We start from the raw sequence: 115,343 nt of genomic DNA on the forward strand, positions 1-115,343 counted from the left end.
GGGAATCGCGAATATCGTCACTGGATTTTTTGGCGGTATGGCGGGCTGCGCTATGATCGGACAATCTGTTATTAATACAAAAGCGGGCGGCCGCGGACGGTTATCAGCCTTTGTTGCCGGTGCTTTTCTTATGTTTTTAATTGCCGTTTTGAGTCATGTTGTTGTAAACATTCCGATGGCTGCGTTAGTGGCTGTTATGGTTATGGTATCTGTCGGCACATTTGATTGGTCTTCTTTAAAAGGCTTGAAAAAAGCGCCGATTACAGATTCAATTGTAATGGTTGTGACGGTGATTACAGTTGTCGTGACGGATGACTTATCGAAAGGCGTATTCGTCGGTGTTCTGTTAAGTGCCGTATTTTTCGTAGCCAAAATCTCGAAGCTGAAGATCGTTTCTCATGCAGAAGATCAAAAGCTGAGAACGTATCAAGTGAAGGGACAGATCTTTTTTGCGTCAGTAACTGATCTTACGAATGCGTTTATCTATCAAGAGGATATCGAGCGAGTTGTCATTGACTTGACCGATGCTCACGTATGGGATGATTCAGGAGCGGCTGCGCTTGATAAAATTGTTGCGAAGTTTAAAGAGCAAGGAATTGAAGCTGAATTAAAGGGGCTGAATAATGCAAGTAAAGCCCTTATGAAACAGATGGCATAAAAGTATGAAAGTCCAGATTGATGAGATCTGGGCTTTTTTATATAACATATGGTTGAACTGCATTGATATAATAGAGAGAAAGAAATTTTTAATAGGGGACTTGTATATGATGCTTCAGAAGCTGAACCGTGTATTAGGGAAAGTCATGCCGCTTTTGACACCGACTAGTGTTGTGCTTGGCGTGCTGCTGTCTCAGTTTTTAAATGGATATGAAAGCGCAGTGCCTTGGATATTTGCTTTTATTACGTTTGCGGGCAGCTTGAGCGCGAACTTTCAGTCTTTAAGACACGCCTTGGCGCATCCTCTTCCTATGATTCTTGCATTATTTGTTCTTCATATTTTTATGCCGCTTTTCGCCTGGGGCAGCGGACATCTCATATTTCAAGGTGATCCATTAACGATCACGGGTTTGACATTAGCTGTTGTCATCCCTACAGGAATTACGAGCTTGATTTGGGCTGCAATGTACAAAGGAAATGTTGGTTTGACGCTTTCTATCATATTGATTGATACCGTGCTGTCGCCGTTAATCGTTCCGCTGAGTCTTTCTGTGCTGGCCGGTGCCCAGGTTCACATGGATATCTGGGGAATGATGAAGGGTCTGATTGTGATGGTAGTGATTCCTTCATTCCTGGGCATGCTGTTTAATCAGATGTCATCTCCAGAAAGAACCGCGGCGTTGAGCAGTACGCTGTCTCCCTTTTCAAAGCTGTGCCTGATGGCCGTGATTGCGATTAACAGCTCTGCGATAGCTCCTTATTTCAAAGCGATTGATTTAAGATTTTTAGGGATTGCTGTCACTGTTTTTTGTATCGCGTTAACCGGGTATGCTGCGGCGTGGTTTATCGGAAAAATGATGAAAAGGCGGCAGGAGGAAATTGTCTCTCTTATTTTTACGGGAGGCATGAGGAATATCAGTGCCGGCGCTGTTCTTGCCGTCACTTTCTTTCCGTCTCAGGTGGCTGTTCCGGTTGTGATTGGCATGCTGTTTCAGCAAATCCTGGCTGCCTTGTTCGGCTATATGCTGAACCGTTTCGAATTAAAACCGGTCTTGCAGAAGGCATGAAAAAACCGCTCATATGTTGGAGCGGTTTTTTCCGTATAGCCATTCCAGCGCATTGATAAATTGTTTGCAGAAATGCTTGCGGTGATGCACCGCCCCTTTTTCAATGACGAGGCACAGCTGATCTTGAGTGAACCCTTTTTCTATTAGGCTCTCGTGCACGTATTTTGTTTTTTGGAGCATCGTCTGCTGAATCGATTGTTTTCCGGCGCCTTCTTCACTGCCGACAGACATAAAAATACGCGTTGAACCCGCTCTTACAGAGGAAGTATAGATAGTTTCTGCTGCGTTCTCGTACCAGTATGAACTTGAGAGAGATCCTATTTTTCCAAATAATGATGAATGTCTCAGAAAGGCGAACATTGAGATGAGACCGCCTAATGAGGCGCCGATCATACCTCTGGATTGAGCCCTTCTGGAGACATTCCAATTTTCTTCCACAAACGGAATGAGCCGGTTTGTTATTTCAGAAAGATAGTCAGCCCCCTTACCGCCGAAGTCTGGAAACTGATCACTGAGTGATGCGGCGGGCCAAGGAGTGTACTCGTCGAGCCGATTTTTAGCCTCTATGCCGATCAGAACGAGCTCAGGCACCCTGTTTTGATGAAACCTGTTTTCTATCAATTCTAGTTGATCTTGAAACAAAGAACCGCCATCCTGTACGTAAACAGAAGGAAATGCCCTGCTGTCCGTACTGTAGGAAGGAGGAAGATACAGCTTAAACATCCTGTCGCCCGCCTTATGCTCTGATAAAGATCCGTTCAAACATTCTCCCCCTTTTTTTGCTTGAAAAGCAGGTATAAGAAATACGGAACACCGAGTATCGCCAAAATAATGCCGGCTGGCACTTCTGCGGGCTGGAAAAACAGTTTTCCAGCAAAGTCTGCGCTCAATACAAGCAGCATGCCGATCAAACCGCTCAAAGGCAAAATATAGCGGTGTTCGACACCGGCCATTCTCCGGGAAATATGGGGCGCGATTAAGCCGACAAATGCCATGCTTCCCGCCACAGAGACACAGGCGCTAATGATGGCGACACAGGCGACGAGCAGAATGGTTTTTTCTTTATTTGATGAAATGCCAAGGCTTCTGACTGTGTCTTCGTCAAAGCGGATGGTATCGAGCAAACGAGACTTGGCCAGAAGAATCGGAATAAACAGCAGCATCCACGGAAGAACAGCTGTAATATATGTCCAGTTTGCCGACCAGATGCTGCCGTTTTTCCATACCATGGCCATTTCATAATCTTGCGGGTCCATTTTTAATGATAAAAACAAAGACAAGGCGCTGAAGCCTGAATTAATCGCGATTCCTACCAGAATAATTCTGCCTGAATCTAAATTGCCTCTGTTCCAAGCGAATATGTAAATCATGACTGCAGCAGCCAGTCCGCCGATCAGACCGAAAAACGGCATTCCCATAGCCGCGACGATTGAAGTTACTTCTTTCTGGCCTTGGAACAACAGCATAAACGCCACAATACCTGCCCCTGCTCCCGCATTGATTCCCAATATTCCCGGGTCTGCAAGACCGTTTCGTGTGATGGCCTGAATGACAGCTCCTGCTATGCCAAGTCCGAGTCCGATAATGGCTGCCATGACAATCCGCGGCAGTCTTAAGTCAAACAGCAAAACTTCATACTGCGGATTGGGATTGATCTGAAAAAGAGTGGAGAGCAGCTCTGTCGGACGAACAGAAAATGATCCGCTGGTCATGCTGAAATAGCTGACGAGGAGTATCAATACGATTAACACTGCATATTTTTTAGCCATTTTGCTCTCCTCCTTTTCGTTTGATCAAATAAAGGAAGAAAGGAACGCCGATAATAGAAGTCACAACCTCAATCGGTGTTTCAAATGGATAATTGATAAATCTGCTGGCGAGATCGCACAGCGTTAAAAAGACGCCGCCCAAGATGCAGGAACAAGGAATCAGTCTGTTATAATCTGAGCCGACGAGAAATCTCGTGATATGCGGAACGACTAAACCGACAAACGCAATTTTTCCGGCAAGCGCTACAGCACTTCCGGTTAAAATGATGACAGAGATCATTGCCATGATTTTGATCGTTTTTTTCTTTTGGCCCAAACTCTTAGAAATATCGTCGCCTAGTGATACAGCGGTCACCTTTTTGCTGAGAGAGACAGCTATGACGATACCAGCCAGGAAAAATGGAACGGCAAGCTTTAGAAAGTCGGGGCTCATTTGATGAAGTCTGGCGCTGTACCAGAAACTCAGATCCTGTGAAATTTGAAAATAGATCGATATGGCAGCCGCTAAACTATTAAGCAGCATGCTTGTGACTGTGCCAATGATGGCTAGCTGTACGGGCGTAAACCCGTTAGGCAGCATTGTTGCCAGGCCGAATACCAATGCAGCTCCAAATGCGGAGCCGATAAAAGAGTAAATGATCATTTCAAGCGAAGATGATTGCGGAAGCAGAACCATACAAAGCGTAATGATAAACGCGGAACCATCTGAAACACCCATAATTGAGGGCGATGCCAAATAATTGCGTGTGATGCCTTGCATGAGCGCTCCAGATACAGCAAGGGCTGCCCCAATGAGCAGAGCGCCGGCAGCCCTTGGAATCCGGGAATGCCATATGATTTGATGGTCTGTGTTTCCCGGATCAAAATGAAAAAGTGATGCAAAGACAATATCAGCATTAAGCTGCTTTGCGCCATAGAGGACGGAAAGCAGCAATGATAATGCAATAGCAAATGGAGAAGTAATCAAAATGATACGTGTCCACTGTTTTGAATACATACAAAAACCTACTCTAATTTAGTCTTGTGTTAATTTTTCAGATGCCGCTTTCAGGAAGCGGACTTTGCTCCAAGCCGTACCGCCTTGTGCAAGAGGATCAACTGAATTGACGTACACATGATCTTCTTTGACTGCTGTGAGGCTTTTCCAGATTGGATTTTTCTCTAAATCTTTTAATGCATCAGGTTTATCCGCATTTTCATCATCAGAAAATTGGACGAAAATGTGGTCAGGGTTCATTTCACTGAGTTTTTCTAATGAAATCAGCTCTTGCGCTTTTGCGGCTTTGACTTCATTCGGCGCTTTAAGGCCTAAGTCGCCATAAAGAGTTGAGTTGAAGTACACTTGTTCAGGATAAATGTAAATATTTCCTTGTCTGATTCTGATGACAAGCGCTTTTGAATTTTTTGCTTGTTTATCGATTTTCGTTTTTGTTTCTTTTAGATCCTGTTCATAGTCGGCAATGATTTTTTTGGCTTTTTTCTCTTTTCCGGTCAGCTGGGCAAGCAGCATCATGTTTTCCTTCCAGTTTGATGAGATGTGGGAAACCGGAATGGTCGTGCCGGCCGTGCTTATTTTTTGCAGGGTTTTTTCAGGGAACTTTGTAGATGCCAAGATCACATCTGGCTGCATCTCAAGAATTTTTTCAATGTTTGGTTCCATTTTTTCCCCTGTAGGTGTTGCTTTATCTGTGATGTCCTTGAACATTTCAGGGAATTTTCCGGAGAATGAGATTGCACCCTGCGGATGAACGTCCAGCAGTTTTGCGTCTTCCATGGATTCAACGCTTCCCGTAATGGCAATCTTATCTGTCGGTACGTTTACTTCGTACGTTTTATCCAAATACTCGATTTTCTTTTTCTCGGACTTTGTGCCGCTCGCTTTGCTCGCAGAGGATTCTTCCTTGCTGCCGCAAGCTGCCGCCGTGAGTGCGAGAAGCAAGATTAATAAGGTAAGAGATAGCTTTTTCATCTATAGTGCCTCCTGTTCAATTGATAACTATTATCAATTGGAATTATAGAGAATGAACAGACATAACACCATGGACAAATTCCATATTTATCATGGACTATCACCGGATAGCATAGAAATGGTTTGCTGAACAATCCGCTCGTGCCCGCAAGCCGAGTACTCATTCCATGGGTCTGAAGAGAGGTGATACACACGTCCGTTCCGCACTGCGCTTAGGTTTTGCCATATTTCCGACTGTTTTAATTGCTGATAATAAGCAATGGTTTCCGGCTCTTTAAAAAGAAAGAGCATGATACAGTCAGCTTGGCAATTTGTGATGTCTTCTAATGAAATCGCTTGTTCTGAAGGCGTGTCAGCCGGTTTGAATCCTAAATCTTCAAAGAAAACTTCGCGGATACTGCGATTATGCGCCACATAAAAGCGCTGCTTATGCAGACGAAGAAAGAGATAACGAAACTCTTGGGCGTGCAGCAATGTCTTTTGAGCGGCAGCCGTCTGCTTATCATAGGCTGCGAGCCACTTTTCAGCTTCCGATTCTTCCTTTAAAAACGAGGCGGTGTGCAGAAAGTGTGCTCTCCAGTTTTCTTCTGCAGGAAGGTAACATACTTCTGCAATGCTGTTCAGGCGCTTTTGTTCTTCTGAAGAAACAGAATCCATGCTGAAAATGATATCGGGTTCAGCTTGGGACAACGTCTGCAGGTTTTCCTCCCATTTTTCATTAAACCGGTATGCGCTGAGCTGTACTGGAATATCTGCTGAATAATGCTGATAATAGTAAGCCGTCCATTTTGGATGGAGTGCGGCTGCAAACGGTATGTGATGCAGAGGAATGAGCTGTCCCATTGTTCCCTTTCCATAGGCGGCTAGTTTTTGCCTGCGTTTTTTCATATAGCTTGTAGGTGAAGAACCTGTGTGCTTTTTAAAGATTCTGCTGAAATAAAATTCATCTTGATAGCCAGTTTGATGGGCGATTTCTTTCAGTTTACAGTTGGATCTTGCCATAAGCCGCTTTGCTCGGGTAATCCGAGTTTTTGTAATGAATTCTGTTACGCTCTGGCCTGTCCATTTTTTAAAGGATTCGCTGTAATGCTTGGCGCTGATTCCTGCCATTTTTGAGAGCTGGGCAAGTGTAATTTTCGTATCGGCATGAGTTTCAATGTAATGTTTTGTTTTTTCAATCGCAGATTGTGTATCGTTTTGATCGGATACATTAGCTGTGAATAGATCATAAATCAGGCTTTGAACCTCTATCACACATTTTAATTGAGAAAGCTGAGCTGATTCTGTCCATATTTCTGCAAGTTCTTGAAGCCGGGCTGAAAGGTTTTCGATATGTGAAACATTCACAAGGTTTAGACTGGATAAATCAGTTTCAGTGCATGGTTTTAAGAGATCTTGCCGGGTTTCCGCTGTATAGCAGTGAAGTCTGATCAGACACACATCTATATTTCTCTCTTCTGCAGGTGTAATGCCGAATGTCTCATGAGGCGGACAAACATACAGTGTCTTTTTTTGGAGAGGAGCGGTTCTTGTTCCGATAGAAATATGTCCATCTCCTTTTAAATGAAAGATCAGCACGAATGAGTCGGTCAATTGCTGTTCTGAGAAGAGATCACTCGTTTTCTTCATATATTCAATTTGTACCGGATGATAAATCATTGAGTTTTGCAAGGAGAAGACCACCTTTTCAGAAACGCTCGCTTAAATGATAATCATTTTCAATAAGATTGTACCAAATAAATGAAAGTTTTCCTATATAAAGCGTGTTGTTTTTTATATTTAAAAAACCCTTGCCGCGATGTGCGGGCAAGGGAAAATGACCATACTTTTGTTGGGTAAGAAAATGTTACACGTGTAACATACCATTCTTAAGTCTTAATATAGGAGATATTGTTTTCTGGTTTTATTGAATTGCTTTAGCTGTTTTTGATAGGTGTCAATGATTTCATCAATTGAAGCACCGTTCTCGATTTTCGTTCTAACCCAGCCGTTGCCTGCCAATTTATCAAATGAGCCAGACGCTAGGAACTTAAAATCATCAGGATAGAGGTCATGTATCATTTTAATAAGCGACAGTCCTGTTTTAACCGCTTCAAATTTTTCTCTGTCCGTGATATAGAGCTGCACGCCGTGGCAAAGTGTTCCTTGATGTTTAGAGAACGTTGGAGTGAAGGAGGAAGCTCTGAACGTAACGCCAGGCAGATCAAGACTGTTCATTTTTTCTGCAAGCTCTGTGCTTTTGATAAAGGGAGCCCCGATCAACTCGAATGGCTTAGTCGTTCCCCGTCCTTCAGCTACATTCGTTCCTTCAATTAACCCTGTTGCAGGGTACACAAATGTGCTCTCTGCGGTTGGCATGTTAGGTGAAGGGAGGACGAATGGCAGTCTGGTTTCGTCAAAATCCATAGAGCGTTTCCAGTGCTTCATTTTTACGACTGACACATCGGCATTAATATTAAATTCCTTGTTGAATAGTAAAGCCAATTCTCCAATGGTCATCCCGTGCTTTAACGGAATGGGATAGAGTCCGACAAAGGATGCGTACTCGGGCTCCAGCACTGGTCCTTCAACCTTTTTTCCGCCTTGGGGATTCGGACGGTCCAGCACGATAAAAGGAATTCCGTTTTCTTTAGCGGCTTCCATTGCATAAGCCATTGTATAAATGTACGTATAGTAACGAGTCCCGACGTCTTGGATGTCAAATAGAAGAACATCGACATTTTTCAGCATATCAGGAGTGGGTTTTTTCGTTTTTCCGTAAAGGCTGTATACGGGAACCCCGGTTTTTTCGTCAATGTAAGAGCCTACTTCGTCTCCTGCCTGAGCGTCGCCGCGAACGCCGTGCTCGGGCCCGAATAAAGCTGTCAGCTGTATATCGGGGTCTTCGTAAAGAATATCTACGCTGCTTTTAAGGGATACACTCACACCTGTTGGATTGGTAATCAGTCCAACTCTTTTTCCCATTAGCTGCTTTTTGTGTCGTGACAAGAGGATATCAATGCCGGTCTGGACTTTAGGTTTTTTTGCTGTTTGTTTTTCTGAATTAGGCGAAGCTGAGGCAGCCGTCATTGTCCCGAACATCATAAGCCCTGCGAGAAGAACCAATACCGTTTTCTTCATATGCTCCTCCTTATTAAAGCGGTTTTCCCGTTTTGATGTTTACTCCATAGCCAAATGGATAAAGGATGTCTCCCGGTTTTGTGACGGATGGAATGTCGACTGGCAGCGTGCCCCTTGGCTTTGATTGTCCGAAGATCGCTTTAACGCCGGCCGGAATATTCGGCTGAAGATAACGCCCGTTTGCATATCCTTTAAAACCATAGACGGCAATCAAAGCACTTGCTTCTTCGAAATTGGCGGCATCATATGGATTGCGCAGACTCATTAAGACAAATTGCTTTTTGTGCTGCAGTGCGGCATTCATGACAGCTCTCGGAAAAGCGGTGGCCCATTTGCTTGAATCTGTTACCGTGTCGTCGATGACACCGTCGTTGACGACAGGGTCATTTTTTACAACGTAAGAGCCTGTAATAATATAATCAGCTTCTTTTACTTGTTTTTCATGCTCAGCATTAAATACCTTTTCTGCAAAGTTGATTTTGTTAAGAGAAACAGATTTGATTTTTTTTCGCTGCATTAAATCGTGAATGGTTTTTTCAATGGATGCTGTTTGTTCCTCGTAAGGTGCGGCAATTAAAACTCGGCTGCCTTTTTTGGGTTTGAACGGCAAGGTATGCTGATCATTTTTTAATACTGTCACTGCCTTTTCAGCGATTTTTTGCTCTGTCTTCGTATGGTGCTTGCTTCCCACTGTTTTGAGCGCTTTCTTCACCTTTTTATCTATGCTGCTGTCATGCTGAGCGGGGTAAATACCGCGCTTTATTTTCAGGGAAATGATTCTTTCCACAGATTTGTTGATTTGCTGTAAGGGAATGTCTCCATTTTTAACAGCTTCTTTTAAGGAGTCAATCACGCTTGCCAATTTTTGTTCATCTTTCAAAGATGTAACTGAGACAGGCATTAACGCGATATCAACACCGGCCTTTATGGCCATGACGACCGCCTCTTCCTGACCGAAATGATCTGCTATGGCTTTCATATTGAGAGCATCAGTGACGATTACACCGCCAAATCCCATTTCCTCCCGAAGCAGCCCGGTCATTACTTTCTTTGAAAGTGTAGCGGGAACCATAATATTTGATCCATCAAGCTTGCTTTTATATGTGGTGTCGTCAAAGGCTGGGAATTGAACATGAGCTGTCATCACCATATCTGCTCCGGCATCAATCGCTTTTTGAAAAGGATAGAGTTCAACCTCACGAAGCCGTTCCTGGTTATGAGAAACGAGCGGCAGCCCATAATGGCTGTCAACGTCAGTGTCTCCATGTCCCGGGAAATGTTTAAGAGCAGAGGCGATATGTTGCCGTTGCAAACCTTTCATGGAATATAAACCGAGTCGTGCTGTCAGTTCACGATCAGAACTGAATGATCTCACACCGATCACGGGATTATCAGGGTTATTATTAATGTCCAAGACTGGGCTGAAATCTGTATTGATGCCTAAGACAGAAAGCTCTTTTCCAATCATGCTGCCGGTCTGATATGCATTGATTCTGCTTCTTGTTGCGCCAAGCGCCATATTGCCTGGGAAATTAGTGCCCTCCCCTAATCTCGTCACGATCCCGCCTTCTTGATCAATGCTGAGTAAGAGCGGAATCTTAGGGCTGGCCTTTTGATATGCGTCTGTCAGCCGTACCGTTTGTTCAGTTGTTTTTACATTTTCTGCAAATAGTATGACGCCGCCGAATTGATATTTCTTGATGAGGCCAGCGACTTCCTCATTCATTTTTGTGAAGGCTTGCGGAGAAGACTCACCTTCCTTTTTCCAGTTTCTGAAATCCGGCATCAGCATCTGGCCAAGTTTTTCATCTAACGTCATACGATCAACTATCTGTTTGGCATCATCGGAGCTGCGGGGTTTTGCTTCAGCTGTCTGACTGACGCCGAGAAAACATGAAAGAAAAAGGACGGTGGAAAGGATAAGCGAAATGACAGGTTTCATAACAACTTCCTCCTATCGTCGATTATTTCATTGCTTCATAAATCGCGGTAATGACGCTTCCGTAACTGCCTGTTGAAAATTGGTCACCCTCAAACACGTTCGGATTTTCCGCTGGATCAGCGACAGGTGAATGCTTTTTATTTGTTAACAAAGCGATGCCTAAATTGTATGCCGGATCAATGATGGTAACCGTTCCTGTCCAGCCAGTATGTCCGTACGCATTTTCGCTTGCATAAGGGCCAAACATCCATTCCATGCTTTTACTGCCGTTTCGCCGCCATCCAAGGCCGAATGTCGGATCTGTTGCTGATGGCGCCGTAAATAGGTCAGCTGTTTTCTGATCGAATAATGAAACGTTTCGGTACGTTCCTTTGTTTAACATAACTTGAAGCAGAATCGCCATATCATCAGCGTTTGAAAACAGTCCGGCGTGGCCCGAAACGCCTTCCATCGAATAGAAGGCTTTTTCGTCATGTACTTCTCCTTGCAGCGTGTCTGTGCGGATATGAGGGAAATGGATAACACCGTCTCGTGTATTGCCCATACGTTCAGTGGCTGCGAACTGTTTTGCTTTAAAGCCCTTTTGCAGCGGATTGTACAATGTATGTTTCAGCTTCAGCGGTTTGTAGAGCTCTTGTTCCGTATAGACATCAAGCGGTTTGCCGGTGAGTTTTTCGACAATACAGCCGAGAAGCATGTATCCAATGTCACTGTATACGTGTTTTGTTCCTGTTTCATAATCCAGCGGGATTTTCATCAAGTATTCAATGGTTTTCTCCCGCTCTTGCGAATAATACATTCCGGCTTTTTCCGGGCTGTAAAAGTAGAAGCTGGATGGAAGCCCTGATTGGTGCTGCAGGACATCAATGACACGAATGTTATCTTTCCCTTTGAAGCGATCTGTAGGCTGATCCTTGAAATCAGGCAGATAAGCAGATACCTTTTCATAAACGTCGAGTTTGCCTTGGCTCACTAAGCGCTGTAAAGCAAAATTGGCCGCATACATTTTTGTATTTGATGCCAAGTCAAACATCGTGCGGGTTTTCATTTTTGCCGGACGGCGCAACAGTTCAGCCCCGTCATATTTTTTACTGTAGCCGTATGCTTCTTTTTTGATCATACGGCCGTCCTTCACGACGACCAGAACGGCGCCGGGGAATCCTGCTGCAATGTCCCGTTCAATCATCTGATCAACCTTCCTTAGTTTCTTCGACGAAAACTGTGCAGTTTCTGGATTTATTGTTTTCGGCTCAACCTGGTTGTCTGCTTGATGAAGGGCGGTTTGTGCGAAGGCTTCGTTCGGCGTCAGAATGGACACGGTTAAAATAGCGCTGAGTAATGCTAATGTCTTCGTTCTCACAAGCTTGCTCCTTTCCGTGTTTCTATGCCGTTACTATTCCTAAAACGTCATCATTTAATCGAACTGGGCAGCCATTTCATCTTTATATCCGAAAGCGTAGGTCAATAAAAAGCCTGCCGCATAGGAAATAAAGAGACCAATGATATATAAGATGATTTGTGAAGGCAGAACCAGAAAGGAGAGCGGCAATCCGGAGACACCGAGCGCAACTGTGGCAACCTGAAAATAAGCTTGAAAAGCTCCGCCGATCCCCGCCCCTAAGCATGCTGTCAAAAACGGACGGCCAAGCGGCAGCGTTACACCGAATATAAGCGGTTCACCGATGCCGAGCAGTCCTGAAGGAAGACCCCCTGTGATCGCTTTTCTCAGCGTTTTTTTCTTTGTTTTAACGAAGATGGCGAAGGCTGCGCCCACTTGTCCTGCGCCTCCCATAGCAAGGATAGGGAGAAGCGGGTCATCACCAATCGAATTGATGAGTTCCATGTGCACCGGCGTCAGGCCTTGATGTAGCCCGGTGACAACGAGAGGGAGGAAGGTCGCGCCCAGAATAAAGCCTGCAGCGATTCCGCCGATGTCTAAGATGGACAGAAGACCGGATGTGATGACATCTGAAATGAACCCGCCTAAAGGCATGAAAACGACATACGTCAATATTCCAGTGATCAAAAGTGAAACTGTTGGCGTTACGATGATATCGAGTGATTGAGGGATAAAGCGGCGGACGAATTGTTCTGTGTAAGCAATGAATATAGCTGCGAATAGAACGCCGATGAGCCCTCCCCTGCCGGGAAGAAGCTGTTCTCCGAATAAGCTGATCTTTGCGATTTCCGGGTTAATGATTAGAATCCCTGCCAGAGCGCCGAGAGCGGGCGTCCCGCCAAATTCTTTTGACGCGTTAATGCCGACGAGAATGCCGAGATAAGTGAACAGGCCTGATCCGATGACTGTGAGGACAATAGCCGTTTGTGATTCTGCAGAGAGCCAGCCGGCTTGGATTATCGCTTTGGTAATTCCGGTAATTAAGCCTGAAGCGACGAGTGCGGGAATGAGAGGTATGAAGATGCTGGCTATTTTACGTAAAAAAAGCTTAAACGGGGTGGCGTTCTTACGATTGATATCGGATTTCTTTTTGGCTGCGGCCTCTTTTAGATTAAAATCTTCTTCTGATGATACCAGCTTCGAAAAAGCGGCGGTGACATGATTAACGACACCAGTGCCGAGGATAATCTGCAGGGTTTCAGCTTCGACGACTCCAAGGACGCCATCAAGTTCTCTTAACGCCTTACTATCCGTTTTGCTGACATCGTAAGGCGTAATGCGCAAGCGGGTCATGCAATGCGTATAGGAAGAAATATTGGATTTCCCCCCGCATAGCTCAAGGATTTTTTCCGCCAGAGTATTGTAGTGTTTTTCTTTGCTCATACAAACCCCTCCCTTTCAAGATGCCTTATGTCTTTCTCATAGATTTGATTGCTTCTCTCGTTTTATCAATGCAGCCGACCGTTTCTTCATACTGCTCGGCCGCCATGCTTAAAAACAAAACATCAATCATAAAAAGCTGGGCGAGACGGGAGGAAGTGGCTGCGCTTCGAATCAGGGCCTCGTTGGAATGGGCTGTATATAATGAAACGTCGGATAATGCAGAGACGGAGGTTTGGCTGAATTGCGTGAGGCTGATGATTGTGACGCCTTTTTCCTTTGCCATCGAAAGCAGCTCGATGATTTCATGTGTCTCACCTGAAAATGAAATGGCAAATACAATGTCTTTCTTATCTGCATTTGCGATTAAAGATGCCACAAGATGAGTGTCCGTGAAAGCAGTCGCCTGTTTATGAATTCGAAGCCATTTTTGCTGTGCATCCTTGGCGACAATTCCCGAGGCGCCCAGGCCGATGAAATGTACAGTGTTCGCTTGAAGCAGCAGAGAAACAGCGCGCTCAAGCTCTTGATAATCCATGAGATCTGAGGTGTCTTGAATTGCTTGAATGGCATTGCCGGCTGCTTTTTCAGAGATGGAAGGCAGCGATTCATGAGGAGCGATGTCCCGGTAGCCTTGAACAGCAGGTTTTGCCAGATCGCCCGCTACCCTCATTTTTAAATCCTGAAATCCTTTTAGTCCCAGTGACTTGCAGAGCCTGATGACGGCAGCGTCACTTGAATTAGCTAAGGCGCTGATTTCGCTGACTGTGCTTTCTATCGCTTTGTGGGGATGGGCTAATATGTAGTCCGCAAGCTTACGCTCTGATTGTGGCAGCTTGTGTTTCATTGATTGAATGATAGCTAAACCGCCTGTCGCCATTACTGTCTCTCCTTATCATGAATGGTAGTTTTCAATTGCTTTGTCTATAAAACCGTTCGCTTCATCAAGCAATGTCTTCGCTTTGTTTTGATCTGTGCTGGTTTTGAGCATAACAATTGCTGTTTTGACATGAAGATTCGCCTGTTCAAGTGTGTATTGCGCTTTCTCATAAGAAACGTCTGTAAGGCTTTGAATGATGCTGATGGCGCGTTCTTTTAGTTTTTTGTTGCTGACATTGACATCCACCATCAAGTTTTCGTAGACCTTGCCGATTTTGACCATTACAGCGGTGGATATCATGTTTAGAATCATTTTATGAGCGGTTGCGGCTTTCATACGTGTCGAGCCTGTAATGACTTCTGGCCCGACGACGACTTCAATGCTGTGATCAGCGTGTTTGCTGATGGCAGATTGACTGTTACAGGTAAGGGAGACGGTGTTTGCTCCGATTTTGCGGGCGTATTTCAGCGCACCTGCTGCATAAGGCGTACGGCCGCTTGCTGCAATCGCGATCACTGTATCGGCTGAGGTGAGATGGATGGATCGTAAATCCTCGGCCCCTGCTTCTTCATGATCTTCAATCCCCTCAGCCGCCTGCAAAAATGCGTTGGGACCGCCGGCCATTAATCCGATTACCTGATCAGGACTGACGCTGTAGGTCGGAGGACATTCAACTGCGTCCATCACACCGAGTCGGCCGCTAGTGCCTGCACCTGCGTAAATGAGCCGTCCGCCATTTTGAAAGGATTCATACGCGCATTCGACGGCTGCTTCGATATCGGGAAGGACACGCTGAACGGCGGCAGCGACTTTGATATCTTCATTGTTAATCATTTTTAAGATATCGAGGGTATTTGCTTTGTGTATTTCCGATGTTTGGCTATTGCGTGATTCAGTTATAAGGCTGTGAAGATTCAATTGTTCTGACATGAGGATGCCCCCTGTGTAAAAATAAATATATCTCAATATTCAGTATATTCATTTCTGTTATGATATTTCAACTATCATTTTTAATTTTTGAAACTTTATTTCAAAAGAGGCTATAAGAAATAATGAAGTATCAGCTGTTCGCCAAGCGGCCCGATTTTTCGGCGTCCTTTATCAAGAAATCCGGTTTTCATATAAAGCTGCTTTGCACGGGTGTTCATGTGATTGACGGCTAAAATGATTTCATCGCACCATGGGAAATACCCGTTAACAAAGGAGGGGAGCTGAAGCATGGCTTTTTTCGCATAGCCTTGTCCGTGGTGGGCAGAGTTTAATGATAAGGAACTGAGCAATAAAGCAAATGGATTGTTGGAATAGGGAGCAATGGTTTCTTTTGACGTATGTAGAATGAAAAAGCCTATTGGCAGATCACCTTTTAAGATGACAACCGGATAGCGCTCCTGAATGCTTAGGGCCTGGGTCAGCACCTCTTTAGGGAGAGCGGTAAAGCGTTTGTCATCATCGTGTAAAGTAAATGCGTAAAGCTCCGGCAAATGCTCAGGCTTATAGAAGGATAAAGAGATATCTTGCATCATGATGAGCCTCCTTACAATATGTCGTCTAACTGGTTTTCAGAAATTACACGGTACCCCGCTTGTTTTAATAGCGCGGCGGTTACTCCGTTTCCAGCGATTTTTTTGCCTGAAAATGAGCCATTATAGATGAAATTGCTTCCGCATGATGGGCTGTTTTCTTTCAATATGACGGCAGAGGCGTTGATTTCTTTTGCATAGGCCAATGTTTGGGCCGCGCCCTTCATATATAAATCTGTTACATCTTCTCCTGAAGACGTTATGATTTTCGCGGCTCCACTAAGAACATCCTCACCAGTGCCTCCGATGATTTCTGCTGGTTCTCGGGGAGTGGAGAAGCCGCCGAGAAGTTCAGGGCAAGCCATCACTGCTTGTTTTTCTTCAATCAGTTTTCGGATTTTCTCTGATGCGGCATGCGAACCGTTGTATCTGCATTCAATGCCGCCGAGGCAAGAGCTGACTAGTATCATATTGGTTTCTCCTCTCTTAATTCGATCTATATCTATCTTAAAATAAATGATAAATGGTAGGAGGCTTTTTCAGTTAAAAAAGGGGTTAAAAAGTTTGAAAATAAAAAATTTAAATTTCCTCTTTACAAAAGGGGGGGAACCTGTATATAATAACTTTTGTCAGCTCGACGAGAACACAAACGGCCCGTTGGTCAAGCGGTTAAGACACCGCCCTTTCACGGCGGTAACACGGGTTCGAATCCCGTACGGGTCACCATTTGGAGGATTAGCTCAGCTGGGAGAGCATCTGCCTTACAAGCAGAGGGTCGGCGGTTCGAGCCCGTCATCCTCCACCATCTTGCCGGTGTAGCTCAATTGGTAGAGCAACTGACTTGTAATCAGTAGGTTGGGGGTTCAAGTCCTCTTGCCGGCACTGTTTTTCTTGAAAATATGGAGGGGTAGCGAAGTGGCTAAACGCGGCGGACTGTAAATCCGCTCCCTCAGGGTTCGGCAGTTCGAATCTGCCCCCCTCCACCATCATTGGGCTATAGCCAAGCGGTAAGGCAACGGACTTTGACTCCGTCATGCGTTGGTTCGAATCCAGCTAGCCCAGTCACAGACACCTTTTGATCAAAGGTGTCTTTTTTCTTTTTGAAAAAATCATTCCAACTTCTAACTGTTCAGTCTGTATAATAATTTTAAAAATATGTTAAGGTAGTTTATTCACAAATTGCCATCTACACCCTGCCAAAAATTTGTTAAACTTATTTTATAAAAAAATTGAAACCTTTAGAAACGAAGCTCGTATACATACAGACCGGTGAAGGCAGAGGTTAGATAAATATGGAAATGATGATTAAAAAGAGAATTAAGCAAGTCAAAAAAGGCGATCAAAATGCATTTGCGGACATCGTAGATATTTACAAGGATAAAATTTATCAGCTTTGCTACCGTATGCTTGGCAATGTGCATGAGGCGGAAGATATCGCACAAGAGGCTTTCATCAGAGCGTACGTCAATATCGACAGTTTTGATATCAACCGGAAATTTTCAACTTGGCTTTATCGAATTGCGACCAACTTGACCATTGACCGCATTCGCAAAAAGAAGCCGGATTATTACCTCGATGCAGAAGTGGCGGGTACAGAAGGCTTGACGATGTATTCCCAAATCGCCGCAGATGGAGTTTTGCCTGAAGATGCAGTCGTATCGCTGGAGCTTTCACACACGATTCAGCAGAAAATATTAAAGCTTCCTGACAAATACAGAACTGTCATTGTATTAAAGTATATTGATGAACTCTCATTAATTGAAATCGGCGAGATTCTGAACATTCCTGTGGGGACTGTAAAAACGCGGATTCACAGAGGCAGAGAGGCTCTTAGAAAACAATTAAGGGATCTTTAAGTGGGGTGATGAAATGAGCTGTCCTGAACAAATTGTGCAGCTTATGCATATGCATCTTGATGGAGATATCCTTCCGAAAGATGAACAAGTATTAAAAGAACATCTGGAGGCATGCGAGGAATGCAGAAAGCATTTTTATGAGATGGAAAAATCCATTGCGCTCGTCCGGAGCACATCGCATGTCGAAGCCCCCGCCGATTTTACCGCTAACGTCATGGCAAAATTGCCTAAGGAGAAGAAAAGAGCTTCTGTGAAAAGATGGTTCAGATCCCATCCGGTTATCGCGGCTGCTGCGGTATTCATCATTTTGATGGGCGGAGGATTGTTAAACAGCTGGCACAATGACCACAACTTCAGCGTGTCGAAGCAGCCGAATCTGGTCGTGCAAAACAACACTGTGATCGTGCCTGAAGGTGAGACGGTCAAAGGTGATGTCACCGTCAAAAACGGCAAGCTGATTATTAAAGGGAAAATAGACGGGGATGTAACCGTTGTAAACGGAGAAAAGTATATGGCCTCTGCTGGACAAGTCACCGGTCAAATTGAGGAGATTAATCAATTATTCGACTGGACATGGTATAAAATGAAGTCTGCGGGGAAAAGTGTATTCAATGCATTAGACCCGAACGGAGAAGAGTAAAGCGTGTGGTGCGCTTTACTCTTTTTTAGGTTCTCAAACGGCTGGCATATTTCACTTGCCAAAACGAAATGTGGTATAATGGGCTCGCTATGTAAAGTACATATGCGTAACACATTAAACTTCAAAATACGAAATGACTGAATTCTTGGAGGACGAGGAAATGGCTTTTGAGGATATCCCTTTTTTGCAGTACCTCGGCAATGCCGTTGATATTCTCCTTGTTTGGTATGTGATATATAAACTGATTATGGTGATACGCGGCACGAAGGCGGTTCAGCTCTTAAAAGGAATCGTTGTGATCGTGCTTGTCCGTATGGCCAGTCAATATTTGGGCCTCAGCACGCTTCAGTGGCTGATGGACCAAGCGATAACATGGGGATTTTTAGCAATTATTATTATCTTTCAGCCTGAGCTGAGAAGAGCGCTTGAACAGCTTGGACGGGGCCGTTTCTTCTCGAGGAGCGGCACGCCGGTTGAGGAAGCGCAGCAGAAAACAATTGAGGCTATAACGAAAGCGATCAATTATATGGCGAAACGCCGGATCGGCGCCCTTTTAACCATTGAGCGGGATACGGGTATGGGGGATTATATTGAGACGGGCATTCCTTTGAATGCAAAGGTCAGCTCTGAGCTCTTGATCAATATTTTTATCCCGAATACACCGCTTCATGACGGAGCGGTCATTATGAAAAATAATGAAATTGCCGCTGCCGCCTGTTATTTGCCGCTTTCTGAAAGCCCGTTCATTTCAAAAGAACTGGGAACGCGGCACAGAGCGGCTGTCGGAATCAGTGAAGTTACAGACAGTTTGACGATTATCGTGTCTGAAGAGACCGGCGGCGTCAGTGTGGCGAGGAATGGCGACCTTCACAGAGAGCTGACGGAAGAAGCACTGAAAGAAATGCTTGAAGCAGAGTTTAAGAAGAACACCAGAGAGACTTCTTCTAACCGTTGGTATTGGAGGGGCAAGAAAAATGGATAAATTCTTAAACAACCGCTGGGCTGTGAAAGTCATTGCGCTGCTTTTCGCGCTCTTGCTTTATGTAGCGGTTAACAGCAACCAAGCACCAACTCCGAAAAAACCAGGTGAATCATTTTTTCCGACATCTACAACTGATGAGGCAACACTGACTGATATACCGGTTAAAGCATATTACGATGATGAAAATTATGTCGTGACGGGCGTTCCGCAAACGGTGAATGTCACGATAAAAGGTCCGACAAGCGCCGTGAAGAAGGCGAGACAGACAAAGAATTTTGAGATATACGCGGATATGGAGAAGCTGAAAACCGGCACGCATAAGGTCGAGCTTAAGGCCAAAAACGTGTCGGATGGGCTGACGATATCCATTAATCCGTCCGTGACGACTGTCACCATTCAAGAACGCACGACAGAAAGCTTTCCTGTTGAAGTGGAGTACTACAACAAAAGCAAGATGAAAAAAGGCTATTCTCCGGAGCAGCCGATTGTCAGTCCTAAAAATGTACAGATTACCGGTTCTAAAGCCGTGATTGATAATATTTCTCTTGTGAAAGCTTCGGTAAACCTGGAAAATGCAGATGAAACGATTGAAAAGGAAGCGAAAGTGACTGTCTATGATAAAGACGGAAACGCGCTTCCTGTCGATGTGGAGCCCTCGGTCATCAAAATTACCGTTCCGGTGACAAGTCCGAGTAAAAAATTGCCCTTTAAAATTGAGCGGACAGGAAGCCTTCCTGACGGGGTCAGCATAGCGAATATCGAATCAAGTCCCAGTGAGGTGACGGTTTACGGCTCGCAGGATGTCTTGGATTCTCTTGAATTTATAGACGGTGTCAGCTTAGATTTAAGCAAAATCAAAAAGGATTCTGATATCGAGGCAGATATTCCGCTTCCTGACGGCGTCAAAAAAATCTCGCCGTCAAAGGTGACGTTGCATATAGAAGTAGATAGTGAAGCGGATCAGACGTTTGAGAGTGTCCCTATTAAGACTGTGGGGCTGAGCAGCTCACAGAACATTGAATTTCTGGATCCGGAATCACAAACGATAGATGTTACGGCCAAAGGCTCTCCCGGCAACATAAAAAAACTGCAGAAATCAGACATAGAATTGTATGTGAATGTATCTGATTTAGATGACGGAGAGCACAGTGTGAAGCTTGAAGTAAACGGGCCTCAAAATGTAACCTGGTCCTTGGGGCAGAAAAATGCAAAAATCAAGCTTACGTCTAAAAAAACGAATACGACAACAAAAGATAACAGCAATACGACGTCAGGGAACCAGGATGACACTGATGACAAGACGAATGACAAAGAGAATAATCAGCGAGAAGATACAACGAACAGCGATAAAAACAATGATGATCAAAATCAAGACGAAAACCAAGATCAAAATCAGGATCAGGATGAAGATGAATCAAATACAGGTTCACAATCTTCATCAGAATAAAAAAGGAGCGATTATAAAATGGGCAAGTATTTTGGAACAGATGGTGTAAGAGGTGTTGCCAACAGCGAGCTTACGCCTGAGCTGGCCTTTAAAGTCGGACGTTTCGGCGGGTATGTGCTGACAAAAGACAAACAACGTCCAAAAGTGCTGATAGGCCGCGATACACGCATCTCCGGCCATATGCTGGAGGGAGCCCTTGTCGCCGGACTTTTATCAATTGGCGCAGAAGTCATGCGTCTGGGAGTCATTTCTACACCTGGTGTTTCCTATTTAACAAAAGCGATGGATGCAGAGGCGGGCGTCATGATATCTGCTTCTCATAACCCAGTGCAGGATAACGGAATCAAGTTCTTTGGAGGAGACGGATTTAAGCTTTCTGATGAACAGGAGGCTGAAATTGAGCGTCTGATGGATGAACCGGAGGATAAGCTGCCAAGACCGGTTGGAGCTGACTTGGGACTTGTAAACGACTATTTTGAAGGCGGCCAAAAGTACCTGCAATTCTTAAAACAGACTGCCGACGAAGATTTTACAGGCATTCATGTTGCGCTTGATTGCGCACACGGAGCGACGTCATCGCTTGCGACACACTTGTTTGCCGATTTAGACGCAGACGTGTCGACAATGGGAACTTCTCCGAACGGATTAAACATCAATGACGGAGTCGGATCGACTCATCCTGAAGCACTCAGTGCGTTTGTAAAAGAGAAAAATGCTGATATCGGCCTTGCGTTCGATGGTGACGGCGACCGCCTGATCGCAGTCGACGAAAAAGGAAATATCGTTGATGGCGACCAAATTATGTACATATGCTCAAAATACCTGAAATCAGAGGGCCGCTTAAAGGATGATACGGTTGTTTCCACAGTCATGAGCAACCTCGGTTTCTATAAAGCGCTTGAAAAAGAAGGGATAAAGAGCGTGCAGACGGCTGTCGGCGACCGCTACGTGGTAGAGGCGATGAAAAAAGACGGCTACAATGTCGGCGGAGAACAGTCTGGCCACTTAATTTTCCTTGATTACAACACAACAGGTGACGGATTATTGTCCGCCATTATGCTGATGAATACATTAAAAGCGACAGGCAAGCCGCTGTCAGAGCTTGCGGCTGAAATGCAGAAGTTTCCGCAGCTTTTAGTCAATGTGAGAGTAACTGATAAATATAAAGTCGAAGAAAACGAAAAAGTAAAAGCCGTTATTTCTGAGGTTGAAAAAGAAATGAACGGCGACGGCCGGATTTTAGTGCGCCCATCTGGCACTGAACCGCTCGTTCGTGTGATGGCTGAAGCGAAGACGAAAGAACTGTGCGATGAATATGTTAATCGCATTGTTGAAGTCGTCCGGTCAGAAATGGGATTAGAGTAACGAAAACTATAAACAGAGAGCGAACAAGACAAGTGCGACTCACATATAATAATTGTGAGACAGGCGGCAAAGTTGTTTAAAAAACAATTGACCATTCTTGGCACATGCTGTAAAATCAAGCTTGTCTTGTTCTTGTTTTCTAGAGGCAGGAAAGACGGGATTTTGTTTCACTTATAATTATAGCGCCCGAACTAAGCGCCCGAAAAAAGGCTTAGTTGACGAGGATGGAGGTTATCGATTTTTCGGCGGATGCCTCCCGGCTGAGTATGCAGATCACAGCCGTAAGGATTTCTTCAAACCAAGGAGGCGACTCCTTGAACAAAGGGAAATCACATGATCTTCCATAAAACATGTAGGAGGGGACGATTGAAAGTCCCCTTGAAAAATGACTTTCTTCGTCTCCTTTTACAATCTTAGGAGGAAGAAATTATGTGTGGAATCGTAGGTTATATCGGTCAGCTTGATGCGAAGGAAATTTTGTTAAAAGGATTGGAGAAGCTTGAGTACCGCGGCTATGACTCTGCGGGTATCGCAGTTGCCAACGAACAGGGGATCCATGTGTTTAAAGAAAAAGGACGCATTGCCGATCTTCGTGAAGTTGTGGATGCCAATGTAGGAGCAAAAGCAGGAATTGGCCATACTCGCTGGGCAACACACGGCGAACCAAGCTATCTGAACGCTCACCCGCATCAAAGCGCACTGGGCCGCTTTACACTTGTTCATAACGGCGTGATCGAGAACTATGTTCAGCTGAAACAGGACTATTTACAAGATGTAGAGCTCAAAAGTGATACCGATACAGAGGTAGTCGTTCAAGTAATCGAGCAATTTGTCAACGGAGGACTTGATACAGAAGAAGCGTTCCGCAAAACACTTACACTGTTAAAAGGCTCTTACGCAATTGCTTTATTCGATAACGATAACAAAGAAACGATTTTTGTAGCGAAAAACAAAAGCCCTCTATTAGTTGGACTTGGAGATACATTCAACGTCGTGGCGTCTGACGCGATGGCAATGCTTCAAGTTACAAACGAATATGTAGAGCTGATGGATAAAGAAATGGTCATCGTGACTGATGATCAAGTTGTTATCAAAAACCTTGATGGCGACGTTATTTCACGTGCGTCTTATATCGCTGAGCTGGATGCCAGTGATATCGAAAAAGGCACGTACCCTCACTACATGTTGAAAGAAACGGATGAGCAGCCAGTTGTGATGCGCAAAATCATCCAAACGTACCAAGACGAAAACGGCAAACTGTCTGTGCCTGGCGATATCGCTGAGGCTGTAGCGGAAGCGGACCGCATCTATATCATTGGCTGCGGAACTAGCTATCACGCAGGACTTGTCGGTAAACAATACATTGAAATGTGGGCAAACGTGCCGGTTGAAGTGCATGTAGCGAGTGAATTCTCTTACAACATGCCGCTTCTGTCTAAGAAACCGCTCTTCATTTTCCTTTCTCAAAGCGGAGAAACAGCAGACAGCCGCGCGGTTCTTGTTCAAGTCAAAGCACTCGGACACAAAGCGCTGACGATCACAAACGTACCGGGATCAACGCTTTCCCGTGAAGCTGACTATACATTGCTGCTTCATGCAGGCCCTGAAATCGCTGTTGCGTCAACAAAAGCATACACAGCACAAATCGCAGTTCTTGCGGTTCTTGCATCTGTAGCTGCTGACAAAAACAGCATCGATATCGGGTTTGATCTAGTCAAAGAACTCGGTATCGCAGCAAACGCAATGGAAGCCCTTTGCGACCAGAAAGACGAAATGGAAATGATCGCTCGTGAATACCTGACTGTATCCAGAAACGCTTTCTTCATCGGACGCGGCCTCGACTACTTCGTATGTGTCGAAGGCGCATTGAAGCTGAAAGAGATTTCTTACATCCAGGCAGAAGGCTTTGCCGGCGGCGAACTGAAGCACGGCACCATCGCCTTGATCGAACAAGGAACACCAGTATTCGCACTGGCAACACAAGAGCACGTAAACCTAAGCATCCGCGGAAACGTCAAAGAAGTTGCCGCTCGCGGAGCCAACACATGCATCATCTCACTGAAAGGCTTAGACGATGCGGATGACAGATTCGTATTACCGGAAGTAAACCCAGCGCTTGCTCCGTTGGTATCTGTTGTTCCATTGCAGCTGATCGCTTACTATGCTGCACTGCATCGCGGCTGTGATGTTGATAAGCCGCGTAACCTTGCGAAGAGTGTTACTGTGGAATAATAAATGTTTAACCCCTTTGGTTATTAGCCAAAGGGGTTTTTTATAGAAGAGCTAACATCTGTTCGTTTATAAGTGAACGGATATTTTTATTTTAACAGGTGATTTTGTATGGATCTCATTTAACAATGATGAGGACAGGTGTGCAGCAACGAAACATTTAATCACGTCAAGATTCAAAAAATATGTACCATTGGTCAGAAGAATTAGCAATAATTCATTGAAGCTGTACTCACTGTCCAAGAGGTTGAGGATATTTCACTTTACATCCGAACCGAATAAAAGATACAAGCATTTTTCCGAATCTATTAAAGAGAAATGTAGTTACCATGTAGGGAGGAAGTTTGATACTGCATTCTCTGAACTCCGACATCAAATTTGATTTCCAATGAATGAGAATATGAGTTTTGGTTGACAATGTTTAAAATTTAGCATATCTTATACTTAACTTAATAATCGGCCCAGATGTTTATTTTCGTTTGTTAAATTATTAGGTCTTTAGCATTCTTTCAACTAATCTTGACAGGATGAAAAAGTATCCTAATTTAAATGGAGGAGAAACATAAGTCGATTTTATTTGATAATTAAGCACTATATTAAAATGTAGCGATGATTTCATTCCTTTAGAAGGAAGTTAAAACATAGCATATAGTAAAATGACCAATAATAAGGTAGCTCTTCAAAAAACTTCGCAGAAGTTAGTTGAAGTGAAGCCGACAATTTTCAAGATTCAATGATTAAAAACATCATTGAAATTTTGAAATTGTCGGCTTTTTTATTGGGAAAAAATAGAGATATAAATTATAGAAAATATGATCTGATCTAAAGGTCTTTTGAGCAATAACGACTTTTAAAAAGGGAGAATTTGAAATGTTAGTTTCGCTGAGTTTGTCATCATTGTTAACATTATTTTTTATTACGCTTATTGCTTCTGGGATAAGTGGACTATTGTTTTTACATCCTCGCGTATCCTTGGGTTTTGTTCGCATTCATATTGGTATCTTGGCTTTACCGCCGTTGGTTTCCTTAGTGATTCTTGCCAATAGGAGTGTGAATGGGAATGTTGGCCCTTGGTACTTCGATTCCTTAGCTTGGTTATTGACCTTCTTTGTTTTGACAATTGGCCTAATCATTCAGCGTTTTTCTGTACGTTACTTAATGGGTGATCGATCTTATCGAAAATATTTTACGCTTTTTACTTTCACTACAGGTGCTGCTTCAATTGCGTGGTTAAGTGGTGACCTCCGCTTGATGGTTATTTCTTGGGGAGCAACTCTTGTCGGTTTAACCCTGCTTATTAGGTTAAACAGTGCTTGGCAAGTCGCTAGTGAAGCAGCCAAGGTTACTGGCCGATTATTTTTGTTAAGCTGGCTTTCTTTGTTTTTCGCGATAGTTTGGCTTTTTCAAGTCACAGGTCAATGGCAGTTATCATTGGTTTTAACAAATGAAAGCTTAGCTCAACTGGGGGCATGGGAGAGAACAGGGATTAATCTATTGATTGTATTAGCAGTGATCATTCCTGCGGCTCAATGGCCATTCCACAGATGGTTAATTGAGTCTATTGTTGCTCCAACTCCTGTTTCTGCGATTATGCACGCAGGTTTAGTAAATGCAGGCGGGATTATACTAACTCGATTTTCACCTCTATTTAATGGTGGTATAGCATCGATTATTTTACTTCTGCTTGCTGGCATCTCTGTATTGATTGGAACTGGTATTAGTTTGGTCCAGGTTGACTATAAACGCCAGCTAGTAGGCTCCACGATTGCACAAATGGGGTTTATGCTCATTCAGTGTGCATTAGGAGCCTATATCGCAGCCATTATTCATCTTATTTTACATGGTTTATTCAAAGCTACGTTGTTTCTACAAGCTGGTTCAGCAGTAGGGCGTCATGAAGTATCGGATCGTACTAATGAAAGAACATCCTATTTATGGGTCATGGCTGGTCGGATTTTATCCTTAGTTATAGGCGTTGCTTTTTGGCTCGCTGCTCCTGGAGAGGGGTATCAATTCATTAGTGCGCTGATCTTAGGGTGGTCATTGTCCGTTTCTTGGACTCAGCTTGTCGCTTTTGGAGAGGGCCGAATTGGCCGAATTGCCGGCTTAACTGTTTTAGGAGGAGCAGCCCTCGTATATTTTATCATTCATAACCTTTTCTATAAGTGGCTGCATACAACCATTTTTCAAAGTGTTCAACCTCCAATGTCAGCTGTCATGATTGTCGTATGTCTCTTACTATTTGGCAGTGCTTTAGGTACGTGGGTTGCTCGTCATCGTTCTTCCGTTTTTTTCGCGGTACTCTATCTTTGGTTAGTTCGATTAGGTGAAGCAAAACCAAAGTCAGTAGAGAGTCACCCAGACTACCTTAAACAATATATTTCATAAGGAGCTAATCTGAGATGGGCATTACATCCGTATTAACGAAAGATAATGTAAAAAAGATAGATACAGATATTGATGTTCAAGAAAGGGATCTTAACGTTTTCATTACATCTGCCAGCCGAGTGATTGCGCCACTTTGGCCTATTTCTACATTTGCTGCACGTAATCCGTGGATGGGACTTGAAAACCAACCTTTTGATCAGGTTGCAAGTTGGTTGAAAAACACTCGCGATGTTGATATATACCCTAGTGCGTCTATGATCCGTTCAGCAAAGAATAAAGGTGAGATTGATGAAGATTTTGTGGAAATGGGGCTGCAGCGTTGGCTTGATTCACATTCCTATCACATCCCACGGGACGTGGCAGAGCGATTTTGTCATGCTGGATTAAAATTAGAACCACTGCCTTCCGACCTTTTATCATCACATAAGCTGGAGAAATTGGTGAATGAATGCAGTGGAGTGGATCATATCGAAAATGTTTTTATGCAGCCAATCAGTTCGTATATAGAGAATCAGGATGGTGAAAGGGTAGTCAATATACTAGATCATCATGTCATTAAGTGGAGTAAATTATATCTTGATGACTCTCAAGCAGGTTGGACAATGCCCAACCGTGAGGAAGGTTTCTATCGTGCCTGGCAGCATCTCATTCAGTATGATCCAGCACTTAGTAAAAAGCAGCGTGAAAGGTTAAAAGGTTGGCCGCAAGAGGCACACTTGGCTTTACAAGAAGCGTTATTCGCACTAGAAATCCCTGAATCAGAGATACAGCGTTATCTTGAAGGCCATTTACTTTCCTTACCCGGATGGGCAGGGATGATGCTTTGGCGCTCCCAACAATCGAGCCATGAACATGCACTTCTAACAGAATATTTAGCAGTTCGAATATCCATGGAATGGGCCCTTATAAAGCCTTATTTACCTTTGACTAATAAACAACGATCTGAGAAAAAAATTTCGATTACTCCCCTTTTAGCAGCTTGGATACATTGGGGGGGCCTTACATTAGAGGAATGGTCACAGATGCCGGCCAATGAACAAAACGAATATTTATCATTTGCCTACAGCTTTGATGAGAAACTTCGCAGGAAACTTTGGTTAGAAGCATGGGAGCAAACACACACTGATCGATTAAGTCAGAAGATCATCTCGAAACAACGTGAAACCAACGGTAAAAAATCTGCATTAGCTCAATTCGCATTCTGTATCGATGTACGATCAGAGCCTTTTCGTCGTCAACTAGAAAAAGCAGGCCCGTTTGAAACGATTGGTGTTGCTGGTTTCTTCGGGGTGCCGATTGCAACTTGTGAACTTGGCAGTAAACACAGTCATGCCTCTTTGCCGGTCATACAAAAACCGCAAAACAAAATAAAAGAGTTCGCAGATGAAGATGTACTCGAAAAATACAACCAACGCAAGCAGGCAGTTCATTCCTTAAGCTATACATTTAAAAAGATGAAACAGAATGTACTTACGAGCTTACTTCTACCTGAGCTAAGTGGACCTTGGCTTAGTTTGCAAATGGTGGCACGCAGCTTTGCGCCAAGAAGAGCAGAACGTTTTATTCGTAATCTTCGTGAGACTTGGTTACGGAAACCTGATACAAAACTCTCGCTTCATCATGTTAATGACACAGAGGCAGAGATACCAGTGGGTTTTACTGAAGAAGAAAAAGTGAACTATGCTCGGCAAGCACTAAAAATGATGGGATTAACAGAGAATTTTGCACCCTTAGTCGTGATTTGCGGACATGGCAGTCAAAGCACCAATAATCCTTATGCCGCGGCTCTTGATTGTGGTGCCTGCGGTGGAGCGGCCGGCGGATTCAATGCAAGAGTTTTAGCTGCTTTATGTAATCTTTCAGAGGTAAGAGAAGCTCTATTAACTGAAGGAATGAAAATCCCTGAGAATACGGTGTTCGCTGCCGCTGAACATAATACAACGGTGGATGAATTACATTGGATTTATGTGCCAGAGCTTTCTGAAGCTGCACAGGAAGCATTTGATCATATTGAAGCTGTTATGCCGAAAGTAAAACATCATGCAAATGCAGAACGACTGGCCCAATTACCGAATGTCCAATCGAACTTTAAAAACCCGAAGGCTGAGGCACACCGATTTGCGGAAGATTGGAGTGAGATACGTCCGGAATGGGGACTGGCTCGTAATGCCGCTTTTATTATCGGCCAACGTGAACTAACACAGGATTGTGATTTGGAAGGAAGAGCTTTCCTTCATAATTATGATTGGAAGCAGGATGAAAGCGGTGATCTCCTAGCAAATATTATTGCAGGACCTGGAACTGTGGCCCAATGGATTAATTTACAATATTACGCATCAACAGTAGCACCCCATTATTATGGCAGCGGAAATAAAGCAACTCAAACCGTTACTGCAGGTCTCGGAGTGATGCAGGGGAATGCAAGTGACTTGTTAGCCGGACTGCCTTGGCAATCGGTCATGCAATCAGACCATGAGGCTTATCATTCTCCTCTTCGTTTGTTGATTGTTATCCAAGCGCCTAGACAGCATGTAGAACGGTTATTAAATAATGACCCAGTATTTCTGCAAAAAGTTCAAAATGGATGGGTTCGACTGGCTAGTATTGATCCAGAAGGATGTTGGGAAAGCTGGTAATGATGAATCTAAACATTTCTCAAATGGATTTGTTACTCAATATAAAAATGATAAACATAAGGAAGAGGTGTGTTATATGAATGTAGATAAAAAAGTATTATTTTTGACGGACATTGAAAACGGCTTGGAGCCTATTTTACAAGAAGTGACTAACACTCCAGCAGAAAATATGTTGACTATCCAAAGCTATGGTGCCGCTATCTCACATCCTTATGGAGAAATCATGAGGTCTGTTATTTTTGCGATTTACCAGGAAGATGTTGAGGAGGTCTTTGTAGTAGGAACAAAAGATAAACAGACTTCAACAGGTCATGGACTAACTCAACTTGAAACAATGAAAGATAAAATACAAACATTGGATTATCTCTTTCAAAATTGCAAGCCTGAATTTTTAGGCGGTACAGTCGATGAATGGCTAAATGAAAAAAGCAATGGTATTGAAAAAAGTGTTGATATCATTCGTCAACATCCACTGGTGCCGTCATATGTTAAAGTCAGAGGTTTAATCGTTGATCATAAGGATGGGGAATCCTCAATTGTGGAGGTTCCTTCTACTAAAACAGGTCAAGCCTTACCTGATCATTGCTTGTCATGATGGAGTGAAGTGGTCAGCTTCTACACCCATATATGGGGAGAAAGCAGATTTAAGGAGAATGTAATGGGCGCTAGTATAACTGATTTTGTCACGAAAACAATAGAGGAAATGAGCTCGTTTGATCGAGAAAATATGGAATGTATGAAAAAAGTAATAAGAAAAGCAATTCATTTTTATCATTTAAAATCTTATGAAGAAGTTGAGGAAACCCATTTAGGGAGCGTTCGATTTTTGCATGTACACTCTATGATGGAAGAAAATGTGTTATCCAAAATTGTAGCGGTCACAAGAAACGGCACAACTGATTTGGATATTGAAGGTGTATATGAAGGACATGTTGTAAGAGAATATTAATGAGACGAAATAACTAATAGAATATGCCAATTATTTTGCCAGGAGATGTGTTATATATGAAAAAAACGAAAGGTTCTATTGAATCAGAGATCAGTAAGTCCATTACGCAATGGGAGAAGGATTATCTTGGGCGTGGGTCTGTATCTGTTAAAACTGATATACTGCGGGATATGATCATCGTTAATTTAAAAGGAATTTTAACACCAGCAGAATATGCAGTTTGTGGATCAAAAGAGGGTATGTTATCTATCAAACAAACTCGTTCGGAGCTAGTTGAATCAGGGATAGAGGGTCTAAAGGATATTATCCTAACGATAACTGGAGAAGAAGTGAAAAGTTTTCATACCGATTTAAGCTCTCGGACAGGCGAACGAGTGATGGTATTTAAATTATGTAATGATCTTGAGAAAAATCTATAATATTTGGAGAGATAAAAAAGCAGAATGAGAGCAAAGTATATATAAAGCAGCGCTTTCTAATGGTCAATCTAACAGTAGATATGCGAAAGTTAAGTTCTGTAATACCTCCAACTGAACTGAAATAAGTCTTCAGATTTTTAATGTCTAAAAAGAAGTCAGTCATCAAAAACGAAAAAACGAATTGACATATCGGAATATAACGATATAATAAACGATATGGAACCCATTGAAGTATTCAAAGCCTTATCAAATGAATCAAGGCTGCAAATTTTGCAATGGCTGAAGGAACCTGATCGTCATTTTTCACCCCATGAAGGGATTGATATGAACACAATCGGGGTATGTGTCAGTCAAATAACAGACAAATTGAAAATGACGCAATCAACGGCTTCCCAATATCTCACTATCCTTTTAAGAGCCGGCCTGATTAAGGCTCAACGAATCGGAAAGTACACTTATTACAAAAGAGATGAAGAAGCCATTGGGAAACTTGCGGACTTTCTTAAAACAGAGATATAAAAATAAACATCAAAAGATGTTTATTTTTACGCCATACATATCGACATATTACGATGTGTTTATTTTTTAAATTAACATATCGATAATTCGTGATATGTTGTTTTAATAAAAATTAAGGAGTGAATGTTTATGTCAAACACCTGGAAAATTTATATGTTAGCCATTGTCAGCTTTTTAGTCGGAACTTCAGAGTACATCATTTCCGGTATTTTGGATCACATTGCGCATACACTCGGGATCACCTTGGCCGCCGCGGGCCAGCTCATTACGATCTTTTCACTTGTATATGCTCTTTTAACACCCGTACTCATGGCGTTGACAGCAAGTATGGATAGACGCAGATTGATGATTTATGCTCTCGGTTTGTTTGTGTTCGGCAATATCTTGGCCTTTGTTCTGCCTGGTTATGGTTGGTTTATTGCAGCGCGGATCATTATGGCGATGGGAGCAGGTGTGGTTGTTGTAACCGCATTAACGATTGCCGCTAAGATTGCGCCGGAAGGGAAGCAGGGCAGTGCCATCGCTACGGTCGTTATGGGATTTACCGCTTCTTTAATCATTGGTGTTCCGCTTGGAAGAATGATAGCAGTAGCATTAGGCTGGAAGTCTGTATTTGGTGCAATTGCTTTGTTGGGATTGATCGCAATGGCCGTTATATTCTTTACTCTTCCGCATACTGAAGGGGATAAACCTGTACCTTTGCTTCAACAGCTTGCTCTTTTCAGAAAACGGAAAGTGGCGATGGGATTATCAATCACTTTCTTCTGGCTTGGGGGATATTCTGTTGCTTATACCTATCTGTCACCGTATCTCTTGAACATTTCAGGAATTAGCGGCAAGTTGCTTAGCGGTGTTTTGCTTATATTTGGAATAGCCAGTTTGGTTGGATCAAAGTTTGGGGGATATAGCACCGATAAATGGGGAGTGCCCTTTACACTCGTTGGCGGGATGACATTGCATATCGTCACACTGATTCTGCTGTCACTTGTCACCCATTCCCATATCGGAGTGTTGGTGATTCTGATATTATGGTCGTTTGCCGCATGGTCTACCGGTCCGACACAACAATTTCACCTGGCCACAATAGAACCGGGAATGTCAGGTGTTTTGCTTAGCATGAATCAGTCAATGATGCAATTAGCCATGGCAGTCGGCGCAGGGATAGGAGGGGTTTTTGTAGAAAACGTATCATTGGCCTCGATTACCTGGATTGGTGCATTAGGGGTTATGATTGCAATTATTGCATCATTGATGATTTTTCATTCACAACCGAAACAGGCGCTAAAAGATATTAATCAATAATATACTGCTTTGTTTTACTGTTTAAAATTCAATGGGTTCATTTCGAAAGATCTAACATCCGCTCGTAAATACAAGCGGGTGTTTTTTTATAAGCTGTTCAAAGTCAGTCCATAAGCCTTCCAAGGGCCAACATCGTTCTGTATGTGTCGAAGGCGCACTGAAACTGAAAGAGATTTCTTAAGGCTTTGCCGACGGCGAGGTGAAGTACGGCACGATTGCCTTGCTCGAAAACTGGAAACACAAGAGCATGTAAACCTCAACATCCGCGTAAATGTCAAGGAAGTTGCCACTTGGGGAGTAAACACTTGCATCATCTCACTCAAAGGGCAGCCGAGATTCTTATAGTAGTATTACTGATACTAACTGACAAACAAGTTAACAGTAGTATATATGATGTCAAAATGGTCAGTTTGTTAGTCGTTTTATTAGCTCCTCACAGGAGTATTTACAGTGTTTGTGGTATTTGTAAGTTAATTGGAAGTTAAGGCGCTTACTGATATATCTTTGTGGAAAATATGCTGAGTATCTGTTATCAAACGAGAGAGGGGCTCTTTTATGAAATCAAATGGTGATGAATTGTCGTTGTCTGTTCAGAATTTAGCGAATACAAATGAGATCACAATTGTTCAAGCGATAGGGGAGCTAAAGAAATCAGGACAAGATGCAATACCTGTTTTGGTTGAGGCCTTAAAAGAGGAAGGTTCTTTGCGTAATATTGCGGCGGCCGTTTTAGGCGAGTTTGGGGAAGGTGCGGGTGAAGCAGCGGAGGAACTGTCATGTTTATTAAAAAGTCATGCCGAAGATACAAGGATGGCTGCGGCCATTTCACTTATGAGAATCGGGAAGGCCAGTCTGCCCTTTGTCATCAAAATCGCTCAAGAAAGTGAAGGACAATCTCGTTTTTGGGCATCCTGGTGTATTGCATGGATCGATCCTTCTTACATTGAACCGAAGATGTATGAATGCCTAAAACATGAGCATGAACATCCTTCAGGAATGGTTGCTCCGTTTGCGGCTGAAGAGGCATTAGGAAAGCTGATTGCTTTTCAGCTTAAAGATAAGGAGGATTGAAAGGATGAAAGCTGAACAAATAATAAAAGAATGGCCAATTCATTTGCCCTGGTTGAATCAATCACAGAATGATTTGACATTCTTGTCAGTATGTATGGCAAACGGTCCTTCCTATAAGCAGGAAGGTTTTTTTAATGATGAAATATTTTTTTATTAGTGGGTATATTCATCAAATGTTCTGCTATGCTCCAAATGTACACCTTTCCGTAAGGGCAAAGTCAAATATGAAAATAAAACTGTTCCAAGTTAATCAGTTATTTATTTTGATATCGTATCCTTTCAGTATCGCGGGAAAGGAGCATCATATGAAAACGTTATGGAAAGTCGTAAAAATCTTTTTTGGCAGCATAGGTGCTTTGATTTTGCTTGCAGCCGTCTCGGTCTTTATCTATCACCATTACCAGCTAAATAAGGAAGCAGCACTCCTTAAAGAAAAAGGCACATTAGTCGATGTTGACGGTAAAAAGATGAATGTGTATCAAGAGGGAAGCGGGAAGGATACGTTTGTGTTTATGTCTGGTTCGGGGATTGCTGCGCCTGCTTATGAGATGAAAGGGTTGTACAGCAAGTTTTCAAAAGAAAACAAGATTGCTGTAGTGGATCGTGCAGGCTATGGCTACAGCGACGTGTATGATGATGGCAGGGATATTGATACAATATTAGAACAGACGAGAAAAGCGCTTCTGCAAAGCGGGAATAAGCCTCCTTATATTTTAATGCCTCATTCCATATCCGGGATTGAAGCGATTTATTGGGCGCAGAAATATCCTGAGGAAATTAAGGCGATTGTTGCGATGGATATTGGATTGCCTCAGCAGTATGTCACGTATAAAATGAGCGAGATTGACAGACTGAAAGTGAGAGGGTTTCATCTGTTAACCTCGATTGGTTTTCATCGATTTATGCCTTCCGCAGTATACAATCCTGAGGTGATTCGGCAGTCATTTTTAACTGATGAAGAAAAAGAAATCTATAAAGCCATTAATTTTAAGCAATTTTTCAATGCTGATATGGAGCATGAGCTGTTACAGTCTGACCAAAATGGCAGCAAATCAGTAAATTTGCCGGCGCCAAAAGAAACTCCCGTCCTCATTTTAGATGCGGTCTCTGACCAAAATAGAAATTCAAAGTATGCCATACAAAACCGAAAAGATTATGAAGCGTTTGCGGCTCAATTTAATACAGCCGATATAAAGGAACTAAGGGGAACACACAGTATTTATTTATATCAGCCCGATCAAATATATAAACTTTCCATGGAGTTTATTAGAAAGGTTCGCTAAGATGAAGGGTTATAATATTTTAATCGTGGAAGACGATGTCATGATTGGTGATCTGCTGCAGAAGATTTTGCAGCGTGAGGGATATCATGTGATGTGGAAAACAGATGGAGCGGATGTGCTTTCGGTCATTCAGAAGGCAGATTTGGTCATTATGGATGTGATGCTGCCAGGTGAGGACGGGTATCAAATGTCTAAGAAAATTAAAGATTTAGGGTTAAACCTTCCTATTATTTTTCTGTCCGCCCGCAATGACATGGACAGCAAGCTTCAAGGGTTGAAAATTGGCGAGGATTACATGGTAAAGCCTTTTGATCCGAGAGAGCTGCTGCTGAGAATGAAAAATATGCTTGAGCATCATTATGGCACCTTTACGCAAATCAAACATTTGTATATTGATGCAGACACCAAAAAGGTATTCAATGGGAGTTTGCACCATGAAGTGCTGTTTACCGCGATTGAGCGGAAAATATTCTTTTATCTGTATGAAAACAGAAACAATATTTTAACAAAGGAACATTTCTTTGATTATCTATGGCAGCTTGAAGACAGAAATCCGAATATCGTGAATGTGCACATTAAAAAAATCAGAGCGAAAATTAATGATGTAGAGGGTGAGATCATTGAAAATATCTATGGAGAAGGGTATCGGCTGAATACCGTTGTGAAGAAATGAAGCTAAAGACAAAATATCAGCTGTTATTATGTACGGCCGTCATTAGTGTCCCGGTACTGTTGCTGGCGGTTAGCATTTTGATGTCGGTGATTTATGACAGCCTGTTTAAACCGATCAATCATGGCATGCCTTTTCACAGGTCTTTTGCGTATCCGGCAATGCTGGCCGTATTTTTATTATCACTTTTATTGTTAGCTTTTTTATTTTCAAAATCGATCCATTCTCTGCTACGTAAAATCAATCTATTGAATCAAACCATTCGGCATCTGGCGAGTGATCAAAAGGTGCCCGATAAAATAGAAGTGAAACGCGCTGATGAAATTGGCGAATTGATCAAGTCGGTCAACTTGTTAATTGAACGGACAACGTACCGGGAACTGGAACTAAGACAGAGAGAGGAAATAAAAAAGGAGCTGTTGCAAAAACTAAGGCATGATATCAATACACCTTTAACAGCTCTCAGGCTGCAGTTATTTTATTTGGAGAGCCAGTGCCAGGATCAAACCGCATTTGAATCTTTGTACCAGCAAATTGAATATATTGCGGAATTAACGAATGAATTCAATCATTACTCAGCCGAAACGTTAGAGAGTTCTTATATTGTAAATGACGAAGTCAATATTTCTGATCTATTAGAAACCACAGTGAAAAAGTGGGATTATTTATACAGTATCAATGGCATTGAATTGCAATTTAAGCCGTCAGGTCAAAGTTTGATATGGATGAGCAACAGTTTATGGATCCAAAGGTTATTCGATAACATTTTTCAAAATACGCTAAAGCATTCGAAAGCTGAAAAGCTGGAAGTCACGATAGAAAACGGAGCTGTTTCGATTCGCGATGATGGCATTGGATTTGATAGAGATCAAGATAGTAACGGGCTTGGGTTGAAGATTATTGAGGATATATGCCGGTTGCTTCATATTAGCTATGAGCTGCAGACAAATGAAAATGGGACTGCGTTTTTGTTTTCAAAAAAGTGATCCGGCTATGTTTTTCTTTCTTCCGAACAATTATATATAATAGGAAGCAGAAAAGGGGTGAACAGCATATGTTTAAAAAAATCATCAAAACGATCAAGTACCTCTCAAGCAGCTCGAGTGATCGCCATCGCAGACACCGGCATTACAGCAGCAGCCGGCGCCGCCATTACCGGAGCTACAGCAGCAGCTCTGGCAGAAGAAGACATTATGATCGTTATGGCGGCAGCCACCGCTACAAACGCCGGAGCTACAGCAGCAGTTAATCGCAAAAAAAGTTCTTGTTCCGCATTGGGACAAGGGTTTTTTTATGTCACTGATTGAATCGCACGCTTCAGGTCTTCGCGAATGGAAGCCGTGTGCTGATACTCTTCATCAATGCCCAATAATTTTTTCAACAGCAGGGTTACTTCTTTTGTCAGCGTTAATTCCTCCAGCCAAGTGGCGTTTTTCTTCTTTTTCCCTTTATATTGAGAGTACAGCAGGAACAACAGGGTTTCTCCGAGATCGAAGAAGTCATCCTGCTTTCTGAGCTTTAATTCCTCATCTTCTTCATGAGATAACTGTTTGGCAAGGCCGAAATCGATAAGATATACGTTACCGTGATTCATCATAATGTTTGGCGTTCTGATGTCAGTGTGAAAAATGAGACGTTCATGCAGGTATTCTACAATGTCCAGCAGCTGAGACATCAGCTGTAATGCCATCAGCTCTGTAAACGGCTGTTTTTGAAAAAATAACAATTCCTCTATATTATCGCCCTCGACCAGCTGCATGACATAGCAGGCTTGTCCGTCTATGATGAAGTCTTCTATGAAGGCCGGGATTTGCGGGTGGCTGATGCTTTTGAGCAGACTAATTTCCTGCTGAAATCGGACTCTTTCCTTTTGTTTTTTGGCTTTTGTCGGACGGAGCTGTTTTAAGACGTACGGTGTTTGCGTATGGATATCGGTGCACACATAAACCAAGCCGTAGCCGCCCATGCCGAGGCATTCTTTGATTTTGTATTGGTTGTTCAGTATGACGCCGTTCTTCAGTGGGCGGTCAAATAATAGCTTTTTTAACTGTTTTAATGCCATTTGCGCTGCACTTCCCTTGGTTGTACTGATTATAGTTTATCAAAACAATTGCATCTTGGGCTAAGTCTATTCTATGGAAGCTTAGCATAAAAAAGAGCCGGATCATGGAATCTGAGCCAGCTCAGTATGACATTAAAACTGCTTTGTGACATCGTATTGATAATCTATTTTTGCCTTTACATTACTCATCGTTGATTTCGCAGTCGCTAATGTATTGTATTTAAAACTCCATACCTTTGCCACACTGAGTTGGTCTGTTAATGATATATCATAAGATCCCGAAGTTGAGCTATTCACAAGAGCACGGCGCCATTCGCTGTTTTCACTCGTCATGATGATATGTCGTGTATTTCCCTGGCTTGGTGTTTGAGTAGCGGTTGTTTGGACTCTTGTTACAGTGGCATCACGAGGAATTCCTGATTGGTTTGTTAAGTCAAGCTTGATGACGCTGGAGTCAGAACCTGAGGGGCTAAGGCTTGTATTTCCTTTATTTTCAGCCACGCCGCTGAATTGGAACGTTCCGCTGCCGGATTTGATCCGGTCTTCAATTGAAAGTGTGAAATACATGTTTCCAGTATAGGTGCCGCGGGACACTTTCACATAGAATGTATCAGTGGTGTTTTGGGCGTCGGCGTTTGCATAAATAAAAGAAGAAAATGTATTAGGATTAATGACTTCTGTGCCTTGCGAAACAGGTACTCTGTTCTTATCGTAAATTTCGATTTTCATCCCTGTGTACGCACTCTGGTAGGTACTTCTTACGTATACTTTTTCTCCCTTATTGGCTGTAAATGTGAAATAGGCTTCATCTTGTCCGGCTTCCAGTATCGTTGTGTCTATATTCTTATATTTCCAATATCCGATTGGGGCTGCTGTATCAAATGAATTGTTCCCTGTAATGGCAGTGATTCCGGCTGCGGAAGCAGAATAAGTACAAGTAAATAGAACTGACAGCATGAGAGCGAATTGAATGATCCATTTTTTAGCCATGAGAAAACCTCCTTTTTTTTCCATCATACATAATAAAGTTTCAAGTGTAAATAAATGTTTTAAGAGGTTAATATATACAAGAGATTTGCCGATAAATAGAGAGGAGAGAATTATTCAGGAGGGAATCGAATGCGTCTGAATCGTCAATATATCCGCACCCAGCTCATGGCACAGAATATCACAAAAAAGGTTTCGGCTGATAAAGGCAGGAGTACATCTGCAGAGGTGCTGGAAAAGGCATACAGCCGGCTTGAGACACGGCCCTCTGAGAAGGGAATCGATCAGCTCAATTACTCAAAAACCAGTGTAGCGGGGAACAACGGGACTTTCAGTAAAGTGTTTCAATCAGCAAATGACCGAACAGTGAAAGACACAGGGGAAGAAGCTGTGATTCGATCCAATAATCCTTATGAATCTGAGAGCGATATCCGAATCAAAATTCTAGATGAAAAGTACAGCCGGCTGAATGCGATAAACAAAACGAAGTCCGATCCTTTAGGTTATATAAAGGATAAGTATCAAAATTTGAAGTCTCCTTATTTCAGAAGTGATCTGTCAGCTGCAGAAAGACAGGCTGCTTACGATAATGAAACAGAATGGCTATTCAAAGGAAAGGCGCAAAACTATAACCTCCAGGATGCAGCGTTTCGCAATCTTACGTTTAATGGGGAAGTGGAATCCGAGAATGCAAAGGTGTTCCAGCGAAGCCAAGTTAACCAACAGCTTCAAGTGCTCCTGAATCGGAACCATATTCAAATCCCGGCGGGTACAGAACTTACGTTTACCATTACACCCATCGATTATAAGGTAAAGGTGAGCGGAACAGACGACAAGGAGCTCATCGGTCAAATTGAGCGATTGCTGCAATCTGGAGACAACAGCAAAGAGCTGTTTTTACATATCTTGAAAAGCCAGACCAGCGATTCAGCACAATATTCCGAAGCGGCGTATCAAAAGTACCAAGCAGTTCGTGAGATGTACGAAGTCACAGGCTACCATTTGAAGGATTTAGAAGTTGTCGATGGCCGATACATCACACCTGACGGACGAGATCTATTAGAGGTATATAAAGAAAAACTTGAGAATGATCCTATGCAAAAACAAACTGCTTCCTATGCTATATCTCACTATGGTTCACAGCTCAGTAACATTGCGAAAATCGGGTATGATGCCATCCCTGATTTCATTCTGTCAATTGGCTACAGGAATGGGTCTTTGAGAGATTTGGGGCAAAGCAAGGGCTATGGGACAGGTGATACAGAGTGGCTTAAAACATTAAAACGTCAAACCGGCGTGAATTATTAGGTAAGCTGTTCATCGTGAACAGCTTATTTTTTTATGCCCATCTCTTAAAAGCAGCTGTATCATGCATCGTTTTCAATATTGTCATGATTTCATTATATTCATATAAAAGATTTTAATTAAAGTGATAGATCAAACCCATTGAATGAAAGTGTTTACCTGAAAAAAACAATTGTATTTTCCAGAGAAATTTATTATGATGAAATAAGTAATTTTGGAGATTATCTAACAATTTTATGATTGAATTTTCTGATATTTGTAGCTTAATAAGAAATGAAGAACGTTTTGGAGGCTGGCCGGCCTTGATCCTATTTCGGTTGAGCTGTACATGTATTCGTTTTTAAGAGGAGGAAGTGGAGTGGAAAATAAAGAATTGAAGAGGGGTTTGAGCGCCCGTCATATTCAGATGATTGCCTTGGGCGGTACGATCGGTGTTGGTTTATTTATGGGTTCTGCCAGCACGATTTCATGGACTGGCCCTTCTGTCCTTCTGGCTTATGCGATTTGCGGAATTTTTATCTTTTTTATCATGCGTGCAATGGGTGAAATGCTGTATGTGGAGCCGAGTACCGGTTCTTTTGCAACATTCGGCCATAAATACATTCATCCCCTTGCTGGTTATATGACGGCGTGGAGCAACTGGTTCCAGTGGATTATCGTCGGCATGTCAGAAATTATCGCAGTCGGTTCTTATATGAAATATTGGTTCCCGGATTTGCCTGCTTGGATACCTGGTATCGTAGCTATGGCAATTCTCGGTGCGGCGAACTTAATTTCTGTTAAGTCGTTCGGCGAGTTTGAGTTTTGGTTTGCGATGATTAAAATCGTGACGATTATCTTAATGATTATTGCCGGAATCGGGATTATCTTCTTTGGCTTTGGCAACGGCGGAGATGCTATCGGTTTGTCTAATCTGTGGTCTCACGGAGGCTTCTTTGCGGGCGGTTTCTCAGGATTTTTCTTTGCATTGTCTCTGGTTATTGCGGCTTATCAAGGGGTTGAGCTGATCGGGATTACTGCCGGAGAAGCAAAGGACCCGCAAAACACGCTGCGCAACGCGATTCAAAGCATTATTTGGCGTATTTTGATTTTCTATATCGGTGCTATTTTTGTGATCGTGACGGTATATCCTTGGGATGAGCTGAATTCACTTGGAAGCCCGTTTGTGTCTACGTTTTCTAAAGTTGGAATTACAGCAGCGGCTGGCATTATTAACTTTGTCGTTATCACGGCGGCGATGTCAGGCTGCAACAGCGGGATATTCAGCGCGGGACGTATGCTTTATACATTAGGTGTCAATGGACAGGCACCGAAATTCTTTGCGAAGATTTCTCGCAATGGTGTGCCGCTGTATGGCACAATCGCGGTGCTGATCGGATTAGCTGTCGGCGTTGTGCTGAACTATGTTGCGCCGCCGAAGATTTTCGTTTATGTATACAGCGCAAGCGTGCTGCCGGGGATGATTCCTTGGTTTATCATTTTGATCAGCCACCTCGGATTCAGAAAAGCGAAGGGCGCGGCGTTAGATAAACATCCGTTCAAAATGCCGTTTGCACCTTTCACAAATTATTTGACGATTGCTTTCTTGCTGATGGTTCTTGTCGGCATGTGGTTTAATGATGATACTCGGATATCTTTAATTGTAGGGGTTATTTTCTTAGCTCTTGTGGTCATCAGTTATTATGCTTTTGGAATTGGGAAGCGCGTGCAGGCGGATCTTACAAAAAGAAATCAAGCAGCTGAATAATACAGGAAAAAGAGACATTGATTGATGTCTCTTTTTTCATTTTTTACGTATGGATTTTTCTCATTTCAGCAACCTATAGGATATAGAACGCAAAGGAAAGGTGCTTATACTATGGATGTTACACTCGGTTATTTGCGCGAATCACTTTCAAATCATCTTGAAAACGAAGTCTGTCTGCGGATTTGCAAGAAGATGCTGGCGAAGCGCTATGCCAATGAAGAGGAGTTTGTAAAGGATTTGGATGACGATGAGATGTCATATTTGAATCAGGTGCTGGAAAAGGAAATTAAGTATGCCCAAGACGAACAGGATCAAAAACGGGCCAAGGAATTAAATGAGGTGTATGAATTACTGCTTTGAGAAAGGCGGGAATGAAATTGGGTGCGATTGAACGAAGCGGATATACGTTTCAGCCGGAGTTTAGTGTCGTCCGGCAAAATGGGGCGATCCACGTGTATCATCATGGAGAATTTGTTGAAGAAATTGAATTCGAGTTTAACGGAAATTACCCGGGTCATGATTTGATTGAAGAGCTTGTGAATCATTATTGCTTTGAGCATGACATTTAAGAGCCCTGTACGTTTGCAGGGCTCATTCATTTATGAAGTGATCAGGCCATATTTTTTTAGAATATCAATTGTGATGTTTTTGGCTGTTGTACCGGAGTCATCAACATTTGTGACAAACGTATAGGAGCCGTGCTCTGTTTTGATGAATCCGACAAACCATCCTAATCCCATGTCTGTCAGGCGGGTTCCGGTTTTACCGTAAAGCGTATAATGATCTCCTTCTTCTTGAATCATCATGCGTTTGACCGTTTTCATGACCGTTTTGTCAAACGGGAGATTCTCTTTGTAAAGCTTCTCCATAAAGGCTTCTTGTTCCAACGGAGAAATTGTCAGAGAGCTTTGCAGCCAAAACTGGTCGATTCCGCCGCTGATATCTTCGTTTCCGTATGACAGGGTATGAAGCCATGTTTTCATTCTTTCCTCGCCGATGTCCCTCGCTAATGCCTGGTAATACCAGATGGCAGATTCCCGCATGGCTGAGCCAAGTGTATGGTCGCGGTTCCATGATTCGAATTCGCGTTTGACGCCATCCCAGCGTTTGACATCATATTCATCCCGGACGGCTTTTACCTGCAAGCCGATTATGGCATTGGTCACTTTAAAGGTAGATTGAGGAGTTTGTCTTTTGTTGGCCCGTTCCTTGTTGTAGACAAATGTCTTATCCTTTTCTAGATCATGAAGGATGAAGGTTCCGTCAGTATCCTTGAACTCCTTATCCACATCCATTCGGCTGACATTCAGGTGTTTTTTTGTTTCATTGGCGGGCGCTTTTGCATGAACGGACAAACCTCCTGTCACGGCAATGACGAGCACAAGAAAAGCATATATCCATTTCTTCACTTTGATCTCCCCTTTGTTTTGATCATCTATCTTTTCTCCATTTCTGCTTTTCTACCTTTAAAAGTAATGAAAAAATGCTTGGAGACAAATACTGTAATGGGGTTTATCTTCGTGAGATAACGTGAAAACAGAAGTAAAAAAGGAAGGCAGGGTTGCGGGATGAATGAGCAGATTCCACATGACAAAAGCCTCGATAACAGTGTGGCTTTGATGCGGGAAGGATATTTGTTTATAAAGAATAGAAAAGAGCATTACCATTCGGATTTGTTCCAGGCACGCTTGCTTGGAAAAACATTTATTTGTATGAGCGGCGCGGAGGCTGCGAAGGTATTTTATGATACCGAACGGTTTCAGCGGCAGGGTGCTCTCCCGAAACGAGTGCAGAAATCGCTGTTTGGCGTCAATGCAATCCAGACAATGGATGGCGACGCTCATATTCATCGGAAGCTGCTTTTTCTGTCATTAATGACACCGCCCCATCAAAAACGGCTGGCTGAGCTGATGACAGAGCAGTGGGAAGCGGCTGTTACAAGATGGGAAATGGCGGATCAGGTTGTGTTGTTTGATGAAGCAAAAGAAATCTTATGCCGGGTGGCTTGCTATTGGGCGGGTGTTCCGCTGAAGGAAACGGAAGTGAAAGAGAGAGCGGACGATTTCATCGACATGGTAGACGCGTTCGGTGCTGTGGGACCGCGGCATTGGAAGGGAAGAAGAGCGAGACCCCGAACAGAAGAGTGGATTGAAAAAATGATTGAAGAGGTCCGCGGCGGCAGGCTGAAAACTGAAAATGGTTCAGCGCTGCATGAAATGGCTTTTTATACGCAAGAGAATGGGAGCCGGCTTGATGCCCGCATGGCAGCCATCGAGCTCATTAATGTGCTGCGTCCGATTATAGCGATAGCTTACTTTATTTCGTTTTCAGCGTTGGCGCTGCATGAACACCCGAAGTATAAGGAATGGCTTCGTTCTGGAGGCAGTCAGGAAAGAGAAATGTTTGTGCAGGAGGTGCGCAGATTTTATCCGTTCGGACCGTTTTTAGGAGCCGTTGTCAAAAAAGATTTTATATGGAATGATTGTGAGTTTAAAAAGGGTGCATCAGTGCTGCTTGATGTGTATGGAACGAATCATGATCCCCGTATGTGGGACAAGCCTGATGAGTTCCGGCCTGAGCGATTTAAAGAGCGGGAGGACAATCCGTTTGATTTCATCCCTCAAGGCGGGGGCAACGCGGAGAAGGGCCACCGCTGTCCGGGGGAAGGGATTACCATTGAAGTGATGAAAGCGAGCCTGGATTTTCTCGTGAATCAGGTTGAATATGACGTGCCAACACAATCGCTGCATTACAGTCTTGCCAGAATGCCGTCATTGCCTGAAAGCGGTTTTGTGATGAGCAGCATTAGACGGAAAAGCTAAATATAAAAGCTCTCTTCCTTTTCGAAGAGAGCTTTTTGATTACTTCTTTTTTTCATCGTAGTATTGAACAGGATACATGGAGCCTTCGGATACCATTTTGTTGTCCTCAATGTCATGCGGGTGCGGGTGACCGGCTTTATCGACTGGGAACGTTTCCATGTCCGGTTGTTTTGTTATCTTCATTTTCATGCTGTGAATGAATTCTCTTGCCTTTTGGCGGTTTGACGGGTCTTTTAATAGATAAGAAGTGATGCCGACAGTTGAAACAGCGAGACCGGAAAGTAACAGCTTTTGTTTCATGGTAATAACTCCTTTCTATTTTAAAAATAATGTTTCCTGTATCATTCCCGTTCTGCTTAAGGCTAAACCTCTGTGTATTTTATCAATTGTTTTACAGTAAATTCTATTTTGGGTGAAGCTAGTTACTAAATTCCTATATTGGAAGGCGAGATACATTGATTTTTTATTATTTTAGTTATCATTCGATAAATATTGACAAAGTAAAGTAATCAGAATAATAATATAACTTAGCAACAGAATGTCATCATACATGAAAGGTGTTTACGATATGAATCAGTTACATCGAAGAATGGGAACGTTTGCCCTTATGATGGTCGGGCTCGGGTCGATGATCGGGTCAGGCTGGTTATTTGGGGCGTGGCGCGCTGCCCAAATTGCGGGGCCTGCTGCTATTATTTCATGGGTTATCGGCATGATTGTTATTTTATTTATTGCTCTTTCTTACAGTGAATTAGGTTCTATGTTCCCTGAGGCAGGAGGAATGGTGAAATATACGCAATATTCACACGGTTCGTTTATCGGATTTATTGCAGGCTGGGCCAACTGGATTGCAATTGTATCCGTTATTCCTGTTGAAGCTGTAGCCTCTGTTCAATATATGAGTTCGTGGCCATGGGAATGGGCGAAATGGACAAGCGGTTTGGTGAAAAACGGAACGCTGACAGGAGAAGGATTGGTGTTCGCTTCTGTTTTGCTTCTGATTTATTTTCTGCTGAACTACTGGACAGTCAATTTGTTTTCGAAAGCGAATTCATTAATTACAATTTTTAAAATCATTATTCCAGGACTGACAATTGGCGCTTTGCTCTTTGTCGGATTTCATGGAGAAAACTTTACAGCGGGCCAAAGCATTGCACCGAATGGCTGGGCAAGTGTTCTGACTGCGGTTGCAACTTCTGGTATCGTGTTTGCGTTTAACGGATTTCAAAGCCCGATCAATATGGCGGGAGAAGCCAAAAATCCTGGGAAATCGATCCCGATTGCGGTTGTCGGTTCTCTGTTAGTTGCAACAGTCATTTATGTGCTGCTGCAGATTGCTTTCATAGGAGCGGTGAATCCGTCTGATATCGCTCACGGCTGGAGCCATCTTAATTTTAATTCTCCTTTTGCTGATTTGGCGATTGCATTAAATATTAACTGGCTTGTCATCGTATTATATGCGGATGCTTTTGTGTCACCTTCCGGAACAGGTATTACGTATACGGCGACGACTTCCCGCATGATTTACGGAATGGAGAAGAACAAATACATGCCGAGCGTGTTTGGCAAGCTTCATCCGATTTACGGCGTTCCGCGCCAAGCGATGTTTTTTAACTTGATTGTTTCGTTTATCTTTTTGTTCCTGTTCAGGGGGTGGGGTGTGTTAGCGGAAATTATTTCTGTAGCCACGTTAATTTCTTATATCACCGGCCCGGTTACAGTGATGACATTGAGACGGACAGGGAAGGATTTGTACAGGCCTCTTCGATTAAAAGGCTTAAGCGTGATTGCGCCGCTTGGATTTATCTTTGCGTCGCTCGTGCTGTATTGGGCGCGCTGGCCGTTAACAGGGCAGGTTCTGTTTATTATTTTGATCGGACTTCCGATTTATTTCTATTACCAGGCCAAGGCGAAATGGAAAGGATTTGGCCAAAACTTTAAAGGTGGCATATGGATGGTGTTTTACCTGCTTGTCATGATGATGATTTCCTATTTGGGCAGTGACAAATTCGGCGGTCTGAACGTCATTACGTATGGCTGGGATATGGCCTTGATTGCCTTTGTATCGCTCGGTTTCTATGTGTGGGCGCTGAAGAGCGGATTCAAGACAGAGTATTTGAAAGATGCGAAGGAGATTAATAGCCAGCTGGTAAGCGCACAGTCAGAAGCTGCTGCGGGAAAAGAATAAATGAAGAAAAACCTTGCGCTGTGGGCGCAAGGTTTTTTCTTTTAATAACCCTTTTTTACTTTGTGGAAAAGGTCAGGATAGTTGGTGAACACTCCTGTCACTCCCCAGTCCAGCAGGCGGCGCATATCTGCTTCTGTATTGACTGTGTAAGGATGCAAAAGCAGACCGTGGCTGCGGATCATGCGGACATTTTCTGCATTCAACGCTTTATAATCCGGACCTGCGCCGACAGCGTAGGTTTTGATTTCCTCCAAATCAGCATCTGTCATTGAAGCTATCTGCTTTGCTTCCATCAATTGAACAGTCGGCAGGTTAGGCTGTAATTGATGAATTTTTAACAGGCTTTCTTTGCTGAACGATTGGATGATCACTTGGCCGCGCTTGGAATGCTTGCTTAGCAGTTTATGCTTCTGTAAGGAAGCGATCAGTTTTTCCTCCATGCCTGGATAGGTGTCAGGCGATTTTGTTTCAATGTAATAGTTCGCATGTTTGCCAAAACGGTTTAATACCTCTTCTAATGTAGGAACTTTAAGGCCGGCGTACTGCGGCTTCGCTTTTGCCGGGTAAGCTTCATTAAACCAAGAGCCGGCATCAAGTTTCTTAATCTCCGCGAGCGTATGATCCTTCACCCAGCCCGTGCCGTTTGTGGTGCGGTCCAGTTTTTCATCGTGCATAACAATGAGTTGCCCGTCTTTTGTCATCTGTAAATCCAACTCAATATAATCGGCTTTCATTTTCTGAGCGGTTTCGTAAGATAGGATCGTGTGCTCAGGCACATATGCGGAAGCCCCTCTGTGCGCGACTGTCAGGATACGGTCAGGAGACAGCAGGTTTCCTTTTGAGGCTGCTGAAACTGGTGTAACCATAAACGACAGCAAACCAAAAGATAGCAGAACCAAAGCTAGTAATCTATTTTTTCTCATCTTTTCTTCCTCCTTATGAACAAGCAGTAACAGCTTTTATGTTAGAAAACGGATGTAAATGGCATGTTGGAAAAATATTAATCTTTTATAATCTTTTCTTAAACATGCTCCGCCCGTTTTCCCGTATTCCATGTCAAAGCCAAGAACACGATGGCCAGTATACAAGATGAGATCAGCATGATGAAGCCGCCGTTCCAATCAAATCGGTCAACGACAAATCCCATAATCGCGTTTGCGAAAGCAGACCCGCCGATGTATCCGAAAAACCCGGTCAAACCAGCTGCAGTTCCGGCTGCTTTTTTCGGAGCAAGATCAATGGCTTGCAGACCGATGAGCATCACAGGCCCATAGATTAAGAAGCCGATGCTGATCAGAGCGATGTTGTCTACCAGCGGATGGCCGGCCGGATTCAGCCAGTACACCAATACGGCAATGAAAACACCTGCCATAAACAGAACGCCTGCCGGTGCGCGGCGGCTCTTAAAGAAGCGGTCGCTGATCCAGCCGCACAGGATCGTTCCCGGTATGCCGGCGTATTCGTAAAGGAAATACGACCACCGGGAGTCTTCAGGAGAGAACCCTTTGGCTTCTGTTAAGTAAGTAGGCGCCCAGTCCACAACGCCGTACCGCACAAAGTAAACAAATACGTTTGCAAATGCGATGTACCAAAGAAACTTATTATTAAGTACATATTGAAAAAGGATTACTTTTGTCGTTAATTCTTTTTCTTGATCTTTGAAAGCGTGTTTTGGATAGTCGTTCCGGTACTCTTCAATTGGCGGAAGCCCGCAAGATTGAGGGGTATCCCGCACCAAAAGGACAATTAAAAATGAAATCAGAATCGCAATAATGGCAGGGAAGAAAAATACACTTTTCCAAGTGACAAACATAGCAATCCCAAGAGTGACAAGCGGAGCCAGAATCCCGCCGCCAATGTTGTGAGCGACATTCCAAATCGACATCTTCGTGCCGCGTTCACTAATAGAAAACCAATGGGCCATCGTTCTGCCGCATGGAGGCCAGCCCATTCCTTGGAACCATCCATTGATAAACATAAAAATAAACATGATGGTGACGCTCGAAGTTACCCAGGGCATAGAAACAAAAAGAATATTAACAATTGCAGATAAAAATAAGCCTGTCGCGAGAAAATACCTCGGGTTGCAACGGTCGGACACCATGCCCATAATAAATTTACTAAAGCCGTACGCAATGGATACGGCGGCCAGCACCAATCCAAGCTCGGTTTTTGAAAAACCTTGTTCCTGCAGATAAGGAATGGCAAAAGCAAAGTTTTTCCGCAGCAGGTAATAGCCTGCGTAGCCGATAAAAATACCTAAGAATACTTGCAGCCTGAGCCGTTTATAAGCTGCATCCGTCTTTGAATCATCCAGTCTCTCAATGTGCGGAGCCGGTTTAAATAAGTGAAACATCAAATCATCCCCTTTGCTGTTTGTGTTGGATGTGTGGCGTGCCCTCCTTCTGAAAAAACAAAAAGAGCCAGAAAACACCCCCTTGTCAAAAGGGGTGGAATTCCTGGCTCTCCTCATCTCCATCCAAGCTATTAACTTATCGTGATAGCGCTTTCTTAAATTATCATAGTCTGGAGTGAATGTAAACGGGTAATTTTAAATTGTGTGAAAAGTAAATGTTATCCTTTTGGTAGTTATGTTTTTTTACAAATAACATAAAAATCTGGGGGGAGGCTGTTGCAGGTGGATAAATTAGATATCGCATTCGGCATTTTACCGTTAGCAATTATTGTGTTATCGGTCGCCGGGACTTATGTTTGTAAAAATGTATATATGATGCCGTTAGTTAGTTTGATCATTTCTCTCGTGCTTACGTTTACGGTTTTTAATCAATCTTTTTTGGGATGGGCCGTTGTCTATAGCTTGTTTTCGCTGATTTTATCGTATATTACATTGATGGTGTTGAGGAAGAGGAAGGCATCTGGAAAATGAAATTTTCCTCCGCTTTTTTGACATATCGTTGACTATGGCAACTATATGTGATTATAATTGCTTTAATCAACGATATAAGAAAGTGGGGAGAAGTTTGAAAACCAATGAATCAGCAACGGGCTTAAAATTCAGAAAGTTCAATCGTTTTTACACGAATGTTCTTGGCTTCCTTAACGAACACATTTATGACAGCCCGTTTTCCTTAACGGAGACACGGATTTTGTTTGAGATTTACAATACGTCAAATTGTACGGCGAAAGATCTTCAGGATAAGCTGGGGCTTGACCGGGGATATGTCAGCAGAATACTGAAACAGTTTGAAAAAGAAGATTTGATTTATAAAGAGAAGAGCAAAGCTGATGCCCGCCATCATTATATATATGTGACGGAAACGGGGGAAGCCATTTATAAAAAGCTTGAGAAGAAAGCGAATGAACAGGTTGAGCTGATGCTGAAGGAAATCGATGACAAAGAGCAGCACAAGCTTGCGATGGCTATGGAGGAGATTGAAGCCATATTGTCTCAGTCGCTCTCATCCAGGTCATCAGGCATTTCAATCAGAGATTATTATCTTTCGGATGATATTCACCTTCTCATTGAAAAGCAAAGGCAATTTTATGCAGAGACTCATGGCTGGGATGATACATTTTTAGCTTATCTCCATGAGACATTTGACGCGGAAATTGAAAAGATATGGATCGCGGAAAGCGGCGGAAAATTTGCAGGCTGTGTGGGATTGGTCAAACAAGATAAAAAGACGGTGCAGCTGAGATGGTTCTTGGTTGATGCCGCGTTTCGAGGCAGAGGGCTGGGCACGCAACTGCTTGAGCATCTCGTTACATATAGCAGAGAGAGGAAGTTTGAACGGATTTTTCTTTGGACAGTGAGCAGTATGGCTGAAGCCCGCCCGCTTTACGAGAAATTTGGATTCAGACTGAGTGAAGTGAAAGAAGAAACGCCATTATGGGGACAGCATCTGACAGAAGAACGATGGGATTTAGAGCTGTCATGAAAAGACTCCACTATGCTTGGATCATCGTTTTTATCACCTTTTTGATTTTATTGGCCGTACAAGGTGTGCGCCTGTCGTTTGGTGCGTTTGTCGAGCCTTGGGAGCGGGAGTTTTCGCTGGATAGGGGCACCATCTCGCTGATTTCAACGCTGAGCTTTATTGTTTACGGGATATCCCAGCCTGTGATCGGGCGGCTTGTGGACAGATGGGGCGCACGGGCAGTTTTATCATGGAGCACGTTACTGACCGGGATCAGCATTTTCTCGACATGTTTTATCACTTCACCGTGGCAGCTCTTTCTGCTTTACGGGTTGGGGGTGTCACTCGGAGTTGGCGGAGCGTCGAATGTAGCAACAAGTGTGCTGGTGGTGAATTGGTTCAGCAAAAAGCGCGGCCTTGCCTTTGGAATCATGGAAGCGGGCTTTGGAGCGGGGCAAATGCTGCTGGTTCCCGGCTCGCTTATGCTGATCCATTGGTTTAGCTGGAAGCTGACGGTTGTGGCATTGGGGTTGCTGTTAATGGTCATTGTCCTTCCGGCAGCCCTTTTATTGCTGCGAAATCATCCTTCAGAAAAAAATGAAGAGCCGATCGGCGGGACTGCTGAGGAGGAGTTAGAAACAGGATCAAAAACCAAAGCAGGCTCAGTAACCGCGATGTTTCGTATGAAGCAGTTTTGGCTGTTGATCCTTCCATTTTTAATCTGCGGCTTTACGACCGTCGGGCTGATGGATACCCATTTGATTCCCTTTTCTCATGATCACGGTTTTTCTACGACTGTTACGAGCGCCGCTGTCAGTCTGCTGGCCGGTTTTAATATCGCTGGTATCTTACTGTCCGGAATCATAGCGGATCGGTGGAGCAGCCGGAAAATCCTCTGTTTTTTATATGCGGTGCGCGCGCTGTCGATTGTGATTCTGATTTACAGCCACGAACCCTACTTGCTTTTAGGCTTTGCGGTTCTGTTTGGATTGGTGGACTTTGCAACGGTAGCGCCGACGCAAATGCTTGCCACCCAGTACTTTCAGAATTACTCGATCGGCCTCATGATCGGCTGGCTGTCACTTGCCCATCAAATTGGCTCTGCCCTCGGAGCGTATGTGCCCGGCGTCATTTATACCGTAACAGGTGAGTATACGCTGGCTTTTTATTTATCGATTGGAATGCTTGTGCTTGCAAGCGTGATGAACGTGATGCTGAGGGAGCCTGCGGCGATGAATCGTGACAGTGCGCCTGTGATGGAGAAGGTATAAGAGAGAAAAAGCATCTCTGGCGAGGATTATTCAGAGATGCTTTTTTTGTATTTTTGTTCTAATACGAAGTCGATCATACCGACAATGCGGGTGTTTTCGGCTTTTTGTTTGAAGTTTTGGGAGATTTGAATTCTTTTAGCATTTGCAAAAGATGCAACAATCCAAAACAAGCCGATTAACGCAAACAACATTTGTATAGACATGGCTATTAAGTCATTATAATGAGTGCTGAAAAAAAATATATATAGTGTTATTAATGTGACGGAAAATACGATTTTAATAGAATGCTTGAATGTGAGTTCAGGTTCAGTTAAGCACATTTTCATTTGATTTAATGTCAATGAATCTTGTTTCATAAGATATGTCAATAATTCATTATCATTATTTCTGACAGGAAACAATTCAGTTTCAATTTTTTTGACTGTTTTCCTATAAGTTTGCATATCAACTTTCATGTAGAATCCTCCTTGAAAATAAATCCATGAATACTCATAGAGTATTCATGGATTATAAAACTATCTAAAAGCTGCTAATAACGAACCGAACAGTACTGCCGCTGCTCCTGCCTCAGGTGCTAAGAGTACTAAAGCACCAATACCTACAACTACAATAATACCTGTACCTACCAGCAGCATGTTGTTTACAATAGTATCCCAATTTGGTGTGTATACTTCTTCTTCCGAATCTGGTAATCTAAAGTGCTTCTGTTTTATTTTAAACGTAATCGTAGTCGTAAGTCCAGTTGTAGCACTGTCACCTACTGGAATATCAGGCGTATAGATTTTAAATTGAATATTTAATGATTGAGCAGTTGGATTTACATAAACCTCCAGATAACCATTACGTACTGACAAGCTGAGACTGTTTAAAAGGTTTTGATAAGAATCAATTTGTGACGCAGTGAGAGACGTTTGGGTATCGCCCAATAAACCCGTGATATAGGCACCTGGTTTACCATTTGTAATGGTAATTGTGTTTGGTGAGCCTTCACTTGGTATGGTTGCCAGAAGTGATGTGGATAGAATAATATCCAACTCTGGTGATGTGAAAATGGTTTCTGTCGTATCAAATTCAAACATCGCGTTTGCGAGACCTGATAGATTTTCTAAAGCTGGAATGGTAGATAAAATGTCTGTCAGTGTACGCAGTCTTGCATCATATACCGGATCAGACGGTGGATTTACATGGCTTACTCCAGAGTCTTTTCCTGAAAAGCCGTCTTTATCAATCCCGATGCTTCCAGAACCGCTTCCGATTGTTCCTTCATAAAATTGATCAAAGGCCCAGTTGTTTGGCATCGGATAGCCGAGATTGCCGCTGAAGCCAGTTGACATATTTGCTACAAAACTATACTTTGTGAGTCCTGCTTCTTGGGTTCGGATACAAATATTTCTTGGTCCGTATACGCCTATTTCGTATTTAGGCGCAGTAGAAAATGTCTGCATTTTCGCAAAAGCTGACTTGATTTCCTTGAAATAAGGAATAATTTTATCTGTTACTTCATAATCGTAGGCATCAAAATCGACAGCAAAATAAATGGTCGTTCCGGATGGGAAGCCTAGTCTGCGAGCTGCTGATGCCGCACTGTAAGCATCTCTTGTTCCTTGGTCTTTTACAAAGTAAGAAGATTCATAGCCGCCGTCTTGATAAATCGGAAAGACCTTTAATCCGGCATCAAAAATAACTGCAAGTTCTTGAGATGTCAGGGCTTTTGATGTGAGGCCGCTGCTTGTCCGCACATTTCCGGTTAAATATCTGCCAACTGTTTTATAACCGTTATTCCGCAGTGTTTGGGCTTTTTCTGCAGTAATAATAGTAGCGGTGTCACAAGCTGAAGCGGCGCGTGTTGTGTCTCCTGAGCTTGATAATAAAGCTTTAATGGTCGGCATGTCTGCATAACCTGTTTGCGGCAGGCACATGAACTCTTGAAATGCTTTAACGGCTGAAACAACACCGACGCCATATTTGCCGTCAAACTCACCAGGGTCGAATGATTTTCCGTTGCAATAAAGGGCGTACTGAACAATTAAAATAAAGCCTGTTCTTGAATCACCGGGAGTTAAAGTAGGGCATAAGCTTGTTGTGCCGTTTCCGAAAAATCCATTGGCGACACTTGTGCTCATACCTTCTTCTTTTTGCAAAGCATAAATAAGGGCCTTGTTGGTATCGCGGGCATACAGTCCGTCACAAGGCATTAAACCGATATAGTCATTGTAGTCCCGGTTTAAGTTTTGTTGAATCTGACGGATTCTTGAATCGCCCCCAGACACTAGTTTAAAAGCGCTCATGTCCAATAAGGCTTTCATAATCAAGGTGGTGACAATTCCGTCCTGAGTTGTCAGTCCTGCAGCTTTCTGAAACTCCTTCACCGCATTTTCTGTTTTTTCGTAAAAGACGCCTGTAAAACCGCCGGGATTAAAGCCTTTGCACCATAAAGCCCCCTGTAAAATAAAATTCATGTTGCTTGGTTTTGAATCTGGAGCTTGGCGTTTAAGAGGCTTAAATAAGCGCTGTGTTGTCGGCCCGAAGTTATCAGCTGGCTCTGAGATACCTAGTTCAATTTGAAGCGCCCGAGTCAGACCGTAGATCGTATCCCACCCAGTTTTCCCGCTTTCTTCTACTGGGTTATACCCATGTTTGCCCCTGTACGTCTCATTCAGCCACTGCTGTGTGATTAAAACCATTTCATCCATTTCGATTCCTCCTTCTTTAGATCGCGTTCATTTATAGGTGGCAAACGTAGGACGAGTTTAAAAAAGGATGCCAATACGGCATCTTTAAAACCCGTTCCTCTTTCCATTTCGCTTTCAGCTCTGAAAAGTAGAGTCCTAGTGTAAGCGCCCCTCCAGAAGAGCAATCCGTGTCATTTTTTCCTGCAGAATCAAGATAGAAGAGATGATTGTGATAATCGGCATCATGTAATTATAAGCGCTAAAAGGAGAAAGCAGATGGTTTTCATTACCTGCTACTAAACTTATGTTTCGCCATTAGCCAATGGCATTTCTCAGGGAGGATTGGGAGACATTTGAGGATTCAATAGGCGTCAGTACTCATCCAGTTGCCGCATAGCAGAGGAACAGCTCTATGAGGCAGGATTTACAGGGGTTGCACCATTTTTCAGCGCTTATGCCATTGGCGGGTGGTTTGCGGGTAAGCGGATTGACACCATTTTAAAGAGAGTGAGATGATTGATGAAAAAATGGAGGAGAGATGAGAGATGCAGCCAGAAGATATTGTCCGAAGCGGTCCGAATCAATACATATGCAAACAAGGAATTGTAAAAGAGCTGCCGGCATTTGTGAAGGAATGGAAGCATCCTGTTGTTGTAACGGGCATCAAGTCGTATGAGGCGTTTCAAAAGTATGCTGCGATTCCGCCAGAGTGGAGAGTGATTCAGCATAAAGGGTACAGCTCGCCTGAAGCAATAAGGGAGATTGCGGAACAAGCGGCATCTGCTGATCTCATTATCGGGATTGGCGGCGGAACAGTGTTAGACACGGCAAAAGCTGTTGCAGATCATATGGATATCGAAGTCATAACTGTTCCGACAATCCCTGGAACTTGCGCGGCAAGCACGCCGCTGAGCGTGATCTATGATCAAGAAGGCAACTTTATCCGAGTCGATTATCATAAACGTTCCAGCTATTTGACACTCGTTGATCCGTTATTGCTGCTTTCTTCTCCTATCGAATATGTCAAAAGCGGAATTGGCGACACGCTTGCGAAGTGGTATGAAGCGGAAGCCATTATCAGAAATACGAAGGAGCCTGTTTCATTAATGGTCGAAGCAGGGCTTAGGCAGTCTGTCTATATTCGTGATCTTTTGCTGCAGGAAAGCCTTAAGGCTGTTGAAAGCCTTGAGAGAGGGGAAGCCTCGGCTTCTTTCACAGCTGTAGCAGAAACCATTATTACTTTGGCAGGAACTGTAGGCGGTTATGCCGGACGCTTCGGCAGGATGGCGGGTGCCCATGCGGTTCACAACGGTCTGAGTTTTATCCCGGAAACCCATCATGTACTGCACGGACAAAAGGTGGCGTACGGCATACTGATTCAGCTTGCGCTTGAGAAGAGAAATCAGGAAATTGAAGAGCTGATTCCGTTTTATCAGCAGCTTGGCTTTCCGGTGAAACTGAGTGATTTAGGCATCTATAAGAATCAAGAGCATGCGAAGAAAGTTGTTGCGGCTCACGCGTGCAAGCCGGAAGAATCGTTATGTTTGATGGGTTCTTTTTGTGAAGCGGATGTTGTGGCGGCAATTAATGTATTGGAATCATAAGCTAAAATAAGGGTTTTCTTATTTTAGCTTTTTTATTGCGAAATTTATTTTTTGAATATTTCAGTTATAATGGTTTTTGAACAGATAGGAGGGGCAAAGATGTATCAATCAAAGAAGGTTTTATTGTTAGGCTCAGGTGAACTGGGGAAAGAAGTTGTGATTGAAGCCCAGCGTCTCGGGGTAGAGACGGTGGCGGTAGACAGCTACGAGCATGCTCCGGCGATGCAGGTGGCGCATAAAAGCTATGTCATTGACATGCTGGATCGTGAGCAGATCAGACACATTATTGAGAAAGAAAAACCTGATTTGATTGTGCCTGAGGTTGAGGCGATCGCGACGGATGAATTGCTGAAGCTTGAAGAGGAAGGGTTTCACGTGATCCCAAATGCGCGTGCGGCGAAGCTGACGATGGACCGGGAAGGCATCAGGCGGCTTGCGGCAGAAAGGCTCGGGCTTGCGACGGCAGGCTATGAATTTGCGAATACATATGAAGAATTTGTACAGGCTGCAGCTCATATCGGCTTCCCTTGTGTCGTCAAACCGTTGATGAGTTCTTCGGGAAAAGGCCAAAGCGTATGCCGCTCAGAAGCGGACTTGGAGAGCTGCTGGGAGACGGCGATGGAAGGCGGACGAGTGAAGAACGGACGCGTGATCGTCGAGGAGTTTATCCCGTTCGAATCAGAAATTACACTCTTAACTGTGCGTGCAGTGAACGGTACGGTATTTTGTGCGCCGATCGGCCATGAGCAAAAGGATGGAGACTATATCGAATCATGGCAGCCTCATCATATGACAGAGCAGCAAATTGAAGAGGCGAAGCATATTGCGAAAGCCATTACTGATGAGCTTGGCGGGTACGGTCTGTTTGGTGTTGAGCTTTTCCTTGCGAAAGACAAGGTGTATTTCAGTGAGGTGTCTCCTCGACCGCATGATACAGGTCTTGTGACGCTGGTGACGCAAAATTTGTCGGAATTCGCGCTGCATGTTCGGGCGATTCTCGGCTTTCCGATTACAGAAATCACACAGCTTTCTCCAGGCGCCAGCCGGCCCCTCAAAGCACCGGAAGAGTCAGCGGATTACACTGTTGAAGGTTTGGAAAACGCGCTGGCAGTGCCAAATACACAAGTGCGCGTGTTTGGAAAGCCGATAACGAAGGTCGGACGCCGTATGGCGGTTGCGCTTTCTGCGGCTGACACTGTTGGAAAAGCGCGAGAGAACGCGAAGAAAGCGCTGGATCAACTATCGATTCAATAAACATGAAACAGACGGGCCTTGTCTTGATACATGGCCCGTTTTTTTATCATCCCGCCAAAAATTGTATCATAAGAATCAAATTCTTGATTATAATGTAAAAGTCTTCCAATGAAAAGGCTGGTTGACACAAAAGGAGGGGGATGACTAAAATGAGAGTAGTCTCAAGATTCAGAAAAAAATGCTTTGCAGGGTTTACGATTTTGTGTTTGGCAACGGCAGCGGCGGTATCTTTCGGAACGCCGGCAGAAGCGGCGGAGAACCCGCAAACCTCTGTCTCCAATACGGGAAAGGAAGCTGAAGTCAGCAATAACCAGACGTCGAAAGCGGAATTGGTTTCTGATCCTTATGAAGGAACCGGAAAAACAAGCAAAACATTACACGAGCTCATAGAATCAGAAAAAAACATTAAATCCTTAAAGCCATCAAGTGTAATTGGATCTGATGAACGCGTCAGAATTTCAGGCACTACGTCATTTCCTTACAGAGCAACGGTTCAGCTATCTGTCAAATATCCCAATACCTCAAGCACTTATGGATGCACAGGCTTTTTAGTGAACCCGAATACTGTGGTAACGGCCGGACATTGTGTGTACAGCCAGGATCACGGGTGGGCTTCTTCGATCACTGCTGCGCCGGGCCGCAATGGTTCATCGTATCCATACGGCACTTATTCCGGCACGATGTTTTACTCCGTTAAAGGATGGACGGAAAGCAAAGATACCAATTATGATTACGGTGCAATAAAACTAAATGGTTCTCCTGGCAACACGGTTGGCTGGTATGGTTATAGAACAACAAACAGCAGCAGCCCCGTCGGCCTCTCTACATCAGTTACAGGATTTCCGTGTGACAAGACTTTCGGCACCATGTGGTCTGATACAAAGCCGATTCGCTCTGCGGAAACGTATAAGCTGACCTATACAACTGATACGTACGGCTGCCAAAGCGGCTCGCCTGTTTACCGCAATTATAGTGATACGGGGCAGACGGCCATTGCAATCCATACCAACGGAGGATCGTCATATAACTTGGGAACAAGGGTGACGAATGATGTATTCAACAATATTCAATATTGGGCAAAGCAATAAATACGGTAAACTGGCCGTTTTCATTTCTATTTTGTTTTTATGCGGATGCAGCTCTCAGGCGCATTCAGATTCTGCTCAGAAAGAAACAACGATTCCTGTGACCCTTCATGTGGAAGACGATGCCGGGTTACCGATGGAAGGCGTTCAAGTAACGATTGTCAAAGCGCCGGCATCAGATCAGGAGCCGAATACAGAGATCGGTGAGATTCTCGGTTTGACAGACAAAAACGGAGACATCACATGGGATACCGGGAAAAAGGGTGACTATTCCATCGCCTTGACGAAGAATGAAACGTCTGTGACACATCAAGTGTCATTAACAAAGGACAAAAAAGATAAGGTTATTCCATTAGTCTTTAAAGAATAGACGGTTTTCCTTCAAGTTTAGGAAGAGCGTCTTTTTTTTATTGATCTTCGTATATGATCAAACTATATACTGGAAAATTGTTATATGAGATAATAAGAATGGGTATTTTTTCTTACAAGAAAGGGCAGTCTCCTTTCTCTATATATAAATGAAAGTCGGAGGAAAAAGAAAAAGATGAAACAGGATTCGATGCAGCTTGCCGCGGCTGAAGGCGGTACATGCTTTTACCAGGCTTATGATGAAAGCCTTTCTTTGTGGCCGATTGATTCGGAAGCTTTCTATGTTTCTACTCGTTTCGGAAAAACACATATCATGGCAAGTGGGCCAAAGGACGCACCTTCGCTCGTACTGCTTCACGGGGGGCTCTTCAGCTCTGTCATGTGGTATCCGAATATCGCCGAGTGGAGCGGTCAATATCGTACATATGCAGTCGATATAATAGGAGACAAAAATAAAAGTATACCATCAGCCTCTCTGGATACGAGAGCTGATTGCGCTCACTGGCTGAAAGATGTTTTTGATTCGCTTGGACTTAAGACAGCACATCTGGCCGGGTTTTCCCTTGGCGGGCTTCATACAGTGAACTTTCTGCTTGATATGCCTGAAAGAGTGGAACGAGCGGTTGTCATGAGTCCTGCTGAAGCGTTTATATCATTTCATCCGGATGTCTATAAATATGCCGCAGGCCTTAGTGAGCCGAGCGGGGCTGATGCTTACATCAAGTGGCTGACAGCTGACCGCTATCAGCTTCATCCCATACTGCAAAAGCAGATCAAGGCTGGAGTCAAGTGGCAGGATGAGAAAAGAAGCCTGACACCGAAAGAAAATGGCTTTCCCTACGTGTTCACAGACGCGGAGTTAAAGTCAATCACGGTTCCGATACTGCTGATGTTCGGCGAGCATGAAGTGATGTACCATCAGCAAATGGCTTTAGAAAGAGCTTCTGTATTAGTCGCGGGGATTCAGACGGAAATGGTCAAGAATGCGGGACACCTGTTACCTCTGGAGCAGCCGGACTATGTCAATAAACGTGTAATGTCATTTTTAGGCGAAAATGAAATGAGTACATAAATTGAAAAGACTGGCATTCATTGTTCAAAAGGTAACAAATGTTGTATAATAATAGAATTTGAGTGCTGCTTTTTTTCTGGCAGTCTATGTTATCATGTTTAATAGAGAGATTTTTCCTGTAACGCTGATTCGATATACAACGTCGTGTTGATATAAGGTTTTTTTCAATTGGAGGTTTGGTTACACTGTGAATTATATACCCAGTATGATTACGATAGGAAACTTTATTTGCGGGCTTTTGGCGGTTCATTCCTTAATATTTCACAACATCCATTCAGCAGTGATTTTCATTTTTACCGGCATGTTTCTCGATTTCTTCGATGGAATGGCTGCTCGTAAGCTGAATGCTGTATCTGATATGGGGAAAGAACTGGATTCATTTGCGGATCTGGTCACATTTGGCGTGGCGCCATCCATGCTCGCCTACAGTGTCGCTTTATATGCCTTGCCGTTTATCGGGATACTATGCGCGCTGGCTTACAGTATTTGCGGAATGCTTCGGCTCTCTAAATTTAATGTTGAACAAAGCAAGCTTCCGACGTTTATCGGAATGCCGATTCCATTTGCGGCAATGTGTCTCGTCATTTTATGCTTTGTGAATAACCCGATTCTGCTGGCGCTCGGCACATGCGGGCTGTCTTATTTAATGGTGAGCAAAGTGAAATTTCCTCATTTTAAAAAACACGCAGCAGAAAATCTGGAGTCCGAAAGATGGAATTAGTGCAGCAGCTGATAGCGGATTATGGTTATCTCGCTATTTTTTTAATGCTTGTTCTTGGAATTATTGGATTGCCGATACCCGACGAAGTCATGATGACAATCGTCGGTTATTTTACGCATATTGATGTGCTGAATTATGAGCTTGCCATTTTTATCAGCTTTGTCGGAGCCCTGTTAGGGATGATGATCAGCTACATGATCGGCAGAAAGGCCGGGCGTCCGTTTATCGATAAGTATGGCAAATGGGTCGGTTTGAAAGAAAAGAGAATGCTGAAAGTAGAAAAATGGATGAAGAAATACGGACCGTATTCTCTTATATTAGGTTATTTTATTCCAGGCGTCCGGCATGTGACGTGTTACTTTTCGGGAATCGGCAAAATGGAGCTGAAAACGTATATCGCGTATGCAGCGATCGGCGCCTTTTTGTGGTGCTTTATTTTTATTACAATCGGAAGGGTTATAGGGATTATTCATGTTTAATACGGCTGTAAAGATTCTGTACCGATCATTGATAGAACTGACAAACCATCGATTATCATCCTGCCTGATCAAAGGGTTTTGCGAATCGAAAATCAGTAAGCCGGTCATTCCGCTCTTCTCTAAACACTTTCAGATTAACTGGAATGATGTAGACGGAACGGCTGCTGACTACGGTTCGCTTTCCGAATTGTTTATTCGGAATATTAATTTGGAGCGGCGCCCTGTTTCAAAAGAGGCGCATGCTGTGGTCAGCCCCGTTGACGGTGTCGTTCAGACGATAGGGACTATCAATCATAATCAAACCTTTACGGTAAAGGGAAAAGACTACTCATTTGCTGAATTGACCGGCTGTAAAAGCGCTGATCATCAATACAACGGTGGATATTTCGTCGTGCTGTACTTAAGCCCGCGGCATTACCACCGTTTTCATTCCCCGATCAGCTGCACATATCAAAAGCTGGCAGAACTCGGGAACCGTTCATACCCGGTGAATCAGTTAGGATTAAAATACGGAAAAGATGTACTGTCGAAAAATTACCGAGTTGTTTATGAGTTGAATAGCGGCAATCGAAACGTGCTGATGATTCCTGTCGGCGCGATGAATATTAACTCCATCGTGCAGACCAGCACAGGTGATCAATTGAAGATCGGCGAGGAGCTGGGGTACTTTTCATTTGGTTCAACCGTCATTTTGATCTTTGAAAAAGACGCGTTCCGGCCGTCTGCTGATGTAACAGAAGGCCAAGAAGTCCAAGTCGGGCAACTGTTAGGTTATGGAGAGTAAAGAAGAGGAGCTCGCAAATGGAAGCGGCGCCTCTTTTTTTGAAGAAAGGTGAGAGTGATGGAAAAACAAATCGTCAGCTGGATCACACATTATCAGCAAACCGGAGATGGAGCGGCTCTTCACAAGGTGCAGGAAGCGTGCTGGCCGATTGTGGAAACAGTTCTGCAAGAGGCGGCAACTGATGCAGAGCAAGTGAACGATTTGCGCCAAAAAGGATTGGAGCGGTTTCCATTCATCATCAGCAAATACCAATCGGATGTGCAGCTTCCGGTTGAAACGTTTTTGAGAAATACGTATCGGTTTTATTTTCATCAGGCAATGAAAGGCTCTTAAAAAAACGGCTTCTATCAGCAGAAGCTTTTTTTTATATATAACTGAAAAGGAAACTTTTTCTATAACTATCTCGTAACTACTAGAGAACCTAGCAGAAAAGGAGAGATAGAATTGAAACATAAGTTAGTAAAAATGACTTTGCCGCTGCTGATCGTCTGTCTGGCGTTTTCTTCTTTTGCGGCGCCCGCCCGTGCTGCTTCTGAAGAAAAACATCGGGATCGCTGGATTGAACGGAATGCCCATCCGCTGGATTCTTCCGATGCTTCAAACAAAGATCTTCGATTTCTGAAGAAAGTGCTGAAAGGAAAACGAATCGTCCAGTTAGGAGAAACCACACATGGCTCAGGTGAGATGAATGCAACAAAGGTCCGCATGATCAAATACCTCCACGAAGAACTGGGATATGATGTACTGGCCTTTGAGTCTGGCTTTCCCGAAGCAAATGCATCCTACCTTCACATGGATCAATTAACCCCGAAGAGCATGATGAAACAATCCATTTACCCCGTATGGCACACAGAAGATGTGGTTGAACTGTTTGATTATATGAAAGAGCAAAAAGAGAAAGGTGATCCGCTTATTCTCACTGGATTTGATATTCAAAGCCTGAAGAATTCATTCGACGGTGCTGCGAATCAATGGGTAAAGGCGGTGGACCCTGAAAAAGCCGAGCTGCTTTCCCAATCAGAAAATGATTTTTTCAGCTTAGTGTCAAACAGCAAAACGATGGAAGAATTTACGCAAAAGAAAGAAGCGCTTGTGACAAACTACAGGGAGCTTATCAAGTTCGCTGACACACATGCTTCAACGCTAAAAGCGCACCTTCCGAAAGAGCCGAAAGCTTATGAGATCTTTGTGCATTCCCTTCAGCTGAGAATTGACGTAATGGAAACATACATGCTGGAAGAAATGAAAGAAAAGCTAATGGATTATCCGGAGAATATGGAGGATTTTTCATTCTTTATGAGAGACCGCATGATGGCTGAACAATTTCAGTGGGTTGCAGAAACGCTTTATCCAAAAAAGAAGATTATCGTCTCGGGGCACAATTACCATCTTCGCAAACAGAATACCAAAATGATAAAGGACTGGGTACAGCTAAACGGACCTAACATGGGTGATTATTTGCCTGAGCGGCTGAAAAAACAGACCTATACCATTGGAATCTATGCGTACTCTGGAGCCAGTCTGGATAGCTCCGATAATAAGACCGTTAATCCGGTAACAAGCCCGCCGCCGGCTGGAAGTCTTGAAGACTTGCTGAAAGCTGCGAACCATCCATCGGTCTTTGTTGATTTTCTCCATACCAAAAAAAGCAAAGGAACTTCATGGATGTATACGCCGCGTACAGCGCTGTATTGGGGTTTCAAGGAGGAGCAAATGATATTGAAGGAACAATATGACGGTGTGATTTGGCTGGAGCATATAACGCCTTCTGTTATTATAAAGTGAGGAAAGAAGATCCCCTGTGTAAACACACAGGGGATTTTTACATATCGCAAAAATAATCAAAACATGTAAGGCGGGATCTTTTATTCTGAAACAGAAAGGAGATTAAAGTGTTCCATGTATTATGAAAAAGCTGTTCAGCAAACCATTGATTGGCTTGAATCACATTTGCATGAGCCGATATCTGGCAAGGATATTGTAAACGTATCAGGCTTTTCTAAATTTCATTTTCATCGGATTTTTCAAAAAGAAGTTGGCATGTCGGTTGCTTCTTATATACGTTTAAGACGCCTTGCGAATGCGGCAGCTGCTTTGCTTTATACAGATGTTCGCATTATCGACATTGCCTTGCATTATCAGTTTGAATCTCAAGAGGCGTTTACTCGGGCATTTAAAAAAATGTATCACATGCCGCCGGGAGCATATCGAACATTTATGAAACGTTTTACTGCAAAAAAGGAGGAATCTTGGATGGAGAAAAAAATGAAGGGCTGGGTATTAAGCGGTAGTCATCCATTTCAATTTGAAATAGGGGTTGATCGAGAAAATGTGCATCAGGGCAAGGCGTCGGGGTATTTAAAATCAACAATGGTGCAGGACATCGGGGAATTTGCGACGATGATGCAGCAATTTAAGGCGGACCGTTATCTCGGGAAAAGATTGCGTCTATCATGTTTTATCAAAACAAAAGGCGTAAAGCATTTCGCATCGCTTTGGATGCGGGTTGACAGTGCGGCTGAAGATGTTCTTCAATTTGATAATATGAGCAACAGGCCAATTACAGGAACAACCAATTGGAATCATTACGCTGTTGTTTTGGATGTTCCTGAAAATAGTGCTGTCATTTCATTCGGCGTTCAGTTATCGGGACCAGGCCAAGTGTGGATGGATCATGTTGTTTTTGAAGAGGTAGATGAGAGCGTTCCTTCAACAAATCTTGAAATGCCGGGAGAGCTTTTAGATGAGCCTGTTAATTTATCGTTTGAGGAAGAATTATAAGTATAGTTATCTGAAAAATACATGTGATTTTATTAGTAAATGAATGGAAAATACTATTGTTTTTCCCCGAACCCGCTCGCCTCCTGGGTTTGTAAGAGTTTGGATATTTTTATCAGTCTGGGCGGATGTGTTCATCTTTGAGGTGTTTTCCTGTATGATATAGTAAGAGTGTGCATAACAACTAACTATATCATTGAACAGGGTGTTTATATCATGGAAAAACAATACAGAGTATTACTTTACTATAAATATGTTCCGATTGAAGAGCCGGAGGTGTTTAGAGAGCAGCATCTGGCTTTTTGTAAGGAGCTTGGTTTGTTAGGCCGTATTCTTGTATCAGCTGAAGGGATTAACGGTACGGTATCCGGTACGTTTGAGCAGACTGAACAATATATGCAAGCCATGAAAGCTGATCCACGGTTTGCGGATATGGTGTTCAAGATTGATGAAGAAGAAAATCATGCGTTCAAGAAAATGTTCGTCCGTCATAAAAAAGAGCTTGTGACGCTTCGCCTTGAGGATGATGTGGATCCGAATGAAACAACAGGAAAGCATTTGAAGCCTAAAGAATTCTTTGAAAAGATGCAGGATCCTGATACAGTCGTCCTTGATGCGCGTAATGATTATGAATATGATCTCGGCCATTTTAGAGGAGCTGTCCGTCCTGACATCGAGGCGTTCCGTGAATTGCCAGAGTGGATCGAAGAAAATAAAGAGATGCTTGAAGGCAAAAAGATTTTGACATACTGCACGGGCGGCGTGCGCTGTGAAAAATTCTCAGGCTGGCTGATGAAGCAAGGCTTTGAAGATGTATCACAGCTTGACGGCGGAATCGTCACATACGGAAAAGATCCTGAGGTGCAAGGAAAGCTTTGGGACGGCCAATGCTACGTATTCGATGAAAGAATCAGCGTGCCGGTCAACCGTGTCGAGCATGTCATTGTCGGAAAAGACTACTTTACAGGTGAACCGTGTGAACGGTATGTCAACTGTGCAAATCCATCATGCAATAAGAAAATCATATGCACACCGGAAAATGAATACAAATATATGCGCAGCTGCAGCCACGAATGCCGCACGAACCCAAGAAACTTATATGTACAAGAACACAATATGACGGCGGAAGAAGTTAGCGCCAGACTTGCAGCGATTGAAAAAGAAGAGCACGCTGCTGCTGAATAATATGGAAAGAACACCTCTCATGCAGAGAGGTGTTCTTTTTTTACATGCTTTCCGTTTGTCCGTTTGCGGCGGCCCATTCTTTTTGGCGGAAGGCCTTTTCCCATTTAGAAACCACGATGCAGGCGACCGCGTGTCCCGGTACATTAACACCTGTTCGGGCCATATCCATGATGCGGTCCACGCCTGCAATAATGGCGACGCCTTCGGCAGGCAGCCCCACAGCGTTTGCAGTCGCCAAAAGAACGACAAGGGAGCCCGACGGAACAGCGGCGATGCCTTTGCTGGTCATGACAAGCACAAGCATCATGAGAAGCTGCTGTGACAGCGTCATGTCTACATTGAAGGCCTGTGCCAAGAATATACAGGAAACCGATAAGTATAGGCTTGATCCGTCACAATTCAGCGATAAGCCGGAGGGAACGACAAATGATACCACCCGTTTCGGACAGCCGTATTTCTCCATTCGATCCATAAGCTGAGGAAGAATGGTTTCGGTGCTGGTTGTGGAAAACGCAATCAGAAACAGATCCCATATCATTTTCAGCACTTCAAAATACTTAAAGTGAAAAATGAGACCAACAAGCGGAAAGAGGACAAAGAGGATCAGAAACAGACCAAGAAAAACAGTACCGACTAATTTAAACATGGGGAGGAGGAGTTCGATGCCATATTGGCCTACAGAGGCGGCCATTAAGGCAAGCACGCCGATAGGAGCGGTCACCATGACGATTTGCGTCAGTTTAAACATAATCTGAGCGACCGATTCAAAAAAATTCATCACTGGTTCAGAGGCTTTGCCGATGCCAGCGGCGGCAACACCGAATAAAATCGCAAAGAAAATGACAGCGAGTAAATCGTTTCTGGCCATGACATCAATAATGTTTGTCGGGATAATATCGAGGATCATTTGTTTGATATCCACGACTTTCTCTGTATAGCCGGAAAGTTCATGAATATCTTTTTTCGCTAAGTGAGAAAGATCCAGCCCGACGCCCGGTTTTAAGACATTTGCCAATAAAAGTCCCAGGCCCAGCACCAAAGTGGTGATCACTTCAAACCAGATAATGGTCTTTACGCCGAGGCTGCCCATCTTTTTCATACTTCCGCTTCCAGCAGCTCCGATGACAATGGTAGAAAATACAATCGGCACGACAATCATTTTAATCAAGCGGATAAATCCGTCACCGACAGGCCTGAGCGCCATTCCGAAATCAGGAAAAAAGTGGCCGATTACTGCGCCGATAGCCAATGCGATTAAAATTTGAAACGCGATAAATTTTTTCAAATGAATCCCCCTTTAGAATGATATGATGAGGCTTATTCATACCATTCGTGAATCAAATGCAAACCCCTTTTTTAAAAATTTATTTTGATAGCGCTTTCATTATGTTGGATAAAAAGTCCCCCGCGTCAGGGGGACTTTTTTACTTCATGTTCATACGGTTCATTTGTTCCTCAGATACATTTGTGAAAATAATAGGCGTTATGGCGGAAGCAGCATGCTGCTTAATGTAATTCAGTTCAAAGGTTAGAAGCAGTTCGCCTTGTTTGACGGTTTGGCCGCTCGTGACATGAGCTTCAAAGCCTTCTCCGTTCAGCTTCACCGTATCAATGCCGACATGAATCAACATTTCCGTGCCGCCAGCGCTTGTAAAGCCAATGGCGTGCTTTGTCGGAAATATCGATACAATCTCGCCGTCAGCGGGGGCAACGACTTTTCCTTCTGTTGGATCAATCGCGAAACCCTCACCCATCATTTTTTCTGAAAATACCTGGTCAGGCACGTCGGATAGGGAGAGTTTTTCTCCTTGTATCGGATATATAAAAGACTCTTCGGCAGGAGGCTCCTGCTGGGTCTCGGCTTCAGCATCAAGCGCCGCGGCGGCAGCCGGGACACCTCCAGCTATAATCGTTTTGATATCATCTTTTAAAGCATCTGACTTTGTGCCGAAAATCGCTTGGAAGTTGTTGTTCACTTCTAACACACCTACCGCCCCAAGCTGCTTTAGTTCGTCTTTGTTTACTTGGCTTGGCTGATGAACGGTGACACGCAGCCTTGTAATACATGCGTCGAGGTTGGCGATATTTTGCTGGCCGCCCAGCGCCTGCAATACGTGGAAGGCGAGCTGGTCTTTTGAAACAGGAGATTTGGCTTCACTTTGATCATCTTCATCTGCTTCACGGCCGGGTGTTTTCAGATTCCATTTCAAAATCGCATAACGGAACAAATAGTAATAAATGAAGGCGAAGACGATCCCGACAGGAATGACGACCCAGCCGTTTGTCGAAAGCCCGTAATTCAGCACATAGTCAATGCCGCCGCCGGAGAAGGTGTAGCCGTGACGGACATGGAACAGATCACACACGACAAAGATGATGCCGGCAAGAATAGAGTTTATTAAATAAAGCACAGGCGCGACGAACAAGAAAGCAAATTCAACTGGCTCTGTAATTCCAGTGAGCATAGACGTAAGCGCTGCTGAAATCATGACGCCGGAAATCATTTTCTTTTTTTCGGGCCGCGCGGTATGGATGATGGCAAGCGCGATTGCCGGCAGACAGAAAATCATGTAAGGGAAATCGCCCATCATAAAACGTCCCGCAGTCGGGTCTCCGGCGAAAAACCTTGTCAGATCGCCGGTTACGGTATTGCCTGTCGATGGATCTGTGTATTCGCCCATCATAAAATAGAAAGGTGTATAAAAAATATGATGCAGTCCAAAAGGAATCAGTAAGCGATAGATTGTTGCATAAAAGAACAGGCCGACCGTTGAATCGGCAATTAAGCTGCTGGCGGCGTTAATTCCATTTTGAATTAGCGGCCAAACAAATGAGAAAATAACGCCGATGACCAATGAACTGACCGAAGTAATAATCGGGACAAATCGTTTTCCTGAGAAAAATCCAAGGACGGGGTGCAACTCTATTGATGAAAAACGCTTGTACAAATATGCGGCAAGCAGCCCGATGATAATGCCGCCGAATACCCCCATATCAATCAGATGCTCGGCCCCTTCATAAGGAGGCTGAAGGCCGAGTAGTTTTCCCATGTTATCCAGGGTGACGGTTAAAATCAAGTATCCGATGACAGCGGCAAGCCCGGCTACTCCTTCGCCGCCAGCTAAACCAATCGCGACACCTACGGCAAAAATCAGCGGCAGGTTATCGAATACAACGCCGCCCGCATCCTTTATAATAGGAATGTTAAGTAAATCCTTGTCACCGAAACGGAGCAGCAGACCGGCTGCCGGCAGGACGGCAACCGGAGTCATCAAAGCGCGGCCGAGCTGTTGCAGAATTTGAAATGCCTTTTTAAACATAACAGTCTCCTTCTATTTGTTTTATAAGTTCTTCAGTTTTTGAGCTGCTTTTTGATCGGCGATAACGGTTACATGATTGTGTTTTTGAAGAATCGAGGCCGGTACGTCCGGCGTCACAGGCCCTTCAGCCATTTTTCGGATCGCGTCCGCTTTTTCCTCGCCATTTGCTAATAACACAATGTGTTTACTGAATTCCATGATCGTTTTTATGCCCATTGAAACGGCAAGCCTCGGCACAAGTACAGGATCGCCGCCGAAAAATCTGGCATTTGCCTGTATCGTGCTTTCAGACAGCCTGACGATTCGTGTCCGGTCCTCAAAATCAGAGCCGGGTTCATTAAAACCAATATGGCCATTCGAGCCGATGCCAAGGATTTGCACATCAATGCCTCCCGCCTGGCGGATAAGTTCCTCATACACTTTGCACTCAGCCTCAAGCTGGGGATTGTCTCCTTGCGGGATATGAATATGGTCAGGCTGAACATTGATATGCTGAAAAAGATGCTCGTGCATAAATTTGTTATAACTTTGTGGATGAGATGGAGACAGGCCTGCGTATTCATCCAAATTAAATGTTATAACCTTTGAAAAATCAATTTCGCCTGCCTGATAGTCTGAAATGAGCTGTTTGTATAAGCCGATCGGCGTGCTGCCGGTAGCCAGACCAAGAACGGCATCTTTCTTTGCCTGTACATATTCCTTAATCATGTTAGCGCTTAACTTACAGAGATCTTCATAATGATCAGCAACGATGATCTTCATCTGACACCCCCTCAATGAAATAGACAAGCATCATATTTGTTATGATCAATTTATGATATTTGTCATTACGAATTTAGCACCATCGCCATAAAATTGTCAACGTTATTTTCTGAAAATTTGTTACAAAAGGAAGTACAAATCTTTCAAAATAGGAATGCAGATGGTATTATGGTTTCATTCAAAAAGATCGGTTTACATACAGAATGGGGAGGATGAAATGGCAGCTTTATATTCTGTTATCAAATTTAAAATCATTGAATTAATCAAGTCGGGCAAATATCAGGCGAATGATCAGCTGCCGACAGAGAGCGAGTTTTGCGAGCAATATGATGTCAGCAGAACAACTGTAAGGCTGGCTTTGCAGCAGCTTGAACTTGAAGGATATATTCAGAGAATCCAAGGAAAAGGAACATTTGTATCGGCAGCTAAAATCCAAACGCCGATTCCGCATAAGATTACGAGTTTTGCAGAACAAATGAGGGGGCTGCGTTCTGAGTCAAAAGTGCTTGAACTTGTGGTGATCCCTGCCGATCATTCCATAGCCGAGCTGCTGAAAATGAAAGAGAATGAGCCTGTTAACAAGCTTATCAGAGTCAGATACGCCGAGGGTGAACCTTTGCAATACCATACCTCATATATACCTTGGAAAGCGGCACCGGGATTAGCGCAGGAAGAGTGCACCGGATCTCTGTTTGAATTATTAAGAACAAAATACAATATCGAAATCAGCAGGGGGACGGAATCGATCGAACCGATTTTAACGGATGAAACGATCAGCGGGCACCTGTTAACCAATGTTGGAGCGCCTGCATTTTTATCGGAATCCCTCACCTATGACAAAAATGAAGAAGTAGTAGAATATGCACAAATTATTACACGAGGAGACCGAACGAAATTCACCGTAGAACAGTCATATCAATCGTAAAGCAATGGGAGATAAAGAAAACGCTTTATTGTTTTAGGAAGTGATGAGGAGGACTGGTTCTATGTTTCTATTGATGAATGAGAAAGTAGTGTGGGGGTCTGTCATTGCGGCTGTCATACTCTCTATGGTGTTTTATCCTTTTCTTCCGGCAGATATGCCGATTCATTATGATGTAACGAACAGCCCGGATTTGACGGTCAATAAGCTGGCTGGAACAGCTATTTTGCCGGCCTTGATGATTGTTTTTGCATTGGCGCGGAAGGTCAACTGGCAGTTAGGGATCGCGGTTTATATTCTGCTGATTGGTCATGCCGTCATTTTGTTTTTAGCAGTTTAACGAAAACAGCCGGAAAAATCTCTGGCTGTTTTTTCTTTAACTTCACCTTCATCTTACACTAAATGTAGTGTATAATAGCCGAAGACGATAAAGAATATTCTGACATTTATATTTGAGCCCTCTTATATCAAATGAGAACGGAAAACCGCCTGTAAAAAAGAAAGGCATTACCGATTTGCAGCTCAAAATTGACAGAAAATTTAAACAAATTCATCTAGAAAGGTGTGCTTATCAGTGAACAAGCTTATTGAACGAGAGAAAATCACATCAAAGAAGGAAAAACCAGACCCTTCATCCTTAGGGTTCGGCAAATACTTTACAGATTATATGTTTGTGATGGATTATGAGGAGGAAAAGGGCTGGCATCGTCCAAGACTTACTCCTTATGCACCGATTATGCTCGATCCATCCTCTTCTGTTTTCCATTACGGCCAGGCTGTTTTTGAAGGTTTGAAAGCATACAGAACTGAAGATGGCAGGGTGCTGCTGTTCAGGCCGGAGCAAAATATTAAAAGGCTGAACAGATCATGTCAGCGAATGAGTATGCCTCCTGTAGACGAAGAGCTGGTGCTGGAGGCACTGACGCAATTGGTCGAGCTGGAAAAAGAGTGGGTTCCGAGGGAAAAGGGAACGTCGCTGTATATTCGTCCGTTTGTTATTGCCACTGAACCGAGTCTCGGTGTAAAGGCGTCAAAAAACTATACATTTATGATCGTGCTTTCGCCTGTCGGCTCTTACTATGGCGATCAGCTGCAGCCGATTAACATCTATGTGGAAGATGAGTTTGTGCGGGCAGTTAATGGCGGAGTCGGAAATGCCAAGACGTCAGGAAATTACGCGGCGAGTCTTCAGGCGCAGCAGAAGGCGAATGAATTAGGCTATGATCAGGTGCTATGGCTGGATGCCATTGAAAAGAAATACGCGGAAGAAGTAGGGAGCATGAATATCTTTTTCGTCATAAATGGAGAAGTTGTGACTCCTGCATTAAGCGGAAGCATTTTGAGCGGGATTACACGAGCTTCTGCTATTGAGCTGATCAGAAGCTGGGGCATCCCGGTCCGGGAAGAAAAGATATCGATCGATGATATTTATGCAGCCTCCGCACGAGGGGAATTGACAGAGGTATTCGGCACAGGTACGGCTGCGGTTGTTACGCCTGTCGGCGAACTCAATATTCATGGAAGAACGGTGATTGTGAACGACAGGCAAATAGGAGAAATCTCAAAAAAGCTGTATCAAACGATAACTGACATTCAGCTTGGAAAAGTGAAAGACCCGTTTCATTGGACAGTGGAAGTATGAGGATAGAAAAAGAACCTGCCTTGGGGCAGGTTCTTTTATTTTGAATGGGTCATATCAGCGGCCGGACGGCTTTTGCGGTTTTTCGTGTAATACACCGCATAGCAGATGGCCATAAACGGCACACCGCAATATAACGCGATTCTTTGATTCGGATCAAAGGCAATGCCAATCACGGATGCCAGACATAAAAGAAATGCGGCAATCGGCACAAATGGGTACCAAGGCGTTCGGTATTTCAAATCTGTGACCTTGTTTCCCGCTTCCAAATAACGTTTTCTGAACATGAATTGAGAAGCGGCGATGCCCATCCAAACGACAACGACGGCAAAGCCGGAAATCGACACGAGTATAACGTACACCGTGTCTGGCGCAAATACGCTGGACAGTAATGACAGGATGCCGCCAATCATGCTGAACACCAGCGCGTTTAGCGGGATTCCCTTTGATGTCAGCTTTGCAAATGTTGGGTGAAGCGTCTGTTCTTTTGACAGTGACCAAAGCATACGGGACGAAGCGTAAAGTCCGGAATTAGCGGCTGACAGGATGGCTGTCAGAATGACAAAGTTCATGATGTCAGCTGCGTATGGTACACCGACTCTGTCAAAGACTGCAACGAATGGGCTTTTGATAACGCCCGCTTCTTGAATCGGAATCAGCCCTGAGAGTACAAAAATGGTTCCGATAAAGAAGAGTGAGAGACGCCAGACCGTTGTTTTAATCGCTTTTGGTATGGTCTTGTCGGGATCGACGCTTTCACCCGCGGCAATTCCGATCAGCTCAGTTCCCGAGAAGGCAAAGTTGACAGACAGCATGGTCATAAAAATGGGGACAAATCCATTCGGAAAGAGCCCGCCTTCCGCTGTGAAGTTGGACAGCATCGGAGCAGCGCCCCCGTCTTTGATCGGGATGATGCCGAACATAGCGGCGCCGCCTAAAAGAATAAATAATACAATGGCTAATACTTTAATGCTGGAAAACCAAAACTCTGATTCAGCGAAAAACTTGACTGAAAACGCGTTGAGCAAGAAAATCAACAAAGCAAAAACGGCGCTCCACATCCAAACAGACGTATCGGGGAACCAGCGCTGCATTAGCAGGCCTGCCGCTGTGAACTCAGATCCCAATGCAACGGCCCATGTGAGCCAGTACAGCCAGGCGACCGTAAAACCTGTGCCCGGCCCTATGTATGTTGCTGCATAGGTATGAAACGCGCCTGTCACTGGCATGGCTACAGACAATTCGCCAAGGCACAGCATGACCAAATAGACAATTCCCGCCCCGACTAAGTACGCAAGGATGGTTCCGGCAGGGCCTGCTTGCTGTATGGTATAGCCTGAGCTTAAGAACAGACCGGTTCCGATGACGCCTCCTAATGAAAGCATAAAGAGGTGTCTGCTTTTCATACTTCTCTGAAAGTTTGTCTCATTCTTGTTGTGAGCGGATTTCATCTTTTTCCAACTTTCTATACGGCGATTTGATGGCTTCCTAATAAAAAATCTCATGTCAGCGGGTGACACGAGATTCCGGCAAGCCGGCTTTTAGGTTAGAATATACAAACTATTCCGATAAGTCAAGTGGTTTTTAAAGTCCGGGCCCAGCCGGCAATTTCTTTAATATCCTCCGGTTTTGTCCGGCAGCAGCCGCCGATCAGCTTTGCTCCGTTTTCAAACCATATGCGCGCGCTTTGTCCGTAAGGCTCGCCGCATGCTGCGCCGTTCCATGTTTTAGTGTCCGGATCATACTGTTCGCCTGAATTCGGATAGACGATAATCGGTTTAGAAGTGTTCTTCTTTAGCTCAGCAATCAATGAAGGGATATGCTGAAGCGGAGTGCAGTTGATCCCGACCGCCGCCGCTTGGCTGTGCTGATCAAGCCATGACGCGCATTCAGCGGCAGGGGTTCCGTCACTGATATGCAGACCGTCTTTCGCGCTGAAGCTGAACCACGCATATGTTTCAGGAAATTCCTTCAGCAGACGGACAATTGCTTTTGCCTCAGTAAGACATGGAATCGTTTCACATGCCAAAACATCCGCACCGGCGTCAATCAGGGCTTTCATACGGGGGCGGTGAAATTCAGCCAGCTCATCCTCAGAGATTCCGTAGTTTCCGCGATACTCAGAGCCATCCGCAAGATAGGCGCCATACGGGCCGACAGAGGCCGCAATGATCGGTTTTGGCCGATTCAAGCGGTTACCTTTCTGTGCCCAAAATTCATCACGGGCTTCGGCCGCGATACTGACGGACATCTGGATAAGCCGGCGGGCTTCCGCTTCGCTGAGCCCGCGTGCGGCAAAGCCTTCAAACGTAGACTGATAGCTGGCGGTGATCGCACAGTCGGCGCCTGCCGTAAAATAATCAGTATGAACTTGTTTAATCAGGTCCGGCTGCTCCATCAGAATTTTTGCCGACCAGAGACTGTCATTCAAGTCGCAGCCTTTGCGCTCAAGCTCGGTTGCCATCGCGCCGTCTAACACGATAAGCGGGTATGTATCTAATAGATGCTGAATTGGATTCATAGGCTGTTCCGTTCCTTCTTTCTGATTTTTTGAAAAGATATGAAAATGGTAAAGGACGTCTTGATGTTTGTCAATCAACCGAAAGATAAAGGTGTTCAGATTCCATTGATCTGAACACCTTCTGCGTTATGATATTTGTTTGTTATGAGGATCAGCAGGCGTTTCTGAAAGCTCCCAGCATTCAATCCGCTCATGATCTTTTATGACATTTTTATAAAAAACGGGATCTTTGCCCGCTTTTTTCTGACGGGTATAGTCCTTGAGAGCCGCAAAAACCACCTTCGACAATAAGAAAATGGCGATTAAGTTGACGACGACCATCAAGCCCATAAACAAATCGGCCAAATCCCATACAAGCTGCACCTTGGCTACACAGCCAAACACGATCATTGCAAGCACGCCGATGCGGTAAACGAAGATCAGTTTTTTGCTTTTGTTCAAAAAGCCGATATTGGTTTCGCCGTAATAATAGTTGCCGATCAAGGCACAGAATCCGAATAAGAGGATCAGGATGGCGAGAAAGCCTGACGCCCATGGTCCGATATGGGAGCTGAGAGAGGCTTGAGTTAAGGCGATTCCGCTCAGTCCCGGTGTATGATAGGCGTCTGAAAACAGGATGATAAAGGCCGTGCTTGTACAAATGACCAGCGTATCAGTAAGCACACCAAATGCCTGGATCAGCCCTTGTTTTACAGGATGGCTTGTCGTCGCGGTGGCAGCGGCATTCGGTGCGCTTCCCATTCCCGCTTCGTTTGAAAAAATCCCCCGTCTGACACCTTGCATTAAAGCCGCTCCCAAAGCGCCGCCGGCCGCCTGGTCAAATCCAAACGCGTTTTTAACAATAAGCGCAAAAACGGCAGGCAGCTGGGTGATGTTTGTGAGAATCACGAAAAAAGCGACTCCGATATACAGGACAGCCAAAACAACAACAATATATTCTGCCAGTTTTGCGATGCGTTTGACACCGCCAAAGATAATCGTTCCAAACACAGCAATTAAAATGAGTCCAAGTGTCAGGCGGTTTGTGCCGAACGCGTTTTCAAACGCGAGACTGACCGTATTTGATTGAACCGAGTTAAAGACGATACCGAACGACAGCGTGATTAAAACGGCGAACAAGGCGCCCATCCATCTTTTGTTCAGTCCTTTTTCCATATAATAAGCAGGACCGCCGCGGAAGCCGTTTGCATCTTTCACCTTATAAATTTGAGCCAGTGTACTTTCGACAAAGCTTGACGCTGACCCGATAATGGCAATAATCCACATCCAGAAAATCGCACCGGGCCCGCCCAGCGCAATCGCAATGGCAATACCCGTAATGTTTCCGGTGCCGACACGGGCTGCCATGCTGATACAAAACGCTTGAAACGGAGAGATGCTGTTTTTCGACCGGGATGCAGCGCCTTCCTTTAACACCCTGACCATTTCCTTCAGCATGCGAACCTGCAAAAATTTAAGCCTGAACGTAAAATAGATCCCCAAAGAAAGAAGCAATACAATTAATAGCTTTGACCACAAAAAATCATTTGCGAAACCGACGATATGTTCCAGGAATTGCTGCATACAATCACCTCGTTTTTTATTTTAAAAAATGCTGAGTTCCCACTCCTGCGCGATGTGCTTCAGCAGCATGCCGCCAGTCAGGCTGTTGCCGTATTCATCAATGGCAGGCCCGTAAATGCCGATGCCGCATCCGTTTTGGAAAGGCTGCTCTCTTCTGGCGCTTGGAGGAACCAGCGCCATGATGCCGCCGGAGACACCGCTTTTGGCCGGTACCCCGACAAACGCCGCATATTTGCCTGAGGCGTTATACATGCCGCATGTCAGCATTAAAGCCTTGGCGAGCTTTGCCACATCCTTTGGAATCACCTGCTGGCGGTGAATCGGGTGATAACCGTCATGAGCAAGGATCAGGCCGATCAATGCAATGTCTTCTGTCGTGCCTTCCATAGCGCATTGCTTCAGGTAAACCTCCAGCGTTTCTTCCACATCGGCTTCTAAAAAGTTTGTCTCTTTTAAGTAGTAAGCCAGTGCTCTGTTACGGTGGGCGGTTTCCCATTCAGACCGGAAAACTTCCTCATGTATTCTGGGCCGTTTCCCTATTAATGTTTCAATGACAGAGTACAGATACTCCAGCCTATCGCGGGCTGTCTCTCCCGGAAGAAGCGAGGCGATTGTAATGGCGCCAGCGTTAATCATAGGGTTAAACGGTTTTCCGGGCTTGTGCATTTCAAGACGGATAATTGAATTAAAGGCGTCACCTGTCGGCTCGACATCGACGCGGTCAAGCACATAGGGAATGCCGCGGCTCATGCACGCAGCGATAAAGCTGATGACTTTTGAAATGCTTTGCAGGGTAAAAGGGACGTTCCAATCGCCGGCATGTATCATTGCTCCATTAGGCTCCAATATACAAATGCCGAGCTGTGAGTCATTAACTTTTCCTAACGCGGGGATATAATTTGCGCTTTGTCCATTGGCGGCAAAGGGGCGGTAATGTTCTACCCATTCATACAGCTGTGACGCCAGATTCTTTTCTTCCGGGCGTTCTTTTATCAGTTCTTTCATCAAATTCCTCCTATCTGTTTTTGCTATTGGGGACTGAGGCGGAGTAAAATCGAAGACAGGCGAGGCGTTAAACGCTTTCAAGAATGCGGAAAGGTATCATAACTGTATAATGGAGACTACAGAATCATACAAAATACGACAAAAATTTTTTGAAAATAAGCCGTTGGTTTTATAAAAAGCTTACATACTGGGTCGAAAGAAATTTGCAGGTTTTTTGTCCTTTCCTCAAAATAAAAAATGAGGATGTGATCATAATCAAACTGGAACGTTTTTTTGAGAAAGACGCATATATAATGGCGCTTATGCTCGTTACTGTGCCGCTTGCAGGCGAACTGAAATTTTATCCCCTCAATGAAGAGTTCCGAATCAGCTTCGGCGCGCCGGCTTTTTTCTTTTTCTTAGTGCTGCTGCGGCATGTGTCCGCTGTATTGCCGGGATTTTTGACTGGAACATCGGTTTTCGTATTTCGTGTTTTATTGGAATTATGGGACGGAAGACACGCAGGGCTGATTCCAATCCTGTATGATCAAGCGTCCGGCTTTTTCTTTTACATGACGTTTGCATGTCTGTTTTATGTGTTGCAGGCGAACCGCTATCGTGATCGGCCGGTAATGCTCGGTTTTTATGGATTTATGATTGAAATTGCTTCCGATAGCGTCGAGCTGGCCGTTCAGTTTCTTATTTTTCATACGGTGGTGACGCCTGAGAAAATAACGGATATCGCGGTCGTTGCGATTTCTCATACATTTATTGTCATCAGCTTTTTTAACGTGCTGAAGCTGTATGAAACGCAGTCCAGAGAAAAGCAGACAAGGCGGCAAAATGAGCACATGCTGATGATTGTGTCGAATTTATATGAAGAAACAGTGCATTTAAAAAAGACGCTGAAAACGACAGAGCACGTGACAAATGAATCCTATCAGCTCTACCGGGAAGTGAAGGGCAAGGACGATCAGCTCGGCGGCAGGATTTTAAGGCTGGCAGGGGAAATTCATGAAGTGAAAAAGGACAACCAGAGGATATATGCCGGGCTTTCGAAACTGATTTCTAATGAAAGTTTTAAAGATTATATGAATGCCTCGGACCTTTTCCGGCTTGTCATTCGAATGAATGAAAAGTACGCTGAATCATTGGGCAAACAGATCAATTTTCATTGTTCAATAGAGGGCGAGCATGACGATTATCATGTATTTATTGTTCTTTCTATCATTAATAATTTGACGGCAAACGCGGTGGAGGCGATGGGGGATGAGGGAACGGTCAGCCTGAGGCTCCGTAAGCCAGATGAGAGTATGATAGAATTTCAGGTGGAAGACAATGGTCCCGGCATTTCGGAGAAAATAGGAGATATTGTGTTTGATCCGGGCTTTACCTCAACGTATGACAAGTTTGGCACGCCCTCAACCGGAATTGGGCTTTCCTACGTCAAGGAAATCGTGACAGAGCTTGAGGGAGACATCAAGTTTCACAACCAGCAGCAAGGAGTGGTCTTTACCATCAGGCTGCCTGCCAGACATTTGATTCAGAAAGGATGAACGGATAATATGCGTTTTTTTATCGCTGATGATGACCGCGCGGTGCGGTCGATTTTAAGGCAGATCATAGAGGATGAGGACCTTGGAGAGGCTGCGGGTGAAGCGGAAGACGGAAGCCAAGTGGAAGGGCATATATTGCAATTTAAGCAGATTGATATTTTGTTAATCGATTTATTAATGCCCGGGCGGGACGGAATTGAGACCATACGCCGGATCAAGGACTCTTATTCCGGGAAAATCGTAATGATCTCACAAGTGGAAGCTAAAGAAATGGTCGGAGAAGCGTATTCTCTCGGCATTGAATATTTTATTCATAAACCAATTAACCGTATTGAAATTGTGACTGTTCTGCAAAAGGTGAAGGAACGAATCGAGCTTGAAAACTCGATCGGAGATATCCAAAACTCTTTAAGCCGGCTGGTCAACCGAACCGAACGGAAAGCACGGTCTCAGTATAAAAATGACAACAGCTTAAAAGAAGCGGGAACATTTTTGCTATCCGAGCTCGGTATGATGGGGGAAGGCGGCGCTCATGATATGATGGCGGTCCTTCAGTATTTAACTGAGCATGAACAATCTGAGCCTTACGAAAAAAATATCCCTTCTTTAAAACAAATCTTCACACAAGTAGCGGAACGAAAGCTTGGAGCTGCGGCATCACAAACGGAAATCAACCGCGAAGTGAAAGCCTCGGAACAGCGAATCCGCAGAGCCATTATTCATTCGCTGGACCATTTTGCCTCATTGGGCACAACTGATTTTTCGAATCCTAAATTCGAAACCTACGCATCAAAATTCTTTGATTTTCCGGTCGTCAGCCAAAAAATGAAAGAAATTCAATCCAAAGAGGCAAAACCCCTCGCACCTGCCAGAGTGAATATGAAAAAATTTATCCACGTATTTTTTTTGGAAGCAAAGCTTTTGAACGAAACGATGAAAGAAAGAAGTATGTGAAAAAACAGCCGGCTAGCAGCGGCTGTTTTTTTTTGTGCGGAAAAACGGGGGCTTTCAGCGTTTTTGTGAAAAGTCTGAAAATAAAGTTATTGACTTATTGTTTATTTGTCTTACAATTAAACAAAAGGATATGTTGAAAGGAGAGGATATGCAACCACATGATTTTAAAGCGCTTTCAAATGAGCTGTTTACACAAATGACAGGAGGTTTTGTACATGAGCCGTATAAGAAAAGCACCTGAAGGGATTTTAGGTTTTCCGGTTGCGCCTTTTAATACACAAGGAAAGCTGGAGGAAGAAGCTCTGTTTCAAAATATCGAGTTTTTGCTCGAAGAAGGCTTGGAAGCGATTTTTATCGCCTGCGGGTCAGGGGAATTTCAGTCCCTTAGCCAGAAAGAATACGAAAACATGGTCGAAGTCGCGGTTTCGGCTGCGGGAGGAAAGGTCCCGGTCTATACGGGAGTGGGCGGCAATCTCAGCACCGCGCTTGATTGGGCGCGTATATCAGAGAAAAAAGGCGCTGACGGCTATTTGATCCTTCCTCCGTATTTGGTGCATGGCGAACAGGAGGGGCTGTATCAGTACGCCAAAACGATTATTGAAAGCACGGACTTGAATGCCATTCTGTATCAGCGCGACAATGCCGTATTTTCTCTTGAACAGATCAAACGGCTGACGGAGCTTGAACAGCTTGTTGGTGTGAAAGACGGGGTGGGGAACATGGATTTGAATATCAACCTCGCCTATACAATCGGTGACCGCTTGGGATGGCTTAACGGAATGCCGATGGCTGAAGTGACGATGCCGTCCTACCTGCCAATCGGTTTTCACTCTTATTCTTCAGCCATTTCGAATTATATTCCGCATATTTCCCGGATGTTCTATGAAGCTTTGAAAAACGGAAACAACGATGCGGTGAAGGAACTCTATCAGCATGTCATTCTGCCGATCAACGATATCCGGAAGCAGCGGAAAGGGTATGCGGTGTCCTTGATCAAAGCCGGCATGGAGATTATGGGGATGAATGTGAGAAATACAGCCAGACCGCCTGTCGGGCCGGTTGAAAAAGAACACTATCAGCAATTGGAAGCCATTTTGAAGCAAGCGGCGGATCGTTTCCCGAAGAAGGCCGCGACGGTTTGACAAACATAAAAAGCATGAAAGGGGCAATGGGCATGTCTGTAATCACGGAAAAAAACACATATCTCAATTTTATTAATGGAGAGTGGGTCAAAGCTCAATCAGGCGATATGATCAAATCGGAAAATCCTGCGGATGTGAACGACATCATCGGCTATGTGCAGAGTTCAACGGCTGATGATGTGGACCGGGCCGTCGCCGCCGCTCATGAGGCGAAAACGGGATGGAGAAAGCTGACGGGGGCAGAACGGGGCCAACTGCTGTACAAAACAGCTGATATCATGGAGCAGCGCTTAGAGGACATCGCCGCATGTGCGACGCGTGAAATGGGAAAAACCCTGCCGGAAGCAAAAGGAGAAACCGCTCGCGGCATTGCGATTCTTCGCTATTACGCCGGCGAGGGCATGCGAAAAACAGGCGATGTTATTCCGTCTACTGACAAAGACGCACTGATGTTTACAACTCGTGTCCCGCTTGGTGTCGTCGGCGTGATTTCGCCGTGGAACTTCCCGGTAGCGATCCCGATTTGGAAAATGGCGCCGGCACTGGTGTACGGCAATACTGTTGTCATCAAACCCGCAACAGAAACTGCCGTTACATGTGCGAAGATCATCGCTTGTTTTGAAGAAGCGGGATTTCCGGCGGGAGTCATCAATTTGGTGACTGGCCAAGGGTCAGTTGTCGGCCAAGGCATTGCCGAACATGACGGGGTCAATGCCATTACGTTCACGGGTTCGAATCAGGTTGGGAAAATCATCGGGCAAACCGCTTTAGCGAGAGGCGCCAAATATCAGCTTGAAATGGGCGGGAAAAACCCGGTGATCGTAGCGGATGATGCTGATCTTGAAGCGGCAGCGGAAGCCGTGGTGACAGGCGCTTTCCGTTCAACGGGCCAGAAGTGCACCGCAACGAGCCGTGTCATTGTCCAAAGCGGAATTTACGACCGCTTTAAAGAAAAACTGCTGCAGCGCACAAAGGAGATCACGATCGGAGACAGCTTGAAAGAAAACGTTTGGATGGGACCGATCGCAAGCAAAAATCAGCTTGATAACTGTCTATCGTATATTGAAAAAGGCAAGCAGGAAGGCGCTTCTCTTTTGATCGGAGGAGAAAAGCTGGAGGATGGAAAGTATCAAAACGGATATTATGTGCAGCCTGCCATTTTTGACAACGTGACATCTGACATGACAATTGCCCAGGAGGAAATTTTCGGACCGGTCATCGCTCTGTTAAAGGTGGACACGATGAGGGAGGCTTTAGACATCTCCAATGATGTGAAGTTCGGATTAAGTGCATCTATTTTTACGCAAAACATCGGCCGTATGCTTTCATTCGTTGATGAGATTGAAGCCGGGCTTGTCAGGGTCAACGCGGAAAGCGCAGGGGTTGAGCTTCAGGCGCCATTTGGCGGCATGAAGCAATCAAGCTCCCACTCCCGCGAACAGGGTGAGGCCGCGAAGGACTTCTTCACGGCGATCAAAACCGTATTTGTGAAGCAGTAAAGGTGCTGGAAAGAGGCGCTTGTCTCTTTCCAAGCCTTATCACCAGCCAGCATATGATTCTCTACTTTGACAAAGGAGAAAATATTATGAAAAAAGACCATGCGAATGTTTCGCCGGCGGGCAAAAAAACATCTGTACGCTGGTTCATCGTATTTATGCTGTTTCTTGTGACGTCTATTAACTACGCAGATCGTGCGACGCTTTCGATTACAGGTGATTCCGTCCAGCATGACCTTGGACTGGATTCGGTTGCCATGGGGTATGTTTTTTCTGCATTCGGCTGGGCTTATGTCATCGGACAGCTTCCCGGAGGCTGGCTGCTGGATCGATTTGGATCAAAAACGGTTATTGCGTTAAGCATCTTTTTCTGGTCATTTTTTACGCTGCTGCAAGGGGCGATTGGATTTTTTACCGCTGGCACAGCGATTATCCTGCTGTTTGCGCTGCGCTTTTTAGTCGGGCTTTCTGAGGCGCCTTCATTTCCCGGAAACGGCAGAGTGGTTGCTTCCTGGTTCCCGAGCTCCGAACGCGGTACAGCTTCAGCCTTTTTTAACTCAGCTCAATACTTCGCAATCGTCATTTTTTCTCCTTTAATGGGCTGGCTCACCCACTCTTTTGGCTGGCATTCCGTCTTCGTAGTGATGGGGGCCGCGGGAATCCTACTGGCTTTTATCTGGTTAAAAACGGTATATGAACCGAAAAAACATCCGAAGGTCAACAAAGCCGAGCTTGCGTACATTGAAGAAGGCGGCGGGCTGATTTCAATGGATGACAGTCAAAGCAAGCAGGAAAAAGAATCAAAATGGCCGTATATCAAACAGTTATTAACCAACCGCATGCTGATTGGCGTGTACATCGCGCAATATTGCATTACGACTCTCACCTATTTCTTTCTCACATGGTTTCCGGTATATTTGGTTCAGGCCCGCGGAATGTCCATTCTTGAAGCGGGGTTTGTGGCTTCCCTCCCGGCGCTGTGCGGATTTGCGGGCGGCGTGCTTGGAGGCATCGTGTCTGATTTTTTACTGAAAAAAGGCCGTTCTCTCACCTTCGCGAGAAAAGGACCGATCATTGTCGGCATGCTGCTGTCTTGCAGCATGATTATCTGCAACTATACAGAATCAGCGTGGCTCGTCGTTGTAATCATGTCACTCGCGTTCTTCGGAAAAGGCTTTGGCGCCTTGGGCTGGGCTGTCGTGTCGGACACGTCGCCAAAAGAGTGTGCGGGATTAAGCGGCGGTTTGTTCAACACATTCGGAAACATCGCCTCGATTACGACTCCGATTATTATCGGCTACATCGTGAATGCCACAGGATCTTTTAATGGCGCCCTCGTTTTTGTCGGCGCTAATGCGATTGCAGCAGTCCTCAGCTATTTGCTGCTGGTCGGGCCGATCAAACGAGTCGTACTAAAGAAACAAGAGCAAGACCCCGATCAATCACTGCCTGTCTAATACTTATGAAAGCGCTTTATCAAAGGAGGATGACAGATGAGTTCACCAATACAGGAACAGGTTCAAAAAGAAAAAAGATCGAATATTCCATCAATTACTGAAATGAGAGTCATTCCAGTCGCGGGTCATGACAGTATGCTGCTGAATTTAAGCGGCGCCCACAGCCCGTTTTTTACCCGAAATCTTGTCGTCTTAACGGACAGCAGCGGGAATCAGGGTGTCGGCGAGGTGCCGGGCGGGGAAGTGATCCGCCGCACACTGGAGCTTGCAGAGCCGCTTGTTGTCGGAAAATCGATCGGTGCGTACCAGTCGATTTTGCAAACAGTCAGAAAGCAGTTTGGGGACCAGGACAGGGGAGGCCGCGGAATCCAGACATTTGATTTGCGCACTGCGGTGCATGTGGTCACAGCCTTGGAAGCCGCTTTGTTAGATGTGCTCGGCAAATTTCTCAATGAACCGGTTGCGGCTTTGCTTGGAGAAGGACAGCAGCGGGATGAAGTCAAGATGCTCGGTTATCTATTTTACATTGGTGACCGAAAGCGGACGACATTGCCGTATCAAAGCAATCAGCAGTCAGATTGCGAGTGGTTCCGCCTCCGCCATGAGGAAGCGCTGACTCCTGAGGCCGTTGTACGTCTTGCAGAAGCGGCACAAGAGCGCTACGGCTTCCAAGATTTCAAGCTGAAAGGCGGCGTATTGCGGGGCGAGGAAGAAATGGAAGCCGTCACCGCGTTATCAAAACGTTTTCCTGAGGCGAGAATTACCCTTGATCCGAACGGGGCTTGGCCGCTAGAAGAAGCTGTTACATTATGCAGAGGAAAGCATGATGTACTTGCTTATGCCGAAGATCCGTGCGGTGCGGAAAACGGTTATTCCGCACGTGAAGTGATGGCTGAGTTCCGCCGCGCGACAGGCCTGCCGACCGCGACAAATATGATTGCGACTGACTGGCGGGAAATGGGGCACGCGATTCAGCTGCATGCGGTCGATATTCCGCTGGCTGATCCCCATTTCTGGACGATGCAGGGTTCGGTGCGGGTTGCACAGATGTGCCATGATTGGGGGCTGACGTGGGGCTCGCACTCCAATAATCATTTTGACATCTCTCTTGCCATGTTTACCCATGTCGCGGCCGCAGCTCCGGGACGCATCACAGCGATTGATACCCATTGGATCTGGCAGGACGGACAGCGTTTAACCAAACAGCCTTTAGAAATTGTTAATGGCTGTGTGAAGGTGCCTGATAAGCCTGGGCTTGGCATCGAAATTGATATGGAACAAGTGGAAAAAGCGCATGATCTCTATCGAAAAATGAATTTAGGCGCAAGGAACGATGCAATTCCTATGCAGTTTCTGATCAGCAATTGGGAGTTTGACCGCAAGCGCCCGTGTCTCGTGCGATAAGTTTTATTCTAAATATTGTCATAACGAATATTTTGTCTTACAATTGAACAACTGAAGGGAGAGTTGTTCGTGTACGAAGGTTTAGAAGATCTGAAGGTGGATACAGTCAATCGGAAAACATTAGCCAAGCAAGTCATTGAACGGATTGTCCATTTACTGTCAAGCGGACAATTAAAGGCCGGAGATAAATTGCCGACAGAAATGGAGCTAATGGATATCTTACATGTCAGCAGACCGGTGCTTCGCGAAGCGCTTAGCTCACTAGAGACGCTGGGCGTTATCACGAGAAAAACCCGCGGGGGCACGTATTTCAATGACAAAATCGGGATGCAGCCTTTTTCCGTCATGCTTGCTTTGGCGACTGATAATCTTCCGGCCATTATTGAAGCGCGGATGGCGTTAGAACTCGGGCTGGTGACGATTGCCGCGGAAAAGATAAATGAAGAAGAGCTTGAGCGTTTACAAAAAACAATCGACGACATCGCCAGCAGCACTGACAACAATTATGGAGAAGCAGATAAAGAATTTCACCGAATTATTGCATTAAGCGCTAATAATCCCGTTGTTGAAGGAATGATTCAATCTTTGCTGATCACACATGCGAAAATCGACAGCCAGATTCCGTACAGGGAAAGGGATGTTACGGTTGAATACCACAAAAAAATCTACGACGCCCTTGCCAAAAGAGATCCTTACCAGGCTCATTACCACATGTATGAGCATTTGAAATTTGTCCGTGACAAAATTTTGAATGGAATAGATGAAAAATAATTGTTATGACAGCCGCAGTTTGACATCGGGATTTGCGGCTTTTTTTAAACCAAAATCAGAAAGCGTTTACAATATTGAGGAGTGATGTTCCTATGGTGATGAACCTCAGACAGAATCAAGCGCCTCTTTACATTAAAGTGAATGTAAAAGATAACACGGCGATTATTGTAAATGACGGCGGACTGAAAAAGGGCACTGTTTTTCCATGCGGGCTGATGCTTGAAGAAGATGTTCCTCAAGGCCATAAAGTGGCCCTAACCGATTTGAATCAGGGGGATGCCATCCTGCGTTATGGAGAAGTGATCGGATTTGCAGATCAGCCGATCAAACGCGGAAGCTGGGTGCGGGAAGCTTTGGTGAGAATGCCCGCCCCTCCGGAACTCCATGACCTTCCTATCGCAAACAAAGTGCCTGAACCGCTGCCGCCTCTTGAAGGCTATACGTTTGAAGGATATCGAAATGCTGACGGCAGTGCGGGAACAAAAAATATTCTCGGTATCACCACAAGTGTTCAATGTGTCGTCGGCGTGCTGGATTATGCGGTAAAACGGATAAAAGAAGAGCTTCTTCCGAAATATCCAAATGTCGATGATGTCGTGCCGCTTCATCACCAATATGGATGCGGCGTGGCCATCAATGCCCCAGACGCCGTGATTCCCATCCGCACGATTCAAAATCTGGCAAAGCATCCGAACTTCGGCGGAGAAGTGATGGTGGTCGGATTAGGATGTGAAAAGCTCCTCCCGGCACGGATTGCACCTGAGAAAAAAGATCACATCATTTCACTTCAAGATCATCAAGGCTTTGCGAATATGATTCAATCGATCATGGAAATGGCGGAGGAGCGGTTAATCAGACTCAACAGCAGAGTCCGTGTAACCTGCCCTGTTTCTGACCTGGTAATTGGCTTGCAATGCGGCGGCAGTGATGCCTTTTCCGGCGTGACGGCGAATCCGGCAGTGGGATATGCGGCTGATTTATTGGTTCGGGCAGGCGCAACGGTCTTGTTTTCTGAAGTGACTGAGGTGCGGGATGCGATTCACTTATTAACGCCGCGAGCTGTCAGCGAAGAGGTCGGACGTTCGCTGATCGATGAGATGAAGTGGTATGACAGCTATCTGAGGCGGGGGGAAGCAGACAGAAGCGCCAATCCGTCACCTGGCAATAAAAAAGGCGGTTTATCCAATGTGGTGGAAAAAGCGTTAGGATCGGTAGCAAAGTCAGGCACAAGCCCCATTTCCGGTGTGCTCGGGCCTGGGGAGAAGGCGGAGAAAAAGGGTTTGCTGTTTGCAGCGACGCCGGCAAGCGACTTTGTGTGCGGAACCCTTCAGCTGGCGGCAGGCATGAATCTGCAGGTCTTTACGACAGGCAGAGGAACACCGTATGGATTGGCTGCTGCGCCGGTGCTGAAAGTATCTACACGCCATTCATTAACAGAGCATTGGGCGGATTTAATCGATATCAATGCCGGGCGAATTGCTACCGGAGAGGCCAGTATCGAAGAAGTCGGCTGGGAGATTTTTCGGATGGTCTTAGATGTAGCGAGCGGCAGGAAACAAACATGGGCGGACCATTGGGGCCTTCATAATGATTTGTGTTTGTTTAACCCCGCGCCTGTGACTTGATTCATTTTTTATAGTAGATCAAAACTGGAATATGATGTAACATGGAGATCAACTACAATGAACGGAGGGGTTCCGACATGGCATTCAATAGATTCCGATTAATACGAATTCAATAGTGAACGACACTCGCCTGGATGCGGGGAATCGGGATGAATCTGCCTATGTATGTACCCTAATATTGTAATGAAAAGAGGGTGGCGATGCTGCCCTCTTTTTTTGTTCCTTAAAAACATCCCTTCTCTCTAACGACAGGCGGAATATGAGAAAGGGGAAAAGAGATGACAAACCCGAACGAAAGGCAGCTAATCACTGAGATTGTCGCGTTTGCACGCAATCAAGGTTTGACGGTTCACTCTGATAACGCTCAATTGAATGAAACGGGAATGGATTTTCAAGTTGTATTTGCCGAGGATGATACAGGTATGCCATGGGTACTGCGAAAACCGCGGCGAAGCGATGTTGTTGAAAGAGCAGCTTCAGAAGGCAGAACGCTTGCCTTTCTCCGCGCGAATCTCACAGCTGATGTGCCGGATTGGAAAATTCATACGCCGGAATTGATCGCTTACCCGAAGCTTAGCGGAACGCCTGCTGCTGGAATTGATTTGGAACAGAAACAATATGTATGGAATATGAATCATCAGCCGCCGTCAGACGATTTTGTTCATACACTTGCCGAAATACTGGCAGAATTGCATGGCATGAATCAAACATCTGCCGACCAATCCGGAATAGAAGTGGTGATGCCAGAAGATTTCAGGAAAATGACAGCTGAATCTATGGCTGATGTGAAGAATAAGTTTGGCGTATCTAAGCAGCTTTGGGAAAGATGGCAAACGTGGATCAATGATGATGCATACTGGCCCGGTTTCTCCGCGCTGATACACGGCGATCTCCATCCACCGCATATCCTTATTGATCAAAATGAACACGTCACAGGCCTTCTGGATTGGACAGAAGCGAAAGTCGCCGATCCAGCCAAGGATTTTGTCTTTTACCACATGATTTTCGGAGAAAAAGAAACAGCCCGTTTGCTTGAATGCTATGATCAAGCAGGCGGCCGTGTATGGTCAAAAATGCAGGCTCACATCTCAGAGATGCAGGCGGCGTATCCGCTGGAAATTGCCAAGTTCGCTCTTCAGACACAGCAGGAGGAGCACGTAAATATGGCTCTGGAAGCACTTGGCGAATCTAAATTGGATTAAGAATTGACTTCTGTAAATTGACGGAGTATTATAAATTTTACAAACGAAAGAACGGATTAACAATTGTGAGGAAGAGCAAGTAAGCATCAGTGAGCGGGGTTCAGAGAGTCGGTGGCAGGTGTGAACCGATCCTCCCCTGATGCCGAATGGGCTTCTGAATTGCTTTGCTGAATAGATAGTAGGCAATGCCGGGATGCTCTCCCCGTTACCAAGAGAGGAGTATCGAAACTGACGTTTTCTGTACTGATGAGCGAATGGCTTTTTAGCTGTTAATAAAGGTGGTACCGCGAGACCCTCGTCCTTTGATAGGACGGGGGTTTTTGTGTTTCTTAAAGGAGGTGACGGCCAATGGAAGAAGGCTGGTGGTCCATGTTTAATCAATGGGAAAGGAGGAATTCAAATGGTGATCGCAACTGATGATCTGGAGGTTGCTTGTCCGCATTGTGAAAGAGCCGGAGAAATAGAAGGCAAACCTTGCCCGGCATGCAGCGGGAAGGGCGTCATTCTTACCGCACAAGGAAATACGCTTTTGGATTTTATCCAAAAACATATGAACAAGTAAAGGAGAAAAACTGAGCTGAGCGGCTGCAGGTAAAAGCTGAAAACAGGAAAAAAAGAATAAATTTTGTAAAACACACATGTTTTTCAATTACAATAAGCGTAATGACATGTGTGTTTTTTTTGACTATGAAAAAGGTTAGGTGAGAGGATGCAGCGCATATTGCTTGTGGAGGATGACCATTCCATCAGTGAAATGGTGGACCATTATTTAACAAAAGAAGGCTTTGAAATCGTGCATGCTTTCGACGGTGCAGAGGGCATTCGGAGGTTTCAAGAGCAGGCGTACGACCTTATTCTGCTTGATATTATGCTTCCGGAGCTGAATGGAATGGATGTTTTAAAAATCATTCGGGAAAAAAGCAAGATTCCTGTTTTAATGATTTCAGCAAAAGACGGAGATGTTGATAAAGCACTGGGGCTGGGATTCGGGGCGGATGATTATATCGCCAAACCGTTTTCGATGATTGAACTGACAGCCAGAGTCAAAGCAGCGATACGGAGGGCGACGCAATATTCGTCGAGTGAACCGGCTGAACATCAGGTGATTCGTGTTCACCAGCTTACGATCGATATAGACAATGTATCCGTTCTGAAAAACGGCGAACCGCTTCAGCTGACGTCAACCGAATGGCAGCTGCTGACACTATTTGCAGCAAATCCTAAAAAGGTGTTTACGAAAGAACAAATCTATCGTTCCGTATGGAATGAGGAGTACTTTGGCGACCAAAACATCATTAATGTACATATGAGACGGCTGAGAGAAAAGATTGAAGATGATCCATCGTCTCCTCAATATATCAAAACATTATGGGGCATCGGCTATAAATGGGGAGAGTTTTAGAATGGCAGTATTAACGATTGCTGCTATCATCGCTTTAGCGTGTCTGAATGTCATTCAATATATGATGAAAAAGAACCGGGACAGGAATTTGACGTATACGGCAGAAAAGCTTAGCGCCATGCTTGACAACGAATCGGCCGATCAGGTTTTACTTCATACAGATGACCGTGCGCTCAGGAATCTGCTCGTCAACATCAATCTGCTCGCTGAGGATCATCAGCATATTAACGCCCGGTTTGCAAAAACAGAGCAATCCATGAGACGGATGCTGACCAATATGTCACACGATCTCAAAACACCTCTGACGGTCATTCTCGGTTATATCGAAGCCATCCAAAGTGACCGGGATATGCCGGACAGCGAGCGGGAAAGACTGCTTGAGAAGCTGCACCAAAAAACAAATGAACTCATCCAAATGATCCACTCTTTTTTTGATTTAGCCAAATTGGAATCTGAAGACAAACAAATCCCGATCACAAAAATACATATCAACGAAGTATGCAAACGAAATATCCTGCATTACTATGATGCCGTTCAGGCAAAAGGTTTTAACGCGGAGATTGATATTCCGGATACACCGGTATACGCGCATGCAAATGAAGAGGCGCTGGACCGTATCCTGCAAAATTTATTATCCAATGCGATTCAATATGGCGCGGTTGGCAAGTTTATCGGATTATCACTTTCTTATGATGAGACAAGCATTGCCATCTCCGTATGGGACCGCGGAAAAGGAATCAGTGAAACAGACCAGCAGCGGGTATTTGAGAGGCTGTACACACTTGAAGAATCAAGAAACAAAGCATTCCAAGGGAGCGGTCTCGGTTTGACGATCACGAAAAGGCTTGTGGAAAAAATGGGGGGCTCCATCTCTCTTCAAAGCAAGCCGTATGAACGGACAGCGTTTACGATTACATTAAAACGAATGACCTATTAACAATCGTAAGAATTTCTTAAGAATGAAGAAATAAAAATGACAGGGCCCGCCGCTACAATAGAAAACAGGAAAAAGAGGAAAGGAGCAACAACGTTGACTTACATCGTACAAACAAACAGACTGACCAAAACGTTTCAAGGCAAAGAAGTCGTATCAGATGTCAGCATGCATATCAAAAAAGGTGAAATTTACGGCTTTCTCGGCCCGAACGGAGCAGGGAAAACAACCATCATGAAAATGCTGACAAGTCTTGTAAAACCGACAAGCGGTGAAATCAATATCCTCGGAAACAATCTCACTCATACGTCATATGAGGTGCTTGGCAAGATCGGTAGCATGATTGAATATCCAATTTTCTATGAAAATCTGACGGCTATCGAAAATTTAGAGCTGCATTGTGCATACATGGGATACCACAATAAAAAAGCCATTCAAGAAGTGCTCGATATGGTGAATTTAAAACAGATCGACAAGAAACCCGTCAAAACATTTTCGCTTGGAATGAAGCAGCGCCTCGGCATAGCGCGCGCCATCCTCACCAAACCTGATCTGCTTATATTGGATGAGCCGGTAAACGGCCTTGATCCTGTCGGCATTAAAAAGATCAGAAACTTATTTCAAGTATTAAGCAAAGAGTATGGAATGACACTGCTGATCTCCAGCCATATGCTGAGTGAAATCGAACAAATTGCGGACACAATCGGCGTCATTCGTGACGGCAGACTGCTGGAAGAGGTGTCGATGGAAGATGTAAGGGGACAAAACACAGAATACATCGAACTCGTTACATCGAATCAGACAAAAGCCTGCTTTGTGCTTGAGAAAGAACTTCACATTGCCAACTTTAAAATCTTAAATGATAAAACCATTCGGATTTATGATGCTCAACGATCACAGGGTGCCATATCAAAAGCGCTGATTTTAAATGATGTAGACATTGAATCAATGAATAAAAAGTATACTTCACTGGAGGACTACTTCATCAGCTTGATCAACGGCAATCACATCAGTGCGTAGAGGAGGCGAGACCGTTGCTGAATTTGATCAGAATCGAATTAAGGAAAATGAAGATGGGATGGTATGTGAGAGGAGTTATCATTGCTAACCTGATTATCCTTGGCTTTATGTGGTTGGTCAGTTACATAGAAAAAGCGGAGGGCACTGAATCGTTCCAAAGCATGGATGATGCATTTCTCGTCATTGGCACTTTTGTCAGAGCGGTGTTTATCGTTTTTGGCGCTGTACTGATCGCCAAATTAGTCATATCGGAATATAAAAACAAAACGATTCAAGTGATGTTTACGTACCCGATCAGCCGGAAAAAACTGCTTGCTGCTAAGCTTAGCATCTCAGGCGGGCTGACGTTTATCACTATTTTAGTCTCAAATGCGTTCGTAGCAGCCGCTTTCTATATGCTGAATTCGATCTACCATGTCATTCCGGGAGAATTGAGCGCCGATGTCATTTCTCAGCATTCGGTAAAAATGGCGGTTTTCGCTTTTGGCGCCGCTGGCACCAGTTTAGTTCCCATCTTTTTTGGGATGCGTAAGCACTCTGTCTCGGCAACCATCATTTCATCTGTCGTGATCGTCATGCTGATGAGTTCAACAAGCCCGGGCCTGTCCATTTCTTCCATTGTATATATTCCATTATCTCTAGCTGCTGTCGGTTTGTTTTTTTCATACATGGCAGTCAGGAAAGCAGACCGGCAAGATGCTTAAATACGGAGTTGAAACAACATGTTGAATTTAATGAAACTTGAATTAAAAAAAATGAAATTAGGCTGGTATTACAGAGGCGCCGTTATTGCAAATCTATGTATTCTCGGATTTATATGCTTGATCGCATCAGAAGAAAAAAAACTCCCGCAGCCGGAGGTGATGACTGATGCGACATCCACGCTATTTTTGCTTGGAACGTTTGTAAGATCTGTATTTGTTGTTTTCGCCAGTGTGCTGATTGCCAAATTGATTATTAGCGAGTACAAAAATAAAACGATTACCGTCATGTTTACATATCCCATCAGCCGGAAAAAACTGATTGCTGCCAAGCTGCTGATTACAGGCGGACTGACGTTTATCACCATTATGGTGTCTGAAATTGCGCTTTCATTCATCTTTGCGCAAATCAATCAATATTATCAACTTACACCTGCGATGTTATCAGTCCAGACTATCGGGCAAGAGGTCGGCAGTATGGCGATATATGCCGCTTCGGCTGCGTGCTTGAGTTTTATTCCTTTATATTTTGGGATGAGGAAACGCTCTGTTCCGGCTGCTATCATTTCATCGGTTATATTGACGATACTGATCAGCCAGCAAAGCCCCGAGTTATCGCTGGCAACGATTATCTACATTCCGCTTTCTTTAGGTGCGATCGGCATCTTGATAGCGATTTGGTCTGTCCGAAACATAGACCGGGAAGATGCTTTATGATAGAAGGCCGATGCTGTCAGCACCGGCCTTTTGATTATGAATCTGTTCTTGTTTCAAGATAATGCTTTTTGCCAATTTCTTTGCTCATCATATAGAAATGGAAGCAATATTCACCGATGGCCATGGCGATTGCTCCAAATAGAGCCGCCAGCGCAATTTCTCCGCCAGTCATCCCCATAGAAAGCGGCATGCCCATCAGCCAAATCACGAGAAATGCCAAACCGAAATCAGCCAAAGTGGCGATCATATTGTTCCATCGGGGCAATACATAAAGGTCTCCAAGCAAATAAGAAATGACCCCTAACACAACCGTCATCAGCAGCGTATCACCAAACGTGAAACCAAAGCCAAGACCCAGCACCAAATACAAAACAATAATCGTCATAATACCTTTAATCGCGAGCGCTTTCACATGTGTCATGATAAGGTTCCTCCTTCTTTTATCTGATTTGTTATGTATGATTCCTCAAATACGGAAAGTTAAACATTACTTTGTGTTCTTTACAAAGCGTTTTCGGCTACAGGTGGAAAAAGGCTGAAGAACTGTTATGAATCAGGGGATGAAGCGGCAGCTGCCATGCCCGTGGAATCCGGGATTTTACCGGAGATTTCCTTGACGGCCAGATGTCCATTTTTCTTCTGCAATTACCGATCTTTATGGTTTGTGACAGCACCGGGAGAATAAATTTTAAAACTTCTCCTGTCCCTCCGTCATCACTCTTTGGGTATTGCAATATGATGAAAGGAGAAAAAGGGGAGGTGACGTGATGGCGGTTGTGAGAGCAACAAGCGCTGATGTCAACTTGATGGCACGGCTGCTCAGAGCGGAAGCGGAAGGTGAAGGAAAGCAGGGGATGCTGCTTGTCGGAAATGTTGGGATTAATCGGCTGAGGGCCAATTGCTCTGATTTTAAAGGCCTCCGCACCATCAGGCAGATGATTTTTCAGCCGCATGCGTTTGAAGCGGTGACCCATGGATACTTTTATCAAAGACCGCGGGAAAGCGAGCGGGCCTTGGCACGCCGGACGATAAACGGGGAGAGGTTCTGGCCGGCAAAATTCAGCTTGTGGTATTTCAAGCCGGGAGGAAACTGCCCGCCGACCTGGTATAACCAGCCGTTTGTGGCCAGATTCAAATCACATTGTTTTTATCAGCCGACGGGCGAAACATGTGAAAATGTATATAACACATTTTAAGGAGAGACGCCGTTCACATCTGAACGGTGTTTTTTCTTTAAAAAGTTATACCAATGGTAAATATTTCTGTGAGATAATCGGATAAAAGAACTACAGGAGATGACAAAATGGCGACAATTGACCTGCAAAAGAAGAGCGTAAAAATCGTACTGGAGAAAAAGCATTTAACCAAGGTGACGGCTCGTGTCGGGCTGGTGCTGGATATTACCGGTTCAATGAGAACGCTGTATAAAAACGGAACGGTTCAAAAAGTGGTGGAGCGGATTTTGGCTGTGGCTGATCAGTTTGATGATAACGGCCTGCTTGATGTATGGGTTTATGATAATGAATTCTCCCGGTTAAAGCCAGTCAATGAAATCGATTTTTCAGGCTATGTTGATCGCGAAATTTTGAATAATGAACTCTTGCATAAATTCGGGAGAAATGATGAGCCGCCGGTCATAAAAGATGTGTTACATAAATATGTTGTGGAAGAACCGAGTTCATATCCCGCTTTTATCGTTTTTATTAATGATGGAGGGTGTAAAAAATCCATCAAACCTATTATTGAAGCTGCCTCTGATAAACCGGTGTTTTGGCAGTTTGTCGGCATCGGAAACGGCAACTTCGATTTTCTTAATAAACTGGATACGCTAGAAGGGCGTGTTGTTGATAACGCAAACTTCCTGCATATCGAAGACATTGAACGCATCTCTGATGATGAGCTTTATGATGCGTTGCTTACTGAATTTCCATTTTGGCTGCAAGAAGTGAAGGAAAAAGGAATTTTAATAGAACAAGAGCCTGAAGCTGCAAAACCGGAAAAGAAGGGCTTTTTCAGCAGATTGTTTTCTAAATAACAGACAGCTTTTCCGAACACTGAGTGATTTTGCAAAATCGCTCGGTGTTTTTGTTTTTTTAAGATCATGTGAAGAAAAATGGGTAAAAAGGTCGGCTTGCAAACGACAGGATATGCAGAAAACACGCCGTTTTGCCAGCTGTCGGCATGTTTCGGCGAAAGGGCTGTGAATGAAGTCCTGTTTCCCATGTTCAGTGCTTACAATCCCTTCACACTTCTTCACAGCTAATTAACAATGGTTTCCTATAATGAAAGCGATCAATGAGAAGAGAGGGGATCTGGAATGGCAAATGACAGTCGTTTTGACGAATGGGTACAGAAATTGAAAGACGAAAGCTTTCAGAATAATACGTTTGACCGCCGCAAATTTATTCAGGGGGCTGGAAAAATTGCGGGGCTTTCTCTTGGGTTAACCATTGCTCAGTCAGTAGGAGCATTTGAAGTAAATGCTGCACCTAAGTTCTCTAGTTATCCGTTTACGCTCGGCGTCGCTTCAGGAGATCCGCTTTCTGACAGCGTCGTGCTCTGGACGCGTTTGGCGCCAGATCCGCTGAACGGCGGGGGGATGCCGAACCAGGTTGTGCCTGTCAAATGGGAAGTGGCAAAGGATGAGCACTTCCGCAAGATCGTAAGAAAGGGCACAGAAATGGCCAAACCGAGCCTCGCCCATTCTGTCCACGTGGAAGCGGACGGGCTTGAGCCGAACAAAGTGTACTACTACCGATTCAAAACCGGACATGAGCTAAGTCCTGTCGGAAAAACAAAAACACTGCCGGCCCCAGGTGCCAATGTGCCGAAAATGACCTTTGCCTTCGCTTCCTGCCAGCAATATGAGCATGGCTATTATACAGCCTACAAGCATATGGCGAAGGAAAAGCTTGATCTTGTCTTCCATCTCGGTGATTACATATATGAGTACGGGCCGAATGAATATGTATCGAAAACAGGCAATGTCCGCACGCACAACAGCGCAGAAATCATTACGCTGCAGGACTATCGAAACCGCCATGCCCAATACCGTTCAGACGCTAATTTAAAAGCGGCGCATGCGGCGTTTCCTTGGGTTGTCACATGGGATGACCATGAAGTTGAAAATAACTATGCCAATAAAATCCCGGAAAAAGGGCAGTCGGTTGACGCGTTTGTATTGCGCCGTGCGGCGGCGTATCAGGCTTATTATGAGCATATGCCGCTCCGCATCTCCTCTCTGCCGAATGGCCCGGATATGCAGCTGTACCGCCACTTTACGTATGGAAATCTGGCATCATTTAATGTACTGGATACACGCCAGTACAGAGATGACCAAGCCAATAACGACGGCAATAAGCCGCCTTCTGATGAATCGCTCAATCCGAATCGGACTTTGTTAGGAAAAGAACAGGAGCAGTGGCTTTTTAACAATTTGAGCAGCTCGACTGCATATTGGAATGTGCTGGCACAGCAAATCTTCTTTGCGAAGTGGAATTTCGGGACAAGCTCAAGCCCGATCTACAGCATGGATTCATGGGACGGTTATCCGGCTCAGCGCGAACGGGTCGTCAATTACATTAACAGCAAAAATTTAAATAATGTTGTTGTGCTGACAGGAGATGTACACGCAAGCTGGGCATCGAATCTGCATGTCGATTTTAATAAAACAAGCTCAAAAATTTTCGGGGCTGAATTTGTCGGCACCTCCATCACATCCGGAGGAAACGGAGCGGATAAGCGGGCGGATACCGATCAAATTTTAAAGGAAAATCCACATATCAAGTTCTTTAACGATTACCGCGGATATGTCCGCTGTACAGTAACGCCTCACCAGTGGAAAGCTGATTATCGGGTAATGCCATTTGTGACAGAGCCGGGAGCAGCCATTTCCACACGGGCTTCATTCGTTTATCAAAAAGACCAAACCGGATTGAGAAAGGTATCCTCGACAATGGTTCAAGGCGGAGTGAAACAATCCAATGAAGTCGAAGAGGATCGTTTCTTTGAGCACAACAAAGCCCATGAAAAACAAATGATCAAAAAACGGGCAAAAATCACGCATTAAGGAGTGAAACATAATGTTTTCAAACATTGGAATACCAGGCTTGATTCTGATCTTTGTCATCGCCCTCATTATTTTTGGCCCTTCAAAGCTTCCGGAAATCGGGCGAGCCGCCGGTCGGACTCTGCTGGAATTCAAAAGCGCCACAAAATCACTTGTGTCTGGTGATGAAAAAGAAGAAAAATCAGCTGAGCTGTCAGCGGTCAAGCAGGACAAAAACGCAGGCTGAGTGCTGATGAGGCAGACGCATGGTCTGCCTCTTTTTCTCATGAAAGGGAGGGCTTTTTTGAATGGATAAAAAAGAAACTCATCTGATTGGACATTTAGAAGAGCTTCGCCGTCGGATCATCTTCACACTTGCGGCTTTTCTTCTGTTTTTAATTACGGCTTTTTTGTTTGTGGAGGACATTTATGATTGGCTGATCAGAGATTTTGACGGAAAATTAGCTGTTCTCGGACCGAGTGAAATTCTCTGGGTATATATGATGCTTGCCGGCATTTGTGCGATTGCCGCTTCCATCCCCGTTGCCGCCTATCAGCTTTGGCGTTTTGTAGCGCCGGCGCTGACAAAAACGGAGCGCAACGTGACACTGATGTACATACCGGGATTATTCGCCCTGTTTCTGGCCGGCATCTCGTTCGGATATTTTGTGTTGTTTCCGATCGTTCTCGGCTTTTTGACACATTTGTCTGCCGGCCATTTTGAAACGATGTTTACCGCTGACCGCTATTTCAGGTTTATGGTGAATTTGAGCCTGCCGTTCGGTTTTCTGTTTGAAATGCCCCTTGTGGTGATGTTTTTGACAAGGTTAGGCATCTTAAATCCATACCGGCTGGCCAAAGCGAGAAAGCTGTCCTATTTTCTGCTGATCGTGGTGTCCATATTGATTACCCCGCCAGATTTTATTTCTGATTTTCTCGTGATGATTCCGCTGCTTGTCCTGTTCGAAGTGAGTGTCACACTATCAGCGTTTGTATACAAAAAGAGACTGACCAGTGAAGCGGCCGCCGCTTAGTGAAGCGCGCCGCCGGGTGACTTCGTATCCTGATCATATTGTGCGGCCGTAACAGCGGCGATCCTCAATGCTTTGACGATCATGTCGAGGCTGAGGCTCGGCGCTGTTTTGTCGATTGTTTGTTCCGGAATGTACGGAATGTGGATAAACCCGCCGTGAATGTGCGGAGACGTACGGTGAATGTGATCCATTAACCCGTAGAACAGATAGTTGCATACAAATGTGCCGGCCGTAAAGGAAACAGCCGCCGGAATACCGTTTTCCTTCATTTGATATGTGATGCGTTTAATCGGAAGCCCTGTCCAGTAAGCGGCAGGCCCGCCGGGAGAAATCTCCTCATCAATCGGCTGGTTTCCCTCATTATCCGGGATACGCGCGTCTGCAAGATTGATCGCGACCCGTTCCGGTGTCACCTGCATCCGGCCGCCGGCTTGCCCGACGCAGATCACGATGTCCGGCTGATGTTTATGAATCGCTTGCCGCAAAGTGTCAAGAGCGGTTCTGAACACAGTCGGGATTTGTGCCGAAGCGATGATCACCTGATCCGTTTCAAAGCCATTCAGCCGTTTCACCGCTTCCCACGATGGATTGACAGTTTCCTGATCAAAAGGGTCAAAACCTGTGAAGAGCACTTTTTTTCTCATGGCTGCCATCTCCTTTTTTCTATTATTCTATTGTTTATTTCTGGATTTTTCATCAAAATAATAAAAAGGAGTGAATCAGAATGGAACAATTGCCGCAGCAATACCGACATCTGTTCCCAACCGTGCAGAGCCGCATCATGCTTGCCAGCTGCTCACAGAGCGCGTTGGCAGAGCCGGTGTCAAAGGCGATACAAGATTATCATGACAGCTTGCTGCATAGGGGGACGAACTGGAATGAAGCGATTGACAAGACAGAGAGTGCCAGAAACGAGTTTGCGAGACTGGTAGGGGCTGAGCCGGATGAGATTGCGATTGTGCCGTCAGTTTCTGATGCGATGATTTCCGTGGCATCATCCTTGTCTGCTGTTAAAAAGAAACATGTTGTATACACGGAGATGGATTTTCCGGCGGTGTCTCATATTTGGCAGGCACAATCTGATTATAATGTATCTGTGATCCCTTCAATAGACAATGAGCTGCCGCTCGAACAATATGAAAGGTATATCACGGAAGAGACGGTGCTGACCTGTGTTCCGCACGTTCATTATCGTGACGGCTGCATTCAGGATATAAAAGCCATCGCTGCCATCGCCAAGAGAAAGGGATCGATGGTATTTGTAGATGCATATCAATCTGCCGGGCATATTCCTATTGATGTGAAAGAATGGGGCATAGATATGCTGGCGGCAGGCACCAGAAAGTATATGCTCGGCATACCGGGCATGGCGTTTCTTTATGTGAGAAAAGAGCTGGCGAACGAGCTGAAGCCCAAAGCATCTGCTTGGTTCGGGCGGGAAAACGGGTTTGGGGCGTCGTCTTATGCAGAAGGCGCGAGGCGTTTTCAAACAGGAACCCCTGCTTTTATAAGCGTGTATGCAGCGGCTGCGGCTTTATCGCTGCTGAATCATATCGGAATGTCCCGTATCCGCGATCATATAAAAGCAGTGAGTGCCGATGCGTTTCAATTTGCAGCTGAAAAAGGGCTGGAGCTTGCGGGGGCGCCATCGGTACAGCAGCCGGGCATGATTTCCATTCGGGATGAACGGGCATCTGAAACGGCGGCGTTACTAAAGAAGAAAAACGTGATTTGCGCTCCGCGGGACAATGTCATCCGTCTCGCTCCTCACTTTTATAATACGAAGAGCGAACTGCGTTATGCGATTGATGAAATGGCTGCGATTTTATCCGCGCGTTAAAAGCGATCACTTAAAAATAGATGTTCACCTCCTTAGGCGCCGCTCGCGTCTTGCTTGAGTGTGTTGTCCGATATAGGTATAAAAAACCCCCTGACCTCAAGATCAGGGGGTTTTCTTATTGATGATCAACCTTTACTCGTTTCAAAAAGAAAGCGGCAATTAAACCGATAATCGCAACAATCATCGCAAAGACAAATGCATGTTGAACGCCAGCTGTCAATGCCTGCGGAATGACTGCCGGATCGGCTGGATTTTTTACGCTGCTCATGTAGTCATGCTGACCGGCAGCCATGATGCTGACCGCAACAGCTGTCCCGATCGCGCCCGCCATTTGCTGAAGTGTGTTCATAATGGCAGTGCCGTCCGGATAAAACTCACGCGGAAGCTGGTTTAAACCGTTTGTCTGAGCAGGCATCATAATCATGGAGATCCCAATCATCAAACAGGTATGCAGCACGATAATCAGCACTGCTGTTGAAGCTGTCGTGAGATTTGAGAAGAGCCACAGAACAATAGTCACAATCAAAAATCCCGGAATAACAAGCCACTTCGGTCCGTATTTATCAAACAGACGGCCTGTGACAGGTGACATAAATCCGTTTAAAATACCGCCCGGCAAGAGAATAAGTCCTGAGGCAAATGCTGTTAAGACTAAGCCGCCTTGCAGATACATCGGCAGAAGCAGCATGGATGACAGGATGACCATCATGCAAATAAAGACCATAATGACGCCCAAAATAAACATCGGGTATCTGAATGCACGCAGGTTCATCATCGGCTGCTTCATCGTCAGTTGACGGATTGAAAATAGAATAAGGGCGATAACACCGACAATAAGTGAAACGATCACAGTCGGGCTGGACCATCCGCCAGAGCCTTCACCCGCGTTGCTGAATCCAAACACAATGCCGCCGAAACCGATCGTCGACAGAATAATAGACAGGACATCAATTTTAGGTTTTGTGATGTCAGACACATTTTGCATGTACAGGATACCGAAAATGAGCGCAAGCACAAGGAACGGAAGAGAGATCCAGAAAATCCAGTGCCAGTTGAGGTGCTCAAGAACCAACCCGGAAAATGTAGGGCCGATTGCCGGCGCAAACATAATGACAAGTCCGATTGTTCCCATGGCCGCTCCCCGTTTATGGGGCGGGAAAATCACCAAAATCGTATTAAACATGAGCGGTAATAAGAGTCCTGTTCCAAGTGCCTGAACGATTCTCGCCGCTAATAAAAATGAGAAGCTAGGCGCAAGCGCCGCAATCAAGGTGCCTATGATTGAAAAAATCAGTGACACAGTAAAAAGCTGTCTAGTTGTAAACCATTGCAATAGCAGACCTGAAACAGGAACAAGAATACCGAGCACAAGCAAATAGCCTGTTGTTAACCATTGAACGGTTGCCGCTGTAATGTTCAATTCCTTCATAAGATCGGTTAACGCAATATTCAGCGCTGTTTCACTGAACATGCCGATAAAACCGGCCGTCAGCAAAGATATCATAATTGGCATCACTTTATATTGCTGAGATGCTTTAGCTGCTGTTTCCAAATCTATTTCTCCTCTCGTTCATCTGAATGTATTCACTCAGCTTGTAGTAGTATGTCTCTTTTTTTATTTCTTCAACAGAGCGGGAATGCGGCTGGAGATATGAAGAAGCGGTGTGCTGTCTTTTGCCGTTAATGATAAAAGAATGCCGCCTTCAATCATCGCGTTAATGATGATGCTTGATTCCTTGGCATGGCTCTCGCTGTAACCCGACAGCTGCAATTTTTCCTCAAACACAAGGGACCACGCTTTGTAGGCTTCATCACAGGCTTTTCGCAAAGGCTCGCTTTTTAATGATGTCTCTGCCGCAAGCAAGCCGACGGGCAGGCCTTCAATGTCCTCTGTGCATGAGAATTGACAGGAGAGCTCCTTCAAAAAGGCTTGAATGCCTTCTGCGGGATCAGTACTCACGTCCATGCAGTCTGTGATTTTCTGGCGGATGTATTCCTTCATTTCATTCACGGCTTCAATTGCCAGCTGTTCTTTACCGCCGGGAAAGTGGTAGTAAAGAGAGCCTTTAGGTGCACCGCTTTCTTTAATAATCTGGTTCAGTCCCGTGCCGTAATACCCCTGCAGCTGAAAAAGCCGGGTAGCTGCAGAAAGGATTTTCTCACGAGAATCTCCATAGCTCATAACATTCCCACCTTACTGATTGCGATCATAAAATATAGTGACTGGTCTATTATCATGATTCACCCATCGAATGTCAAGATAAAGGAACTCGAATAAGAAAATAAAATGAGCATATAAAAAAGCTGAGAGATAACCTGACGCACATTTTGACTGAATAAATGAAATATTCAATTATTAAAAGGTGTAAAGACGTTACCAAACAAAAGGAGAGAAAACATGAATACACAACGATTCCTCTTACTGACCCTTTTTACCGCACTATTGCTTGCTTTTACCGGATGCTCACAATCTCCTGAAGCAAAAGAATCCCCAAAAGAAAAAACGCAGACACAAAAAGTTTCTTCAGCTTCTGCTTCCAAAAAAAATGACCTTCCAAATATCAAAATACTGGCGACAGGAGGTACGATTGCCGGAGCCGATAAATCAAAAACCTCTACAACTGAATACAAAGCAGGTGTCGTCGGCGTTGAGTCTCTGATCGAAGCGGTGCCAGAGATGAAGGACATTGCGAATGTCAGCGGCGAGCAAGTGGTTAACGTCGGAAGCACAAACATTGATAACAAAACATTGCTGAAGCTCGGAAAACGAGTCAACAAACTGCTTTCTTCAGATGATGTTGACGGTATTGTCGTGACCCACGGAACAGATACATTAGAAGAAACGGCTTATTTTCTGAACCTCATTGTAAAAAGCGATAAACCGGTTGTTGTTGCCGGTTCGATGAGGCCGTCCACAGCCATCAGTGCTGATGGCCCGTCCAACTTGTATAACGCAGTTAAAGTGGCAGGCGCACCTGATGCAAAAGGGAAAGGGACGCTCGTCGTTCTCAATGACCGCATTGCTTCAGCACGGTACGTTACAAAAACCAACACAACCGCAACAGACACCTTTAAATCAGAAGAAATGGGATACATCGGAACGATTGCCGATGACATTTATTTTCATAATGAAATGACACGCAAGCATACAAAGGATACTGAGTTCTCGATTTCCGGCCTTGATAAACTGCCGCAAGTAGACATTCTGTACGGCTACCAAAATGACGGAAGCTATCTGTTTGATGCGGCTGTGAAAGCCGGAGCAAAAGGCATAGTCTTCGCAGGATCAGGCAACGGATCGTTATCTGACGCAGCCGAAAAAGGAGCAGTCAGTGCGGTCAAAAAAGGCGTCACAGTGGTTCGCTCAACCCGTACGGGAAATGGTGTCGTCACACCGAACGGCGACTATGTGAAAAACGGCCTTTTGGCATCAAACTCCTTAAATCCGCAAAAAGCCCGGATATTGTTAATGCTCGCGCTCACCAAAACAGATGATCCTAAAAAAATCCAAGACTATTTTAATGAATATTAAAGAGAAGAAGGCGAAAAAGCCTTCTTTTTTTGCATTTTCGGGATCATAAACAGCTGAAATGTTCTCTCAACCTTAAAATTTCTTTAAAAATAAGTAAAATTTACCCTTTACTTAATTAATTTGCCAAAGTATTATAATTTAAGAATTTGTTACAAAAAAAGGAGGATATTATGAAACTTTTAAGAGGTAAGATCATTGCACTTGTAACAATTGTTGCGCTGTCAGTTACATCCATGTTTGCGATGCAGCCGTCAGCGAAAGCCGCTGAACATAATCCGGTGGTGATGGTTCACGGAATTGGCGGAGCTTCTTTTAACTTTGCCGGTATTAAAACGTATTTGGCATCACAAGGCTGGTCACGGGACAAGCTGTATGCTGTAGATTTTTGGGACAAGACAGGCAATAACTTAAACAACGGCCCAGTATTATCACGTTTTGTGCAAAAGGTATTAGATGAAACCGGTGCGAAAAAAGTGGACATTGTCGCTCACAGCATGGGGGGCGCCAACACGCTTTATTACATAAAAAAACTGGACGGCGGTAATAAAATTGAAAACGTCGTAACGCTTGGCGGCGCGAACCGTCTCGTTTCAAACAAGGCGCTTCCGGGAACGGACCCAAATCAAAAGATTTTATATACGTCCATTTACAGCTCGGCGGACATGATTGTTATGAACTATCTGTCTAATTTAGAAGGGGCAAAAAATGTTCGTATCAACGGTGTCGGACATATCGGCCTTCTGTACAGCAGCCAAGTCAACAGCCTGATTAAAGAAGGGCTGAACGGCGGCGGACAAAATACGAACTAATGAGAAACATAACCTTGAAGAATCCTATTCTTCAAGGTTATTCTGCTTTCAGCACAATTGTTTTCGCAGCCATATCATGAACGGTTTGTTTTTTCTTCGTAAATGCGGCTGTTAAATAGATCAGGCGGGAAAACACATGCACCCACGCTATCAGGTAACGGACAATGGCCTGAGGGAGGGAGATTTTCTCGTGTGTTTCATCTCTCACGATTTGCAGCCCGATGATTTTTTTGCCCAGCGTACCCTTCCAATTTGTCAGCGGCATCAGCAAAGGATACACAAGCAGCATCAATATGGCGACAACGATGACGCCAGCGGACCCGTCGCCAAACATAAATCCGGATGCTAAAATCACTGCGGCCGCAATGATCACGTCAAGCACAAGAGCGCAGGCGCGCAGCATAAAACCAGCTAGTTCCAACATAAACACTTCCTTAAAAATTTTAGATAAACACCTAACGATTGTAAAAAAGAAGGGCCTAAAGTGGGAATAGGTTATAAGTCTTAAATCACAAAAGTTGATGAAATAGTCATAGGTAAATTTACATAATGAACCAGGCTGTCACATTACCAAATTCTTTTTTAGCCCGAAACCAAGCCCTCAGAAGTTATTTTTGTTAAAATAGAAAAGTTACAACAGAATTCGGAGGGTTTATTGTGGGAAAAGTGAAAAGAAATGCCCCTTGCCCATGCGGCAGCGGTAAGAAATATAAAAAATGCTGCGGAAATAAAGTTGTCGACTTCCCGACAGAATTAGCGGCAAAAGAAGCAAAACAAATTCAGGAAGACTTAGTGGAGTATGCCTTCACAGTACATAGAGAAAGCATTTCAGGTTTTATCAACCAGCATGATTTTCTTTCTACTATGGACAGGCAGACAAAGGACATCAGTGTATTTAATTTAGGAATCTGGGGAATCTTCTTTCACCCGCTCGCTGGTGACAAAACGATCTTTGAAGAGTACCTTCAGAAAAAAGGCGATTCGATCACCCGCCCGAAAACACGTGAGATCGTTGAATCTTGGAAGAGCATGACGCCTGCTTTATTGCTGCTGAAGGATATGAAAGAAGCAGTTATTCATTTTGAAGATGTCATTACGAAAAAACAATTCGACGTGGAAATGGACGTCACAAGTCAAGACCTCCCTCCAGTGGGAAGCTTGATTCTCGGCTATCCGATTCATGAAGCGGAAAAAGCGGAATTCTTCATGCAGTTCACAATCTTCCCAGTGAAGAGAACGGAAGAGCTGATCAGCAAGGTGAAGACATATGCGGATGCTGCAGTGAAAAACGGCAAAACGCCGGAGGACTTCATGAAGCAGGAGTTCAACAACGTACTTTTCGCGCTGTTAGCTGAAAAAGATGAACAGCCGCAGCAAGCGGAGCCTGTTCAAGAAAGCAACGTTGAGTGGGCAAACGACATGGAGAAAGAAACAGCGGCGGCGATCGAAAAAGGCATGAGCGGAGATGAATATCCGAATGAGCTGATTCCGGCAGTCATTGACATTTGGAAATCGTTCTGCGAGAAAAAATCACCTGTCATCAGAAAGCCGGAAGCTTTTGCGGCGGCAGTTGAATATTATGTGAATGCAATCTCACTTAACGGCGCAACCGTTTCTCAAGCCAAACTGGCGAAAAAATACGGCGTAAGCGCATCAACGATTTCAAGCCGCTACAAAGAAATTGAAAGCACGCTTCAAGATGAAGCGGATCGCTTTGCACAATCATTAACATCTTAATGACGAACAAAAAACCTTGAAAAGCCAAGCTTTTCAAGGTTTTTTATTTTTGGAACGGAATTTTGATTTCTAAACGGAAGACAGGGTGGCGATATGTGAAATCAAGCTTGCCAAAAGCTTGGTTCACCAGCTTTTGGATCACATAAGTGCCGATTCCTTCATGAGTGCCGCTTTTCGTCGTATGGCCGAATGACTGATACAGTGTATCGAGCACTTTCGGTTCCATGCCGGGTGTTGTATTTTCACAAATCAGCACATAAAGCCCGCTTCGCAGTGTTGTCTCCAGCTTGATCTCCGCTTTCTCAGGGGCCTCTGCAGCGCTGTCGAGCGCATTTTCTAATATGTTGCCGGCCAGGCTGACCTGATCAGCGGGAGAGAAAGGGAGGGAAGAAAGCGGTGTATGCAAATGCAGTGAAACGTTCACATTCGAAGCGTTTGCTTTTTCCAGAAAGTCATACAGCACCCCTGCGATGTACGCACTCTCTCCTTTCAAAAACCGGTCATATTGACTGTACTGGCCCGCCCAATGTTTTATGTATGTTTGTGTGTCCGGCTCTGACTGCGCCGAGCTGAGCGCTGTGATATGCTTCATTGTATCGTGATTCCGGCTCCTGACATCCATCAGCATTCGATTGGCGTGCTGTTCAGCCTGAGTCAGCCGATCGATTTGTTCAAAAAGCTTTGTCAGCGAGCGGCACAGCCCGATGCGGAGCCATTCACACGTTGCGAATATCACAATCACAAGCAGCAGTGCCAATCCAGAGGGGGCGATCAGCAAAAACGCCGCCGACAGAATGTGAATCACGGCGATACATGAATAGAGCTGAAGCGGACAGCGATCCCGCATAGGCTTCGTTTTCTGTATGTATAAAACCGCTGCCGCCGCGCCTAAAGCAGCGGCGAGCCAAGAAACGGCTGTGCTGTGCGATAGAATGGCAGCCGACTGATAAAATAGGAAACTGAATAAAAACAAATAAAGACATTGAAACAGAGTTATCACAACCTGCGCTCCTCAAAAATAATAGTTTTGAAAATAATCAAGCTGCTGCTTGGTAATCATCGCTTTTTTAGATGTTCCCTCAAACGAAACCGTAAACGAATGCTTCGTATAAGCGGAAAAATGCTTAATGTAATGAATGTTGATAATAAAGGAGCGGTGCGAACGAAGAAAATCCTTCTCCGGCAGATCGCCTTTAATATCGTTTAATGTTTGATACGTTTGCACTTCTTCAGCTGTTGTCACAATCGTCGTCGACCGTCCTGTGCGTTCGGCGAAAATGATATCCTTCTTTTGCAGCACATGCATTTTAGATTTTTGTTTAATCAAAATCCGCCCGTTCAAGCTCGTTTCCGTTTTCTTTTTGAAATAACGTTCGAAGGAAGAGCTGAGACGATCGGCGTGGTACGGCTTCATAATATAGTCGTGGACGTTCAGATCAAATGCGTGAACCGCATAGCCGCTGTTGCCGGTGACGAAAATCACATCCACATCCAGCGAATGAGATCTGATTAAATCCGCCAGCTCGTAGCCTGACATGTGAGGCATCTCAATATCGGCAAGCAGAAGATCAATGTCCCCGTTCTTCACCCGGCTGTAAGCTTCCTCCGCCGAATCGGTGGCAAAGACAATTTCGACATCCTGCATTCTGGACACGATTGCTTCCAGCTTCTCTAAATCTACTCGATAATCATCGACTAGTCCGACTTTTACCATTATCATTCCCCTAGTTAAATAGAATCACCTTTATTTTATCCCATTTCGCGACATAAAAAGAACTCTTCGCGACAACTTTATCCAACAAATCCAGCTTTTCGTATATAGTCATTACTAGAAATAACAAAAAGGGAGATTGTGACATGATTACACTGACGGATTGCAGCCGCAGGTTTACAGATAAGAAAAAAGTAGTCAAAGCTGTGCGTGATGTAAGCTTAACGATTCAAAAAGGAGAAGTCGTCGGCATTCTCGGAGAAAACGGAGCCGGCAAAACAACGATGCTGAGAATGATCGCGACCCTGCTTGAACCGACACAGGGCACGATCGCAGTAGACGGCTTTGACACGGCCAAGCAGCCGGCGGAGGTCAAGAAACGAATCGGCGTCTTATTCGGGGGAGAAACAGGACTCTATGACCGGATGACTGCAAAAGAAAATTTACAGTACTTTGGCCGGCTGTACGGGCTGAACCGCCACGAAATCAAAGCGAGAATAGAAGATTTATCAAAACGGTTCGGCATGCGTGATTATATGGACCGGAGAGTGGGCGGGTTTTCAAAAGGAATGAGGCAGAAAGTCGCCATTGCTAGGGCGCTGATTCACGATCCGGATATCATTTTATTTGATGAGCCGACGACAGGACTAGATATTACGTCAAGCAATATCTTTCGTGAATTTATTCAGCAGCTGAAAAGAGAACACAAAACCATCCTGTTCTCCAGCCACATTATGGAGGAGGTGCAGGCGCTCTGTGACAGTGTCATTATGATGCACAGCGGAGAGGTCATTTACAGAGGAGCACTTGAAACACTATACGAGAGCGAACGCAGCGACGATTTGAACTACATCTTTATGTCTAAGCTGGTCAGGGGGGTTTCATAAATGGTAGGACAGATTTATAAAAAAGAGATGATCGATGCATTACGGGACAGAAAAACAATTTTACTGACGATCTTGGTTCCGATGATTACGATGCTGGGCCTTGTGTTTTTCTACGAAAGCATGCTTTCGGGCAAAGGGGAGCAGTACACGATCGCTGTCGGCCAGTCCCTGCCGTCTGAGCTGGAACATAAGCTGAATGCGATTGACGAAATCAATGTAAAGACATTCGCAAAACCTGAACAGGCGGTCGATGACGGCAAAGCGGATGTGTATCTGAACGTCCCGAAAGAGTTTGATTCTTATATCACCAGTATGACATCTTTTGAGGTTGACGTTTACGGCAGCTCGGTCGATCAAGGTTCATCAAATGCTATGCAGCTTGTGCAATCTGCCTTAGAGCAGTACAAAAATGAAATTGTGCAAGAACGTTTAACGAGTAAACATATTGACCACTCGGTGATCCAGCCGTTTTCGGTTCAGCAAAAAGAAGCAGATGAAGAGCAAGGCGTTTCCGCGATCATGCTTTCCGCCATTCTTCCGATGTTGCTTTTAACATCAATCGTTTCCGGTGCCATGCCGATCGCTCTTGATATTATTGCCGGAGAAAAGGACCGGAAATCCATAGAAGCGCTGCTGTTAACCCCGGTCAGCAGAAACAAAGTGTTAGTCGGCAAGTGGCTTGCGGTTTCTACCTTCGGGATAGCCTCTGGCGTATTGTCACTGATCTTTCTGATTCTGTGCACCGTCTTATTTACGGAAAAGTTAAGAACAGCCTTTCAGCTGGGAGATCACTTATGGGTCATTATCGGAGCTTCAGCTTTGATCATCGTGCTTTCTGCAATGCTGATCGCCGCAATGGAGCTTATGATCAGCATCATTTCCGGCACGGTAAAAGAAGCGCAGAGCTATATGTCTCTTGTCGTCTTTCTGCCTATATTCCCGATGTTTTTCATCTTCAATAAGGCGCCGAATCAAATCGATCTATCCTACTTTTTCATCCCATTCCTAAACCTGCACGCCTTATTTAAACAGCTGTTATTCGGGATGATAAATCCGGCTGCCATTCTATACACGTGCGGAACCATCGTCGTGCTCATCGCCATTTTCTTTTTACTGGCCAGAGCCTGCTTCTTAAAAGACAAATGGGTTCTGCCAAAATAAACTTGCAAAAGGAGAAATACACTTTCTCCTTTTTGTGTATGCTGAAAAAAGAAGGAAAATAGAAAAAGGATATCTAATACAGAAAGTGGAACCTGCGCTATTTTTCATCAAATCTTTTCGGAAGGAGAAGGGACAATGGATCAAACACGTGCACTTGGGCAAACGAATTTACAGGTGAAACGGATCGGATTCGGCGCAAATGCGGTCGGCGGGCATAATCTGTTTCCGAATCTGAATGATGAAACTGGCAAGGACTTGGTTCGCACGGCACTGGACGGCGGCGTGAACTTTATCGATACCGCCTTTATATATGGATTGGGGCGATCCGAAGAATTAATCGGTGAGGTTGTTCAGGAACGCGGTGTCCGGGATCAGCTCATTATCGCCTCTAAAGGAGCCCATAAAGAAGTAAACGGCCGCATTGAATTTGACAACAGCAAGGATTTTCTTCGCGGCGAGGTAGAAAAGAGCCTGAAGCGGCTGAAGACAGATTACATCGATCTGTATTATGTTCATTTTCCGGATGGCAAGACACCTCTTGCGGAAGTCGCGGGCACGCTGAAGGAACTGAAGGATGAAGGGAAAATCAAAGCGATCGGGGCTTCGAACCTCAATTATCAGCAATTGCAGGAATTTAATGCGGACGGCTATTTGGAGGTCTTTCAGTCAGAATACTCTTTAATTCAGAGTGATGCTGAGAAGGAGCTGCTCCCATACTGTGAAAAACACGGGATTTCCTTTATTCCGTACTTCCCGCTCGCATCCGGGCTGCTGACCGGAAAGTTTACAAAAGATGATGCCTTTGACGACAATCGAAAGAACAACCCGCAATTCCAGGGAGAAACCTTTATTCAAAACCTGAAAAAAGTGGACAAGCTCAAAGCGGTAGCTGAGGAAAAGAATGCGGAAACGGCTCATGTCGCCTTGGCTTGGCTGTTAACGAGACCGGCTGTAGACGCCATCATTCCAGGTGCTAAGCGCCCGGAACAGCTGAAGGCTAACCTAAAAACCTTAGATGTTGAACTGACGGATGATGAAGCAGAGTTCATCAGCAGGATTTTTAAATAAAAAAGGAAATAGCCCTGGGGCTATTTCCTTTTGATGTTTATTCTTTAATGAATGCTTCAACTAATTCTGCTGCTCTGTAATCGTCCATATCAAGCTGCCACTGGTCGATGTCATTTTTCTTCATTTTCACTTCAACTGTTTTTTCACTTGAAGCCGGGCCAAGCTTTTTGAACTCTTCTGGATAGACTTGAAGCGCGTATTTCACTGCCTCTTCATAGCTAGCACTAGAGTTTTTACTGTAGTAGTCTTTCACTTTGTCTTCGATACGGTCTGAAAGAGAAGATGCATCTACAGGTTTAACTGTGGCTTCAACAATTGCCTCGTCTTTAGAGATTGAAGTTGTTTTCGCTTGAATCGATGAGTTTTTGCTTAATCCCGCTTTAATGCCGTTCACGATATTATCAAGCGCTTTGCTGTCCGCATATGTGCTTGAAAGGCCTGATGCTGAGAGGTAGCCGTCTTTTGCTGACTCGTTAAAGTCGTTCACAATCTCATTTTTGTTAGCGCCGGTGATTTTTTCGAAATCTTTGTTATCTTTACCGAAAAGAAGGACATCTATATATGCCGATAAAGCTTTCGCAGAGTCTTGGAGCTGATCTGCTGTCGCAAGGATTTTTTTGTCTTTTCCATCAATTTTGAATGTAACTGATTTTGGCTTCTTATCACCGTAAGATTCCGGCGTATAATTCAGCTCGTATTTTTCGCCTTTATCTACAACGAAGAAAAGATTTCCTTCAACGGATTTGTCAGTGTTAATCGTGCTGCCCTGCAGCTTTTCGTTATAGTCTTCAGGATCTGTGTCAGACATTTTGGTATCACCCTGATACAAAGTGAAATCCATATTGTCTACATTAAGCGGTTCTTTCCCTGTGTTTTTCACAGCGACATTTACCTTTAACACGAGCTGATCATCTGAAGTTGACTTATCATACTGAGACGGAAGTGTATAAGAGACATCTTTGATCTTAACTTGAGCTATATCTGCGCTTTTTTCTGTTTCTGAATTTTTCTTCTCCGCGCTTGTTTTACTTCCGGAACAAGCAGCTGTAAACAGCATCAGCAGGAGAACAAGGAAAACAGCGTACGTTTTTTTCTGAAACATTCATTTTTCCTCCTCAAATGGTTTTAGGAAAGGGGAGTCTTTTGTCTTTGAGAATTGGATCTTTTTGAATGGATTGACATCATCCAGCCAAAAAAATCGGTTCTTTTCTCACGGTTTTACCCAGATTTCTGGAAACTCCGTCCTTCTTTGCGATTGATGACCTATAAAAAGTTGCAACGGAATTAATTTTAAGATTATTAGCTTTTATATTGAATAGGTTCATCATACTATTTTTGGTGAAAAATGTTCTGGTAAAACTGGAAAACACAGAAATTTGTGTATATTAGACTATTACTTTGTGATCAGTCGAAGGGTGACATTCGAACGAAGAAGGGGGCCGCCTTGGTGAAAAAAGAGGAATTGAAACAAAAAGCACTGGAAATCGGCCGTGTGCCGACACACTTAAAGCTGGAAATTGAAGATTATGGTGATGAACGGAAAAGGTCGTATTTTTGCTGGATAGATCCGCAGGATGAACACAAAGGGATCATCGTAGAGCTTGGACCGGACGGACAGCTGGAAGGGCTTTCTCGAGATGTTGAGCCTGAAAGCAGTGAGAAGCTGTCCGAAGACCAAATAGAGGATATCTTGATTCAGTTCGTGAACTCTCATTATCCTGAAGCTCCGTCTGCATTTGTCCGTGAAGAAAATGATGAGGCGTATGATGATAAAGTAAGGTTTTCATATGTTCAAATGGAAGACGGGCTGCCGCTTCCTATGAGCGGATTTATGGCTGATGTCTCCTTATCAGGGGAGGTGGTGTATTTTCGGTATTACGGGAAAGCGTGCAATATAATCAAGCCGGAACAGGTCGCAGATGAAAAAGAAGCACTGGCTTATTTCAAGAAAGATGTAGATGTCACTCTCCTGTTTGAGATCCTTCATCGCTCTGTCTACAAAAACGGAGACGATCAGCCGCATTTGGTGTATGAGTTTGAAAACGCGGGCATTGCTGTGCCTGCTGATTTGGTTCGAGAAGAAAAAGAATTTGATAATGACGATTACAGGGAGCGGGAAAGCTTTCCTCTCCCTTTATTCGAGGGCATTCACGAAAAGGCCGATCCTGGCAGCATGATCGGGGTCGAAAAAGGCTTAGTCAAAGAGCGGGAAACGGATCTAGGGGATGGGAGAATCGGGATCGTCTGGCGGAATCCGGATAATCCTGTGTATCAACCGGCGGATAAAAGCATGGACAGCTGGTTAAGAGGACGGATTCACCAAATGCTGAAAACCATCCATAACAAAGAAACCGGAAAACTTGAAGGTGTTATGTCGTTTATAGACGAAAAAGGGCCGTATACCGTAAGCGAGGAAGAGTGCGAAAAAATCGCCATTCGTTTTCTGTTTGCGTTGTTTCCGAATGCTGATCAATATTTTAAGATCAAATACGCTGAACAGGATGAAGAAAGCTCGTCAGCCGTCTTTACGTTTGACGTGCACTGTAACGGAGTTCCGCTTCGGTTTGGGCAGGTCAAAATCTGCGTCAGCCGCCAGACAGGACTTATTACCGTTTACATGGGACCGGACATTGACCCTGAAGTGCTCCAAGCGATTGACCCTGTTCCATCCATTTCACCGGAACAAGCCAAGTCTATCTTTTGGCGCCATTTTAAAGTCGAGCTTGGCTGGAAGAGAGAATACGAAGAAGATGAAGAAAACAGCTACCGGCTCGTCTACAACCCGGTATATCCGAGATTGATTGATGCCCATACTGGTGAGGCTGTCATAAGTGCATTGTAAACAGTCAAAAGTCACACATTTTCGGCGTGTGTACTGGCTGATGTATGAAAAAAGTAATAGAAAGGATATGGAAACCCAGTTTCCTTAATAGAAAAGGACCTTTCTTCACTTTAAAAGAAGAAGGGTCTTTTTATATAATAAACAAGGTTCTCTTTGTCGTAGACTCTTTGAAAGGATGACTTCATTGGTAAACAAACAGCTGAAAAAGAAGGCGCAAGAGATCGGAAATGTACCGCCGCATTATGAGCTTGAGATCGAAGATTATGCTCAAAAACAAAAGAAGAAGGGGCATGCATACTTCATTTGGAAGGACCCCGAAGATCCGGAAAAGCAAATTATCGTAGAACTCTCGAACGACGGTGCTTTGCTCACATTTTCAACAGCCGCCGGCCTCGAGCAGGACAAAAAGCTCCCAGATGCCGAGCTGAAGCTGACAGCTCTTCAGTTTGCCGCAGCCCACCATCCGGCCACATTTATGAAATTTCATTTTCAAGCCAAGGAAGAACGAGGGCATCACATCCGGTTTGTTTATACAAAAAAACAGCTGGGCCTCTCACTTCCTAATTCAGGATTTTTAATAGATATCACCCGCAGCGGACAGATTGTCCATTTTTTATATTACGGAGAAGGGAACAAAGCCGACATCCCAAAGGAATTCGTAGAGAAAGAGAAGGTCATTTCCCATTACGTCAATACCATGTCTTTACGGCTCATGTATGACGTCATTGATGATGAACAGTCGCCCAGACTCGTCTATGAACCGATTTTGCCCGGTTACAGCTATCCAGCGGATGTAGATGAAATCGTGCCTGACCAGCATATATCGGATGAAAGAACGGAAAACGGGGCGCCTCTCCCGC

At 44.5% G+C, this 115,343-nt stretch carries 110 protein-coding genes, 5 tRNA genes, 4 pseudogenes and 1 other annotated feature (2 of these 120 cut by a window edge); of the genes and pseudogenes, 81 read left to right on the plus strand and 38 right to left on the minus strand.

Going from position 1 to position 115,343, the window contains the following annotated elements; all coding sequences use genetic code 11:
- Together NYE43_RS01015 and NYE43_RS01020 are read left to right on the plus strand one after the other, a co-directional pair.
- A protein-coding gene (locus NYE43_RS01015; protein ID WP_341060626.1) for a SulP family inorganic anion transporter crosses the window boundary here: on the plus strand, positions 1 to 658 show its end. It extends 776 nt beyond the left edge of the window; only the last 658 of its 1,434 coding nucleotides appear in the window; the start codon falls outside the window, past its left edge; its stop codon occupies positions 656 to 658.
- A gap of 145 nt (positions 659 to 803) precedes the next feature.
- The gene (locus NYE43_RS01020) at positions 804 to 1,724 is read left to right on the plus strand and encodes a bile acid:sodium symporter family protein (protein WP_081638220.1); all 921 of its coding nucleotides are present in this window, start codon (positions 804 to 806) and stop codon (positions 1,722 to 1,724) included.
- A gap of 9 nt (positions 1,725 to 1,733) precedes the next feature.
- Here NYE43_RS01020 and NYE43_RS01025 read toward each other — a convergent pair whose 3' ends face one another.
- The 13 genes from NYE43_RS01025 to NYE43_RS01085 form a co-directional block, all read right to left on the minus strand.
- Positions 1,734 to 2,486 (minus strand): alpha/beta hydrolase, encoded by a 753-nt coding sequence (locus tag NYE43_RS01025; protein ID WP_095714748.1) that lies wholly within the window; start codon positions 2,484 to 2,486, stop codon positions 1,734 to 1,736.
- Entirely contained in the window at positions 2,483 to 3,493 is a 1,011-nt protein-coding gene (gene feuC, locus NYE43_RS01030) for an iron ABC transporter permease FeuC (protein WP_216394862.1), read from the minus strand. The genes NYE43_RS01025 and feuC overlap by 4 nt, the downstream gene beginning before the upstream one ends.
- Positions 3,486 to 4,490 (minus strand): FecCD family ABC transporter permease, encoded by a 1,005-nt coding sequence (locus NYE43_RS01035; RefSeq protein WP_024120017.1) that lies wholly within the window; start codon positions 4,488 to 4,490, stop codon positions 3,486 to 3,488. The genes feuC and NYE43_RS01035 overlap by 8 nt, the downstream gene beginning before the upstream one ends.
- 18 nt (positions 4,491 to 4,508) lie before the next feature.
- Positions 4,509 to 5,462, minus strand: coding sequence for an iron ABC transporter substrate-binding protein FeuA (gene feuA / locus NYE43_RS01040; RefSeq protein WP_103672608.1), 954 nt, complete (start codon positions 5,460 to 5,462; stop codon positions 4,509 to 4,511).
- A gap of 90 nt (positions 5,463 to 5,552) precedes the next feature.
- A complete protein-coding gene (gene btr / locus NYE43_RS01045) occupies positions 5,553 to 7,133 on the minus strand; it encodes a bacillibactin transport transcriptional regulator Btr (protein ID WP_213418235.1) in 1,581 nt (526 codons plus the stop codon).
- A gap of 204 nt (positions 7,134 to 7,337) precedes the next feature.
- Complete coding sequence (locus NYE43_RS01050; protein WP_341060632.1) at positions 7,338 to 8,582, minus strand: exo-beta-N-acetylmuramidase NamZ family protein; 1,245 nt, start codon at positions 8,580 to 8,582, stop codon at positions 7,338 to 7,340.
- A 13-nt stretch (positions 8,583 to 8,595) separates the two neighbouring features.
- Positions 8,596 to 10,524 carry a glycoside hydrolase family 3 protein gene (locus NYE43_RS01055; protein ID WP_198097820.1) on the minus strand — a complete coding sequence of 643 codons (1,929 nt, stop codon included), beginning with the start codon at positions 10,522 to 10,524 and terminating at the stop codon, positions 8,596 to 8,598.
- 22 nt (positions 10,525 to 10,546) lie between these two features.
- Positions 10,547 to 11,884 (minus strand): penicillin binding protein PBP4B, encoded by a 1,338-nt coding sequence (gene pbp4b, locus NYE43_RS01060; RefSeq protein ID WP_308400056.1) that lies wholly within the window; start codon positions 11,882 to 11,884, stop codon positions 10,547 to 10,549.
- 54 nt (positions 11,885 to 11,938) lie between these two features.
- A complete protein-coding gene (locus tag NYE43_RS01065; protein WP_127696137.1) occupies positions 11,939 to 13,306 on the minus strand; it encodes a PTS transporter subunit EIIC in 1,368 nt (455 codons plus the stop codon).
- A 25-nt stretch (positions 13,307 to 13,331) separates the two neighbouring features.
- Positions 13,332 to 14,183, minus strand: a complete 852-nt coding sequence (locus tag NYE43_RS01070; protein ID WP_103672604.1) for a MurR/RpiR family transcriptional regulator — start codon at positions 14,181 to 14,183, stop codon at positions 13,332 to 13,334.
- Positions 14,184 to 14,198: 15 nt separating this feature from the next.
- Positions 14,199 to 15,113 carry an N-acetylmuramic acid 6-phosphate etherase gene (murQ, locus tag NYE43_RS01075; protein ID WP_213418240.1) on the minus strand — a complete coding sequence of 305 codons (915 nt, stop codon included), beginning with the start codon at positions 15,111 to 15,113 and terminating at the stop codon, positions 14,199 to 14,201.
- Positions 15,114 to 15,223: 110 nt separating this feature from the next.
- A complete protein-coding gene (locus NYE43_RS01080) occupies positions 15,224 to 15,706 on the minus strand; it encodes a GNAT family N-acetyltransferase (protein ID WP_024120026.1) in 483 nt (160 codons plus the stop codon).
- 11 nt (positions 15,707 to 15,717) lie between these two features.
- Entirely contained in the window at positions 15,718 to 16,173 is a 456-nt protein-coding gene (locus NYE43_RS01085) for a DUF523 domain-containing protein (protein ID WP_024120027.1), read from the minus strand.
- 181 nt (positions 16,174 to 16,354) lie between these two features.
- On the opposite strand from NYE43_RS01085, the gene NYE43_RS01090 reads away from it, so the two are divergent.
- The 25 genes and pseudogenes from NYE43_RS01090 (at position 16,355) to NYE43_RS01210 (ending at position 36,766) form a co-directional block, all read left to right on the plus strand.
- Positions 16,355 to 16,429, plus strand: a tRNA-Glu gene (locus NYE43_RS01090).
- A gap of 3 nt (positions 16,430 to 16,432) precedes the next feature.
- A tRNA-Val gene (locus tag NYE43_RS01095) sits at positions 16,433 to 16,508 on the plus strand.
- Positions 16,509 to 16,512: 4 nt separating this feature from the next.
- Positions 16,513 to 16,585 (plus strand) — tRNA-Thr (locus tag NYE43_RS01100).
- Between the two features lie 19 nt (positions 16,586 to 16,604).
- Positions 16,605 to 16,689 (plus strand) — tRNA-Tyr (locus tag NYE43_RS01105).
- Between the two features lie 4 nt (positions 16,690 to 16,693).
- Positions 16,694 to 16,765 (plus strand) — tRNA-Gln (locus NYE43_RS01110).
- Between the two features lie 230 nt (positions 16,766 to 16,995).
- Entirely contained in the window at positions 16,996 to 17,559 is a 564-nt protein-coding gene (gene sigW / locus NYE43_RS01115) for an RNA polymerase sigma factor SigW (RefSeq protein ID WP_010332813.1), read from the plus strand.
- Positions 17,560 to 17,572: 13 nt separating this feature from the next.
- Entirely contained in the window at positions 17,573 to 18,199 is a 627-nt protein-coding gene (gene rsiW, locus NYE43_RS01120; protein ID WP_059292084.1) for an anti-sigma-W factor RsiW, read from the plus strand.
- A gap of 160 nt (positions 18,200 to 18,359) precedes the next feature.
- A complete protein-coding gene (gene cdaA / locus NYE43_RS01125; RefSeq protein ID WP_024120028.1) occupies positions 18,360 to 19,181 on the plus strand; it encodes a diadenylate cyclase CdaA in 822 nt (273 codons plus the stop codon).
- Positions 19,174 to 20,628 carry a CdaR family protein gene (locus NYE43_RS01130; protein WP_103672234.1) on the plus strand — a complete coding sequence of 485 codons (1,455 nt, stop codon included), beginning with the start codon at positions 19,174 to 19,176 and terminating at the stop codon, positions 20,626 to 20,628. The genes cdaA and NYE43_RS01130 overlap by 8 nt, the downstream gene beginning before the upstream one ends.
- Before the next feature lie 18 nt (positions 20,629 to 20,646).
- The gene (glmM, locus tag NYE43_RS01135; RefSeq protein ID WP_044162156.1) at positions 20,647 to 21,993 is read left to right on the plus strand and encodes a phosphoglucosamine mutase; all 1,347 of its coding nucleotides are present in this window, start codon (positions 20,647 to 20,649) and stop codon (positions 21,991 to 21,993) included.
- A 429-nt stretch (positions 21,994 to 22,422) separates the two neighbouring features.
- Positions 22,423 to 24,225 (plus strand): glutamine--fructose-6-phosphate transaminase (isomerizing), encoded by a 1,803-nt coding sequence (glmS, locus tag NYE43_RS01140; protein ID WP_101860234.1) that lies wholly within the window; start codon positions 22,423 to 22,425, stop codon positions 24,223 to 24,225.
- Positions 24,226 to 25,092: 867 nt separating this feature from the next.
- Entirely contained in the window at positions 25,093 to 26,610 is a 1,518-nt protein-coding gene (locus NYE43_RS01145; protein WP_341060648.1) for an NADH dehydrogenase subunit 5, read from the plus strand.
- A 14-nt stretch (positions 26,611 to 26,624) separates the two neighbouring features.
- Positions 26,625 to 29,246, plus strand: a complete 2,622-nt coding sequence (locus tag NYE43_RS01150) for a DUF2309 domain-containing protein (RefSeq protein WP_341060650.1) — start codon at positions 26,625 to 26,627, stop codon at positions 29,244 to 29,246.
- Between the two features lie 76 nt (positions 29,247 to 29,322).
- Positions 29,323 to 29,841 (plus strand): carbonic anhydrase, encoded by a 519-nt coding sequence (locus tag NYE43_RS01155; RefSeq protein ID WP_339235527.1) that lies wholly within the window; start codon positions 29,323 to 29,325, stop codon positions 29,839 to 29,841.
- Positions 29,842 to 29,904: 63 nt separating this feature from the next.
- A complete protein-coding gene (locus NYE43_RS01160; RefSeq protein ID WP_339235529.1) occupies positions 29,905 to 30,195 on the plus strand; it encodes a DUF6407 family protein in 291 nt (96 codons plus the stop codon).
- A 56-nt stretch (positions 30,196 to 30,251) separates the two neighbouring features.
- Positions 30,252 to 30,614 (plus strand): DUF2294 domain-containing protein, encoded by a 363-nt coding sequence (locus NYE43_RS01165; protein WP_003241432.1) that lies wholly within the window; start codon positions 30,252 to 30,254, stop codon positions 30,612 to 30,614.
- 216 nt (positions 30,615 to 30,830) lie between these two features.
- Positions 30,831 to 31,133 (plus strand): ArsR/SmtB family transcription factor, encoded by a 303-nt coding sequence (locus NYE43_RS01170; protein WP_024120036.1) that lies wholly within the window; start codon positions 30,831 to 30,833, stop codon positions 31,131 to 31,133.
- Between the two features lie 129 nt (positions 31,134 to 31,262).
- A complete protein-coding gene (locus tag NYE43_RS01175; RefSeq protein ID WP_341060652.1) occupies positions 31,263 to 32,435 on the plus strand; it encodes an MFS transporter in 1,173 nt (390 codons plus the stop codon).
- Positions 32,436 to 32,574: 139 nt separating this feature from the next.
- Positions 32,575 to 32,762: pseudogene (locus NYE43_RS01180) on the plus strand (glutamine--fructose-6-phosphate transaminase (isomerizing)); the annotation flags it as partial.
- Between the two features lie 228 nt (positions 32,763 to 32,990).
- Complete coding sequence (locus NYE43_RS01185; RefSeq protein ID WP_101860228.1) at positions 32,991 to 33,506, plus strand: HEAT repeat domain-containing protein; 516 nt, start codon at positions 32,991 to 32,993, stop codon at positions 33,504 to 33,506.
- Positions 33,507 to 33,510: 4 nt separating this feature from the next.
- A pseudogene (locus NYE43_RS01190) lies at positions 33,511 to 33,594 on the plus strand (TlpA family protein disulfide reductase); the annotation flags it as partial.
- Positions 33,595 to 33,811: 217 nt separating this feature from the next.
- Entirely contained in the window at positions 33,812 to 34,789 is a 978-nt protein-coding gene (locus NYE43_RS01195) for an alpha/beta hydrolase (protein ID WP_326374625.1), read from the plus strand.
- Position 34,790: 1 nt separating this feature from the next.
- A complete protein-coding gene (locus NYE43_RS01200; protein WP_341060656.1) occupies positions 34,791 to 35,462 on the plus strand; it encodes a response regulator transcription factor in 672 nt (223 codons plus the stop codon).
- Entirely contained in the window at positions 35,459 to 36,445 is a 987-nt protein-coding gene (locus tag NYE43_RS01205; RefSeq protein ID WP_213418249.1) for a sensor histidine kinase, read from the plus strand. The genes NYE43_RS01200 and NYE43_RS01205 overlap by 4 nt, the downstream gene beginning before the upstream one ends.
- A 57-nt stretch (positions 36,446 to 36,502) precedes the next feature.
- Positions 36,503 to 36,766, plus strand: a complete 264-nt coding sequence (locus NYE43_RS01210; RefSeq protein WP_038954136.1) for a hypothetical protein — start codon at positions 36,503 to 36,505, stop codon at positions 36,764 to 36,766.
- Here the strand turns inward: NYE43_RS01210 and NYE43_RS01215 are convergent.
- Together NYE43_RS01215 and NYE43_RS01220 are read right to left on the minus strand one after the other, a co-directional pair.
- Positions 36,751 to 37,521: a serine/threonine-protein kinase gene (locus NYE43_RS01215; protein ID WP_341060659.1), complete on the minus strand. Its 771-nt coding sequence runs from the start codon at positions 37,519 to 37,521 to the stop codon at positions 36,751 to 36,753. The genes NYE43_RS01210 and NYE43_RS01215 overlap by 16 nt on opposite strands.
- Positions 37,522 to 37,653: 132 nt before the next feature.
- Positions 37,654 to 38,511 (minus strand): hypothetical protein, encoded by an 858-nt coding sequence (locus NYE43_RS01220; RefSeq protein ID WP_341060660.1) that lies wholly within the window; start codon positions 38,509 to 38,511, stop codon positions 37,654 to 37,656.
- Between the two features lie 129 nt (positions 38,512 to 38,640).
- On the opposite strand from NYE43_RS01220, the gene NYE43_RS01225 reads away from it, so the two are divergent.
- From NYE43_RS01225 to NYE43_RS01240, 4 genes are all read left to right on the plus strand, one after another.
- Positions 38,641 to 39,816, plus strand: coding sequence for a DUF4885 domain-containing protein (locus tag NYE43_RS01225; protein WP_341060662.1), 1,176 nt, complete (start codon positions 38,641 to 38,643; stop codon positions 39,814 to 39,816).
- Between the two features lie 355 nt (positions 39,817 to 40,171).
- On the plus strand, positions 40,172 to 41,560 hold the full coding sequence (locus NYE43_RS01230) for an amino acid permease (RefSeq protein WP_024120047.1): 1,389 nt from the start codon (positions 40,172 to 40,174) through the stop codon (positions 41,558 to 41,560).
- A 111-nt stretch (positions 41,561 to 41,671) separates the two neighbouring features.
- The gene (locus NYE43_RS01235) at positions 41,672 to 41,920 is read left to right on the plus strand and encodes a sigma-G-dependent sporulation-specific acid-soluble spore protein CsgA (protein ID WP_010332841.1); all 249 of its coding nucleotides are present in this window, start codon (positions 41,672 to 41,674) and stop codon (positions 41,918 to 41,920) included.
- Between the two features lie 17 nt (positions 41,921 to 41,937).
- Entirely contained in the window at positions 41,938 to 42,129 is a 192-nt protein-coding gene (locus NYE43_RS01240; RefSeq protein ID WP_024120048.1) for a DUF5370 family protein, read from the plus strand.
- A gap of 30 nt (positions 42,130 to 42,159) precedes the next feature.
- Here NYE43_RS01240 and blaOXA read toward each other — a convergent pair whose 3' ends face one another.
- A complete protein-coding gene (gene blaOXA, locus NYE43_RS01245; RefSeq protein WP_101860225.1) occupies positions 42,160 to 42,969 on the minus strand; it encodes a class D beta-lactamase in 810 nt (269 codons plus the stop codon).
- Positions 42,970 to 43,128: 159 nt separating this feature from the next.
- Here blaOXA and NYE43_RS01250 point away from each other — a divergent pair, with 159 nt between their 5' ends.
- On the plus strand, positions 43,129 to 44,382 hold the full coding sequence (locus tag NYE43_RS01250) for a cytochrome P450 (RefSeq protein WP_101860224.1): 1,254 nt from the start codon (positions 43,129 to 43,131) through the stop codon (positions 44,380 to 44,382).
- A 39-nt stretch (positions 44,383 to 44,421) separates the two neighbouring features.
- Here NYE43_RS01250 and NYE43_RS01255 read toward each other — a convergent pair whose 3' ends face one another.
- Positions 44,422 to 44,682 carry a hypothetical protein gene (locus NYE43_RS01255; protein ID WP_024120051.1) on the minus strand — a complete coding sequence of 87 codons (261 nt, stop codon included), beginning with the start codon at positions 44,680 to 44,682 and terminating at the stop codon, positions 44,422 to 44,424.
- A 268-nt stretch (positions 44,683 to 44,950) separates the two neighbouring features.
- Between NYE43_RS01255 and NYE43_RS01260 the strand changes: the two genes are divergently transcribed.
- Entirely contained in the window at positions 44,951 to 46,570 is a 1,620-nt protein-coding gene (locus tag NYE43_RS01260; protein WP_024120052.1) for an APC family permease, read from the plus strand.
- 41 nt (positions 46,571 to 46,611) lie between these two features.
- Here NYE43_RS01260 and NYE43_RS01265 read toward each other — a convergent pair whose 3' ends face one another.
- Positions 46,612 to 47,493, minus strand: coding sequence for a glycerophosphodiester phosphodiesterase (locus NYE43_RS01265; protein WP_101860223.1), 882 nt, complete (start codon positions 47,491 to 47,493; stop codon positions 46,612 to 46,614).
- Positions 47,494 to 47,591: 98 nt separating this feature from the next.
- Positions 47,592 to 48,926 carry a glycerol-3-phosphate transporter gene (gene glpT / locus NYE43_RS01270; protein ID WP_101860222.1) on the minus strand — a complete coding sequence of 445 codons (1,335 nt, stop codon included), beginning with the start codon at positions 48,924 to 48,926 and terminating at the stop codon, positions 47,592 to 47,594.
- Positions 48,927 to 49,208: 282 nt separating this feature from the next.
- On the opposite strand from glpT, the gene NYE43_RS01275 reads away from it, so the two are divergent.
- The 3 genes from NYE43_RS01275 (at position 49,209) to NYE43_RS01285 (ending at position 51,719) form a co-directional block, all read left to right on the plus strand.
- Positions 49,209 to 49,457, plus strand: coding sequence for a YbeF family protein (locus NYE43_RS01275; RefSeq protein WP_024120055.1), 249 nt, complete (start codon positions 49,209 to 49,211; stop codon positions 49,455 to 49,457).
- A 94-nt stretch (positions 49,458 to 49,551) separates the two neighbouring features.
- The gene (locus NYE43_RS01280) at positions 49,552 to 50,469 is read left to right on the plus strand and encodes a bifunctional helix-turn-helix transcriptional regulator/GNAT family N-acetyltransferase (protein ID WP_101860221.1); all 918 of its coding nucleotides are present in this window, start codon (positions 49,552 to 49,554) and stop codon (positions 50,467 to 50,469) included.
- On the plus strand, positions 50,466 to 51,719 hold the full coding sequence (locus NYE43_RS01285) for an MFS transporter (protein ID WP_101860254.1): 1,254 nt from the start codon (positions 50,466 to 50,468) through the stop codon (positions 51,717 to 51,719). Before NYE43_RS01280 ends, NYE43_RS01285 begins: the two co-directional genes overlap by 4 nt.
- A 26-nt stretch (positions 51,720 to 51,745) precedes the next feature.
- On the opposite strand, the gene NYE43_RS01290 is transcribed toward NYE43_RS01285, so the two are convergent.
- Complete coding sequence (locus NYE43_RS01290) at positions 51,746 to 52,174, minus strand: hypothetical protein (RefSeq protein ID WP_101860220.1); 429 nt, start codon at positions 52,172 to 52,174, stop codon at positions 51,746 to 51,748.
- Positions 52,175 to 52,234: 60 nt separating this feature from the next.
- On the minus strand, positions 52,235 to 54,412 hold the full coding sequence (locus tag NYE43_RS01295) for a glycoside hydrolase domain-containing protein (RefSeq protein WP_101860219.1): 2,178 nt from the start codon (positions 54,410 to 54,412) through the stop codon (positions 52,235 to 52,237).
- Positions 54,413 to 54,936: 524 nt separating this feature from the next.
- Between NYE43_RS01295 and NYE43_RS01305 the strand changes: the two genes are divergently transcribed.
- From NYE43_RS01305 to trhO, 12 genes are all read left to right on the plus strand, one after another.
- Complete coding sequence (locus NYE43_RS01305) at positions 54,937 to 55,995, plus strand: iron-containing alcohol dehydrogenase family protein (RefSeq protein WP_024120060.1); 1,059 nt, start codon at positions 54,937 to 54,939, stop codon at positions 55,993 to 55,995.
- Between the two features lie 99 nt (positions 55,996 to 56,094).
- Complete coding sequence (purT, locus tag NYE43_RS01310; RefSeq protein ID WP_101860218.1) at positions 56,095 to 57,249, plus strand: phosphoribosylglycinamide formyltransferase 2; 1,155 nt, start codon at positions 56,095 to 56,097, stop codon at positions 57,247 to 57,249.
- Positions 57,250 to 57,398: 149 nt separating this feature from the next.
- Positions 57,399 to 58,337 (plus strand): trypsin-like serine peptidase, encoded by a 939-nt coding sequence (locus NYE43_RS01315; protein WP_024120062.1) that lies wholly within the window; start codon positions 57,399 to 57,401, stop codon positions 58,335 to 58,337.
- A complete protein-coding gene (locus tag NYE43_RS01320; protein WP_024120063.1) occupies positions 58,300 to 58,704 on the plus strand; it encodes a DUF2606 family protein in 405 nt (134 codons plus the stop codon). Before NYE43_RS01315 ends, NYE43_RS01320 begins: the two co-directional genes overlap by 38 nt.
- A 174-nt stretch (positions 58,705 to 58,878) precedes the next feature.
- Positions 58,879 to 59,775, plus strand: a complete 897-nt coding sequence (locus NYE43_RS01325) for an alpha/beta fold hydrolase (protein WP_101860217.1) — start codon at positions 58,879 to 58,881, stop codon at positions 59,773 to 59,775.
- 187 nt (positions 59,776 to 59,962) lie between these two features.
- Positions 59,963 to 60,496 carry a CDP-diacylglycerol--serine O-phosphatidyltransferase gene (gene pssA / locus NYE43_RS01330; protein WP_095714500.1) on the plus strand — a complete coding sequence of 178 codons (534 nt, stop codon included), beginning with the start codon at positions 59,963 to 59,965 and terminating at the stop codon, positions 60,494 to 60,496.
- Positions 60,487 to 60,975, plus strand: a complete 489-nt coding sequence (locus NYE43_RS01335) for a DedA family protein (protein WP_024120066.1) — start codon at positions 60,487 to 60,489, stop codon at positions 60,973 to 60,975. Before pssA ends, NYE43_RS01335 begins: the two co-directional genes overlap by 10 nt.
- Positions 60,968 to 61,759 (plus strand): phosphatidylserine decarboxylase, encoded by a 792-nt coding sequence (locus NYE43_RS01340; protein WP_095714499.1) that lies wholly within the window; start codon positions 60,968 to 60,970, stop codon positions 61,757 to 61,759. Before NYE43_RS01335 ends, NYE43_RS01340 begins: the two co-directional genes overlap by 8 nt.
- Before the next feature lie 57 nt (positions 61,760 to 61,816).
- Positions 61,817 to 62,092, plus strand: coding sequence for a hypothetical protein (locus NYE43_RS01345; protein WP_024120068.1), 276 nt, complete (start codon positions 61,817 to 61,819; stop codon positions 62,090 to 62,092).
- A 132-nt stretch (positions 62,093 to 62,224) separates the two neighbouring features.
- On the plus strand, positions 62,225 to 63,544 hold the full coding sequence (locus NYE43_RS01350) for an erythromycin esterase family protein (protein WP_373271216.1): 1,320 nt from the start codon (positions 62,225 to 62,227) through the stop codon (positions 63,542 to 63,544).
- Between the two features lie 114 nt (positions 63,545 to 63,658).
- On the plus strand, positions 63,659 to 64,540 hold the full coding sequence (locus tag NYE43_RS01355) for a helix-turn-helix domain-containing protein (protein WP_101860215.1): 882 nt from the start codon (positions 63,659 to 63,661) through the stop codon (positions 64,538 to 64,540).
- Between the two features lie 213 nt (positions 64,541 to 64,753).
- Positions 64,754 to 65,722, plus strand: a complete 969-nt coding sequence (gene trhO / locus NYE43_RS01360) for an oxygen-dependent tRNA uridine(34) hydroxylase TrhO (protein WP_024120071.1) — start codon at positions 64,754 to 64,756, stop codon at positions 65,720 to 65,722.
- Between the two features lie 40 nt (positions 65,723 to 65,762).
- On the opposite strand, the gene gltP is transcribed toward trhO, so the two are convergent.
- The 3 genes from gltP to nagB all read right to left on the minus strand — a co-directional run bounded on the left by gltP (position 65,763) and on the right by nagB (position 69,804).
- Positions 65,763 to 67,007 carry a glutamate-aspartate/proton symporter GltP gene (gene gltP, locus NYE43_RS01365; RefSeq protein WP_101860214.1) on the minus strand — a complete coding sequence of 415 codons (1,245 nt, stop codon included), beginning with the start codon at positions 67,005 to 67,007 and terminating at the stop codon, positions 65,763 to 65,765.
- 139 nt (positions 67,008 to 67,146) lie between these two features.
- Positions 67,147 to 69,042, minus strand: coding sequence for a glucose-specific PTS transporter subunit IIBC (ptsG, locus tag NYE43_RS01370; RefSeq protein WP_095714495.1), 1,896 nt, complete (start codon positions 69,040 to 69,042; stop codon positions 67,147 to 67,149).
- A gap of 21 nt (positions 69,043 to 69,063) precedes the next feature.
- Positions 69,064 to 69,804, minus strand: coding sequence for a glucosamine-6-phosphate deaminase (gene nagB, locus NYE43_RS01375; RefSeq protein WP_095714494.1), 741 nt, complete (start codon positions 69,802 to 69,804; stop codon positions 69,064 to 69,066).
- A 217-nt stretch (positions 69,805 to 70,021) separates the two neighbouring features.
- Here nagB and gamR point away from each other — a divergent pair, with 217 nt between their 5' ends.
- The 3 genes from gamR (at position 70,022) to NYE43_RS01390 (ending at position 72,368) form a co-directional block, all read left to right on the plus strand.
- Complete coding sequence (gene gamR, locus NYE43_RS01380; RefSeq protein WP_024120075.1) at positions 70,022 to 70,729, plus strand: transcriptional regulator GamR; 708 nt, start codon at positions 70,022 to 70,024, stop codon at positions 70,727 to 70,729.
- Between the two features lie 61 nt (positions 70,730 to 70,790).
- On the plus strand, positions 70,791 to 71,066 hold the full coding sequence (locus NYE43_RS01385) for a DUF1648 domain-containing protein (protein WP_024120076.1): 276 nt from the start codon (positions 70,791 to 70,793) through the stop codon (positions 71,064 to 71,066).
- A 234-nt stretch (positions 71,067 to 71,300) separates the two neighbouring features.
- Positions 71,301 to 72,368, plus strand: a complete 1,068-nt coding sequence (locus NYE43_RS01390; protein WP_024120077.1) for a branched-chain amino acid aminotransferase — start codon at positions 71,301 to 71,303, stop codon at positions 72,366 to 72,368.
- A gap of 35 nt (positions 72,369 to 72,403) precedes the next feature.
- Here the strand turns inward: NYE43_RS01390 and mmuP are convergent, their stop codons facing one another.
- The 4 genes from mmuP to NYE43_RS01410 all read right to left on the minus strand — a co-directional run bounded on the left by mmuP (position 72,404) and on the right by NYE43_RS01410 (position 77,454).
- Positions 72,404 to 73,816, minus strand: a complete 1,413-nt coding sequence (gene mmuP / locus NYE43_RS01395; protein WP_101860213.1) for an S-methylmethionine permease — start codon at positions 73,814 to 73,816, stop codon at positions 72,404 to 72,406.
- Positions 73,817 to 73,938: 122 nt separating this feature from the next.
- Positions 73,939 to 74,886, minus strand: coding sequence for a homocysteine S-methyltransferase (gene mmuM / locus NYE43_RS01400; RefSeq protein ID WP_101860253.1), 948 nt, complete (start codon positions 74,884 to 74,886; stop codon positions 73,939 to 73,941).
- Between the two features lie 126 nt (positions 74,887 to 75,012).
- Positions 75,013 to 76,449, minus strand: a complete 1,437-nt coding sequence (locus NYE43_RS01405; RefSeq protein ID WP_044162103.1) for an alanine/glycine:cation symporter family protein — start codon at positions 76,447 to 76,449, stop codon at positions 75,013 to 75,015.
- Between the two features lie 21 nt (positions 76,450 to 76,470).
- Positions 76,471 to 77,454, minus strand: coding sequence for a glutaminase (locus NYE43_RS01410; RefSeq protein ID WP_024120081.1), 984 nt, complete (start codon positions 77,452 to 77,454; stop codon positions 76,471 to 76,473).
- Positions 77,455 to 77,756: 302 nt separating this feature from the next.
- Between NYE43_RS01410 and NYE43_RS01415 the strand changes: the two genes are divergently transcribed.
- The 15 genes from NYE43_RS01415 to NYE43_RS01485 all read left to right on the plus strand — a co-directional run bounded on the left by NYE43_RS01415 (position 77,757) and on the right by NYE43_RS01485 (position 93,814).
- A complete protein-coding gene (locus tag NYE43_RS01415; RefSeq protein ID WP_101865339.1) occupies positions 77,757 to 78,989 on the plus strand; it encodes an ATP-binding protein in 1,233 nt (410 codons plus the stop codon).
- A 9-nt stretch (positions 78,990 to 78,998) separates the two neighbouring features.
- Entirely contained in the window at positions 78,999 to 79,943 is a 945-nt protein-coding gene (locus NYE43_RS01420) for a DNA-binding domain-containing protein (protein ID WP_024120083.1), read from the plus strand.
- 215 nt (positions 79,944 to 80,158) lie between these two features.
- Entirely contained in the window at positions 80,159 to 81,085 is a 927-nt protein-coding gene (gene kdgD / locus NYE43_RS01425) for a 5-dehydro-4-deoxyglucarate dehydratase (protein ID WP_059292043.1), read from the plus strand.
- A gap of 32 nt (positions 81,086 to 81,117) precedes the next feature.
- On the plus strand, positions 81,118 to 82,584 hold the full coding sequence (gene gucD, locus NYE43_RS01430; protein WP_101860252.1) for an alpha-ketoglutaric semialdehyde dehydrogenase GucD: 1,467 nt from the start codon (positions 81,118 to 81,120) through the stop codon (positions 82,582 to 82,584).
- A gap of 86 nt (positions 82,585 to 82,670) precedes the next feature.
- A complete protein-coding gene (gudP, locus tag NYE43_RS01435) occupies positions 82,671 to 84,038 on the plus strand; it encodes a glucarate transporter GudP (RefSeq protein WP_024120087.1) in 1,368 nt (455 codons plus the stop codon).
- A 36-nt stretch (positions 84,039 to 84,074) separates the two neighbouring features.
- The gene (gene gudD, locus NYE43_RS01440) at positions 84,075 to 85,442 is read left to right on the plus strand and encodes a glucarate dehydratase (protein ID WP_341060684.1); all 1,368 of its coding nucleotides are present in this window, start codon (positions 84,075 to 84,077) and stop codon (positions 85,440 to 85,442) included.
- 69 nt (positions 85,443 to 85,511) lie between these two features.
- Positions 85,512 to 86,213 carry a FadR/GntR family transcriptional regulator gene (locus tag NYE43_RS01445; protein WP_024120090.1) on the plus strand — a complete coding sequence of 234 codons (702 nt, stop codon included), beginning with the start codon at positions 85,512 to 85,514 and terminating at the stop codon, positions 86,211 to 86,213.
- Between the two features lie 92 nt (positions 86,214 to 86,305).
- Positions 86,306 to 87,838, plus strand: coding sequence for a galactarate dehydratase (garD, locus tag NYE43_RS01450; protein WP_326323778.1), 1,533 nt, complete (start codon positions 86,306 to 86,308; stop codon positions 87,836 to 87,838).
- A 278-nt stretch (positions 87,839 to 88,116) separates the two neighbouring features.
- Positions 88,117 to 89,040 (plus strand): macrolide 2'-phosphotransferase MphK, encoded by a 924-nt coding sequence (gene mphK / locus NYE43_RS01455; protein WP_341060687.1) that lies wholly within the window; start codon positions 88,117 to 88,119, stop codon positions 89,038 to 89,040.
- A gap of 56 nt (positions 89,041 to 89,096) precedes the next feature.
- Positions 89,097 to 89,346, plus strand: a binding site (T-box leader).
- A 94-nt stretch (positions 89,347 to 89,440) separates the two neighbouring features.
- Positions 89,441 to 89,602 carry a tryptophan RNA-binding attenuator protein inhibitory protein gene (locus NYE43_RS01460; protein WP_024120093.1) on the plus strand — a complete coding sequence of 54 codons (162 nt, stop codon included), beginning with the start codon at positions 89,441 to 89,443 and terminating at the stop codon, positions 89,600 to 89,602.
- Between the two features lie 159 nt (positions 89,603 to 89,761).
- Positions 89,762 to 90,442 (plus strand): response regulator transcription factor, encoded by a 681-nt coding sequence (locus tag NYE43_RS01465; protein ID WP_326365718.1) that lies wholly within the window; start codon positions 89,762 to 89,764, stop codon positions 90,440 to 90,442.
- A gap of 1 nt (position 90,443) precedes the next feature.
- Positions 90,444 to 91,379, plus strand: a complete 936-nt coding sequence (locus tag NYE43_RS01470) for a HAMP domain-containing histidine kinase (protein ID WP_024120095.1) — start codon at positions 90,444 to 90,446, stop codon at positions 91,377 to 91,379.
- A gap of 93 nt (positions 91,380 to 91,472) precedes the next feature.
- Positions 91,473 to 92,396 carry an ABC transporter ATP-binding protein gene (locus tag NYE43_RS01475; protein WP_341060690.1) on the plus strand — a complete coding sequence of 308 codons (924 nt, stop codon included), beginning with the start codon at positions 91,473 to 91,475 and terminating at the stop codon, positions 92,394 to 92,396.
- 17 nt (positions 92,397 to 92,413) lie between these two features.
- Positions 92,414 to 93,100 (plus strand): ABC transporter permease, encoded by a 687-nt coding sequence (locus tag NYE43_RS01480; protein WP_081638227.1) that lies wholly within the window; start codon positions 92,414 to 92,416, stop codon positions 93,098 to 93,100.
- Between the two features lie 18 nt (positions 93,101 to 93,118).
- Positions 93,119 to 93,814, plus strand: a complete 696-nt coding sequence (locus NYE43_RS01485; RefSeq protein WP_185848334.1) for an ABC transporter permease — start codon at positions 93,119 to 93,121, stop codon at positions 93,812 to 93,814.
- Here NYE43_RS01485 and NYE43_RS01490 read toward each other — a convergent pair.
- Positions 93,815 to 93,877: pseudogene (locus tag NYE43_RS01490) on the minus strand (hypothetical protein); the annotation flags it as partial.
- A complete protein-coding gene (locus NYE43_RS01495) occupies positions 93,849 to 94,235 on the minus strand; it encodes a YndM family protein (RefSeq protein WP_010332895.1) in 387 nt (128 codons plus the stop codon). The gene NYE43_RS01495 and the pseudogene NYE43_RS01490, both read right to left, overlap by 29 nt.
- 346 nt (positions 94,236 to 94,581) lie before the next feature.
- Between NYE43_RS01495 and NYE43_RS01500 the strand changes: the two genes are divergently transcribed.
- The 6 genes from NYE43_RS01500 (at position 94,582) to tatC (ending at position 98,896) form a co-directional block, all read left to right on the plus strand.
- Complete coding sequence (locus tag NYE43_RS01500; RefSeq protein ID WP_024120097.1) at positions 94,582 to 95,010, plus strand: cell wall hydrolase; 429 nt, start codon at positions 94,582 to 94,584, stop codon at positions 95,008 to 95,010.
- Positions 95,011 to 95,117: 107 nt separating this feature from the next.
- Positions 95,118 to 95,849 (plus strand): vWA domain-containing protein, encoded by a 732-nt coding sequence (locus tag NYE43_RS01505; RefSeq protein WP_024120098.1) that lies wholly within the window; start codon positions 95,118 to 95,120, stop codon positions 95,847 to 95,849.
- Between the two features lie 78 nt (positions 95,850 to 95,927).
- The gene (locus tag NYE43_RS01510; protein WP_326323775.1) at positions 95,928 to 96,077 is read left to right on the plus strand and encodes a hypothetical protein; all 150 of its coding nucleotides are present in this window, start codon (positions 95,928 to 95,930) and stop codon (positions 96,075 to 96,077) included.
- A 54-nt stretch (positions 96,078 to 96,131) separates the two neighbouring features.
- Entirely contained in the window at positions 96,132 to 97,883 is a 1,752-nt protein-coding gene (gene phoD / locus NYE43_RS01515) for an alkaline phosphatase PhoD (RefSeq protein WP_127696073.1), read from the plus strand.
- 13 nt (positions 97,884 to 97,896) lie between these two features.
- The gene (gene tatAD / locus NYE43_RS01520) at positions 97,897 to 98,109 is read left to right on the plus strand and encodes a sec-independent protein translocase protein TatAD (protein WP_010332899.1); all 213 of its coding nucleotides are present in this window, start codon (positions 97,897 to 97,899) and stop codon (positions 98,107 to 98,109) included.
- Between the two features lie 61 nt (positions 98,110 to 98,170).
- Complete coding sequence (tatC, locus tag NYE43_RS01525) at positions 98,171 to 98,896, plus strand: twin-arginine translocase subunit TatC (RefSeq protein ID WP_024120100.1); 726 nt, start codon at positions 98,171 to 98,173, stop codon at positions 98,894 to 98,896.
- Here the strand turns inward: tatC and pcp are convergent.
- Positions 98,893 to 99,540 carry a pyroglutamyl-peptidase I gene (pcp, locus tag NYE43_RS01530; RefSeq protein ID WP_024120101.1) on the minus strand — a complete coding sequence of 216 codons (648 nt, stop codon included), beginning with the start codon at positions 99,538 to 99,540 and terminating at the stop codon, positions 98,893 to 98,895. The genes tatC and pcp overlap by 4 nt on opposite strands.
- 80 nt (positions 99,541 to 99,620) lie before the next feature.
- Here pcp and NYE43_RS01535 point away from each other — a divergent pair, with 80 nt between their 5' ends.
- Complete coding sequence (locus tag NYE43_RS01535; protein WP_326323773.1) at positions 99,621 to 100,736, plus strand: aminotransferase class V-fold PLP-dependent enzyme; 1,116 nt, start codon at positions 99,621 to 99,623, stop codon at positions 100,734 to 100,736.
- Between the two features lie 115 nt (positions 100,737 to 100,851).
- Here the strand turns inward: NYE43_RS01535 and lmr(B) are convergent, their stop codons facing one another.
- On the minus strand, positions 100,852 to 102,294 hold the full coding sequence (lmr(B), locus tag NYE43_RS01540; RefSeq protein WP_063623076.1) for a lincomycin efflux MFS transporter Lmr(B): 1,443 nt from the start codon (positions 102,292 to 102,294) through the stop codon (positions 100,852 to 100,854).
- A gap of 57 nt (positions 102,295 to 102,351) precedes the next feature.
- A complete protein-coding gene (locus NYE43_RS01545; protein WP_024120104.1) occupies positions 102,352 to 102,918 on the minus strand; it encodes a TetR/AcrR family transcriptional regulator in 567 nt (188 codons plus the stop codon).
- 216 nt (positions 102,919 to 103,134) lie between these two features.
- On the opposite strand from NYE43_RS01545, the gene NYE43_RS01550 reads away from it, so the two are divergent.
- Both NYE43_RS01550 and NYE43_RS01555 read left to right on the plus strand, forming a co-directional pair.
- Positions 103,135 to 104,268 (plus strand): type II asparaginase, encoded by a 1,134-nt coding sequence (locus NYE43_RS01550; RefSeq protein ID WP_326323772.1) that lies wholly within the window; start codon positions 103,135 to 103,137, stop codon positions 104,266 to 104,268.
- Between the two features lie 170 nt (positions 104,269 to 104,438).
- On the plus strand, positions 104,439 to 105,077 hold the full coding sequence (locus NYE43_RS01555; protein WP_095714483.1) for an esterase/lipase family protein: 639 nt from the start codon (positions 104,439 to 104,441) through the stop codon (positions 105,075 to 105,077).
- A 37-nt stretch (positions 105,078 to 105,114) separates the two neighbouring features.
- Here the strand turns inward: NYE43_RS01555 and NYE43_RS01560 are convergent, their stop codons facing one another.
- Positions 105,115 to 105,498 (minus strand): RDD family protein, encoded by a 384-nt coding sequence (locus tag NYE43_RS01560; RefSeq protein ID WP_024120107.1) that lies wholly within the window; start codon positions 105,496 to 105,498, stop codon positions 105,115 to 105,117.
- A 236-nt stretch (positions 105,499 to 105,734) separates the two neighbouring features.
- Between NYE43_RS01560 and NYE43_RS01565 the strand changes: the two genes are divergently transcribed.
- Positions 105,735 to 106,814, plus strand: coding sequence for a helix-turn-helix domain-containing protein (locus NYE43_RS01565; protein ID WP_095714482.1), 1,080 nt, complete (start codon positions 105,735 to 105,737; stop codon positions 106,812 to 106,814).
- A gap of 43 nt (positions 106,815 to 106,857) precedes the next feature.
- On the opposite strand, the gene NYE43_RS01570 is transcribed toward NYE43_RS01565, so the two are convergent.
- Positions 106,858 to 107,814 carry a sensor histidine kinase gene (locus NYE43_RS01570; protein WP_341060701.1) on the minus strand — a complete coding sequence of 319 codons (957 nt, stop codon included), beginning with the start codon at positions 107,812 to 107,814 and terminating at the stop codon, positions 106,858 to 106,860.
- A 12-nt stretch (positions 107,815 to 107,826) separates the two neighbouring features.
- Positions 107,827 to 108,528: a two-component system response regulator NatR gene (gene natR / locus NYE43_RS01575; protein WP_024120110.1), complete on the minus strand. Its 702-nt coding sequence runs from the start codon at positions 108,526 to 108,528 to the stop codon at positions 107,827 to 107,829.
- A gap of 143 nt (positions 108,529 to 108,671) precedes the next feature.
- Between natR and natA the strand changes: the two genes are divergently transcribed.
- The 3 genes from natA (at position 108,672) to NYE43_RS01590 (ending at position 111,641) form a co-directional block, all read left to right on the plus strand.
- On the plus strand, positions 108,672 to 109,412 hold the full coding sequence (natA, locus tag NYE43_RS01580) for a sodium ABC transporter ATP-binding protein NatA (protein ID WP_024120111.1): 741 nt from the start codon (positions 108,672 to 108,674) through the stop codon (positions 109,410 to 109,412).
- On the plus strand, positions 109,413 to 110,573 hold the full coding sequence (locus NYE43_RS01585; RefSeq protein WP_341060704.1) for an ABC transporter permease: 1,161 nt from the start codon (positions 109,413 to 109,415) through the stop codon (positions 110,571 to 110,573).
- A gap of 135 nt (positions 110,574 to 110,708) precedes the next feature.
- Positions 110,709 to 111,641, plus strand: coding sequence for an aldo/keto reductase (locus tag NYE43_RS01590; protein ID WP_213418271.1), 933 nt, complete (start codon positions 110,709 to 110,711; stop codon positions 111,639 to 111,641).
- 37 nt (positions 111,642 to 111,678) lie between these two features.
- On the opposite strand, the gene NYE43_RS01595 is transcribed toward NYE43_RS01590, so the two are convergent.
- Both NYE43_RS01595 and NYE43_RS01600 read right to left on the minus strand, forming a co-directional pair.
- A complete protein-coding gene (locus NYE43_RS01595; protein WP_024120114.1) occupies positions 111,679 to 112,743 on the minus strand; it encodes a DUF4352 domain-containing protein in 1,065 nt (354 codons plus the stop codon).
- Positions 112,744 to 112,766: 23 nt separating this feature from the next.
- Positions 112,767 to 112,897, minus strand: a pseudogene (locus NYE43_RS01600) (hypothetical protein).
- Between the two features lie 164 nt (positions 112,898 to 113,061).
- Here NYE43_RS01600 and NYE43_RS01605 point away from each other — a divergent pair.
- Positions 113,062 to 114,483: a YcdB/YcdC domain-containing protein gene (locus tag NYE43_RS01605; protein ID WP_213418702.1), complete on the plus strand. Its 1,422-nt coding sequence runs from the start codon at positions 113,062 to 113,064 to the stop codon at positions 114,481 to 114,483.
- A gap of 184 nt (positions 114,484 to 114,667) precedes the next feature.
- Positions 114,668 to 115,343 carry the 5' end (the start) of a YcdB/YcdC domain-containing protein gene (locus NYE43_RS01610; protein WP_095714478.1) on the plus strand. 686 nt of this gene lie beyond the right edge of the window, so 676 of the gene's 1,362 nt are visible here — the first part of the coding sequence; the start codon lies at positions 114,668 to 114,670; its stop codon lies beyond the right edge, outside the window.

This window comes from Bacillus sp. FSL R5-0434, from assembly GCF_038004745.1.
In the GTDB taxonomy this organism is placed as follows: Bacteria; Bacillota; Bacilli; order Bacillales; family Bacillaceae; genus Bacillus; species Bacillus halotolerans.

Coding starts and splice junctions, on each gene's coding strand:
- NYE43_RS01335 (WP_024120066.1), top strand. CDS start 60,487: ATGGAATTAGTGCAGCAGCTGATAGCGGATTATGGTTATCTCGCTATT.
- NYE43_RS01205 (WP_213418249.1), top strand. CDS start 35,459: ATGAAGCTAAAGACAAAATATCAGCTGTTATTATGTACGGCCGTCATT.
- NYE43_RS01405 (WP_044162103.1), bottom strand. CDS start 76,449: ATGCAGCAATTCCTGGAACATATCGTCGGTTTCGCAAATGATTTTTTG.
- NYE43_RS01175 (WP_341060652.1), top strand. CDS start 31,263: ATGTCAAACACCTGGAAAATTTATATGTTAGCCATTGTCAGCTTTTTA.
- NYE43_RS01165 (WP_003241432.1), top strand. CDS start 30,252: ATGAAAAAAACGAAAGGTTCTATTGAATCAGAGATCAGTAAGTCCATT.
- murQ (WP_213418240.1), bottom strand. CDS start 15,113: ATGTCAGAACAATTGAATCTTCACAGCCTTATAACTGAATCACGCAAT.
- NYE43_RS01535 (WP_326323773.1), top strand. CDS start 99,621: ATGGAACAATTGCCGCAGCAATACCGACATCTGTTCCCAACCGTGCAG.
- NYE43_RS01590 (WP_213418271.1), top strand. CDS start 110,709: ATGGATCAAACACGTGCACTTGGGCAAACGAATTTACAGGTGAAACGG.
- NYE43_RS01305 (WP_024120060.1), top strand. CDS start 54,937: ATGCAGCCAGAAGATATTGTCCGAAGCGGTCCGAATCAATACATATGC.
- NYE43_RS01340 (WP_095714499.1), top strand. CDS start 60,968: ATGTTTAATACGGCTGTAAAGATTCTGTACCGATCATTGATAGAACTG.
- NYE43_RS01345 (WP_024120068.1), top strand. CDS start 61,817: ATGGAAAAACAAATCGTCAGCTGGATCACACATTATCAGCAAACCGGA.
- NYE43_RS01260 (WP_024120052.1), top strand. CDS start 44,951: ATGAATCAGTTACATCGAAGAATGGGAACGTTTGCCCTTATGATGGTC.
- NYE43_RS01130 (WP_103672234.1), top strand. CDS start 19,174: ATGGATAAATTCTTAAACAACCGCTGGGCTGTGAAAGTCATTGCGCTG.
- NYE43_RS01585 (WP_341060704.1), top strand. CDS start 109,413: ATGGTAGGACAGATTTATAAAAAAGAGATGATCGATGCATTACGGGAC.
- NYE43_RS01220 (WP_341060660.1), bottom strand. CDS start 38,511: ATGGCTAAAAAATGGATCATTCAATTCGCTCTCATGCTGTCAGTTCTA.
- gucD (WP_101860252.1), top strand. CDS start 81,118: ATGTCTGTAATCACGGAAAAAAACACATATCTCAATTTTATTAATGGA.
- nagB (WP_095714494.1), bottom strand. CDS start 69,804: ATGAAGATCATCGTTGCTGATCATTATGAAGATCTCTGTAAGTTAAGC.
- NYE43_RS01325 (WP_101860217.1), top strand. CDS start 58,879: ATGAAACAGGATTCGATGCAGCTTGCCGCGGCTGAAGGCGGTACATGC.
- natA (WP_024120111.1), top strand. CDS start 108,672: ATGATTACACTGACGGATTGCAGCCGCAGGTTTACAGATAAGAAAAAA.
- garD (WP_326323778.1), top strand. CDS start 86,306: ATGGTGATGAACCTCAGACAGAATCAAGCGCCTCTTTACATTAAAGTG.
- NYE43_RS01195 (WP_326374625.1), top strand. CDS start 33,812: ATGAAAACGTTATGGAAAGTCGTAAAAATCTTTTTTGGCAGCATAGGT.
- NYE43_RS01160 (WP_339235529.1), top strand. CDS start 29,905: ATGGGCGCTAGTATAACTGATTTTGTCACGAAAACAATAGAGGAAATG.
- NYE43_RS01420 (WP_024120083.1), top strand. CDS start 78,999: ATGCGTTTTTTTATCGCTGATGATGACCGCGCGGTGCGGTCGATTTTA.
- NYE43_RS01080 (WP_024120026.1), bottom strand. CDS start 15,706: ATGATGCAAGATATCTCTTTATCCTTCTATAAGCCTGAGCATTTGCCG.
- NYE43_RS01070 (WP_103672604.1), bottom strand. CDS start 14,183: ATGGCGACAGGCGGTTTAGCTATCATTCAATCAATGAAACACAAGCTG.
- NYE43_RS01035 (WP_024120017.1), bottom strand. CDS start 4,490: ATGTATTCAAAACAGTGGACACGTATCATTTTGATTACTTCTCCATTT.
- NYE43_RS01185 (WP_101860228.1), top strand. CDS start 32,991: ATGAAATCAAATGGTGATGAATTGTCGTTGTCTGTTCAGAATTTAGCG.
- glmM (WP_044162156.1), top strand. CDS start 20,647: ATGGGCAAGTATTTTGGAACAGATGGTGTAAGAGGTGTTGCCAACAGC.
- gudP (WP_024120087.1), top strand. CDS start 82,671: ATGAAAAAAGACCATGCGAATGTTTCGCCGGCGGGCAAAAAAACATCT.
- NYE43_RS01150 (WP_341060650.1), top strand. CDS start 26,625: ATGGGCATTACATCCGTATTAACGAAAGATAATGTAAAAAAGATAGAT.
- NYE43_RS01350 (WP_373271216.1), top strand. CDS start 62,225: ATGACTTTGCCGCTGCTGATCGTCTGTCTGGCGTTTTCTTCTTTTGCG.
- NYE43_RS01225 (WP_341060662.1), top strand. CDS start 38,641: ATGCGTCTGAATCGTCAATATATCCGCACCCAGCTCATGGCACAGAAT.
- purT (WP_101860218.1), top strand. CDS start 56,095: ATGTATCAATCAAAGAAGGTTTTATTGTTAGGCTCAGGTGAACTGGGG.
- tatAD (WP_010332899.1), top strand. CDS start 97,897: ATGTTTTCAAACATTGGAATACCAGGCTTGATTCTGATCTTTGTCATC.
- NYE43_RS01050 (WP_341060632.1), bottom strand. CDS start 8,582: ATGAAGAAAACGGTATTGGTTCTTCTCGCAGGGCTTATGATGTTCGGG.
- NYE43_RS01485 (WP_185848334.1), top strand. CDS start 93,119: ATGTTGAATTTAATGAAACTTGAATTAAAAAAAATGAAATTAGGCTGG.
- feuC (WP_216394862.1), bottom strand. CDS start 3,493: ATGGCTAAAAAATATGCAGTGTTAATCGTATTGATACTCCTCGTCAGC.
- NYE43_RS01460 (WP_024120093.1), top strand. CDS start 89,441: ATGGTGATCGCAACTGATGATCTGGAGGTTGCTTGTCCGCATTGTGAA.
- rsiW (WP_059292084.1), top strand. CDS start 17,573: ATGAGCTGTCCTGAACAAATTGTGCAGCTTATGCATATGCATCTTGAT.
- NYE43_RS01415 (WP_101865339.1), top strand. CDS start 77,757: ATGCTCGTTACTGTGCCGCTTGCAGGCGAACTGAAATTTTATCCCCTC.
- NYE43_RS01505 (WP_024120098.1), top strand. CDS start 95,118: ATGGCGACAATTGACCTGCAAAAGAAGAGCGTAAAAATCGTACTGGAG.
- NYE43_RS01255 (WP_024120051.1), bottom strand. CDS start 44,682: ATGAAACAAAAGCTGTTACTTTCCGGTCTCGCTGTTTCAACTGTCGGC.
- NYE43_RS01155 (WP_339235527.1), top strand. CDS start 29,323: ATGAATGTAGATAAAAAAGTATTATTTTTGACGGACATTGAAAACGGC.
- phoD (WP_127696073.1), top strand. CDS start 96,132: ATGGCAAATGACAGTCGTTTTGACGAATGGGTACAGAAATTGAAAGAC.
- NYE43_RS01020 (WP_081638220.1), top strand. CDS start 804: ATGCCGCTTTTGACACCGACTAGTGTTGTGCTTGGCGTGCTGCTGTCT.
- NYE43_RS01500 (WP_024120097.1), top strand. CDS start 94,582: ATGGCGGTTGTGAGAGCAACAAGCGCTGATGTCAACTTGATGGCACGG.
- NYE43_RS01550 (WP_326323772.1), top strand. CDS start 103,135: ATGAATACACAACGATTCCTCTTACTGACCCTTTTTACCGCACTATTG.
- NYE43_RS01265 (WP_101860223.1), bottom strand. CDS start 47,493: ATGAGAAAAAATAGATTACTAGCTTTGGTTCTGCTATCTTTTGGTTTG.
- cdaA (WP_024120028.1), top strand. CDS start 18,360: ATGGCTTTTGAGGATATCCCTTTTTTGCAGTACCTCGGCAATGCCGTT.
- NYE43_RS01410 (WP_024120081.1), bottom strand. CDS start 77,454: ATGAAAGAACTGATAAAAGAACGCCCGGAAGAAAAGAATCTGGCGTCA.
- mmuM (WP_101860253.1), bottom strand. CDS start 74,886: ATGAATCCAATTCAGCATCTATTAGATACATACCCGCTTATCGTGTTA.
- mphK (WP_341060687.1), top strand. CDS start 88,117: ATGACAAACCCGAACGAAAGGCAGCTAATCACTGAGATTGTCGCGTTT.
- NYE43_RS01495 (WP_010332895.1), bottom strand. CDS start 94,235: ATGACACATGTGAAAGCGCTCGCGATTAAAGGTATTATGACGATTATT.
- NYE43_RS01385 (WP_024120076.1), top strand. CDS start 70,791: ATGTTTCTATTGATGAATGAGAAAGTAGTGTGGGGGTCTGTCATTGCG.
- NYE43_RS01065 (WP_127696137.1), bottom strand. CDS start 13,306: ATGAGCAAAGAAAAACACTACAATACTCTGGCGGAAAAAATCCTTGAG.
- NYE43_RS01085 (WP_024120027.1), bottom strand. CDS start 16,173: ATGATACTAGTCAGCTCTTGCCTCGGCGGCATTGAATGCAGATACAAC.
- NYE43_RS01545 (WP_024120104.1), bottom strand. CDS start 102,918: ATGAGCTATGGAGATTCTCGTGAGAAAATCCTTTCTGCAGCTACCCGG.
- NYE43_RS01295 (WP_101860219.1), bottom strand. CDS start 54,412: ATGGATGAAATGGTTTTAATCACACAGCAGTGGCTGAATGAGACGTAC.
- NYE43_RS01470 (WP_024120095.1), top strand. CDS start 90,444: ATGGCAGTATTAACGATTGCTGCTATCATCGCTTTAGCGTGTCTGAAT.
- NYE43_RS01235 (WP_010332841.1), top strand. CDS start 41,672: ATGGATGTTACACTCGGTTATTTGCGCGAATCACTTTCAAATCATCTT.
- natR (WP_024120110.1), bottom strand. CDS start 108,528: ATGGTAAAAGTCGGACTAGTCGATGATTATCGAGTAGATTTAGAGAAG.
- trhO (WP_024120071.1), top strand. CDS start 64,754: ATGGAAAAACAATACAGAGTATTACTTTACTATAAATATGTTCCGATT.
- glpT (WP_101860222.1), bottom strand. CDS start 48,926: ATGTTTCACTTATTTAAACCGGCTCCGCACATTGAGAGACTGGATGAT.
- gudD (WP_341060684.1), top strand. CDS start 84,075: ATGAGTTCACCAATACAGGAACAGGTTCAAAAAGAAAAAAGATCGAAT.
- sigW (WP_010332813.1), top strand. CDS start 16,996: ATGGAAATGATGATTAAAAAGAGAATTAAGCAAGTCAAAAAAGGCGAT.
- NYE43_RS01145 (WP_341060648.1), top strand. CDS start 25,093: ATGTTAGTTTCGCTGAGTTTGTCATCATTGTTAACATTATTTTTTATT.
- NYE43_RS01170 (WP_024120036.1), top strand. CDS start 30,831: ATGGAACCCATTGAAGTATTCAAAGCCTTATCAAATGAATCAAGGCTG.
- kdgD (WP_059292043.1), top strand. CDS start 80,159: ATGAGCCGTATAAGAAAAGCACCTGAAGGGATTTTAGGTTTTCCGGTT.
- NYE43_RS01355 (WP_101860215.1), top strand. CDS start 63,659: ATGTATTATGAAAAAGCTGTTCAGCAAACCATTGATTGGCTTGAATCA.
- glmS (WP_101860234.1), top strand. CDS start 22,423: ATGTGTGGAATCGTAGGTTATATCGGTCAGCTTGATGCGAAGGAAATT.
- NYE43_RS01200 (WP_341060656.1), top strand. CDS start 34,791: ATGAAGGGTTATAATATTTTAATCGTGGAAGACGATGTCATGATTGGT.
- pcp (WP_024120101.1), bottom strand. CDS start 99,540: ATGAGAAAAAAAGTGCTCTTCACAGGTTTTGACCCTTTTGATCAGGAA.
- NYE43_RS01250 (WP_101860224.1), top strand. CDS start 43,129: ATGAATGAGCAGATTCCACATGACAAAAGCCTCGATAACAGTGTGGCT.
- feuA (WP_103672608.1), bottom strand. CDS start 5,462: ATGAAAAAGCTATCTCTTACCTTATTAATCTTGCTTCTCGCACTCACG.
- NYE43_RS01510 (WP_326323775.1), top strand. CDS start 95,928: ATGGGTAAAAAGGTCGGCTTGCAAACGACAGGATATGCAGAAAACACG.
- mmuP (WP_101860213.1), bottom strand. CDS start 73,816: ATGAAATCCGCTCACAACAAGAATGAGACAAACTTTCAGAGAAGTATG.
- NYE43_RS01285 (WP_101860254.1), top strand. CDS start 50,466: ATGAAAAGACTCCACTATGCTTGGATCATCGTTTTTATCACCTTTTTG.
- ptsG (WP_095714495.1), bottom strand. CDS start 69,042: ATGTTTAAAAAGGCATTTCAAATTCTGCAACAGCTCGGCCGCGCTTTG.
- NYE43_RS01315 (WP_024120062.1), top strand. CDS start 57,399: ATGAGAGTAGTCTCAAGATTCAGAAAAAAATGCTTTGCAGGGTTTACG.
- NYE43_RS01215 (WP_341060659.1), bottom strand. CDS start 37,521: ATGGCATTAAAACAGTTAAAAAAGCTATTATTTGACCGCCCACTGAAG.
- tatC (WP_024120100.1), top strand. CDS start 98,171: ATGGATAAAAAAGAAACTCATCTGATTGGACATTTAGAAGAGCTTCGC.
- NYE43_RS01555 (WP_095714483.1), top strand. CDS start 104,439: ATGAAACTTTTAAGAGGTAAGATCATTGCACTTGTAACAATTGTTGCG.
- NYE43_RS01595 (WP_024120114.1), bottom strand. CDS start 112,743: ATGTTTCAGAAAAAAACGTACGCTGTTTTCCTTGTTCTCCTGCTGATG.
- NYE43_RS01320 (WP_024120063.1), top strand. CDS start 58,300: ATGTATTCAACAATATTCAATATTGGGCAAAGCAATAAATACGGTAAA.
- NYE43_RS01290 (WP_101860220.1), bottom strand. CDS start 52,174: ATGAAAGTTGATATGCAAACTTATAGGAAAACAGTCAAAAAAATTGAA.
- NYE43_RS01055 (WP_198097820.1), bottom strand. CDS start 10,524: ATGAAACCTGTCATTTCGCTTATCCTTTCCACCGTCCTTTTTCTTTCA.
- gamR (WP_024120075.1), top strand. CDS start 70,022: ATGGCAGCTTTATATTCTGTTATCAAATTTAAAATCATTGAATTAATC.